The sequence below is a fragment of the Helicobacter pylori genome (assembly GCF_030323545.1).
Classification (GTDB): domain Bacteria; phylum Campylobacterota; class Campylobacteria; order Campylobacterales; family Helicobacteraceae; genus Helicobacter; species Helicobacter pylori_CO.
Genome location: NZ_CP122954.1, coordinates 631,003 through 746,345 on the forward strand (window position 1 = coordinate 631,003; position 115,343 = coordinate 746,345).

The window sequence follows — 115,343 nt, forward strand, 5'->3', positions numbered from 1 at the left end:
AATTTCATGCAAATAAAGAGGCAAAAACTCACTCCCGCTTTTTTCTTTTTGCTTTTCAAAACTCCGTTCACAGATTTTTAGCGCATCATTTTCTTCTAATTGAAAATGCTCTTTACACAAGCTTATATTAGGAATGGTTTCTATATCAAACACGCACAACATCACACGCTCCTTTCGCATTTTAACATTCTTGTTTCGCTTTTATTATATAACAATTAGTCTTATAGCGCTATAGTGCTAAATTTTAATATCAAAACGATATAACCAAAAATTAAAAAACTTATTTGGAGAATTGGAAGTGGAAGAAATCATTGTCGCTCTTGTGGGCCAACCTAATGTAGGGAAATCCTCCCTCATCAACGCTTTGAGCAACGCCCATTTGAAAGTGGGGAATTTTGCTGGGGTTACCGTGGATAAGATGGAAGTGAGTTTGATCCATAAAGAGCGTCAAATCACGATCATTGATTTACCTGGCACTTACGCGCTCAATGACTTCACCACTGAAGAAAAGGTTACTAAAGATTTTTTAGAAAAAGGGCAATACGATCTCATTCTCAATGTGGTGGATTCCACCAATTTAGAGCGTAATTTAGCCTTAAGCGCGCAGCTATTAGACACGAATAAAAAAATGCTTCTTGCGCTCAACATGTGGGATGAGGCGCAAAAAGAAGGCATTAAAATCAATACAGAAAAGCTTTCTAAAGAATTAGGGGTTGTGTGCGTGCCAACAAGCGCAAGATCCAAAGAAGATCGCTTGAATACAGAGCTTTTATTAGATGAAATTGTCAGGCTTTATTCTCAAAACACTACAAACAATGAAAGCATAAAAGTCCCATCTCAAAGTTTTAAGGAGTCTTTAAAATACAGCCAGAGCGCTCAAAGAATCGCTCAATCAGTGATCAGTGAAAACAAACAAAATGCGAGCTTTGAACACACTTATAAGATTGATAAGATTTTAATGCACCCTCGTTATGGGATTTTCATTTTTTTAGGGTTTATGTTTATCATTTTTTCCTTGAGCTTTTTGATAGGAGGGGGAGTGCAAAAAGCGCTTGAAGCAGGGTTTAAATTTTTGAGCGATAGCGTTAAAGAAAATGTGGCTAATGAAGATTTAGCGTCTTTGGTGGGCGATGGCATTATTGGGGGAGTGGGAGCGACGGTTTCATTCTTGCCTTTAATTGTGGTGTTGTATTTTGGGATTTCTTTACTAGAAACGACAGGCTATATGAGTAGGGTAGCGTTTCTATTAGATGGGATCTTGCATAAGTTTGGCTTGCATGGGAAGAGTTTTATCCCTTTAATCACCGGTTTTGGCTGCTCTGTGCCCGCTTACATGGCGACAAGAACCTTACAAAATTATAACGAACGACTGATCACGCTTTTTGTGATCGGGTTTATGAGCTGCTCGGCAAGACTCCCTATTTATGTGCTGTTTGTAGGCTCGTTTTTCCCTTCTTCAAGCGCGGGTTTTGTGCTGTTTTGCATTTATATTTTGGGGGCGGTTGTGGCGTTAGTGATGGCCAAATTACTCAAATTAAGCGTGTTTAAAGGACAGACTGAATCCTTTATCATGGAAATGCCCAAATACCGCTTTCCCAGTTGGAGAATGGTCTATTTCAGTATCTACACCAAATCGCTTTCCTACCTAAAAAAAGCCGGGACTTACATTTTAGTGGGAGCGATTTTGATCTGGTTTATGTCTCAATACCCTAAAAGCGATGCGGCTATGAAAACTTATAAACAAGAAAGCTTATTAGTGGATAAAAACACCACTCTTTCAAGCGAAGCTAAAGAAGAAAAATTAAAAGAATTAAAAACCAAATTGGATCAAAAGAATTTAAAAAACAGCATTGTAGGAAAAGGTGGGGCGTATTTAGAAAAAGTCTTTAGCCCTATGGATTTTGATTGGCGTTTGAGCGTCTCGCTTGTAACCGGATTTATGGCTAAAGAGGTGGTGGTTTCTACTTTGGGGGTGTTGTTTTCTTTAGGGGATCAAAATGAAAAATCTGACGCTTTTAGAGAAATTTTAAGAAAAGAAGTCAGCGTGCCAAGCGGAATCGCTTTTATCGTGTTTGTGATGTTTTATATCCCTTGTTTTGCAGCGACCATTACTTTTGGTAGGGAAGCTGGGGGGATCAAGTTTGTAGCGTATTTATTTGTCTTTACAACCGTTGTAGCGTATGCGTTTTCCCTGATAGCTTTTTATGCAACTCAAATTTTGGTTTAAAGCCTAGCCATAAAAGGGTTTTTTAAACCCTTTATTTGTTTAAAATCCACCCCATTAAAAATATTAAAAAATTTTTATTTTTCTCCCAATCTTTTCTATAAACATTCGCATTAATCGGCATTTTTGACAAAAAAAGCTATTAATTTAATTTAAATAATAATTGTCTCAAAATTTAAGCTAAAACTAATAACAATTGTTATAAGTTTCTCCCTGTTATAAAAAGGAACATTTTTCACAAAAGGTGGTAAATGAAAAGAATTTTAGTCTCTTTGGCTGTTTTGAGTCATAGTGCGCATGCTGTCAAAACTCATAATTTGGAAAGGGTAGAAGCTTCAGGGGTGGCTAACGATAAAGAAGCGCCTTTAAGCTGGAGGAGCAAGGAAGTGAGAAACTATATGGGTTCTCGCACGGTGATTTCTAACAAACAACTCACTAAAAGCGCGAATCAAAGCATTGAAGAGGCTTTGCAAAATGTGCCAGGCGTGCATATTAGAAACGCTACGGGTATTGGAGCTGTGCCTAGCTTTTCTGTTAGAGGGTTTGGTGGGGGGAGTTCAGGGCATTCCAATACGGCTATGGTTTTAGTCAATGGGATCCCTATTTATGTTGCGCCCTATGTTGATATTAGCATTCCTATTTTCCCTGTAACCTTCCAATCTGTGGATAGAATCAGCGTAACTAAGGGTGGGGAGAGCGTGCGTTATGGTCCTAATGTTTTTGGTGGTGTGATTAATGTGATCACCAAGGGCATTCCTACCCAGTGGGAGAGTCAGGTGAGCGAGAGGGCCACTTTTTGGGGCAAATCTGAAAATGGGGGCTTTTTCAATCAAAATTCTAAAAACCTTGACAAAAGCTTAGCCAATAACATGCTTTTTGACACTTACTTAAGAACAGGGGGCATGATGAATAAGCATTTTGGAATCCAAGCTCAAGCCAACTGGCTCAAAGGGCAAGGGTTTAGATACAACAGCCCTACGAACATTCAAAACTACATGCTAGATTCATTGTATCAAATCAATGACAGCAATAAGATCACTGCTTTTTTCCAATACTATAATTATTTTATGGCAGACCCCGGAACTTTAGGCATAGAAGCGTATAATCAAAATCGTTTTCAAAACAACCGCCCTAATAACAATAAAAGCGGGAGAGCGAAGCGGTGGGGAGCTGTGTATCAAAACTTTTTTGGGGATACGGATAAAATAGGTGGGGATTTCACTTTTAGCTACTATGGGCATGACATGTCAAGGGATTTTCAATTTGATTCTAATTTTTTGAATGTCAATACCAATCCTAAATTAGGCCCTGTTTATACCGATCAAAATTATGCAGGATTTTTTATCTTCGATCATTTAAGGCGTTATATAATGAACGCTTTTGAGCCTAATTTGAACTTAGTTGTCAATACCAGTAAAGTTAAGCAAACTTTTAATGTGGGCATGCGTTTTATGACAATAGATATGTATTTTAGATTGGATCAAAGCACATGCGAAAAAACCGATATTTTTAATGGGGTGTGCCGCATGCCTCCTTTTGTTCTTTCTAAAACTCCCAGCAACAATCAAAACTTGTTTAACAACTATACAGCGGTATGGTTGAGCGATAAAATAGAGCTTTTTGATTCTAAATTGGTGATAACTCCAGGGATTAGATACACTTTTTTGAACTATACCAACAAAGAGCCAGAAAAGCATGATTTTTCTGTATGGAATATTACAAAAAAGCGTCAAAACGAATGGAGTCCCGCCCTTAACATTGGCTATAAACCTATGGAAAATTGGATATGGTATGCGAACTACCGCCGCAGTTTTATCCCTCCACAACATACAATGCTAGGCATTAGTAGGACCAATTACAACCAAATTTTTAATGAAATTGAAGTGGGGCAACGCTATAGTTATAAAAATCTATTGAGCTTTAATACCAATTATTTTGTGATTTTTGCCAATCGTTACTATGCGGGAGGCTATAGCCCACAGCCTATTAACGCTAGGAGTCAAGGGGTGGAATTGGAATTGTATTACGCACCGATTAGGGGTTTGCAATTTCATGTGGCTTACACTTACATTGATGCGCGCATCACTTCTAACGCTGATGATATTGCTTATTATTTTACAGGTATTGTCAATAAACCCTTTGACATTAAAGGGAAGCGTTTGCCTTATGTGAGTCCTAACCAATTCATATTTGACATGATGTATACTTACAAGCACACGACTTTTGGTATCAGTAGCTATTTTTATAGTCGCGCTTATAGTTCCATGCTCAATCAAGCCAAAAGCCAAACCGTGTGCCTGCCCTTAAACCCAAAATACACAGGGGGGCTAGAGTATGGTTGTAATTCTGTGGGGTTATTGCCCTTGTATTTTGTGTTGAATGTTCAAGTAAGCTCAGTTTTATGGCAAAGCGGTAGGCATAAAATCACAGGAAGCTTGCAAATCAACAACCTTTTCAACATGAAGTATTATTTTAGGGGAATTGGCACAAGCCCTACAGGAAGAGAGCCCGCACCAGGGAGATCCATTACAGCGTATTTGAATTATGAGTTTTAAACTGGTTTCAAGCTTTTATAGCTTGAATGTTTTTAATATCAAACCATTTTAAAACTCGCCACTAAATTTTCGGTCAATAAATTAAACCCATCTACCAGAATAAACACTAAAATTTTAAAAGGCAGAGAAATCATTACAGGCGGTAGCATCATCATACCCATCGCCATTAAAATAGAGCTGATCACCATATCAATCACCAAAAAAGGCAAGTAGAGTAAAAAGCCGATTTGAAACGCTGTTTTCAACTCGCTTATCATAAATGCCGGGATTAAAACGCTCAAACTCACATCATCAGGGGTTTTAGGGTTAGGCAGGTTTCTGATCCTAAAAAAAAGGGCTAGATCCTTTTCTCGTGTGTTTTTAAGCATGAATTCCTTGAAAGGCAGAGCGCTTTTTTCAAACGCTTCGGTGTAAGAAATCTTTTTATCCATATAAGGCTTAATCCCTGTATCATAAGCCTTTTTTAGGCTAGGTTCCATGATGAAAAAAGTCAGTATCAAAGAGAGCGAGACTAAAATTTGAGTGGGTGGGGTTTGTTGCGTGCCTAAAGCGGTCCTTAAAAAAGAAAATACCACGATCAAACGGGTGAAACTCGTCATCACTAAAATCAATGACGGGGCTAAAACTAAAAGCGTGAGTAGGGCGATGACATTAAGGGTGGTTACAAGCTGTTTAGGATCATTAGGAGCGTTTAAAGAGAGATTGACGCTAGGCAAAGCACTATCAGCGCTCATTAAAGGGCATATTAAAGGGCAAATGAGGATTAAAAAAATGAAAAAACGCAAAATTCTAGCCTTAAATCTTTGATAAAAACGAAGCCAAATTATAAGATAAGGCATGTTAAAATTCCCTAAAAAAAGGATTTTAATGCTTTCTGTCATCATACTGGCCGCTGGTAAAGGCACTCGCATGCGTTCTAGCCTGCCTAAAACTTTACACACCATTTGTGGGGAGCCTATGCTGTTTTACATTTTAGAGACGGCTTTTTCAATCAGCGATGATGTGCATCTTATCTTACACCACCAACAAGAACGCATTAAAGAAGCGGTGTTGAAGCGTTTTAAGGGCGTAATCTTTCACACTCAAATCGTGGAAAAATATTCAGGGACAGGTGGGGCCATCATGCAAGAAGATAAAACGCCTATCCCTACAAAACATGAGCGGGTTTTGATTTTGAATGCGGACATGCCCTTAATCACTAAAGACGCTCTCGCTCCCTTATTAGAAAGCAAGAATAACGCTATAGGCTTACTTTATTTAGCCGACCCTAAAGGTTATGGGCGCGTTGTTTTAGAAAACCATCAGGTTAAAAAGATTGTAGAAGAAAAGGACGCTAATACCAAAGAAAAAACCATTAAAAGCGTGAATGCTGGCGTGTATTTTTTTGAAAGAAAGTTTTTAGAAAAATACTTACCCAAGCTCCATGACCAAAACGCCCAAAAAGAATACTATCTTACGGATTTAATCGCTCTAGGGATCAATGAAAACGAAAAAATTGACGCTATTTTTTTAGAAGAAGAGTGTTTTTTAGGGGTGAATAGCCAAACAGAAAGGGCGAAAGCTGAAGAAATCATGCTAGAAAGACTGCGAAAAAACGCCATGGACTCGGGGGTAGTGATGCAATTACCAAAGAGTATTTATTTAGAAAAAGGCGTGAGTTTTAAGGGGGAGTGCGTTTTAGAGCAAGGGGTGCGTTTGATTGGGAATTGTTTGATAGAAAACGCGCGCATTAAGGCCTATAGCGTGATAGAAGAGAGCCAGATTGTTAATAGCAGTGTGGGGCCGTTTGCCCATGCGCGCCCTAAAAGCGTGATTTGTGATAGCCATGTGGGGAATTTTGTAGAGACTAAAAACGCTAAACTTCAAGGCGCTAAAGCAGGGCATTTGAGCTATTTAGGGGATTGTGAGATAGGGAAAAACACAAATGTGGGGGCTGGCGTGATCACTTGCAATTACGATGGTAAAAAGAAACACCAAACGATCATCGGTGAAAATGTCTTTATAGGGAGCGATAGCCAGCTAGTCGCCCCAATCAATATCGGCTCTAATGTCTTAATCGGCAGCGGCACCACCATCACTAAAGACATTCCTAGCGGTTCGTTAAGCCTTTCACGCGCCCCTCAAACCAACATTGAAAACGGGTATTTTAAGTTTTTTAAGAAATCTTAAAGAGTTTGAAAAATCGCTTTTACAGAAAGAATTGCAATGTTTTAAAAAGTCCTCTTTTTATTCTTAATTATTTACCTTAATCCTGTAATTTGTGCAGAAACAAAACACTTATTGGGATTTTTGTGATATTTTACTGATTTGTAACAATGCTTTGAATGCGATTATGGTATAAATATTCTTATCAAGGTGTGTCAAACATGCCTTGAATCTCAATTTTATGAAAGGATTTGTTATGAGTGGATTAAAAGCATTTAGTTGTGTAGTGGTTTTATGCGGTGCAATGGCTAATGCGGCTATAGCTGGTCCTAAAATAGAGGCAAGGGGTGAATTAGGCAAACTTATAGGGGGTGGTGTTGGGGGTTTTGTTGGTGATAAAATTGGAGGAGCAATTGGGGTTCCTGGAGGTCCAGTGGGTATTGGATTAGGGAGATTTCTTGGTAGCACAGCAGGAGGATATATTGGGTCTGAAGTAGGCGATAGGGTAGAAGATTATATCCGTGGCGTTGATAGAGAGCCTCAGACTAGAGAACCACAAGCCCAAAGAGAACCTATCCGTGATTTTTATGATTACGGCTATAGTTTTGGGCATGCTTGGTAATCTTAAATGAGCCAAGGTGATGGGGGGGAAGGAAATAACATGGATACTACAAAAGAGAACTTGAATGGCTCAAAAAAGCGTTTGAGCGACTGGGAATATCAATGGGCAGTGGCCATAGTCTATGCGGGATGCATATCCACAATTCCTTATAGCCTAGGTGCTGTCGATCCACTTTTTAGCCCTAAAGATAGTTATTATGCATGGCTAACACTCTTAATAGCGGCTTTGTTGTCTAACCTTTTATTTGACCCACGAGGTAGGGATCGTTATAAATCTTTCCAAGTAAGATACCCTAGGTTTCTCAAAGCCATTTTTAAGGCTAGGTTTTTTGGCGCGTTTTATGACGCTGTGTTAGGGGCAAGACTAAGGGATTTTTATGTGGCGCTTTTAACGATGCCCTTTATTGCCGCTATCCATGAAATTTCAGCGTATTGCTGGCATCCTAGCAATCTCCTTATAGAGAGTTTGGTTATGCTTGCTTTCTTGTGTGTTTTTGGGCTTTGTGTTAGGCTTTGCACTAAATTAGGGTGGTGATTTAACCCAAATAGCATTAAATGGAGGGGGTATAAAAAAATTAAAAAACTTTAAAACTCATTCTTGTTATTGAAAATGGGTTTTTTAAGAAACCTTAATTTGCTTCAATAATGAAAAATCCTAAAATATTATAATCATTTACCTTAATTCTGTAATTTGTGTAGAAACAAAACACTTATTGAGATTTTTGTGATATTTAGCTGATTTGTAACAATGCTTTGAATGCGATTGTGGTATAAATATTCTTATCAAGGTGCGCAAAACATGCCTTGAATCTCAATTTTATGAAAGGATTTGTTATGAGTGGATTAAGAACATTCAGTTGTGTAGTGGTTTTACGCGGTGCAATGGTTAATGTGGCTATAGCTGGTCCTAAAATAGAGGCAAGGGGTGAATTAGGCAGATCTTGGGGGGAAGCTGTTGGAGCTGGAATGGGTGGTGCAATGGGTGGAATGATTGGGTCTCTTGGAGCGTGGAGTACTGTGTTTGGTGCAGGCATTGGTGGTGGAATAGGGGCATATTCTGGAGCTGAAATAGGCGATAGGGTAGAAGATTTTATCCGTGGCGTTGATAGAGAGCCACAAACCCCAAGAGAACCCACCTATGATCGTCATTTTGTGTATGATAGGTAGTTTTGGGTGAGGAAGGAGTAAGCATGAATATCAAAGAGCGTTTGAGCGATTTGGAATATCGATGGGCAATGGCTCTAGTCTATGGAGGATGTATCTCCATAACCACTAGGATTTTTTATGACATAAATGGTTCAGCTAGCGATCCGCTTTTTGACCCTAAATACAGCTATTATGTGTGGTTAGTGGGTCTAATAGCGGCTTTGTTGTCTAACCTCTTGTTTAATCCTAAAGGCAGGTCGGTAGGTTATTTAATGATTGAAACTTGGCAAGGATTCCCCAAGTTTTTTAAAGCCATTTTTAAGGCTAGGTTTTTTGGCGCGTTTTATGACGCTGTGTTAGGAGCAAGACTAAGGGATTTTTATGTGATGCTTTTAACGATACCCTTTATTATCGCTATGCATGAAATTTCGGCGTATTGTGGGCATCCTAGCAATCTCCTTGTAGAGGGTTTGGTCATTTTGGGGTTTCAAGGTTTTCTTAAGCTTTGCGCTAAATGGGGGTGGTGATTTAACCCAAATTATTAAAAAAGCGCTCTTAAGGGGTTTAGTTGGGGGTTGTAAGGGGGATTATTTCAAAATACCCTCTTATCCCCTTAAGAGTTTTATCTTTGAACTTTTCTTTTTCTTAAGTTTTTTATTGATACAATGCCAAATTTAAAAAACAAACGATTTAATTCAAATTTAAGGAAAAATTTTGATTACGGTGGTTAAACGAAACGGGCGCATTGAGCCTTTGGACATTACAAAAATCCAAAAATACACTAAGGACGCTACGGATAATTTAGAGGGCGTGAGCCAAAGTGAGCTGGAAGTGGATGCGAGGTTGCAATTCAGGGACAAGATCACCACTGAAGAAATCCAACAAACTTTGATTAAAACCGCTGTGGATAAGATAGATATTGACACGCCTAATTGGAGCTTTGTCGCTTCAAGGCTTTTTTTGTATGATTTATACCATAAAGTAAGTGGTTTTACGGGGTATAGGCATTTGAAAGAGTATTTTGAAAACGCTGAAGAAAAGGGCCGCATCTTAAAGGGCTTTAAGGAAAAATTTGATTTAGAGTTTTTAAATAGTCAGATCAAGCCTGAAAGGGATTTTCAATTCAATTATTTAGGGATTAAAACCTTGTATGATCGCTATTTGTTAAAAGACGCTAACAACAACCCTATTGAATTGCCCCAACACATGTTTATGAGCATTGCGATGTTTTTAGCGCAAAACGAACAAGAACCTAACAAAATCGCTTTAGAATTTTATGAAGTTTTAAGCAAGTTTGAAGCGATGTGCGCGACCCCCACTCTAGCGAACGCCCGCACCACCAAACACCAACTCAGCTCATGCTATATTGGCAGCACGCCGGATAATATTGAAGGGATTTTTGACAGCTATAAGGAAATGGCGCTGTTGTCCAAATACGGCGGAGGGATTGGTTGGGATTTTTCTTTAGTGCGATCTATTGGGAGTTATATTGATGGGCATAAGAATGCGAGTGCTGGCACGATCCCGTTTTTAAAAATCGCTAACGATGTGGCGATTGCGGTGGATCAATTAGGCACACGAAAGGGTGCGATTGCGGTGTATTTGGAAATCTGGCACATTGATGTGATGGAGTTCATTGATTTAAGGAAAAATAGCGGTGATGAAAGGCGAAGAGCGCATGATTTGTTCCCGGCTCTTTGGGTGTGCGATCTGTTCATGAAAAGGGTTTTAGAAGACGCGATGTGGACTTTGTTTGACCCTTATGAGTGTAAGGATTTGACTGAGCTTTATGGGCAGGATTTTGAAAAACGCTATTTAGAGTATGAAAAAGATCCCAAGATCATTAAGGAATACATTAACGCTAAAGATTTATGGAAAAAAATCTTAATGAATTATTTTGAAGCTGGCTTGCCTTTCTTAGCCTTTAAAGATAACGCCAATCGGTGCAACCCAAACGCTCATACAGGAATCATTCGATCGTCTAATTTATGCACAGAGATTTTTCAAAACACCGCACCCAACCACTATTACATGCAAATAGAATACACCGATGGCACGATAGAGTTTTTTGAAGAAAAAGAGTTGGTAACGACAGATAATAATATCACTAAATGCGCTAACAAGCTCACTAGCACGGATATTCTAAAAGGCAAAAAAATCTATATCGCTACTAAGGTCGCTAAAGACGGGCAAACGGCGGTGTGTAATCTAGCGAGCATTAATTTAAGCAAAATCAACACTGAAGAAGACATTAAAAGAGTTGTGCCGATCATGGTCAGGCTTTTAGACAATGTGATTGATTTGAATTTCTACCCCAACCGCAAAGTCAAAGCCACTAATTTACAAAATAGAGCCATAGGGTTAGGGGTTATGGGTGAAGCGCAAATGCTCGCAGAACACCAAATCGCTTGGGGGTCTAAAGAGCATTTAGAAAAAATTGACGCTTTAATGGAGCAAATCAGCTACCATGCGATTGACACGAGCGCGAATTTAGCGAAAGAAAAAGGGGTTTATAAGGATTTTGAAAATTCAGAATGGAGTAAGGGGATTTTCCCCATTGATAAAGCCAATAATGAAGCCTTAAAGCTCACCGAAAAAGGGCTTTTTAATCACGCTTGTGATTGGCAAGGTTTGAGGGAAAAAGTCAAAGCCAATGGCATGCGTAATGGCTATTTAATGGCGATCGCTCCAACAAGCTCCATTTCTATTTTAGTGGGCACAACCCAAACGATTGAACCCATTTATAAGAAAAAATGGTTTGAAGAAAATTTGAGCGGGCTAATTCCAGTTGTAGTGCCTAATTTGAGTGCAGAAACTTGGAATTTTTACACATCAGCCTATGATATTGACGCTAAAGATTTGATTAAAGCAGCGGCCGTGCGCCAAAAGTGGATCGATCAAGGTCAAAGCATTAATGTGTTTTTACGCATAGAAAACGCCAGCGGTAAAACCTTGCATGAAATCTACACTCTCGCTTGGAAATTAGGACTCAAATCCACTTATTATTTGCGCAGCGAAAGCCCTAGCATAGATGAAAAAAGCGTGCTGGATCGATCGGTGGAGTGTTTTAATTGCCAATAATATAAGCTTAAATAAGCTAATCTTTGCTAAAATGAGATTCAAAATTATTTAAGGAAGACGAATGCTTTTTGCTATGATTGGTTCAGGGGGGTTTATCGCTCCCAAGCACTTGCAAGCGATTAGAGATACGGGGCATTTTTTAGATTGCTCTTTTGATATTCATGATAGCGTGGGGGTTTTAGATGAGTATTTCGCGCAATCAGAGTTTTTTACCAATATTGAAGATTTTGAAAAGCATTTAGAGCAATCTAGGGCTATGGGTAAAGAAATCAACTATTTGAGTGTTTGCACGCCCACGCACACGCATTTTGATCACATTCGTTTTGGGTTAAGAAACGGCATGCATGTGATTTGTGAAAAACCCTTAGTTTTAGACCCTGGCGAAATACAAGAATTGAAAGATTTGGAGGTGAAATACCAAAAAAGGGTGTTTAGTCTTTTACCCTTGCGCTTGCATTGCGACACGCTGGCCTTAAAAGAAAAAATTAAAAGCGAATTAGACAAAAACCCTAGCAAGGTGTTTGACATCACGCTCACTTATATCAGCGTTCAAGGGAAATGGTATTTTTCTTCATGGCGAGCGGATGTGAATAAGAGCGGAGGGTTAGCCACTCAAATGGGAATGAATATTTTTGACACTTTATTGTATTTGTTTGGAGGCGTTAAAGACAAGGTTATCAACAGAGAAGAGCCTGATTGCGTAGGGGGGATACTCTTTTTAGAGCATGCCAAAATAAGGTGGTTTTTTTCCATCAATCCAGAACACATGGGAGTGGCTAAAGAGAAAGTTTATCATAAAATGATCCTAGAGGGCGAAGAAGTCAATCTCACGCAGGGCTTTGATAATCTGTATATAGAAAGCTACAAACAGATTTTAGCTCAAGGGGGGTTTGGTTTAGATGACGCTATGGCGTCTATCAAACTGGCTTATGAATTAAGAAACCTCCCAGTCAGCGAACCCAATGAAGATTCGCATACTTTGTGCTGCAAAAACAAAACAAACCAATAAAAACATAACTTTTAAAGGCGTTGTTTAGGGGGTTTTGGTTATTGGTGTTTGATTAGAATAGGGTTGTTTTTAATTTCTTTTAAGAGGGGTTTTTACTTTTTTAAGGGTTTTTATGGGTATTTATGCGTTATACATAGCGATAGGGCTTTTTACTGGCATTCTATCAGGGATTTTTGGCATTGGTGGGGGGATGATCATTGTCCCTATCATGCTCGCAACCGGGCATTCTTTTGAAGAATCCATTGGCATTTCCATTTTGCAAATGGCGCTTTCATCGTTCGTTGGCTCTGTTTTGAATTTCAAAAAAAAATCGCTTGATTTTTCTTTAGGCTTGTTGATAGGGGCAGGGGGGCTGATAGGGGCGAGTTTTAGCGGATTTGTTTTAAAAATCGTTTCCAGTAAAATTTTAATGGTTATTTTCGCGCTTTTAGTCGTGTATTCTATGATCCAATTTGTTTTAAAACCCAAAAAAAAAGATTTTATAGCAGATACCAAACGCTACCATTTGCAAGGTTTAAAATTATTCTTAATTGGCGCGCTCACCGGGTTTTTTGCTATCACTTTAGGGATTGGTGGGGGGATGCTCATGGTGCCTTTGATGCATTATTTTTTAGGGTATGATTCTAAAAAATGCGTGGCACTAGGGTTATTTTTCATCTTGTTTTCTTCTATTTCAGGAGCTTTTTCTTTAATCTATCATCACATCATCAATAAAGAAGTGCTTTTAGCAGGGGCGATTGTGGGATTAGGCTCTGTTATGGGCGTGAGCATTGGGATTAAATGGATCATGGGGCTTTTGAATGAAAAAATGCATAAAGCTTTGATTTTAGGGGTGTATGGTTTGTCGCTGTTGATTGTTTTATACAAACTCTTTTTTAATTGATGGTTTTATACCACTACTATTTTAAGACCCCTAAGAGTTTCCCTTTAGAGTATTTGCATTTGTGCGCTAATGAGAGCCATTTATTGAGATTGGATTTTGATACGGCCAATTTTTCTCATAATACCCCTATGAATACCCCATTAAAACTCAGCGTTCAAGCCTTAGAGCGTTATTTCTTGGGACAACTTTTTGAATTTGATGCGCCTTTAGATTTGATAGGGACTTCTTTTCAAAAACAAGTTTGGTCTGCGTTAATGACTATCCATTATGGCAAGACAAAAAGTTACGATGAAATCGCAAAGCTTATTAATAACCCTAAATCTTGCAGAGCTGTTGGCAACGCTAATAGCAATAATCCTATTTCTCTGATCGTGCCTTGTCATAGAGTGGTGCGTAAAAATGGTGCTTTAGGGGGGTATAATGGGGGCATAGAAGTCAAAAAGTGGTTGTTAGAATTTGAAAGCAAAATGTTAAACCAGCAAGCTAAAAACTTTTTAATTTCTTAAAAAATGGGGTTTTGGTTATTCTATGGTAAAAATCATTTTTTAAGGGAGTAGGGGTGTGTTTTTAATTTTCTTCCCAAATGCTCGCCGCTTCTTTTAAACGCTCTTTGTCAAAATGCGTGTAAATCCTGCTCGTATTCAAGCTCGCATGCCCTAGAGCTTCTTGAACTAAAATCAAATCATGGCGTTTTTGATAAAGCAAGGTCGCAAAAGAATGCCTTAACATGTGCGCCCCATTTTTCTCTCGCCTGAGTCCTGCAAAATTGATGATGCGCTCCACTTGTCTATACAAATACGCTTGCGTTAAAGCGCTGCCTTTTTGGTTGCAAAACAATAAATCGTTTTTAACGGGATATAATTCCCTTTCTATCAGCCATTCTTTTAAAAGGTTCTCAATGTGGAAAGCTTTGAGCATCACCGCTCTGTATTTATCGCCCTTACCTTTAATCAAAATCGTGTAACAGCCATTTTCTAAAGTGAAATCCTTTATTTTAAGTTGCAAGGCTTCATTAGAACGCATGCCTGTAAAAACGATGATTTTAATGAGCAAGCGGTTTCTGGCACGCACTTTAGCGGACATTTCTATTTTATCAATGCCCTCTAAAAATTTTTCTAATTCTTCATTGTTTAAATGAGTAGGGAGCTTGTTGCCTGCACTTTGACTCACTCCGCTGATGTTTTTAAGTGTGATATTATAGATATAAGATTTTTCATTTTCATCTTGATTTTGCTTGTCTATATAGCTAAAAAGCCCTAATAGAGCGATCCGGTAATTTTTCTTAGTGGCTAAACTCAAACCTCCGGTATAAATACTCAAAAATTCAGCCAGCATGACTTCATCTATGCTTTTGAGCGAATGAAAAGCAAGCCTTTCAGTTATTAGTCTAGCTTTGCTGAAGTATTCATGAAATTTGAGTAGGGGCAGTGCGTAGGTGTTGATACCTAGTAATCCGGCGTTACGGGCTTTTTTACAAACTTTTTCCAATTGGCTTGAGCTGACGAACGCATGATTGAATTCGTTCAAGCATTCAAAAACCTTGTTTTGGTCTTTCACTTGGGAATTAGACAGGCTTGTGCATTTGTAACGCAAAAAGCGCCCAATCCATAGCAAAAGATTTTCTGTAGGGTCTTTTAATTCTTCTAGGGGGTGTTTCATTTAGGGTTTGTTAATAGAGTTATAAAGTTCTTGTTTGTTTTCAAAAAATAGAATTTCTAATTCTTTTTCCCTATGTTTATGTTTCACATTTATATGCTTACTCTCAAAGGCTTTAAGAATTAGTGGTGTTAAACCTTCTTTTTTAAATTGATTTTCTTCTTTTGTGGAATAAGATAGATTATTGTTGTATTTTATGGGAACAAGTTCAATCAAATATTGTTTATCTTCTTTTTTTAAAGCATATTCAAACTCAAAAACAATACGATTGTAATGTTTAGTGTTATCACTTATAAAATCTTCTCGAATAAAATCTACATTAACACACTCGCAACCTATATGAATAGACAACTCATTATTATCATTAGTAGTAAAAAAAAGATAGAAAGCGTAAGAAAAATTTTTAGGATACCTACTGTCTTTGAGATAACTCTTTAGATTAGGATTGATATTATAAGAGCTATCTTTGAAAAATACAGATAACAGACCGCTATCTAAAAGAGAGTTTTTAACAATAAAAATTTTCTTTGTTTTTGGTGCAATATGTTTATAGTAAAAAATTGTAGGTTTCCATAAATTATTATCATTACTTTTAGGATCAGATGAAATTTTAGGATCAAGTGAGACAGTATAGCCTTCATTTTTTAAATATGCCATTAAAAGTTCAGTACCACTTAATTTAGAAAAAAACATTTTGCTATCTTTTTCACTGCTAATAACAGGCATAAAACACTCATTCCCATTATCTGCGTTTTCCATTTCTTCAGATCCTACAACCATGCTATTATCATCAAATCTCACTGCCATATTTTTCCTTTAAAAATTCATTTAGTTATGAAAACTGCACTTTTCAAACTTTTAAATCAAACCATTATACCACGCTACGCCACTAACCACAATATCAAATTCCAAATAAGTCCCCCCTTTTTTAAGTACCAATTTTTTTATCCCTTTGATTTGACAAAGCGAGCGATGCGTTCAATCCCCTTTTCAATCTGTTCTTCTGAGCATGCAAAAGACAAGCGAATATAACCTTCCAATCCAAAAGCCTTTCCAGGCACTAACGCCACGCCTTCTTTTTCTAACAACTCATGGCAAAATCGCATCGAATCCCCCCCACAAAGACCGCCAATGTTGATAAACAGATAAAACGCCCCATCAGGTTTTAAAGCACTCAGCCCTCCAATCGCATTAATTTTTGCGTGGGCTAAATGACAGCGCTTCTCAAAAGCCTGACGCATCGTTTCAATTTCTTTATCCACCAACCCTTCAAGCGCCACAATAGAAGCCATTTGCGTGATAGAATTGATATTGGAAGTGCATTGGCTTTGCAAGTTATTCATCAATTTGACTAATTTTTTATCCTTGCTCGCCGCATAGCCCATACGCCAACCCGTCATCGCCACTGACTTACTCAAGCCATTAATGGTAACGGTGCGTTTGTTCATCTCTTCACTCACCGCCGCACAAGAAACAAACTCCCCCTTATAAACAAGCTTTTCATAAATTTCATCGCTAAGCACCCAAACTTTGGTGTCTTTCAAAACTTTGCCCAAAGCCTCTAATTCCGCCTTGCTATAAAGCATGCCGGTAGGGTTTGATGGGGTGGTGAGAATGAGCATTTTCGTTTTGGGGCTTAAGGCGTCTTTAAGTTGCTTGGGGGTGATTTTAAAATGACTTTTTTCATCGGTTTGAATGAATTGACTCACCCCTCCGCTGTATTTCACAAGCTCAGGGTAAGTTACCCAAAAAGGCACAGGGATAATCACTTCATCGCCCTCCCCTATTAAGGCCTGAATCGCATTGAACAGGCTCTGCTTAGCGCCGTTGCTCACTAGAATTTCACTCAGCTCATAATCCAAGTTGTTTTCTTTTTTCAATTTAAAAGCGATCGCTTTTAATAGTTCTGGAATCCCAGCCACCGGCGTGTATTTGGTGAAGCCGTCATTTAGGGCTTTTATAGCCGCATCTTTAATCGCTTGCGGGGTGTCAAAATCAGGCTCGCCCGCTGAAAAACTTAAAATATCTTTTCCTTGCGATTTCAATTCTTTAGCGAGCGTGCTGATAGCGATCGTTGTGGATTCTGAAAGGGATTGGATTTTAGAGGAATATAACATGCTTAATCCTTGTTAAATTTTTGAACTATCATAACATGATCAAAAAGATTTTAATTCTAATTTTCAAAAAACTTTAAAAAATGTTTCAAAAGAAAGCGGTGGTTTATGCGAGAAAACTCTAATTGAAAATCCAATTAGAGAAAAACAAGCGTTTTAAATCAGAAATTGTAACGATACCCTACATAAAGGCTGTATTGACGGCGGTAAGTGAAGCTCAAATTCCCATGGTTAAAATAATAAACATTGATAGTAGGAATCTTCACGCCAAAGTCAAATTCTTGATGCTGGCCAATATGGGTGCGAATCCCTAAATTAAAAAGGAACTGGAAAATCGCCGGATCAAGGCTATAAGAGGTGTGCTTATAAGGGCTTTTAGTTTCCAAAAAGGCCCCTGTCGTATTACCCCAAGAGTTACCCGCGATTTGAGCCCCAAAAAAGAAACCAAAACTCGCGTCTTCTTTATTAATGACATTGTATAAAGTGTCAATACCCACACCATAAGTGAACATGTCAGACAAATTGCCCATAGTCCCTACTTTGGTCGCACATGGCTCATTGAGTTTGCACACCCCACCATTATCTGATGTTAAAGCATTCGCTCCAAACACGGCATGCCCATAATCCATAAAGCCGTAATAACGGGCACCAAACCATCTCTTCTCTCCAAAAAACTGCTTATAACCCACAGTAAGCCCTAAGCCTTGCATAACGGCCAGATAGTCGGTTTTACCCACAGGGAACTTAGGATAGTTAAATTCACTGCTCTTTGGGGGGTTTTTAACGCTTTGCGAAGCCTGACCGACTTGATAGCTGATCCCCAAATACCAAGCGTTTTTCTCGCCTTTCACTGCTTTATAGTCTTTTGGCTTTTCCAATTGCTTTTGCACTTCTGTGCTACCTTCTGCTGCCACAAGACTATGACCTAACACTACCGATAAACAGAGCGTTTTAAACACTACAAACTTTTTCATACAACATTTTTCCTTCTAAAAGTCTACATTTCGTATAATAATAACATAATAATCTATAAAAAACCTAAATTCTTAAGAAAAACACCCCTAAAACTTAAAATTTTAAATTTTCTAGGGGGTTTTAGCGGTTTGGCTCTGCGATTTTTTCTGTTTTTGGGGGGTTTCTTAATTTAACTTTGTTAAGAAAACCAAAATTGTTTGTAATAAAATCGCTCAATCCTATCTTACCAAAGAAATATTCAATGACAATTTGCTTGAAATCCATAAAAACATGGCTAATGTCTGTAGCTTTGTTTGTATCAAGCTTTAAATCATCTCCGTGTGCTAGATTGTTGCGGCAGTCAACAATCTGTTGGATTAGATCTTTTTGATAGTTATCATTAAAATAATTTTTTGTTTGATCGCATTTTGTCCTAGATAATGAAATTTTAAAAAATTCAGAGAGTTTTTTACAGAGTTTTGTTCCTTGTGGTTTCTTTAAAAAACTTTCAATAAAACTTTCAATCATGCTAATCAATACAAACATGTCCAAATACAAGTGAATAATTGGATCTTTTTTGTTGATAATGTCTAAAATACTTGCAAGTTGAAAACCTCTATTATGCTTTAATATTATCTTTAATATAAAAATCAATCCATTTTTCAAGTATTACAGAAAAATTGTCTATCTGTTGGAAATTTATAGCAATCCCATAAGAATCTATCTCTATGGACTTTTTGTCTTTTTTGTAAGTGTTTCTTATTGCTGTAATGTTTTTATTAGAAAGTTTGAATTGGATATAGTCAATTTGGATGTCAAACTTAGAATGAGCATAAATCAAAACAAAGAAATTTTTAATCGCTTCAGCAATAAGCACTAATTCTTCAAGGGTTTCAAAAATCATATCACATTCCAAAAACAAATCAAATTGATAAGTTAATAAACGATTCTGTCTTTTAGAAAACAATGAATTAAATCTTGCTTTTATCTTGTCTTTTTCATATTTTTGGGACAAAAAATCATTTTGAATATAAAATGATTGTAAAATAAAATCCTTATTTTTATCTCCATGATAACTTTCACACCCACTTTCATCTACTTTAAATAATGCATCAGGTAGCAAATGCTTCTTGATCATAAAAAAGCTTTCTAAATAGTTTGTTCTGCAAACAAAACGCTCGCACTTAATTGTTTCTGGATCGATCCAATCATCAAACAGCCATTCATAATAGAGCGTGATTGGTGCAGGATACCCTAAAGCATGAACTAAAATAATGCGATCATAAAGCTTGCAAAGAGTGTATCTTTTTGTGTTATCCACAATATAGAGCGTTTGGTATTGCAAAGAGTGGATCTCTTTAATTTCTCCTAAAACCAAAAAAGAAAATCGGCTAATTCTTTGCCAAGCATAGAGAGTTCTTTAAAATCCGGACTCAAAGCGATGCGCGGCACTTCTTTGGCGAGGGAATTTTTGTATTTTTCCAAATAGCCTTTATGGTGTAAAATCGCATAAATGTAATAAAAAATCTCTTATTCAACGATAGCATTATCTCCATAATGCCTCCTGAAGAGGTTGAGCGCGTAGCCGCTAATGGCATAATGGCGATTCCCCAAATCATCGTAATAATACAAAGGGTAAGCTTGGTTGGGTGAGATCAAAGAACAATCAGAAATAAAATCGCTCACCAGAGCGCTAAAATCCTTACCATTACCCGCACCGGTATTGATTACCACATTCTGAGTGCTTTTATCCGGGAAAATTTTTGAAAATTGTCTTTGTCTTTCATTTAAATTTTTATCCCAATAAAGCCATTGTTTGTTAAAAGGGCGATACAAGGCTAATCTTATGCGATCTTTATGGCTTTCTTGCAGATTTTTATTTTTGATAAATTCTTGTTTCAAAGCACGAGTCCATGCGATTTTCGTTTTATCGGTGGTGATTTCTTTGTCATTAAGGTGTTTATAAAGATCGCCTGATTTGACGCCTTTAGCGCGTTGTTTGAAAGCTTCTCTATAACGCTCATTGAAGCGCTCCAAATCAGCGTTATAAGTGTCAATGCATTTTTGCACATTTTGCATTAAAGCGTTTGGAGAAAAGTTATACATCCAAGGATCACGACCCGTTGCCACGCCCATAGAATTGATGTCAAAAACGCTGTCGTTATTGAGTTTTTTGTCTCTTTTTAAAGGGATGAGTTTGTCAAAAGCGTCTTCTCTTTGGTTGATCCAATCGCCTTTGTCATTGGGGGTAATCTCACTAAAAGGCACAGATTCCAAATTTTCAAAACCCGCGAGCAAGTTGAGTTTGGCTTCTCTTTTCAAATAGTCTTCCACTTCATAGTAAAAAATCGTATTATCAGGGGCGCTCTTATCTTTCACAAAAAAGATAATCGCTATCGTCGCCCTGGATCCGCTATCAAAGATTTTCCCTCCCTCTTTTTTACAAGTCTCCCCCGAAGTCCTAGTATTCCCCCTCAAATTCAGCACATAAAGATGCGCAAAATCTTTTGCCACGCATTTCCTAAACCCATCGCCGCTTTTAGAGTCAATGAAACCCCCGTTCACCACAAAGCCTAGCACCCCCTTATCTTTAAGAAGTTCGCTTGCCATGTAGATGCTTTGAATGAGCGTGTCTCGTGTGGTATTCCCACTAGCTCTGGAGCTGGAATTTTTGCCGTATTTTTCATAAATACATTTTTCAAGCTTGGGGTGTGAGAGGTTTTGGTTGTTATCGTTTTCACTTTTTGAGCCGGCTGAATAAGGCGGGTTGCCGATGATGACTCTAATGTTTTGTTTTTCTATGGTGGATTTGATTTCTTTGTTTTCTTCCAAATCCTTAAAGAGATCGAACACCCCCTTATCGTTTTTTTCTTCTAAATAATCCAGGCTGTCCGTGAGCGCGATGTTTTTGAAATTTGTTAACGAGCTGTCCCTATTTTGCGCGGCTTGGGTGATATTGATTAAAGCGATATAATACGCCAAAAGCACGATATCAAAAGCGAACAAATTTTTTTGAAACTTCTCTTTTAAGGCTTCATCGCTAATGAGCGCGTTTTCTTTAGAAAGCAAACGAGCGATAAAACTCCCGGTGCCCGTGAATGGATCAAAAATCGTGATGCTTTGATCGTTAAAATCCGTGTTGAAATGCTTTTTCAAAATGCCGTTAGTGGCTCTTAAAATGAAATCCACCACCTCTATGGGCGTATAAACGATCCCTAGTTTTTCGCTTTGCTTTCTAAAGGCTTCTTTAAAGAAAGTGTTGTAGAGGTTTTTAATGAGTTCTTGCTGGCTTTTTTGGCTTTTGGCGTGTGTTGCTTCGGTTTTCACGCTTTCATAGAGGTTTTTAAGATCTTTAGTTTCTCCTTGTAATCCCAGAGTGGAGAGTTTTTCTACCATTTTATCCAGCGTTTTAGAGATAGGGTTTTTAATATTGTCCCCAAAAATCGCATCAAAAATGGGCTTAGTGATGATGTGAGAGGTAATCATGTCCAAGGCTTCATCTTCTTTGATGTTTTGATGGATATTGCCTCTTAAGGAATCCAAAAAGCCGTGGAAAAATTCAGGGTTTTTGTCAAAAATCATTTTCAAGCGGTTGTTCAAGGTTCTTGCGATGTTGCCCGTTTTTTTGGTGAAATTTTCCCAATAATTCCTATCCCCTAATTTAGTGGGCATGACATTATACACAGCGTCCGCTAGATCTTGCAATAAGATAGCGTCAAAAAGGGTTTTTTCATCGCTTTGCTTTTTTTCATCATCGCTCCCAAAGATTTTGATTTTTTCTTTAAAAGTGGCTTCATCAACCAGGCTTGGGTCATGGCTTCTTAAGGCTTTTAGCACTTTCCAAATGTTTTTGAAATTGGTGTTATTGACGGCTTCATCTAAGTTTTTAATTTCACTCTCTTCTAAAGCGATAGGCAAAATGATATAGCCTCTTTTCTTGTGTTTGGCTTTGCGCATCACCCTACCCACCGCTTGGATAATATCCACCATAGCGCTTTTGCCATCAAAAAAGACAATGCTATCTAACGCCGGGACATCCACCCCTTCGCTCAAACACCTAGCGTTACTTAAAACCTTGCAAGTGTTAGGCTTGAATTCATTGAGTTCTTCTAATTTGTCAATCCTGACCTTACAATTCATGGTGCCATCAATGTGATCGATGCTGATTGTTAGGTTTTTAAAACTCTTTTTCTTCAATTCTTCATCATAGCATTCCATGATCGTTTCAAAGAAGTCTTTAATGTTCTTGCTCGTTTGTATGCTTTTACAAAAGCTTATGGCTCTTTGAGAAGGAGCGGTGTCGTATTTGTTTTGCAAGTTGTGATCTTCTTTGTTTTCATCATCTAAAACGATTAAATCCTGCTTGGCCAACCCTTTATGAGTGCCAATAATCTTACAAACAAATTCGTTATTGATGAGCTTTTTATCCAATTTAGTGCCTTCAGCTTCAAGCCGACTGATCTTTTTATTCACGCTGTTAGTAACGCCGCTTAAATTTTCTTTCCGCACCGCTAAAATCATGACTTTGTAGTCTGTCAAGAGATCTAAAGCGATCGCTCTTTCAAAATTGAGCGTATAGATTTCTTCGCCAAAAATACCCGAATCGTCCATAGAATAGATAACATTATCGCTCTCTTTGGCTTTAGCTTTAGAGCTTTCGCTATAAACTTTAGGCGTGGCGGTCATATAAAGGCGTTTTTTCGCTTGGATATTTCCATCGCTATGACACAGCGTGAAAGCGTTTTTATCGTCCCTTTCATTACTAGAATACATAGCCCCTACCGTTCTGTGGGCTTCATCGCAAATGATGAGATCAATTTCGCCCAAACCCACTTCTTGCGCTTCTTGGATACGCAACGCGCTTTGATAAGTTGAAAAGATGATGAAGCGCTTGTTTTCTTTTCGCGCTTGCTCATAAACGCTTAAAATGTCTTTAAGGTTGGTGGAGGGCTTTTTGGGGAGCTCAGAAAAATTAATATCATCGGTGTCATCATCGTTTTTATTTTTCTTGCCTTTACCCACTTTATCATCGCTGCACACGATAGAAGCGTAAAAAGGCGCGCTTTTTTCTTGCGCGTATTCTCTAAAAGTTTGAGAAAGCAAAGCGATGCTTGGCGCTAAAAAAAGCGTGATCTTGGGATCTAAGCTTTCCATAATCTTTAAAGAAGTGTAAGTTTTGCCTGTCCCGCATGCCATAATGAGCTTGCCTCTGGTGTTTTTAGGGTTAGAAAAATACTCTTTGGTGGCTTTTATCGCTTCTATTTGGTGGGGGCGTGGCTTTTTTTGATCGCATAAGGGGAGTTCGCCTTGAGTTTGCGTGGGATCGAACTTTTCCCAATCAATCTGAGAATGCATAAAATCCTCTTCAGTGATTTCATCAATATCAATATCAGTTCCCTTGCTTCTGATTTGTTCAATTTCTTTAAGAGCAGTAGAGGTTAAATTGGAAGTGGAGATGATGATCCCTTTTTTAAACCTAACCTCTTTTACCCCGCTTTGCAATTTATGTAAAAAAGTCGCAATGTCGGGATATGAGACGCTGTCTTGATGGAATTTGCATTGCACGGCGATGTATTCTTTTGAAGTCGTTGTGATCACTATATCAATCCCACGATCGCACTCATTCCCCCTTAATTTCCAATCGTTCCAAAGATCAATAGACTCGTATTCATCAGCGCTGTCATGCTCTTGTAAAAATTGCTTAGAAATTTTTTCAAACAAGCTCCCTTTATCGTGTGAGTTAGGTATGGCTTGCAATTTTTCTTTGATGAGTTTGTAGGCGCTGATTTCTGACATTTTCATTCCTTAAATAGCGGTGTTAAAGTTTTTGTATTATATAAAAAGATGCTAGAAAGTGGGGTTAAAAAGGCTTTTTATTCAGCGCTTTTTAAAGCTTTAGCGATGAGTTCTAAAGGGTGTAAAAATGGCGGGATGTTAGGGTCATCTAAAGACTTTAGGGCGTTGTTTAATTGCATGTGGCATGCCCCGCATTCAGCACTCACAACTTCAGCGTGAGTGTCCATGATTTCTTTAGCCCTAAGAAGCCCCACTTTTAAAGAAAACTCCGCCTTTTCGGTTTGCATCGTAATCCCCCCAAAACCGCAACAATTGTCCGGCATTTCTTTAATTTCATAATGCGCATTGAGTAAGTTACGCACTTCCTTATGAGCGTTTAGGGTTTTTTTGGCATGGCAAGGGTTATGATAGGTGATAGCCTCTTTTTTCCCCTTAGGGATTTTTTCTAAAAGACTTTTTAAGGGGGTGTGTTTCTCTAAAAACACGCTCGCCAGATAGATTTTAGGCGTGATTTTTTCCAAGCGCTTCACATACAAATCCTTATCTTTTTCGCCCAAAAACACCTTGTAATAATCGTTGATGAGCATGCTAGCGCATGTGGCTTCAGGCACAATGATCGCATCCACTTCATCTAAATAGCTTTCAAACCATTCTATGTTTTTTTTCACTAAAAAAAGCGTGGTGTCTTTATCGCCGGTAAAATACGCAGGCGCTGAGCAGCATTCTTGCTTAGGGATGATCGCTTGAATGTTGAGTTTTTCTAAAATATACAACAAGCTTTCCCCCACTTGCTGGTAATGGTAATTGCTCAAGCACCCTATAAAAATGGCCACTTTTTGAATGGGGTTTTCTAAAGGCTTCATTTTTGCATGCTTTTGTAAAAAACTTTTTTGATTTAAGGGAGGGAGAGCGCTTTTTTTAAAGCGTTTGAATAAGCCTTTAAACGCCATTCTAGGCTCTAAACTATCCCCTACTTGCTTGAAAACACAAGGGGCTAAAAAATGTGCCACCGAAAACACCCTATCCATTTTTTTGCGGTTTTTTAAAAGGGAAAAATAGGATTTTTTATACCAAGCAATGCCGTATTTTTGAGCGATTTTTTCTCTGGCTTTTTCTATTAAAGTGTCTATGGGCAAATGAAAAGGGCAAGTTTCCACGCAAGCGGTGCATAAAAAACAAGTTTCTAAAAGGTGTTTTAAATTCGTGTCTAATTTGAGCTTGTTTTGAGCGTTTAGGCACATCAAATCTAAAAAGCCTCTAGGCGAAGTCGTTTCGTCTTTATGAATGCGGTATATGGTGCAACCTGGCACGCATTTAGCGCATTTAACGCAAGCATCCCCTACTTCTTCAAAAATATTCCCGTTCATAGCGTTTTACTGAAATGTTTTTCGCCCCCACGCAAATACGCGTCAAACTCCATAGCCATGTTTCTTACGAGCATGCCCCCTGTTTTGGTCATCTCAAAGCCTTTAGCGTTAAAAGAAAGCAAGCCCGCTTCTTCATAAGGCTTTAATTTTTCTAATTCTTTTTTAAAATGCACTTTAAAATCAATAGAAAATTTTTCTTCAATCTTAGAGTAATCCAGTTTTAAATTGCTCATCATCTGCATGATCACTTCTTTTCTTAAAACATCTTCTTGACTGAGTGCTACACCCCTTTCTACCGGTAAATGCCCCAAATCAAGGGCTTTTTCATAGTGGTGCAAGTCTTTATAATTTTGCGTGTAATAATCGCTCCCTTCGCCAATGCTCGTAACGCCAATGCCAATGGTTTGAGTGAATTTTTTCGTGGTATAGCCTTGAAAATTACGGCGCAATTCTGCTTTTTGAAGGGCCAGATACAATTCATTATCGCTTTTAGCGAAATGATCCATGCCTATCATTTGGTAATTGGCTTTTTCTAAAAAACTGATAAGAGCTTCTAAAATCTCTAGTTTGTCTCTAGGGCTTGGCAATAGGGTTTCATCAATTTTACGCATCGTTTTTTTCACCCAAGGCACATGCGCATAATTAAACACCGCTAATCGATCCGGATCTAATTTCAAAACCCATTCCAAAGTTTTTAAAAAACCCTCTTTAGTCTGGTTGGGTAAGCCATAAATCAAATCAAAATTAATGGATTTGATGCCGTAATCTCTAGCGAGCTTCACGGATTCTTGAACCATTTCAAAAGGCTGGATCCTGTGAATGGCTTTTTGGACTTCAAAATCAAAATCCTGCACCCCAAAACTCAAGCGGTTAAACCCCCTATCAAACAAGGTTTGCATGTGTTCTTTAGTGAAATGCCTAGGGTCAATCTCGCAACTCATTTCAATATCTTGACTGAAATTGGGGAAAACTTCTTGAATGCTTTGGGTGATTTCATCTAATTGAATGGGCGAAAAAAAGGTCGGCGTGCCGCCTCCATAGTGGAATTGCGCCACTTCTCTGTGGGTATCCATCGCGTTTTTTAAAAGAGCGAGTTCTTTTTTAAGGTAGCTGATATAGCGGGTTTTTTTCTCTTCTAAACTTGTGTAAATGACTGAACAAGCGCAAAAATAACATGCACTCCTGCAAAAGGGCAAATGCGTATAAAGCGATAAGGGCATGGGGTTTTTGAGATGGTCATGGTTAAAAAACGCCGTTTTCAAGCTTTCTTCATTAAAATTTTCTTTAAATTCCACCGCCGTTGGGTAGCTAGTGTATCGTGGACCGGGCTTGGAGTATTGTGAAAATTTTTCAAAATCAATGGTTTGCATTAAAAATTTTCCTCATCGCTGTTGTCAAAATTTTCAAAATGATTCTCATTAAAAGGGGGTTGTTTGAACATGTTGTCAAAATTAAAAAATAAATTAGGGTGTTCTTTTTTGATTTGTTTGACAAAGTTTAAGGTGTTGATATTGGGCAAATTCCCGTCTTTTTGGCGTAAATTTTCTAACAATTGCAAGGAAACTTCGCGCACATCTTCAAAATCAATCGGTGCTTGGGTGATAATATCCCTTTCTAATTCTGCCCTAAGCCTGGCTTCAAAGGCCTTTCTGGCGTTTTCTGCCAAAAGAGAAATCACATTATCTGGCACTAAAACATAATTTTTATCTTCTTCATCAGAAATAAAATAAGCTTCATTTTTTTTAAACGCCCCTTTTTCTAATTCTAAAAGCATTTCACTAGCACTGATTTTTTTGAGAAAGGCTCTGTTTTTTTGGGTTGTTAAGCTATTGATAAGTTTTTGTGATTTGGTTTTAGAAACTCGTTTTTTAGGTAATTTTTCCACTTTATATCCTTTTTAAACTGATTGTATCTAATTTCGTTTAATTCTCATTATAAATCGTTTTTAAATACTCTATTTTTGAAGTCAAATTGAGTAATACCATATCAGCTAACACCAATGAAAGCAAACTCTCGCACACCACACTCCCTCTAATCGCAATGCAAGGATCATGCCTGCCCTTTAACAAGCATTCGCATTCATTATTGTTAATGTCTATGGTTTGTTGAGGTTGGAAAATGCTTGGCGTGGGTTTGAAATGCACTTTTATAATGATTTCTTCCCCATTGCTCATGCCCCCTAAAACCCCCCCACTACGATTGCTCAAAAACCCCTTTTGATCCATTAAATCGTTATACTCTGAGCCTTTCAATAAAGAGCTTTCTACCCCCTTGCCTATTTCAACCGCTTTCACCCCATTAAGCCCCATCATCGCTTCAGCGATTTTAGCGTCTAATTTAGCGTATAGCCCTTGACCTAAACCAATGGGGAGCTTTTGATTTGTTTTTGCACTCCTTGCTCTAATCAAAGCCACGCCCCCTATACTATCGTGGTTTTTGATAGCGTTTTGAATGGCTGTTTTTTGCGCTTCTTCTTGTTCTTCATCTAGAGCAAAAATCTCGCTTTTTAAAGCGTGATTGAAATCATAATTTTTGGCTTTAATACCCCCTATTTCCATGATCCCGCTTTCACAAACAATGCCAATTTCTCTTAAAAGCATTTTAGCAAACGCCCCAGCAGCCACTCTTATAGCGCTCTCTCTGGCTGAACTCCTCCCCCCACCCCTAAAATCTCTGATGCCGTATTTATGAAAATAAGTGAAATCCGCATGGCTAGGCCTGAAAAGGTTTTTAATGTTATCATAATCCTTGCTCCTAGCCCTTTGGTTATGGATTAAAAACCCTATAGGCGTCCCTGTGCTAAAATCTTCAAAAACCCCGCTTGTTATTTCCACTTTATCGTCTTCTTTTCGTGGCGTGGTGAAAATATTCCTCCCCCCTTGGCGGCGCTTCATTTCATTTTCTAATAACGCATAGTCTATTTTAATCCCGCTAGGCATGCCGTCTAATACCCCCCCTATCACATCCCCATGCGATTCCCCAAAAGTCGTGAGCCTTAAAAAACGCCCCAAAGTGTTCATTTTGCTTCCTTAAGTTTTTGAAGCGCTTGATAAGCGCATTGCTGTTCGGCTTCTTTTTTGCTTTTGCCTTTAGCGGTCGCGTATATTTTATCTTGAATGTATAGAGCCATTTCAAATTCTTTATGGTGATCGGGGCCTTTTTCTTTGAGCAATTGGTAAGTGGGGATCACGCAAAATTGCGCTTGGGTTAATTCCTGTAAAGCGGTTTTATAGTCCATAAACAAATGCTCCAAATCCAAACGCTTGTAAGCGTGATTGAGTAAATTCTGTATGATTTTGCGCACCTTAGCTAACCCTGCTTCTAAATACACCCCAGCCATTAAAGCCTCAAAAGCGCTTGATAAAATAGAGGGTTTTTCTCTCCCATTAGAAATTTCTTCAGAAGAAGAAACGCGCAAATAATCTTGTAAAGCGATCGCTTTCGCTAATTTAGTAAAACCATGCGCGCTCACAATAGAAGCCCTTAATTTAGAGAGTTTGCCCTCATCGTATTGATAGAATTTATGGTATAGCAACTCCCCTATCACCAAACCCAACACCGCATCGCCCAAAAATTCCAAGCGCTCATTGTTTAAAGCGAGCTTGCATGATTTATGCGTTAAGGCTTGCTCCAATAAACGCTTGTCTTTAAAAGAATACCCTAAAGCTTTTTCTAGCGTTGTATAAGGGTTATTAGGCGTTACATAAGGGCTGTTTTGAGAGCGTTTGTTTTTCATCATGTTTCCCTTTAAGTGGTCGTTTTGACCCGTTTTTGTGCCTCTAATTTAGCGAGATTATCGCATCGTTCATTCTCGGCATGCCCATTATGCCCCTTGATCCAAACAGCCACAATAGAATGCCCTTTAGAGACTTTTACAAATTCTTTCCATAAATCCACATTTTTAACTTTAGAAAAATTCTTTTTTTGCCAGTTAGCCAGCCACACATTGATCGCTTGGCACACGTATTGCGAATCGCTATAAAGCGTGATATTACACGGGCGTTTCAAAACTTTTAACGCTTCATTGAGCGCTCTTAATTCCATGCGGTTATTCGTGGTGAAATGTTCGCCCCCACTGATAATTTTTTCTTTATCTTTATAGCGTAAAATCGCCGCATAACCGCCTGGTCCAGGATTGCCTAAAGAAGAGCCATCGCAAAAAATTTCAATTTCTTGCATTCAATCCACTCCCATAGCTTTCTTTAGAAATTTTAAGCACCACATCCATAAACGCTAACTGGTAACACACAGGACACCTATGGCTTTCAAAAGGAAAGATTTGTTTGCAATGCTTGCAGCGGTATTCAAAAGTCAGACTCGCTTTTATGGGGCTATTCAATAAAGCGCGTAAAACCTCTAATTCAAAAACTTGGCAAGGTTTGTTATCCAAAAGCAACCCTTGAGATCGCGCGATGTCTTGCAAAACGGCATGTTTTTCTAAAATAAAAGCAGGAATATTCCTATCCCATAAAAGATCGATCACATTTTCTAGCCGTTCGGTTGCATCAATCTCTTGCCAAAAAAGATTTTCATCATAAGATTTTAAATGATTTAGGGCGATTTTTTTCAAATCTAACGACGCTTTTGAAACATGCAAGATTTTAGCCGCATCTTCCTTATTCTCTATTAAATGCATGAGATAAAGGTAATTTTTAATCGTTTCAATTTCAGGCGTTTCTAATTCTTCCAAACATTCCAAAGTCTCTAAAGCCTTTGAATAATCTTTTTCTAATTCATACGCATGCAAAAGTTTCAACAACGCTTCCACATTCCTTGGGGAAAAGCGCAAAATTTCTTTCACGGTGTCTTTTGTTTTTTGCAAATACCCCACACTAAAATAATTTTTGGCTAATAAATCTAAAACAGCGATTTTTTCTTCATCTTTTAGGGGGCGATTCAAAAGCCCTTTTAAGATTTCAATACTCATTTCTACATCCGCTTTAGAATACGCTCTGGCTAAAAACATCAAACTAGAAATTTTAGCATGCTTTAAAAGCTCGTCTAAATTCTCACTACCCGCATAAGCGTTTTGATTTTGGGCGAATTTTTGTAAAAATTTTTTGTTTTTCTTTTGGGTGAAATACGCCCTAGCCTGTTCTAATAGAATCACAAGAGCGATAATGAAAGTGAATAAAGCGATAGAAAATAAAGAATCTTTATAGAGGAAATTAAAGTGTTGCACAATCTAAAATTCACTCTCTAATCATCACAATCCTAGACTTAACGCGCAACTTTTCAAAATGCTCTTCTAAAATCTTATCTTTAGATTCTTCCACTAATTTTTGGGCGATAAATTGCTTGGCTTGACTGAAACTCACTTCGTTTTTACCCTTTTTTTCCTTGATATAAAAGGTGATAAACTGACCCCCACCCCCATTCATAATGGGCGTAAAAGAGCCTTGCTCATGCGAAATAAAGACTTGAGCGATTTGAGGGTTTAGGGTTTTCATCTCTATTTTTTCATTAGCCTTACTCACCCCTGGAATTTCTAAATTAGGATCTGCCATAGCCCTTTCTAAATCTTCTTGATTGGTGGAAGTGTAGCGCACGGTTTCTATTTCAGTGGGGATACTGAATTGCTCCTTGTGTTTGTTGTAATATTCGCGCATTTTGGTTTCAGAGCTGGTATCCACATTCGTGAGTAAGATATTGCGCAACAATTCTTGCATTTCTAAATGCTCTTTAAGCTGATCTCTGTAGAGTTTATAATGCCCCTCAGCCATAAGCATTTGTTTGAAATGATCCAAATCCATGCCTTGCTGTTGCGCCATCATCGCCATTTCTTGGTCTAGCTTGTCGTCATCTACATGGATTTTTAAGCGTTCAATTTCTTGGTTTTTAATGCGCTCCGCAATCAAACGATCCCTAGCTTGAGCTTTGCTCACTTTAGATTTTTCTTGCTCTTCTTGGATTTGATACAGCGTGATAGGCGAACCATTAACAAGCAAAGAAATGCCCCCTACGACCTTATCTTCAAGGGTTCTATTAGCAGCGTCATTAGGATTACCAAAAATGGAATTGAATTGAGAGCTAGGGCTTGCTTCTTTTTTTTCCGTGGTTTGAGTGGTTTTCTCTTTGGGTTTTATTGCGTTATTTTGATCGCTTTGGTTTTGGAGGGCTTTTTTACTCCCTTTGATTTTAGGAGGCGTTATTTTTTGAGTGGGATTTTTGGAATCCCCATGATGGACTTCTGCTCTGGGCTTTCTTTTGGTCTTTATTTCTTTCTTTTCTTCGGCGTTTTTCTTTTCTTCTTTATTTTTCAGTTCTTTATTCTTTAATTCTTTATTTTTTAACTCTTGGCGGATTTTTTTATCCAAAGAAGACTCTTGTTTCCTCCCTTCTAGGGCTTCTACTTTAGATTCAGGCTCTGCATGAGCGATCCCAAAAAACAACAAAGCCTTCAAAACATAAGAAAAAATTTTCCTCATCAATCCAATTTCTCTTTCAAAATAGCATTCACCACGCTAGGATTAGCACCTTTTAAATTTTTCATCGCTTGGCCTACAAAAAACCCAAAAAGCTTGTCCTTACCGCTTTTGTATTCAAGCACCTTATCAGCGTTGTTTTTAAGCACCTCTTCTATGACTTTAACAATCGCTTCTGTGTCATTGACTTGAGATAAGCCCATTTGTTCAATGAGTGCATCCACATCGCCCCCTCGCTCTTCTAAAAGCCTATCTAACACATCCTTAGCGCTCTTGCCAGAAATCTTGCTCTCATCAATGCGTTTGGCTAAAACGCCTAACATGTCAGCACTAACTCCGCAATTTTCTAAAGTGATTTCGGCTTTCAAGCGCCCTAATAATTCCACGCAAAGCCATGTTACGCTCGTTTTAGCCTTAACCCCAAGATTGAGCATGCTTTCAAAATATTCTGCCAATAAAGGATCGCTCACCAATAAATTCGCATCGTCTTCTTTAAGGTTAAAATCTTTCATGTAGCGGATTTTTTTCGCACTAGGCAATTCATTGATCTTTTGAGCTTCTTTTAAAAGTTTTTCATCAATAAAAACAGGATACAAATCCGGATCTTTAAAATAGCGGTAATCCGCTGATTCTTCTTTATTGCGCATAGAAAGGGTGATCCCTTTGGCGGTGTCAAAAAGGCGCGTTTCTTGAACCACTTCTTTATGGTAGTGCCCGCTTTCCCACGCTACGCTTTGGCGCTCTATCTCGTATTCAATCGCTTTAGCGATGAATCTAAAGCTATTTAAGTTTTTAATCTCCACTCTCGTGTAAAGCTTTCCATCGCCTTTGGGTCTAATGGATACATTCGCATCGCACCTGAAATTCCCCTCTTGCATGTTCGCATCAGAAATCCCTATAAAACGCACGATAGCATGGAGCTTTTTCAAATACGCTATGGCTTCTTCACTATTTCGCATGTCCGGCTTACTGACAATTTCTAATAAAGGGGTGCAAGCGCGGTTCAAATCCACTAAAGAATAGCTGCCCTCATGGATATTTTTACCAGCGTCTTCTTCCATGTGGGCTCTTTCAATACGCACGATTTTTGCGCCCTCTTTAGTGTCAATCTCTAATTTCCCATCGCTCACAATAGGGACTTCAAACTGCGAAATTTGATAAGCCTTAGGCAAATCAGGGTAAAAATAATTTTTTCTCGCAAAAATGGAATATTGGTTAATGTTGGCTTCAATGGCTGTGCCTAATTGGATGGCTTTTTTAACCACTTCTTTATTCAATACCGGCAAAGCTCCCGGTAAGCCCAAACACACAGGGCAAGTGTTAGAATTAGGGGATTCTCCAAAGCTTGTAGAGCAAGAGCAAAAGATTTTGGTTTTGGTGTTGAGTTGGACATGGACTTCTAGCCCGATTACAGCTTCAAATGGCATCATTTGTCCTTCTTTTTGTTACTCACAATGGCAAAAGTCAAGTCGTTGATTTCGGTATGCTCCTTAATGAAATCATTGATCTCTTTCAAACTCATTTTTTGGATTTGATCCAGTAGCGTTTGGTTGAAATTTAAAGGCAAATCTAAATAAAAATAATTGTAAGTGGTGTTCAAGCGGCTAGAGATCGTTTCATTCCTCAAAGGCTCAGAGCCTAACAAAAACTTTTTAGCGTCGTCTAATTCTTGTTGCGTCATACCTTTTTCTATAAATTCTTTAACGATTTTTTTAACTAAGGCAACGCTTTTAGCTTGAGTGCTGAGCTTGGTTTGCAAATACCCGCTCGCAAAATGCGCCACCTTAGAAAAGTTAGAGCGGATATACACGCTATAAGCTAAGCCCTCTTGAACCCTGATTTTTTCCATCAAACGAGAGCCAAACCCCCCCCCAAGCACAAACATCATGACTTTAGATTTCGCTAAATCCTGTTTTAAATCCTTGATTTTAAAGGGTGCGCCAAAATACACGAAAGCCTGCTCAGTGTCTTTATAGAGGACTTTTTCGCTTTTTTTATCGCTCGTTTCAAAATAAGGCTCTTCATACGCTTTACCTTGCGGCAAGAAATTAAGGGCGTTATCTAAACGCTTAAGGGTTTGATCGATTTTCAAATCGCCCCCAAGCACCACCACGAGCTTATTGAGTTCAAAGACCTTAGCAAATTGCTGTTTCAAATCCTCTAGCTTGATTTTTTGGAGACTCTCTTTAGTGCCTAAGGCTGCGTTAGCTAAAGGGGTGTTAGCAAAAAGCTCTTGCTTTAAAGTCAATTTAGCTAAATAATCAAAATCGCTTTCTTTTTGTAAAAGTTGGGCCAACATTTGGGTTTTGACTTTTTCTAAAGCGTTTTGCGTGAAGTTAGGGGATTTTAAAAGCTCTTTTAAGCGCATGATGGCTTCATCTTCGTATTCTTTTAAAAATTCTAAAGTGATTTGCAAATCTTCTGCGCTGGTATCCACATTCAAACTGATCGCTTTTTGCTCTAACGCTTGCGCAAATCCCACCGCACCAAGCTCTTTAGTGCCTTCGTTTAAAATTTGCGCAAATAGTTTCGCCAAACCCAACTGGTTTTTATCGCTTAAGCTCCCACCCCCCCTAAAAGCTAAATGGATAAACCCCATAGGCAACAAATGGTTTTCTTCATAAATCACAGGGACTTTGGCTTGATTGATTTCTTGGTGTGTCAAAGCGCTCGCTTGTAACCCCATAAAAACTCCTAATAATAAAATGATTAAAATTTTTTTCATGCTGTTTATACCTTTGCTTTAGCCGGATAACGCTTTAAGATTTCATAGGCGGTGTTTCGTTTAGCCGCCACGCTCCCAATGTCTTCAATAAGTTCTATCATTCCCGCTTCATTCATGCAAAAACTCGTTCCGGCCGCTTTCACTACATTTTCTTCCATCATCACACTCCCTAAATCATTCGCTCCAAACAATAAAGCTAACTGCCCTATCATAGAGCCTTGAGTAACCCATGAGCTTTGTATGTTTTGAATGTTATCCAAAAAAATCCTACTGCATGCCAAATAGCGTAAATACCGATTGGAACTCGCTTTTTTAATGCTTGGGATTTCTTCTTTTAAGGGGGTGTTGTCGGGCTGAAAACTCCATAAAATAAAAGCCCTAAAGCCGCCGGTTTCATCTTGCAAATCGCGCACCCTTTGTAGATGCTCCACCACATCTTCTTCATTATCCACGCTCCCAAACATCATGGTAGCTGTGCTTTTAATCCCGCAAAGATGCGCCATTCTATGCACTTCAATCCAGCGATCACTGCTCAATTTTTTAGGAGCGATCACATCGCGCACCCTATCGCTTAATATTTCTGCTCCCGCTCCTGGAATGGAGCTTAAACCGGCGTTTTTCAACCTTTCTAAAACTTCTTTTAAAGACAATTTAGAGATTTTAGAAATGTAATCAATTTCAACCGCGCTAAAACCATGAATGGTAATGGTGGGGAATTTTTGAGCGATATGGCTGACTAAATTTTCGTAATAGTCTATTTTGAGTTGCGGGTGCACCCCCCCTTGAAAAAGGATCTGCGTGCCACCAATAGCGAGCAATTCTTCAATCTTTTGATCAATTTCTTCATAGCTCAACACATAGGCGTCTTTTTCTTTTAGGGTGCGTTTGAAGGCACAAAACTTGCAATCCACAAAACAAATATTGGTGTAATTGATATTCCTATCCACAATAAAAGTCGTCAAGTTTTCAGGGTGCAAGCGTTGCTTGATTTTTAAAGCCTTTTGCCCTAATTCTTTCAAGGGCGCGTTTTTCATTAAATCTAAAATTTCTTTTCTGTTAATGTGCATTTTAAAACCTTGTTCCCATAGAAAATTCAAAGTGTTGCGTGTAATCGCCCATGTTAGGGTTGAAGCATAGCCCTTTACATTTCTTGCCATTGCCATCGCCCCATTGGTTGAAAAACGCTATAGGGAATATGAGCACCAAAGGCCCCATGGGCGAAATCCATTCAATCTGCAAGCCTGTAGAAGCCCTCCAAGTCGCTCTTTCAAACCCAGCCCCTATAACGCCATAATCTTTAAAATTCGCTGTTGTGAGGGGAGCGTTATAGAAGAAACTCCCCCTAGTTGGGGTTTTAAAGGTCAAGAAACCAAAGTCAAAAAACCAAGCTAAGCGCATTTTAGCCGCTTTTAACACCCCATAGCTCAATTCTGTAGAAGCGGTGAAGATCCCATCGCCTCCAAGCCACAAGCCAAACTCATCTTTAGGAGTAACCGATCCGTTCCTAAAGCCTCTCACCGTGGTTACGCCCCCCATGTAGAAGGTGGAGTTTAAGGGCAAGTAATCATTGGTGTTATACCTAAAGATATAGCCTCCTTGCGTTTTAAGGCGAGCGATCAAATCTATCAATAAATATTTTTGCAAATGGTGGTAAGCGGCGAATTTACCATAGACTTTAGTGTTACGGACATTCCCACCTAACCCGTTCCAAGAATTGAGCGTGCCAGAGCTTGGCAAGCCAGACATCGTCGCATAGGAGCTAAAGATAACCCCATTTCTAGGGAAATAATAATCATCGGTGTTGTCATAGCTCACATCAAGGGTGAAAGAGCTGGTGATAGGCGTATGGTAATCCCTATCCCAAATACCTTTTATTTCTGGTGAGGTGGTGATCGCTCCAGGGTTAGAACAATTTTCAGGTTGTAAGGGAGTTCTACCGCCTGATAAGCGATTGATAATCACCGATGCGGGGGTAGAGCATTGCCTTGGAGCGACCACTTCATTAACAGAGGAATAGTAGCGGTTGTATAAAGGGCTGCTGAAACCAAGGAGTTTGGTAACATTCAAGTTATACCCTAAGCTCACATGGGTTCTGTTACCCAGCATGCGCCCAACATTCACCCCAAAGCCCCCGCCTTGTTGGACGTATTGGTAGCTTATCCTATAATCCGCATAAAGATTGATCGTAGAGCTATACCAGCTGTCAAAAATCCTTGGATTAGTCAAGCTCAAATTCCCAGCAAACATACGCCCCGCTCCTCTTGGCATGCCCGGATAAGATCTGCCCCCCCCTGTAGCAATGTTAGCATACAAGCTCATGCTTTGCCCTGTGCCAAAAAGGTTTCTTTCGCTCACGCTCCCATTAAGCATAAGCCCTCCATAAGAGCCATAGCCTAACCCAAATTGCAACTGCCCGGTGCGCCCCTCTTCTACGCTCACTAACAAATCCATAAGCGAGCTATTCACCCTTTTTTCTTCAATTTTGACTTTAGAGAAAAACCCTAAACGCCTTAAAGAATTTTCGGAATTTCTGAGTTTGGTCAAGTTGTATTTATCCTTAGGCCCTAGTAACAATTCCCTCCTAATGATTCTATCGCTCGTGCGTTGGTTCCCTGAAATGATGACATCATTGATATACACCATATCGCCCACTTCAATACGATAAATGACTTTCACAAGCCCGTTTTTTTCATCTTTATCCAAGTCTGGCTTCACCACCGCAAACGCATAACCCTTATCAGCGATTTCGGTTTTTAAAATTTGCGCATCCGCTCTTAAATGCTCAATATTAAAGACATCTTTCCTTTTAACTTTAAGGGCTTTTTCTAAGGTTTTTAGGGGGACTACCGGGTTGTCAATCTCTATTAAAATGTCTGAAATCCTGTATTGGATCCCCTCTTTGACTTTATAATGGAGCTTAGCGTCATGGGTAGAAAAATCCGTTTTCAAAAAAGGCGAAGAAATATGAGCGTCTAAGTAACCCCTACGCATATACACATCTTGGATACGCAAAGAATCGTATTCTAATTGATCTAAACGCAATTTCCCGTCATTCAAGCCCCACATCCAGCCCATGAAATCGCGCTGTTTGTTCGCGCTCAAAGATTCAATCATGCGGCGTTTTAATTTCGCGCTTCCCTCATAAATGGATTGTTTGATATAAATACTATCCCCACTATTCACATCAAACACGATTAATAATGCGCCATCACTGACCTTTTGGGTGCGCACCTCCACCACGCTCCCATAATAGCCCTGCCCCTCTAAAGCTGTTTTTAAAGCCGTTTTAGCATGCTCTAATTTTTGCTCATCAAAGGTGTCGCCCTTTTTGATCCCCATTTGGGATTTTAAGCCGTCTTTTTCCTTTTCAGTCCCATAACCCTTGATTTCTACCCCGGCAATTCTGGCTTTTTCATCAAAATGAAACTCTAATATGCCGCCTTCAAAAGTGGCATAAACATCTTTAAAATACCCTTGATTGAACAAAGCCAAAACAGCGGTGTCTATTTTTTTAGAATCCACAATATCGCCCACACGAATTTTTACAATCTCATTAGCGAGCATGTCAGACATGTAAGAAAGCCCGACATAAGAAATGGATTTGACTTTCATTTCTTTAGGCGTTTGACTTGATTGGGGGGTTTCTTTTTGAGCTTCATTTTTTGGAGCTTCTTGAGAGGCTTCTTTTGGTGGAGTCAAATCGTTTGGTTTAGAGCCGTCATTTTCTAAAGCTTCAACGCTGGTATTGATACATGCGAAAACAAGAGAAGATAGAATTAATTTTTTAATACTGATTTCCTTAATAGATTTTAGCTTGAGTGTTGTTAGTAGCGTTATTATAACTAATCATTCTTAAAAACGCTAAAAATTATTAAAATTTCTGTATAAAATTATACAAACTATCCCTTTCTACCGCAACAAAACCAGCGTCCTTGATTTTAAATACCAAATCTTCTTTTTCTAAACCATGCCGGCTCTTCGCACCGGCCGCGCTTTGAATGCTCTCTATTTCTATCGTGCCGTCTAAATCGTTAGCGCCAAATTCTTGAGCCACTAAAGCCAAATTCAAGCCCAAAGTCGCCCAATAGGCTTTAATGTGAGGGATATTGTTTAAAAGAATGCGAGATATGGCGATGGTTTTTAAGATTTCTATCGCGCTAGGGGATTTTTCCACTTTCAAATAATTGTTTTCTTTTTGATACAATAAGGGGATAAAAGCGTTAAAGCCCCCTTCTTTATTTTCTACTTTATTTTTAGGGCTTTGGATTTTTTTGATTCTTAGCATGTGATCGATGCGATGGATTTTATCTTCAATATGCCCAAAAAGCATGGTAGCGTTACTCATTTTGCCTAACTTGTGCCAATAAGCATGGATTTCTAACCACCGAGAAGATCCCACCTTACCCTTACAGATTTTACGCCTAACTTCTTCATCAAAAATCTCCGCCCCCCCACCAGGCATGGAATCCACCCCGGCTTTGAGCATGTCTTCTAACACGCTTTCAAAAGGTTTGTTGAATTTAGTGCTTAAAAAATGCACTTCTGCAGCGGTCATGGCTTTTAAATGCAAGTTAGGCATTTCTTGTTTGATGGTTTCAAATACCTTTAAATACCACTCATAAGAGTAATTAGGGTTATGAGCGCTCACGATATGGACTTCTTTAATCCCCTTGTTGTAGGAGTTTTTAACCTTTTCTAGGATTTCTTCTAAGCTCATTTCATAAGGGTTAGGGTTTTTTCTGTGGGCTGAAAAAGCGCAAAATTTGCAAGCGTCCGCGCAAATATTGCTAGGGTTTAAATGCCTATTGACATTAAAATACACGATTTTTTGGTGCATGTTTTGGCGCATGCGATCCGCTGCTTCCCCTAGCGTGTATAAATCATAATCATAAAGCTTCACTAATTCTTTACTTTCAGTAACTTGATTGTCTAATACTTTTTCCAAAAAGTCCATGGTTAAATTGCCTTTCATTTTAAAGATAAACATTGTAGCATTTTTGGATTGAAGAATGCTTTTTATACATTATATAATAATACCCCCTTTTTAACCCCCTAATTGGTGCCAACCCCTTTTTTACCTAATTCTCATTAAAAGGATTTTTATGATAAAATCTAAGCTTTATCAAGCCATTAGCTGACCATTAGCTGGTGTTCTCTCTCATTTTTGTAAGTTTTTAAAAATTTTCATACTCTTGTTTACTTTTTCATTATCATTTATGCTATAATTATGGGACAACTTAAACCAACACAAAGGAGATACTATGTTATCAAAAGACATCATTAAGTTGCTAAACGAACAAGTGAATAAGGAAATGAACTCTTCCAACTTGTATATGAGCATGAGTTCTTGGTGCTATACCCATAGCTTAGATGGTGCGGGGCTTTTCTTGTTTGACCATGCGGCTGAAGAATACGAGCATGCTAAAAAGCTTATCGTCTTCTTGAATGAAAACAATGTGCCTGTGCAATTGACTAGCATCAGCACCCCTGAGCATAAGTTTGAAAGCTTGACTCAAATTTTCCAAAAAGCCTATGGACATGAGCAACACATCAGCGAGTCTATTAATAATATCGTCGATCATGCCATAAAAAGCAAAGATCATGCGACTTTCAATTTCTTGCAATGGTATGTGGCTGAACAGCATGAAGAAGAAGTGCTTTTCAAGGATATTTTGGATAAAATTGAGTTGATTGGTAATGAAAACTATGGCTTGTATTTGGCTGATCAGTATGTCAAAGGGATCGCTAAAAGCAGGAAATCTTAATTTTAGGGTCATTGAGTGCAAAAACTAGCCGTTTTTGATTTTGACTCCACGCTAGTCAATGCTGAGACGATTGAGTCTTTAGCGAGAGCGTGGGGGGTGTTTGATGAAGTGAAAACAATCACTTTGCAAGCCATGAATGGCGAGACAGATTTTCATAAAAGTCTTATTTTAAGGGTGTCTAAACTCAAAAACATGCCCTTAAAACTAGCCAAAGAAGTTTGTGAAAGTCTGCCTTTGTTTGAGGGGGCGTTTGATCTCATTAGTGCCTTAAAAGAGAAAAATTACAAAGTGGTTTGCTTCAGTGGGGGCTTTGATCTAGCGACCAATCATTACAGGGATTTATTGCATTTAGATGCGGCTTTCAGTAACACGCTGATCGTGGAAAATAACGCCTTAAACGGCTTGGTTACCGGGCATATGATGTTTTCACATTCTAAGGGTGAAATGCTCCTCGCCTTACAACGCTTGTTGAATATCAGTAAAACGTGCACTTTAGTCGTGGGCGATGGAGCGAATGACTTGAGCATGTTCAAACATGCCCACATCAAAATCGCTTTCAACGCTAAAGAGGTTTTAAAACAGCACGCCACGCATTGCATCAATGAGCCTGATTTAGCCCTAATCAAGCCTTTGATTTAAAAAATTTTTTTTGTAAAATTCCTTTAAAAGGATAATCATGTTCCAGCCCTTACTAGACGCCTTTATAGAAAGCGCTTCCATTGAAAAAATTACCTCTAAATCTCCCCCCCTAAAAATCGCTGTGGCGAATTGGTGGGGAGATGAAGAAATTAAAGAATTTAAAAAGAGCGTTCTTTATTTTATCCTAAGTCAGCATTACACAATCACCCTCCACCAAAACCCCAACGAACCCTCAGATCTAGTCTTTGGCAATCCTCTTGGATCAGCTAGAAAGATTTTATCTTATCAAAACGCAAAAAGAGTGTTTTACACCGGTGAAAATGAAGTCCCTAACTTCAACCTTTTTGATTACGCCATAGGCTTTGATGAATTGGATTTTAACGATCGTTATTTGAGAATGCCTTTGTATTATGCCAGCTTGCATTATAAAGCCGAGCTTGTTAATGACACCACCGCACCTTATAAGATTAAAACTGACAACCCTTATGCTTTAAAAAAACCCTCCCATTGTTTTGAAGAAAACCACCCCAATTTATGCGCGCTCATCAATAATGAGAGCGATCCTTTGAAAAGAGGGTTTGCGAGTTTTGTCGCAAGCAATCCTAATGCTCCTAAAAGGAACGCTTTCTGTGACGCTTTAAATTCCATAGAGCCAGTTACTGGGGGAGGAGCCGTGAGAAACACTCTAGGCTATAAGGTTGAAAACAAAAACGAATTTTTAAGCCAATACAAATTCAATCTGTGTTTTGAAAACTCACAAGGCTATGGCTATGTTACCGAAAAAATCCTTGACGCGTATTTCAGCCATACTATCTCTATCTATTGGGGGAGTCCCAGCGTGGCGAAAGATTTTAACCCTAAAAGTTTTGTGAATGTCCATGATTTTAAAAACTTTGATGAAGCGATTGACTATATCAAATACTTGCACACGCACCAAAACGCTTATTTAGACATGCTCTATGAAAACCCTTTGAACACTATTGATGGGAAAGCTGTTTTTTACCAAGATTTGAGTTTTAAAAAAATCTTAGATTTTTTTAAAACGATTTTAGAAAACGATACGATTTATCACAATAACCTTTCCACTCTTTATCGTGATTTGAATGATCCACTAGTATCCATTGATAATTTGAGGGTTAATTATGATAATTTGAGGGTTAATTATGATAATTTGAGGGTTAATTATGATAATTTGAGGGTTAATTATGATAATTTGAGGGTTAATTATGAGTGGCTTTTTCAAAACGCTTCACCTTTATTGGAACTATCTCAAAACACCTCTTTTAAAATCTATCGCAAAGCTTATCAAAAATTCTTACCCTTGTTGCGTGCTATAAGGAGATGGGTTAGAAAATAAGGCGTATTTTAAGATTGGTTAAGAAATTGAAGTGCTATCTTAAAATGTGCTAACGCTTCTTTTTTGAGCGTGGGGTTTTTGAGCATGTCCCCTAAAGCATGGGTGCTTAAAAAATGTTTTGTTTTCAAAGAAACGATGCGCCCAAAGGATTCTTCTTTAGAAAGGTTTAAAAGGCGTTTGGGCAAAATCTCGCCAAATACCACAATGACTTTTGAAGCGCTGTTGTCTAATTGCCAGGTTAAATGGAATAAGCATGCGTTGATTTCTTCTTCTAAATTAAGGCTGTTAGAGTCGCATTTAAGGAGCGATAAAATACTGCAATCTTTTAAGGGGTAATTAAAAACTTTTTGGATAATGCTCTCTAACATGACCGCTTTTAAATTGTTTGAGAAATTCAATTGGCTATCCAGCATGGGGGTTAGCGTGATGAAAGTGAGCTTGGAAGTGGGGTTAAAAAGCCCTATCACCGGTTTTGAATTTTGATGGCGTTTGCACAGATTGCAATTTTCTATGCCCTCATAAACTTGTTTGTTAAGAGGCTTATTTTGGGGCTTATTGAGGTTGATATTCGTGTAAGTTTCGCCCAAAAGACGCTCCATATAAAGGGAGCGTAAAGTTTGAAGGCGTGAGAGTTGCAAAGCGTTCAGTCTTTATGCTTTTTGAAAGCGTGAGGGCTTAGCATGTTTTCTGGCTTGAAAATATCATCCAGTTGCTCTTTAGTTAAGATTTTCTTTTCTAAAGCGATGTCATAGATAGAGCGATCGCTTTTTAAGGCTTCTTTAGCGATCATAGCGGATTTTTCATAGCCGATATGAGGGTTTAGCGCAGTAACAATGCCAATGCTGTTAAAGACATAATCGTGGCAAATCTTTTCATTAGCCGTGATGCCTTCCACGCATTTAGTCGTTAAGGTTTCAATCGCGCGCCCTAAAATCACAAAGGAATGGAAAAGCTTGTAAGCGATGACCGGCTCAAACACATTGAGTTGCAATTGCCCTCCTTCTGCGGCTAACGCCACGCTCAAATCATTCCCGATCACCGCAAAGCACACTTGATTGACCACTTCAGGGATCACCGGATTGACTTTACCGGGCATAATAGAGCTACCTGGTTGCATTTTGGGCAAATTGATTTCATTCAGCCCGGCTCTAGGCCCTGAGCTGAGCAACCTGAGATCGTTACAAACCTTAGAAAGTTTGACTGCAATACGCTTTAACACCCCACTCACTTGCACATACGCCCCCGTGCTTTGAGTGGCTTCTATCAAGTTATTAGCCATGACAAAGGGGCGACCCGTTACTTCTTGGATTTTCTTTTCAATCAAACTGCGATAATCCGGGTGCGAATTGATCCCTGTGCCAATAGCCGTGCCGCCTAAATTAAGCTCTCTTACCCAATTCCTAGCGTCTAAAACCTGCTCAATATCCCTATCAACCATCAAAGCATAAGTTTCAAACTCTTGACCTAAAGTCATAGGCACAGCGTCTTGAAGTTGGGTGCGCCCCATTTTAATCACATGGGAAAATTCCTTAGCTTTTTGAGCGAAAGCGTCCCTTAAAGCCTTCATGGGAGCGACTAAATTGCTCAAGCGCTCATAAATAGCGATTTTTAACGCGCTAGGATAAGCGTCATTAGTGGATTGAGAGCGGTTGACATGGTCGTTTGGGTGGCAAAATTGATACTCGCCCTTTTTATGCCCCATGTATTCTAAAGCCAAATTAGCAATCACTTCATTCATGTTCATGTTCGTGCTTGTGCCAGCCCCCCCTTGAACCATATCCACAATGAATTGATCATGGTATTTGCCGTCAATGAGCAAATCGCACGCATGGCAAATCGCAATTTTAAGCTTTTCATCAATCAAGCCTAATTGCGCGTTAGCTAAAGCAGCCGCTTTTTTGACTTGAGCAAAAGATTTGATAAAAACAGGATAACTGCAAAGCTTGTCGTTGGTGATGAAAAAATTTTCACTCGCTCTTAAAGTTTGAATCCCGTAATAAACTTCATCGCTAATTTCCATTTGCCCAATGAAATCATGCTCAATACGCATAAAAGCTCCTTATGTAATAATTGAAAAATATTCTAGCTATTGTAACCAAATATTGAGTTATTTTTCTTTTAAGCGCGCAACTTTTGCCCCTAAGGCGTTGATTTTATCCTCTAATCTCTCATAACCCCTATCCAAGTGGTAAATCCTATGCACCCTACTCACGCCATTAGCCACTAAAGCGGCTAAAATGAGAGCCGAAGAAGCCCTTAAATCGGTCGCCATCACATCGCTTCCGGTAAGTTCTGTGGATCCGCTAATGGTAGCAACATTCGTTTTTAGGCTGATATTAGCCCCCAAGCGTTGCAGTTCGCTTGCATGCATGAAGCGGTTTTCAAAAAGCGTTTCTTCAATCACGCTCGTCCCCAAACACTGCGTGGCTAATGCCATGAATTGTGCTTGCATGTCTGTGGGAAAGCCCGGGTATTCTTTCGTGGTGATTTCAAAGGCCTGGCGTTTTTTGGCCGGATAAATTTCTATAGAATTTTCTTGAATGTCTAGCGGAAAACCAATTTCTATGAGCTTATCGGTGATCGCTTGAAGATGGTTAGGGATGATACGATGGATTTTAAGCTGGCTGTTAGTGATAGCCCCCACGCATAAATAAGTGCCTGCTTCAATCCTATCGGGTATGATTTGAATGTCTTTTAAATTCAAAGCGTCATTTTCTACCCCCCTAATCTTTAGCTCGCTGCTGCCAACGTCCTCAATTTCTACCCCTCCACTCTGTAAAAACGCACACAATTGAGCGATTTCTGGCTCTTTAGCAGCGTTAATGATGCGCGTGATCCCTTTAGCTAAGCTTGCTGCCATGAGGGCGTTTTCTGTGCCTGTAACGCTGATTTTATCAAATAAAATATCATTCCCTTTCAAGCCTTTAGGGGCTTTTGCATGGATATAGCCTTGCTCAATTTTGATTTCAGCCCCTAATTGTTGCATCGCTTTTAAGTGTAAATCCACAGGCCTGGCTCCTATAGCGCACCCACCGGGCAAACTCACCAAACATTCTTTAAAACGCGCTAATAGTGGGCCTAAAACCAAAATGGAAGCGCGCATCTTGCGCACCAAATCGTAAGTGGCTTCGGTGTGGCGCAGGGATTTGGCGCTGAGTTGGAGCGTGTTAGGATCAAGCCATTCTAATTCTGCGCCTAAATTTTGCAACAATAACGCCATCGCCTTTATATCCACCACTTGGGGCAAAGATTTGATTTTGACTTCTTGTCGGCTTAAAAGCGTGGCGGCTAAAATGGGGAGCGCGGAGTTTTTCGCCCCAGAAATTTCTACCCCCCCTTTTAAAGGGACTTGTCCTACAATCTCTAAAAAATCCAATTCTATCCTTTTTCTTTTTTATTCTTAAGGGCTAAGCCGGTAGCGTTAGCGATTTTTTGCACATAATTAGGGTTAGCGTTTTCTAATTCTTGCCCAAAATTAATAGCGTCTTCTAATTCAAAAAATTCTGAAGCGACTAAATTTTGGAGCGTTTCTAGCCACAGAGTTTCTTTGTCTTTGGGGCAAATTTTAAAACGCTCATTGAAGCTGTTTTTAAGTTTTTCTAAGGCTTGTGCGCTTTTAAGGTTTTTGATTTGTGCGCTCAAATTTTCTAAAGAAAGGCTTTTATTAGGAATATTTTGCTTTAAAGGGGGGCGAAAAAATCTCCAAGCAAGCCCCATTAATAACACAGGTAGCAAGCATACAAAGAGGATCAAATACATGTAAGCGTAATAAGTCAAATTGCCCATGTTGATAAGATTTATAAGCGTTTTTTATAATAAGCGTTACTCGCTTCAATATAGCCTTCCACGCTCCCGCAATCGTATCGTTTGCCTTTGAATTGGTAAGCGATGATCCGTTTTCTTTTGGCTTGAGTGCGTAAGGCGTCTGTGATTTGGATTTCATTGTTTTTACCCGGTTTCGTCTCGCTTAAAATTTCAAAAATATCCGGGGTTAAAATGTAGCGCCCTATCACGGCTAGATTGCTTGGGGCGTCTTCTTGGCTTGGTTTTTCCACCATGTCTTTAATCTCATACACCCCCTCTTCTAACCATTCGCCCCTAATCACGCCGTATCTTGAAACTTCTTCTAGTGCCACTTCTTCAATGGCTACAATGGAGCATTGGTATTTTTGATACAATGAAATCATTTGCTTTAGCACGCTTGGATAATCATGGCTTATGCACAAGTCATCGGCTAAAATCACCGCAAAAGGCTCATTGCCTATGAGGGCTTCTCCGGTTAAAATCGCATGCCCTAAGCCTTTCATTTGCTTTTGGCGCACATAGGAAAAACAGCATTTTTCTATAATGTTACGAATGCTTTTTAGAGCGTTTTCTTTGTTGGTGCCTTGGATTTGATGCTCTATTTCATAGCTCGTGTCAAAATAATCTTCTAAGCTTCGTTTATTCCTACCCGTAACGATCGCCATCACTTCACAGCCCGCTTCCATCGCTTCTTCCACAGCGTATTGGATTAAAGGCTTATCCACAATGGGCAGCATTTCTTTAGGAATGGTTTTAGTGATCGGCAAAAAGCGCGTGCCGTAGCCCGCGGCAGGAAAAAGGCATTTTTTAATCATGGTTTGTCCTTTGAGTTAAGAGTTTGTTCTAAAAATCCATCAATAGGGATGAAATTCCCAAAAATTTCTTGATAAATCAAGTAATTGAGCATGACTCTAAAGCCATACATGCGAGTCTCGCTATAAGGCATAAGCTCCATGCTAAGCCATGGCTCAAAATGATTTTTTTCTTTAAATCGTTTGGAGCTTTCTAGCCACCTCCTTAAAAACCCAGGCCCAGCGTTGTAGGCGTAGGCGACAAAAAGGGGGTGGTTGAATTCTTTTTTCAAATGGTTCAAGTAATAATTACCAAATTTAAGAGCGATATTGGGGTTAAACATGTCGTTTAGATCAACATTATCCATGCCAAGGCTTTTAGCGAAAGGCCCCACATTAAAGGGCATGATTTGCATAAGCCCCAGAGCGAACGAGCGCGAAATGACTGCCGGGAGCAAGAAACTTTCTTGCCTAGCGATCGCATACGCCATAGCCTTTTCATCAACATTTTGCCATTCAATAATGCCTTCATAAGGGGATAAATAATAATAAATCTTGTCTTTATTGCGTTGGCTTAAAAGATAGGTCAATTCAGGAGCGCTTTTTTCATAATACAAGCTTTTTAGCATCGCATTAAACGCATCTTCGCCTTTCAAACTCAAGGTTTTTTCCTTAAAAATTTGCCACGAAAAAGGGTCATAAGTGTTAAAAGGAGGGTCTTCTTGGCTTAAATTCTGGATGTGAGAAATGATGCGATAACTGGGCGTGGTCTGGAGTTTGCGGCTCGCATAAAGACTATAGAGGTTTAAGGCAGGGCTTTGTGAAAGGCGTTCCAAAGTTTTTTTCTTTTTAGAGACTAGATACTGCCAAAAGATCGCTCTGTCTTTTGAAAAATCATCGTCTTTGACCACCGCTTCTGAGCGTTCAAAATACTTGAGCGCTTTAGAGGGTTTTTTGCGCAAGATTTCGTTAATCCCTAGGATAAAAAAGGTTTGCACGTTGCTGTGGGTAGCGTTAGTTTTAGTGAGAGCGTCTTTAAAATGATCCAATTTAGGATCTAAAATAACCTGATAGATTAAGCGGTTAAACGCCGGATAATCTTCATCTAAAAGGCGGTTTAACTCTTTAATAGGGATATGTTTTTCAAAAATTTGGAGCTTTTTTTCATAACTCAAATGATTGAAAAGCGTGCTAAACACTTGCGCATTAGCCTTAAATAAAGAAGTGCTCACATTCTTACTTTGCAAAATTTCTAATTCTTCATAAAGAACGGGGTAAGCCTCTTTGATTTTAATTTGTAAGGGCTTAAGGGTTTGAGGGGGGATTTTATCAAAATCTCTGATTTTTGATTTTAAAGCGATAGCGATACAGCTTGCTTGGAAAGTGTCTGTTCCTTCTAGCATGCTTTCTAAAGCTATTTGCTTGCAATAAATGTCTTCAGGCAATTTAACATCAGGGCTTTTTTCTGGATTGTATGAGCCTTTTTCTTGCATGGCCTTTTGCAGAGCGTTGTTTTTATTTTGAGTCAATTCATAGGCTTTTTTAGCGTTTTCTAAAGTGGTTTTTTTATCGCTAATATAACGCCATAAATAATAATCCCTAACGATCCCGGCGGGCTTTTTTTCTAAATCTTTTAAATTGAACTCGGTTTGAGAAAAACCAACGCCAAGCATACCGATAAAAAATAAAATAAAAAAACGCATGATTTTCTTTAAAAACTTTTGGCGAGCACAAAAAGCCATTGGATGAGGGTTAAATCTAAAAATTTCAAAACAATGACCACCACTAAAGGAGCGAAATCCAACCCGTTAAACACAAGCTTGAATTTAGAGCGTAAAAAATAAAACACCGGCTCACACAAGCGAGCGAGGATTTGCATGATGGGGTTATTGGGGTTAGGCTGCACGAAGCTGATAAGCGAATAAATGATCACCACCCACATATAAATCGTAATGAGCGAGCTTAAAATCACCGCTATCGCATTAACAAGGGTAGAAAAAATCATGCTTTGAGCCTTAAAACTTCTTGATAGTGGCTTTGGATATAGGGGAAAATCAAAGGCAATTCAACGCCATGCGAGTTCCCGGTCAAAAGAATGCGCAAAGGTTTGAAAAAATCCTTACCCTTAAGCTGGCTCAATCGCATGGCTTCTTTTTTAAAACTTTCAAAATCCTTATACGCTTGAAAATCCATGCTTTTTAGGGCGTTAAAAAGCGCTAAACAACGCTCTTTAAAATCTTCATTCTCATAAGTTTTAGTAATATCTTTTGGCTCTAAAAACAACGAAATTTTTTCTTTCAATTCTAAAAGCGTGCCGCATTCTTCTATAAACAATCTTAAAAGCCCTAAGAGGTTTTTATCTTTTATTGAAGTGAGTTCTAATAACTTTTCATCGTCTAAAAGCTTTAAATGCTCGTGGTTTAAGTGTTTTAAATATTTTAAATTAAAATGAGCTGGGGAACTGGAAAGATTTTCTAAATCAAACCACTCTATCGCTTCATCAAGGCTAAAAACTTCCTTAGGCACTTTATTGCCGATAGTGATGAGATAATTCACGATCGCAACCGGTAAAAACCCTTGATTCAAAAGCCATTTCACGCTAGACGCTTCGTCTCTTTTGCTCATCTTTTTACCGCTTGTTTCATCTAAAATAATGGGCAAATGTGCATAAACAATCGGATCGTTTGAGCCTAAAGCTTGCTGGATTAAAATTTGTTTAGGGGTGTTGCTCACATGATCTTCGCCTCTAATGATCAGACTGATTTCATAGAGCAAATCATCGCATGCGCAAGCGAAATTATAAGTAGGGCTTTTATCCTTTCTCAAAAGCACAAAAGAATCCAATTCATCAGATTCAAATTCCACTTCTTTTTTAATCACATCATTGAAAGACACCGCATGATTTGGGGCTTTTAAACGCACCACAGGGGCATGGCACTTGTCTTTTTCTAAAGCCGCCCACTCGTCTAAATACCTGAAAGGGCGTTTTTCATTCTTGGCTTTTTCTTTTTCTCTTTCTAAAAACTCCGCGCTCACATAACAATAAAACGCTTTATTTTCTTTCAGTAATTTTTCTGCCATTTCTTGGTGGTAATTCAAGTTATGGCTTTGATACACGAGTTTGTCCCAGCTTACCCCCATAAGCTTTAAAATCTCTAAAATCTCTTGGTCTTTGCCTTCAATGTTGCGCTCTTTGTCCGTGTCTTCAATGCGAATGAGAAAGGGTTTGTGTTGCTGTTTGGCCACAATGTAATTGAAAATGGCTGCCCTTAAATTCCCTATGTGCATATCCCCTGTAGGCGAAGGCGCAAAACGAAGCATAAAAACCCTTTATTTAAAAATAGTTTTTGATTATACCTAAAGAATACTTAATTGTGTTGTGGTAGTTCTGTTTTATCAAACATGAATAGGCATTATTCAAGAGATTAGTGCTTGGCCAACGCCAAGCTCTTTATGGTTGGTTATCAAAAAGCTAAAAGCGTTTTTATTCAATCACTTCATAAATAACTTCTGTCTTCCAGCGGGTTTTAGGGGTGATTTCTTGGTTGCGATAACCAAAACAAGCCATTACTGACACGCCAAATTCCGCCGTGTTCAGATAGCCTTTTTCCTCTAAATAAGCCTCCACTTTTTCTTGATCATACCCTTCAATCGGGCAAGAATCAATCCCTAACATGGCCGCTGCCATCATCATGTTCGCCATTTGGATATAAGTCTGCTTGCTAGCCCAATCAAACAAAGATCGTTCGCTATTGAGTTTAAAATCGTTCTCTTGGAAATTTTTGATGATTTGAGCGAACCTGGAATTAGTGTCATAATCCCTTTTTTTAACCTCATGCATCACTTTCTTAACGTAATCGCTGTCATAAGTAACGCCCTTTCGCGCAAGATAAATGACAAAATGGCTCGCTCCCTCTAAACCAAAAAGCGCCCCCCAGACCATCGGTTTTAAATCTTCTTTCATGCGTTCATTTTTCAATAAAAGCATTTTCCATGGTTCAAACCCGATTGAAGAAGGGGCTAATCTCCCCACTTCAACCAAAGCTTCCCAATCCTTTTGGGAAATACGACGATTAGGATCGTATTTTTTTGCAGCAAATCGTTGGTGCTGTAAAGCAATCACTTGTTCTCTGTCCATTTTAATGTTCTCCTTTTTCTAAATAATGATAAACGGCTGCCATATCCATTTCGCCTAAACCGGATTTTTCCGCTTGAGAATAAAGTTCTTGTGCCTTGAATAAGAATGGCAACTTTATCGTCTCTCCTGCTTCATTGTTAGCTAAACGAATGTCTTTGAGCATGAGTTTCAAGCTGAAAGCGGCCGGATAGCTATCTTGTAGCCACATGCCTTTTTTAGCTTGAAAGAGAGGCGAATTCATGCCAGATTGGCCAATAATTTGCAAAAATGACTCTGCATCAACCCCTAAATGTTTGGCTAATAGCAAAGCTTCTGAATAAGCAACCCCCATTTGAGCCAAAAGGCTATTAATGGATAGTTTAGCTCCTGTCCCTTGACCAACTTTTCCTAAATAAAAGGTTTGACTCCCCAAATGTGCAAAAATAGGTTTGAGTTGAGCAACCACTTCTTTTTCACCTGCCGCTAAAATCAATAAAGCCCCAGCTTTAGCCGCACCAACTGATCCCGAAACAGGCGCTTCAAGGTAAGTTACTTGATGCTTTTGAGCGGTTTTTTCTAAAGATAAGCTCTCCAAAGGAGCGATGGTGCTCATATTCACCACGATTTTTTCAGACATCTGTTCCCAAAATTCTGGCACTAAAACAGCATCAATCGCCGTTTTATCCGAAAGCATGGTAAAAATCAGATCAACCTTAGCGGCTAAATCTATAGGGTTAGTATAAACCGCTACGCCCTTTTCTTTTAAGGGGGCTGCTTTGCTCTCTGTTCGGTTATAAACCGACACTTCTAAATTTGCATCGTACAAACGAGTCGCCATAGGAGTCCCCATAGCCCCTAGTCCAATCCATCCGATTTTCATTCAATCCTCACTTATTAGCGTGAATACGCCACTAAACCATCTAACCAAGCTTGATGGTCATTTAGCATCGCATTAGGCACAGATTTCGCTAAAGCTTTAGCAGGGACTCCCGATTGGCTTTCTTGGGTTAGAATACGCACACGATCATTATCTAATTTTTCAACAATCCATGCGTGATAGACTTCAAGATACTCATCGCCTTTAGCTTCATTCCAACCTCTCCAAGCCAAACGCAGTATGGTGTCTTTCAATTCAAACTCTTCCACCTGTGCCTCCACTAAAAAGCCAAAAGTTTCAAAACGGAAACGAGTCTTGTCTTTAAGAATGGTATTGTCTTGATTATGCATGTGGACATTCCCTGAATTTTTGTAATACTTTTCCCAACAAGACGCGTCTCTTAAATGCTGCACCACTTTATTAAAATCCAAACCTTTGACAATGACTTCATTGGACACAAAATTATCAGTCTCTCCTGGTATCCATTTTTCAGGCCATTGAATCGCATTCATCGTTATCATGTTTTCTCTGTTTTTAATTTTTTCTGCCTATTGACGAATGATTTATAGCATCATTAGGTAAATAATGATCTTTAACCCATTTTATCAGCCCTTCTAAAGCGTTGTTTTTAGGGTGAGCGATGACTAAATTTAGGCATGCGTTTAAAATTTCGCCGATTTTTTGGTGTTGGTAACCCAAGCTTTGAAGCGCGCCGCCCTTAAGGGCCAAGTGTTCTTTTTTAAAAGGCTCGTTAGCGTTCAATATTTCTTTTAACAAGCCTTTAATTTTTAAAGCGTGTTTGGGGTTTTTGAGCGCATAAAAATCTAAAGCCAAATTAAAAGGCTCTGAATCGTAGTTTTTCAATAAAAATTTTAGCTCTGTTTTGTTATGAATATTTAAAAAAGCTTTATGGCATTCTTTAGCTTGAGTAAATAAAACACATGTTTTTTTAGGGTAGCGTAAATTTTCTAAACTTTTTTGATGTTTAAAAAACCCTAACAATCTTAATTCCAGATTGAAAGGCGCGTTTTTTAAAAACCCTAAATTTTCTATTTTTTCTTGAATAACCAACTCCAAAATTTCTTGATATTCTTTGGCCACTTCATAGGCGTTTTTCCCCATAAGAAGCTTATTCAATTCGCTTTGTAAGCGCTCTTTGGAGAGGTGTTTTAACAAATCCTTACACGCAAAAACCGCTTCTTTAGTGCTTGGCGCTATCTTAAAGCCTAAAGTTGCGCTAAATCGCAACGCTCTTAAAATCCTTAAAGCGTCTTCAAAAAACCTTAATCGCGCTTTCCCCACGCATTCAATTATTTGATTTTCAATCGCATTCTGCCCTTTAAAAGGATCAATCAGCCCTTTTGTAGGGCTATAAGCGATCGCATTCATGCTAAAATCGCGCCGCTTTAAATCGTCTGTCAAATGAGCGCTAAAAACCAATTCTTTAGGCTTTCGGTGTTTGATATGCCCTTTTTCAATTCTAAAGGTTGTAATTTCATAGCTTTGATCGTTTTTAAGAGCCGTGATCGTGCCATGTTTGATACCGGTTTCTAGCACCCTAAAATGGTGCTTTAAAAGAAGCTCTTTACTTTCATTGGCTAAAGCGTTTGAGGTCAAATCGTAATCTTTTGGGGTAATGCCCATCAAACAATCGCGCACGCACCCCCCTACCAAGTAAAGCTCATAGGGGGATTTTTCATAAATGTCAAACAATTCTTTTAATTCTGTATTTAACTCAAACACGCTTTTTACTCTTAAAATTTCTTTGTGTTATTATATCTTTTTAGAATTTTTAAGGGATTTTGATGGAACAAGAAATTTGCATAATCAGTTTTAGCGGTGGGCAAGACAGCACCACTTTAGCCGTATGGGCGAAAAAGCGTTTTAAAAAAGTCTGTTTAGTGGGGTTTGATTACGCGCAAAAACACTCTGTGGAATTAGAATGTGCTCAAAAAATCGCTTCTCTTTTACAACTCCCTTATGAAATTATCCCATTAGATTTTTTAGAAAATATCACCCATTCCGCGCTTTTTAAAAACTCTAACGATTTAATAGGGCATTCGCATGCGCAAAATAAAGATTTACCCAACTCTTTTGTGCCTAATCGTAACGCCATTTTTATCACCCTTTTGCATTCTTACGCGCAAAAACTAGGGGCTAGTAACATCGCTTTAGGGGTTTCGCAAGCGGATTTTAGCGGTTATCCGGATTGTAAAGAAGATTTCATTAAAAGCATCGAGCATGCGCTCAATTTAGGATCAAACACGGCGATTAAAATCCTAACGCCTTTAATGTTTTTGAATAAAGCGCAAGAATTTCAAATGGCTAAAGATTTAGGGGCTTTAGATTTAGTCATCAAAGAAACGCACACATGCTATCAAGGAGAGCGAAAGATTTTGCACGCTTATGGTTATGGCTGCGATAAATGCCCGGCATGCCAATTGAGAAAAAAAGGCTATGAAGAGTTCGAATCTAAGAAAAAATAAGGTTTTTTAAAAAACCAACTAAAGAGCATTAAAAAGCGTGTTTTAATGTTTGTTTCTAAAGTTATACGTATAGTTAAGATAAACGCTCACCACTCTTTTATAATCCAATTTATCCCCATAATTATCGCTATAGTAATTGACTTTAAAGGCTGGCACTTTAACCCCTAATTCCACGCTAGAACCCCCAAGATAGTTTTCATCACCATAGCGATCAATATCGTATTCATCATTATTCCAACGAACGCCAAATTTTCCTTGCAACTGAAAAATCGTGCGGCTCTTGACTTGATTGAAAGGGGTGAGATTATTGCTCGCAAACCAAGTGCTACCCCCTAGTTCCATGCCAATCACAAGCCCTGAAGATTTTCTAAATACATGCCTTGATGCTTTTTTTAATGTATTAGCGTCTAGCGTTCTGCCGGTCATGTCTTTGTAAAATATAGAGAGCCCTTTTACCCTTCGTTCAACGTATTCTTGGGACGCTCGCTTATCGTTAGTCCAATTAATGAGCAAATCCGTATTGAAACCATAGGGTAAAAAAACGATCAAACCGCTGCCAGGAACAGAACCAACGCCACCAAGTTGGTAACCGAAAAAAAGAGAGTGCCTAAACCCTATAATCCTTTTTTTACCCAAAAAATATTTATACCCAAAGCTGAGCTCATTGAAAAGACCGCCCGATCCACCATTTCCTGCGAATCGGTTAGCGATTTTTGTTGAATCTTTCACTTTATTTAAGGCGTTTTTTGCATCTCTTATGGCTTTTGTGTTTTGTTGGGGGAATAATGAATTCTTTGCGTTATTGATCGCTTCATTTAAAGCGTTTTCTGCTGAAGCTTTTTCGCCGATGCTACCTTGTCCTTTAATATAGCTTCCTTCTAGAAAATTTAAACCTAAATAAAACCCGTTCCTTTCAGCGTGGAGCCAAAACGAGAGAGAGAGAGTTAGTAAGAGAGCTTTTTTCATGGTTTTTCTTTGGTTTAAGATTTGATATTATGACTAGGTATTTTATCATAAAAATAAGGTTTTAGTGGTTGGGTTTTAATGAAAAACACAATTAAAATAATAAAATAGCCACGAAACCACTGCTTAATGAATATTAAATTAAAAACATGTTAATCTTTAGTTATTTTTAAAATTTAGGAAATCCCATGCATCAAAACAACAAAACTTTTTTACCCAACCAATCCGCTCACCTCTCTAAAATCATTCTTTTTTTAAACACTGGCTTTTTAGCCTATCTGTTAAGCGCTTGTGGGGCGAATGTGCCCATAGAAGAAGTGCTAGTGAAAGATCCCAAAGAGACTAAAGCCCAAGAAGTCGCCAGAGAAGAAAGCGCCATCCAGCAAGAAAACGCCACTATTGATGCACACACCACGCCTTTAATCAATCGTTTCACTAATTATAACGCTTATGGCTCTTTAAACGGCTTTTACAATTCAGTGGATAATCTCAATTCGCCCATGCAAAACGGAATGTATGGAGGCTATTACATGCCTTATTATTACATGCCCTATGGTTTCATGCCTTATGGGTCAGGTCTTATGCCTTATGGGCCTTATGGGTATGGAGCGCCTGGATACTTCCCTTACGCTTTTTATTGATTGAGTGGCTTTAGCGAGCGTGGTTGGTGTTTTTACTCAAACGCGCTTGTGTTTTCTAATGGTTATTTCTAACATGCTAGGGTGGTGTGATGGAAAAAGACTATATAAGAGGAGATTTTATGCGTATAGTTAAAAATTTATTTCTTGTATCGTTTGTGGCTTATAGTGGTGCGTTCGCAGTGGATTTAGAAACCAAAACTAAAAGCGAAAAAAAAAGCGATAAGAAGTTTTACAAACTCCATAAAAACCATGGGTTAGAAACCGAGACTAAAAACGACAAAAAGCTTTATGATTTCACTAAAAACAGCGCTTTAGAAGGCATAAATTTAGAAAAAAGCCCTACCTTTAAAAGCCACAAAAAAAGCGATAAAAAGTTTTACAAACAACTCGCTAAAAACAATATCGCCGAAGGGGTGAGCATGCCGGTTGTTAATTTCAATAAAGCTCTGTCTTTTGGGCCTTATTTTGAAAGGACTAAAAGCAAAAAAACCCAATACATGGACGGCGGGTTAATGATACATATCCGCTTTTAAGCCCTTATTCATAATCCAAAAACGCATGCGTTTTAAGGGTTAGGGTTTTGGGGAAATATTGCACAAACAAATCCAAAAACACTTTTTCGCCAAAGAAATCCCCAGCGATCGTTACTTCTTGGACGCTAAAATTCTGCGCATTATCCCAAATGAAATTCCCTAAAAACTCCGCTAAAGAATCCAAAATCCCCAAACTCAAGATTTCATTTTCCACGCCTGCGAGCCTGAAACTCATCGCGCTGTGCATGACTTTTGAAAAGTTTAAGGCCATTTTAAAAGAATCGTCTTTAAGGATTTTATAATCAATCCTAGGGCCTTTAGGGCGTAAGCATTCTTTAGCCAAAGAAATAACGCTTTGTGTGCAAAAATCCTCGCTATAACCCAAAACAAACCCTAAAATTTGAAAAAAATCCAATAAATTCGCGCCCCCTAGCTGGTATTTAGAAAGCTCTAAAAGGCGCGCGTAAAAATTAGGGAATTTAGTGGCGTAGTTTTGTAGCATTCTAGAGGCTTTTTCATCTTGTTTGAGGAGGTTAAACGATTGGTTGAAATCAAAACTAACGCTTAAAAGCGTTTTTAAAGAGCCATTAGCATGCAATAACAACCTTGTAGGGCGCTTGAAACTGAGATACAAAACGATAGAATGTGGCGTTTCTTTTAAAAACTCTAGCTCATCTTTAAAAGCAATGGCAGAAAGATTGTTTTCTAGCACGAATTTTTTAGTGGGCGTGATCAAGCGCTTAGGGGTTCTAAAAAGCGTTTCATAATATAAAAGCGCTTCTTGTGGGTTATTCGCATGGATAAAAACAAATTCTATCCCCTCATCTTGTAAAATATGGCACAATAAATTCAATATGGGGTCATAGGGTAGTTGGGCTATGATTTCATCGTTTTTAAAAGTGTCCTTAAACACGCTTTTTAATGGGGCTTTGATGGAGGGTTTTTCCAAACTGGCCAAATATTTAGCGTCTTCTAGAGGCAATTTAGTGCAAGTCAAAACGCTAGAAAGATCGCTAAAAATAACGCTTGGAGAGGGATTTTTTAAAGAAAGGGATAATGCCCCCCTAGAAGTATGGATAGGGATAAAATCTTGTGTTTTGAGCATGCCTTTTAATTGGGTTAAGCAATCTATAAGCTCTTTAGGGCTATGAATTATAGTCCCCTTAAAAGCGGTGTTTTTGACAAAACCCAACGCATTGGCATACAGAGATGCATTTTTGTCTAAAAAATCTTGATGCTCTTTAGCGTTCATAAAAAAGGGCTTTGAAAGGCTTGTTGTTTGGAAAAGATTTTCATCTAAAGGCTCTGTGATTTCCTTTAAAGACAAAAAGCTAAAATCTAAAGAAAAGGGCAGAATTTCGCTGAGTTTTTGCGCGAACTCTAAAGTGGTTTCAGCGCTCGCTTGGAGGTAAAAAGAAGCCGTATTATCCTTATAAACGCTATAAAAACGCGCTTGCAAATTGAACGCCATTTTTTCTAAAAGGGGCGTAAAATTCAGGCTTGTTTCTTCATTAACGCATTTAAAAAGAAAAACAAACACCAATTCAAAAACCCTTATAAGAGAGTTCAGCGATACAATCTAAGGCGATATGATCGGTGCGTTGCATTTGAACCCCCCATGCGTTGAGTCGGATTTCTATGGCTTTTAAGGCTGTTTCTAAAGCGTTTAAAATTTCGTTTGAAAGCTTGAAAGTGGTCTCGTTCCCTATCACAAAAGGCACAAGCCCCACGATAAAAGTTTTAGGCAAATCCCCTAAAAACTCCGTGAGCCTTAAAGTGTGTAGCATTTCCACTTCATGCGCGCTCCCAGCCCATGTGATTTCTTTAGGAGCGTCCTTAAAATCAAAGGCATAGACTGATCCTATCTCAACGCCTTTAGCGCTCACGCAATCTAAAATCAAAACCTTTTCATACGAAGTGATTAAAGGAATGAGTTGCTGAGCCATAGTCCCCCCATCCACAATATCCACGCTAGGGAAAAAAGAAAAATTCTTTTTAAGGTAGTGGGCTAGATGCACCCCAATCCCTTCATCGCCAAAAAGGATATTGCCAATACCTAGAATCAGGATTTTTTCACTCATTCTTTGGTATAACCATAGCCATTAATCATAGAATCCGCCCCCGAACTATCATACCTGATAGAATGGAAAAACACCATATAAACATGCACAGGGACAAATAAGATAAACCCCCAAGTCGCTAAGTGGTGGATAAAACGCACGTTCGCTAACCCCCCACAAAGCGTTTCAAACCACTTAAAAGTGCTTCCTAAAAACGCTCCAAGCCCCGCATGATAGACATTATAATACAGCACTATCCCGCTCAAACTCATCAATACGATCAAAACAACCAAAGTGAAATAAGCCACGAGTTGGATAGGGTTATACAATCCTTTAGTGTGGGGTTTTCCGCTGATAAGAAAATACGCTTTCATTTGATCGATCCAGGCTTTTGGGCTTAAAAGTTGGCTGAAACTCCTGCGTTCTATCAGGCTTTCTTTAGTGAAAAAAAGATAGGTTCTAAAGATTAATGCGCTAATGAGCAAAAACCCAAACATGACATGAAAAGAGCGCACATAAGCTTGTAAAAGATACACCCCTTTATAAAAGCTAGAATTAGGCTGCAAAAAAGGGTAAGCGATGTAAAACCCTGTAGCGATTAAAGTAAAAATACTCAAAGCCCTAACCCAATGGAAAAAGCGCACAAAACCGGAATATTCTTTGTGTAAAACGACCTTATTCATTTTATCCATGCGTAACCCTTTTTAGAATTTAGCGAAATTAGGCTCTACTTTAAACTCGTTTAAAGACTGCCCCTTAAAATCCATCACATGCACTGAGCATGCGATGCATGGGTCAAAAGAATGGATAGTCCTAATGATTTCTAAAGGCTGGGTTAAATCAGCGATTTTAGTGCCAATCAAGCTCATTTCATAAGCCCCCCTTTGATTTTGAGAATCTCTAGGCCCCGCATTCCAAGTAGAAGGCACCACCGCTTGATAGTTTTCCACCACGCCGTTTTTAATACGCACCCAATGGCTTAGCATGCCCCTTGGCACTTGACCAATGTAGCGCCCTTTATATTCTTGATTTTTATCAATGTGATAAGGAGCGCAAGTGCTCTGATCGCTTTTTAGATTTTCCACTAGTGCATCAAACGCCAAAAGGCCATTATCAGCGATCGTTTTAGCTTCAATACACCTTGCAGCCGTTCGCCCAAGCGTTGAAAACAACGCCTCCAAAGGCAGTTTAGTGTCTTTTAAAAACTTCGTAGCCACTTCAGTAACATAAGGGTTTTTCGCCGCTAAACCTACCACTACGGAACTTAAAGGGCCTACTTCCATGGGTTTACTATCGTATCTGGGCGATTTGATCCAAGAATATTTATTTTTAGTGTCAAGCACTTTAGCAGGGATTATTTTATTTTCAATCCCCACGCTCTCGCCGTCTTTTAAACCGGTATAATGCGGGTTCGTTTGCCCGTCATAAGGGTGGAGTTGCACCTCTTTAGTGTCTTCGTATTGATACCAAGAATGCGTAACTTCTTCTTTAATCAAACTCTCATCAATGGGGTGTAATTTAGAAATATCCCCATCAAGCACCACCCCGCTACTCAAAAGGTATTTATCCCTCCCGAGTAACACTTCTTCATAAGCGATAAAATTCCTTAAGCCACAACCTTTAATAACGGATGGTTCGTTAGCGAACATTTCGCCTGCCATCACCAAATCAGGGTAGTAGGCATGGTTGATAAAATTGGCCACCACTTCAAACTTGCTCTTCCATTCAGCCAATCTCGTCGGATCCAATATATCCATAACGCTCGTAACACCCCCCACCGTTAGGCTTTGTGGGTGAGGCTGTTTGGCCCCAAAAATAGCGGTCATTTTCGCCGCTTCCCTTTGGACTTCTAAAAGCTTGAGGTAATGGCTTAAGACGATTAAATTTTGTTCTGGACTTAAACGATAGGTTTTATGCCCGTAATAGCCGTTATTAAAAGGCCCCAAAGATCCGCTTTTAGCGAAATCGCTCAAGCGTTTTTGAACCGCCTTTAATTCACCGGCACCGGTATTAATGGGATAAGGGCTGTATTTGAAAGAAAGTTTTGCCGCTTGAATGGGATCGGCTTTTAAAGCGCTCATAATATCGCACCAATCAAGCCCATGCAAAGTATAGAAATGCACCACATGGTCATGAAAAAGCAACGCCATGTTCATCAAAGATCGCACCAATTGCGCGTTTAATGGGGGGGTGATGCCTAGAGCGTTTTCTACCGCAGTGATACCAGCCTTATAATGCGAATAAGTGCATACCCCGCAAATCCTTTGAGCGATAAAGCCTGCATCTCGTGGGTCTCTGCCCTTAATGATCGTCTCTAGCCCCCTAAAAAGCGTAGAAGAAGAAAACGCATCGGTGATCACATTATCATCATCTACGATCACTTCAATCCTTAAATGCCCCTCAATCCTGGTGATAGGATCGACTACGATTTTTTTTGACATGTTAATCCCTTACTCTTTGTTTTTGATCGCTTTAGAAAGGAGCGCATGCGCGGCAATGCCAATAGCGGTTGCACTGAGTAAAGTCGTGCCGACTTTATCGGCTACTTTATCAGCCCCTAAGCCGTCAAAGGCGGTTTTAATGGAGCGATTCGCCAAAGGCTCTTCAAAAGGACTCATCGTATCCCAAAAATTAGGCTCAGAACACCCTATGCACCCATGCCCTGCGCCTATGGGCCAAGAAGTGTGTGAATTGAAGCGGAGTTTGGAGCAATTGTTGAAAGTGTAAGGCCCTTTACAGCCCATTTTATATAAACAAAAGCCCCTTTTAGCGTTTTCATCGCCAAAATGCTCCACAAACTCGCCCGCATCAAAATGCCCTCGCCTTTCGCACAAATCATGGATCCTGTTCCCATAAGCCCAAGAGGGGCGGTTATACGCATCCAATTTAGGGAGAGCCCCAAACATCAAGTAATAAAGCACATTGCCCACGATATTTTTTTCACTAGGCGGGCAACCGGGAACATTGATCACGGGTTTATCAATGATTTTATGCAAGGGTTGCGCGTTAGAGGGGTTAGGGTAAGCCGCTTGCACGCCCCCAAAACTTGAGCATGTGCCTATGGCAAAAATAGCGGCTGCGTGTTGGGCGGCTTTCCTGCACTCTTCAGCCCCCGTTTCAGCGTTTGGGCCTTGAGTGAGAAAGTATTCTGTGCCTTGGGGGATACCGCCTTCTACCATTAAAATGTAATTGTTTTTATGCTTTTCTATGGCGTCATGCAAGCTTTTTTCAGCTTGAAAACCGCTCGCTACCATAATGGTTTCGTGGTATTCTAGGTTGATGTAATCAAAGATAATGCTATCAATGGTGGGGTCTGCGCTCCTTAACAAACTTTCGCTACAGCCGGTGCATTCTGCCATGTGCAACCAAATCACGGGCAATCTGTTAGCCACTTCTAGCGCCTTCAAAGTCAAGGGAGTAAAACTGGCCGGCAAGGCTAACGCTGTGCTCATCATGCCCGCCCACTTCAATAAATCACGCCTAGAAATGCCCGCCCCCTTAAACTCATCTTGCAAGTTTTTATGCTCGTTATGAGCGTTAAACGAACTGATTATACCAAGGCGTTCTTCAATCTTTTGATAGGTCTTTTTTTCATCGTAGAACATTGCCACTCCTTAATGGAAATTTTCATTATCTTAACATAATAAAAATAATGTAGTGGCAATTGATTGTTTTTTAGTTTTTATTGAGATTGAGGGAATTTCTTTAATATTAAGTTTCATTTGGATAGAATTTCCCCCTATTTTATTAAAAAAGGAACAAAATGAAAAAAGTACTCATCATTAACGGGGCCAAAGCGTTCGGGAGCTCTGGAGGGAAACTCAATGAAACCTTGACTGATCATGCAAAAAAGACTCTAGAATCTTTGGGGCTAGAAGTGGATACAACAATCGTGGATAAGGGCTATAATCATAGCCAAGAGGTGGAAAAGATCGTTAGCGCTGATGCGACGATTTGGCAAATGCCTGGCTGGTGGATGGGAGAGCCTTGGATTGTGAAAAAATACATTGATGAAGTCTTTAGCGCAGGGTATGGGAAGCTTTATGCTAGCGATGGCAGGAGTTCGCAAAACCCCACTAAAAACTACGGGAAAGGAGGCTTGATGCAAGGCAAAAAATACATGTTGAGCTTGACTTGGAACGCTCCCATTGAAGCCTTTAGTGATCCTAATGAATTTTTTGAAGGGGTGGGTGTGGATGTTGTGTATTTGCATTTGCATAAAGCGTTCCAATTTTTAGGGCTTTCAGCACTGCCCACTTTTATTTGCAACGATGTGGTGAAAAACCCCCAAGTAGAGCAGTATCTTAATTCCCTCACCACGCATTTGCACCAAGCTTTTGGCAAGTGATTTTAAAATAAGGGTTTTTTAACCCCCCCCATTTCTTTGGGGGGCTTGTTTATCCCACAATAAAGTCTCTGGGATTAAGCTCACAGCCTAAGATAAGATCCCTAAGATTACTGCCCACCGTTTGATAACTCGCATTGCTCACAAAGTAGAATCCGTATTTTTCAAAAGGCACAACAAGAGTGCCATCTCTATCCCTTAATTGCGCTTTTGCTTTATCCCAACAAATATATCTTGGCTCTTCATCTGTGTAGCTTTCAAAGGCTTCTATGGCGTTTTCTAGCAAGTAGTCTATGACAGCGCTAGCCAATTCCTTAGCGTTTTTTACTATTTTCCTTTCATGATTGGGGAGCTTAACGCTTTGAAGATTATGGGAAGTTAAGTCATCATCAAGGGTTTTACTGATCTCTCTGGTGCGGTATTCTTTGGGCAAATCTTTAAACAATGCCACTTGACAAAATTGATCCGCTAAATATTCGCTCCTATTCTTCACTTCCTCTATCCCCCAAGAATGGGTGTTATTAATGAAATAGTCGTTTAAATGCAAGGAGCTGTATTCTTCCATGAGCCTTATTTTTTCCTCGTAAGATTTGTTACTAAGCTTTTGATTTTGCCCTGATAAGGTCAGATTCCCAAAATTATTGAGGTAGTCTTGCTCAAAAGTGAAATAGTCCCCTACCCTATCGCGCCATTCTTGTGTGGGGGTTTTGGGGTAGAAATGCTCCACTTCTAAATTCTCTTCTTTGGGCGGTTCGGCGTTACTTAATTTTTCTATCTCAAGCAGGATGAATTTGCACGCTTGATTTGCTGAATAAGCGTTACGCACAGCAAACGCCGCTTTAATTTTATCATCATTAGGGAACGTCGCTTGACCAACGCTCTTGCCCAAATACCGCTTGAGTGCATCGGCTGAAACATTTTCCCCTAGCTGTCTGTATAAAGGATAAAGAACTTTGTTAAGTGCACCGGTAGGATCTCCGCACACGCTCCTGCGCACGAAGTAGCTGGTAAGGATTTGCAAAATTTCGCAGAAGTTTTCATAATCCAATTTACCCTCTTCAAAATCTCTGGCGCAACGCAAAATAAAAGGCTTTGCCACGCCAAATTTGATTTTTACAAGATCTTTAATGCGCAGGCGTAAATTCGCTAACTGTTGCGGGTCTCCACGATGTAAAAAATAATGATCTCTGTCTAAAAAGATTTGATAGATTCTGCCATATTCACGCATATCGCTCATAAGACCTTGTATATTATCAGGGAAATTTTCTCTGTGGTGGGATTTTAGCGTATAATACACTTCACGCTCTCCCTCTTTTACTTTATCTTCAAAATAGATCCTGAGATAGGTTTTGATAAAATCATTCAAATCTCTTTCACCAAGCCAATTTTCTAAAGGAACCCAATAAGTATCATAGAGATGTTTCTGTCTGTCAGAATTTTCTCCCATCATCAGATAGTTGCGGATGAGATCCAGCCCTTTTAATTGCACGCCTGTAGCGTTGATGCTTTCAAACACCACTTGCGGATCGTCTTCGCCCAACTCTAAACCTATGGCTACGATTTTAAGCCGCAAAAACGCCCCATAGATCTCTTCTATGCGATACCCTTTGCTGATATAATATTCAAGCTCTTTGGTTAAAAATTTATAATTATTCCTAATGTGTGATACGCCTTGTAGTTCATGCGATCGATTTTGCATGACTAAATCAAAGGCTTCTTTGTCGCTTTTAATGGGCTTGAGACGCAACCTTTGTCCCGAAAGATTGAGTAGATTACCAATCTCTTTTTTTATCCCTTCATTTTGTATCTTTGTCTCTATGGCTTTGAGCAAAAGCATGATGGTAGTAACCCTTTGCTGCCCGTCAATGATGACAAATTCTTGCAGTTGCCTTAAGCTCTTTTCATCATCAATCAAACGCAAAACATAAGTGATAGAACCCATGAAATGCGTTTTCTTATTTTGAGAAATACTGACAATATCTTGCAGTAATTTTTCACAATTTTCTTCTTCCCAAGTGTAGTTCCTCTGGTATACAGGGATAGAAAATATCGTGCTTGTTAAGGCAAAAAAGTCGTTAATGGTGCTTTGTGTCGCTTTCATCGCTTTTCCTTTTTAAATAAGATTAAAATCACACCTAGTATTAAATCAAAAAAAAGAGCTTAAATTTTTGAAAAAACCGCAATTTGTGGCTCAATTTATGAAGAAATGGCTATTACTAAGGCATCTCATAAGAATGATACGGCATGAACAAGCGCCCGTAATTAGGATTCACGCGCAATAAATGCTCTTTGAAATTCCCGTAATTACGGCAGCTTGACTCAAAACCATTATCGCATGCATACGAGAATAAATCCAAAGCCCTTTGATCGTCTTGAGGCACGCCTAAGCCCTTTTGATACAGCACGCCTAAATTGTTACAGCTCCCCAAAATCCCCCCATCGCATGCCATTTGAAAATATTTTGCCGCGTAGTGGTTATTCAAAGGAGCCCCTAAATCCCCATTCGCATAGATCCAGCCTAAATTCGCGCACCCCATCATATCCCCAGCGTTACACGCCAAATAATTCAAATCCACTTGACTGAGCGTGGCCTTATCAATGCCATAAATATTATTCACATTAGACATCAAGCCCAGATTATAACACCCCATATCATTCCCATTATCGCATGAAAATTTATAATAACCCATCGCTTTGTAATAATCTTTTGGGACCCCACTCCCGTTAGCGAACATCCACCCCAAATTATTGCATGCGATCATGTCCCCCCCTTGACAAGCCACCGCATACAATTGCAAAGCGTTTTCTTTATCGTTCGTATCCGCATTTTTCTTGTTTTCATACATTTGAGCCAAGTTCGCGCAAGCGGTCGCATCGCCCCCACTGCAACCCATTTCATAATAGCGAGCGGCTTTTAATCTGTTTGTTTGAATCCCTACCCCATTAGCATACATCGCCCCCACTGCAAAACACCCGGCCGCATTACCATTATCGCACGATTGGGAAAAAAGCTTAAAAGCCCCTTGATAATCGCCCTTTTTAGCCAATTCAATACCGGCAGAAAGCTCGGTTTGAGCGTTTTCAGGCGATCCTAATTTGTCTAACAGATTAGAATTATCGTTTTTAGGGGTGATCTGGGTGTTAGGGTTTGGCACACCCTTAGCGTTAGCGGGGTTTAATTCAGGGGGCGTGTTTTTTTGGGCTTGATTATTTTCTTCAGCACCGCTAAGCTGTAAAACTAAAAAAACAAGCAATAACAAACTTTTTTTGAGCATTCTTTTAATCCTTAATGCAGGTTTTGATTCAACTCAATTTTTTTCACGCTCCTAAAAGCAATCAGCTTACCATTTTGGCTATTGGAACGAAAATGCACGCCATTTTTTCCGGAAAGCTCTTTGCCTTTGTAAAGATTATTGGCATGTTTTTCTAAATCGCTATTCACTTCTGAAAGCTTTTTAAACTCATTTTCTTCAATTTCTATCACGCTCCCGGCTAATATGGCAATGCCTGCATCCACAATACAGCCATCGCCTAGACTAATTCCAGTAACGCTATTAGCCCCTAGCAAACAATTTTTCCCGATGCTAATGGGGTTGTTATTCCCTCCGCTTAAAACGCCTAAAACGCTCGCTCCCCCACCAATATCAGTGCCCGCTCCAACCACCACTGATGAAGAAATACGCCCCTCATTCATGCACACTCCCATAGCCCCTGCGTTAAAATTCACATAACTAGCCCCGGGCATTTGGGTATAACCACCGGTCCCTAAATACGCCCCAAAACGCGTTTTTGAGCTATCCAATAAGCGGATATTATCAAATTCAGGGATTAATTGCATCAAATAGCGTGGGAATTTATCTATGAAATCAATGCTAGGGAAATGGCCTCGCATTTTTAAAGCCACTTCGTTCATTCTGAGCCATTCTAATTCATAAGGCTTATTACCGCTCCAAGCTGCATTAGAAAGCTGGTTAAAAATGCCCTCTAAATTCAAACTCCTTAAAGGGGATTTACCCAAAGAGAGCGCTAAAAGTTTCATATACACGCTCTCCACGCTCTCGCAAGGCTTATCTTCAAACAAGATCACCAAGCGATAAAGAGACTCCCCATCGCTATTTTTCAAACGATTTTCTTCTAAAGCCTTTAAAAGTTCTAAAACCACTTGGATGTTTTTATGAGCCATTTTATTAGAATAAGCTTCATTCAAAAAGGGCGTATAAAAATCCAACGCTTTTAACACAAAACTTTCATCAATCTCAATAACGCACTCGCTCGCGCTTTCTTTTAGGATTTTTTCTTTAGAAAGCGAGTTACAAAACACCGCATAAGAGCCTAAATTTTCATCTTTCCAGTTCAAAACGGGGTAAGTGGTGCATAAAATCTTTTTGGAAATAGGGGCAATATCCACTCTGGCAATGCCAAAGCCTAAAGGCTCTCTATAACAACTGGATTGCTGGTAGTTGCTCACAAAATTTTTAAACTTATTGATCATGCCTAATCCTTTAAACTTTTTTCTCTTTCTTTAGCCAAATTTTCCACTTCTATCACAAAAGTTTCAAACAAATCCTTTTCAGCCAGTTTGTGAATGACTTTACCCTCTTTAATGATCAAACCGCTGCGATTCCCAAAAGCGATCGCCATGTCTGCATGCTTGGCTTCACCTAAAGCGTTCACCACACAACCCATCACGCTGATGTCTAAAGGGGTTTTAATGTGGCTTAGGCGTTTTTCTACCCTGCTCGCCATATCCACTAAATTGGCTTCAATGCGCCCGCAAGTGGGGCAAGAAATCCAATTAATCCCCTCTTTCAAGCGCCCGCTATGGCGTAAAATCGCTCTAGCCACTTTGATTTCATTTTCTAATTCCCCTGTGATGGATACGCGCATCGTATCCCCAATGCCCTCCATTAAAAGCCCCCCTAAAGCCATGGCGGATTTGATACTAGAACTGAAAAGATTACCCGCTTCAGTAACCCCCAAATGGAAAGGATAGATCACAAGAGGGCGTAACATTCTATAAGCTTCTATGGTGCGCATCACATCGCTCGCTTTTAAAGAAATCTTAAAATTAGTGAAATCCAAATCTTCTAAAAGTTTGGCGTTATACAAAGCGCTTTCTACCATGCCTTTTGGGGTGGGTCCGTATTTTTGATCAAACTGCTTTTCTAAACTCCCGGCATTCACGCCAATTCTTATAGGAATGTTTCTTTCTTTGCAAGCACCAACCACCGCTTTGATTTTGTCTTTAGAGCCGATGTTTCCGGGGTTAATCCTGATCGCATCCACGCTTTGAGCGGCAATGAGAGCGAATTTATAATGGAAATGAATATCAGCGATTAAAGGCAAAGAGGACACTTTTTTCAATTCTTTTAAGGCTAGGGCGTCCTTTTCATTACTCACCGCCACCCTCACCAAATCAGCCCCGGCGAGTTTGAGTCTGTCAATTTGATTTTTAGTGCTTTCAATATCAGCGGTTTTACTAAAGGTCATGCTTTGCGTGCTTATGGGAGCATCACCCCCTATGGCCACGCCACCGATAAAAATTTGCTTGGTCTTAACTCTATTTTCCAGCATCAAACCTCTTCATCAGTTAAATTCTCACTCGCTATTATACTCTTTCTTAATGGTTTCATACCATAACGCTTAAATTTTAGGTAAGATTAACCATTCCATTTTAAGATTAAAGTAGCCCTATGACCTTTGAGCCTTATCCTTTTGAACGATTAAGAGCCTTGTTTAAAGAGATCACCCCTAAAAAAAAGGGGCTAGATTTAAGCATCGGCGAGCCGCGATTTGAAACGCCACAATTCATTCAAGACGCCCTCAAAAACCACACCTATTCGCTCAATATCTACCCTAAAAGCGCGTTTGAAGAGAGTTTGAGAGCGGCTCAAAGAGGTTTTTTTAAACGCCGTTTCAAGATAGAATTGAAAGAAAACGAATTAGTCTCCACGCTAGGATCTAGGGAAGTGTTATTCAATTTCCCTAGTTTTGTTTTATTTGACTATCCAAATCCCACTATCGCCTACCCTAACCCCTTTTATCAAATCTATGAAGGAGCGGCTAAATTTATCAAAGCTAAAAGCCTTTTAATGCCCTTAACTAAAGAAAATGATTTCACTCCAAGCTTGAATGAAAAAGAGTTGCAAGAAGTGGATTTAGTGATCTTAAATTCCCCCAACAACCCCACCGGGAGAACCCTTTCTTTAGAAGAGCTGATTAGTTGGGTCAAACTCGCTTTAAAACATGATTTTATTTTAATCAATGATGAATGCTATAGTGAAATTTATGAAAATACGCCTCCCCCTTCGCTTTTAGAAGCTTGCATGCTTGCTGATAATGAAGCGTTTAAAAACGTTTTGGTTATCCATTCGCTCTCCAAACGCTCTAGCGCTCCAGGGCTAAGGAGTGGTTTTATCGCTGGGGACAGCAGCCTTTTAGAAAAATACAAAGCGTTTCGTACCTATTTAGGCTATACGAGCGCTAATGCGATCCAAAAGGCCAGTGAAATAGCTTGGCTAGATGATGAGCATGCAGAATTTTTCCGCAATATTTATGCGAATAATTTGAAACTGGTGCGAAAAATCTTTAAAAACACGCTCATTTATCCTTATAGTTTTTATGTGTATCTGCCCGTTCAAAACGGCGAAAAATTTGCTAAAAGACTTTATCAAAATGAAGGCATTACCACCTTACCGGCCTTGTATTTAGGGCGTAATCGTATCGGCGCTGACTATGTGCGTTTAGCCCTTGTCTATGACACCCCCCTTTTAGAAAAGCCTTTAGAAATCATAGAAACTTATCGAGAAAAGCATGCTTGAAACCCCAAAAGTTTTACTCAAAAACCTGCAAGATTGCAAGATCCATTTTATCGGTATAGGGGGGATTGGCATTTCAGGCCTAGCCAAATACCTTAAAGCGCAAGGGGCCACGATCAGCGGCTCTGATATTACCATAAGCCCCAGCGTTAAGTATTTGAAAGCTTTAGGCGTAGAAATTAATATCCCGCATGATCCAAAAGCGATTAAAGATCAAGATGTTATTATCCATTCCGCCATTATTAAAGAAGACAATACAGAAATACAAAGGGCTAAGGAATTAGAAATCCCTATTTTATCTCGTAAAGACGCTTTGTATTCTATCCTTAAAGACAAGCGCGTTTTTAGCGTGTGCGGGGCTCATGGAAAAAGCAGTATCACGGCCATGTTAAGCGCGATTTGCCCCTTTTTTGGAGCGATTATTGGGGCGCATTCTAAAGAGTTTGATTCCAATGTGCGAGAGAGCGCGAATGATAGCTTGGTTTTTGAAGCCGATGAGAGCGATTCAAGTTTTTTATTTTCTAACCCTTATGCTGCGATTGTGCCTAACACAGAGCCAGAACATTTAGAGCATTATGGCCACGATTTAGAGCGTTTTTTCTCCGCTTATGGGTATTTTTTAGACCATGCTCAAAAAAGAGTGATCTATAAAGAAGATCCTTTTTTAAAAAACTATTCTAAAGACGCCATTGTTTTAGAAAAAAAAGACATTTATAATATCCAATATATTTTAAAAGACGGCGAGCCTTACACTTCATTTGAATTGAAAGACTTGGGGGCTTTTTTGGTGTGGGGGTTAGGCGAACACAACGCCACGAATGCGAGTTTGGCCATTTTAAGCGCTTTAGATGAATTGCATTTAGAAGAAATTAGAAATAATTTATTGAATTTTAAAGGCATTAAAAAACGCTTTGATATTTTGCAAAAAAATGCGCTCATCCTCATTGATGATTACGCCCACCACCCCACTGAAATCAATGCCACTTTAAAAAGCGCTAGGATTTATGCTAACTTATTGGACACGCAAGAAAAAATTATTGTGATCTGGCAAGCGCACAAATACTCCCGCTTAATGGATAATTTAGAAGAGTTTAAAAAATGTTTTTTAGAGCATTGCGACAGGTTGATCATTTTGCCCGTTTATAGCGCGAGTGAAGTTAAAAGAGATATTGATTTGAAAGCCCATTTTAAGCATTATAACCCCACCTTTATAGACAGGGTGCGCAAAAAAGGGGATTTTTTAGAGCTGCTAGTCAATGATAGCGTGGTAGAAACGATCCAAAAAGGCTTTGTGATAGGCTTTGGAGCAGGGGATATTACCTATCAATTGAGAGGCGAAATGTAATGGGTGCAGCGGTTGTTTTATTTTTAACGCTGGTTTTATTGTTTTTAGTTTTAAGGGATTTTGGTTTAGCAAGCCCTAAACAAAAACTTGTGGCTTTTTTAATCGTAGGGATTATAGGAGCAAGCATAAGCGTTTATACTTATCAACAAAACCAGCAAAACCAGCAAGAAATCGCTTTGCAAAGAGCGTTTTTAAGGGGGGAAACCTTGTTGTGTAAAGGCATTAAAGTGAATAACCAAACCTTTAATTTAGTGAGCGGGACTTTGAGCTTTTTAGGCAAAAAACAAACCCCTATGAAAGACGTTCTTGTGGATTTGGATTCTTGTCAGATGCTTCAAAAAGATCCCTTAATCCAACCCCCAATGAACCCCCAATGAACCCCAATGAATAGTAATAATACCCCACCCAAACCCCTAGAAGAAAGCCTGGATTTAAAAGAGTTTATCGCTCTTTTTAAAACCTTTTTTGCCAAAGAACGAGATACTATTGCTTTAGAAAGCGATCTCAAACAGGCTTTCACTTATTTAAACGAAGTGGATGCGATCGGTTTGCCTACCCCTAAAAGCGTGAAAGAAAGCGATCTTATTGTCATCAAACTCACCAAATTAGGGACGCTCCATTTAGATGAAATTTTTGAGATTGTCAAACGATTGCGCTACATTGTCGTTTTACAAAACGCTTTTAAAACTTTCACGCATTTAAAATTTCATGAACGCCTTAACGCTATTGTCTTGCCTCCTTTTTTTAATGATCTAATCGCTTTATTGGATGATGAAGGAAAAATCAAACAAGGAGCTAACGCTACCCTAGACGCTTTGAATGAAAGTTTGAGCCGCCTTAAAAAAGAGAGTGCCAAAATCATTCACCATTACGCCCACTCTAAAGAGCTTGCCCCTTATTTAGTGGATACGCAAAGCCACCTTAAACATGGTTATGAATGCCTTTTATTAAAAAGCGGGTTTTCTAGCGCGATTAAAGGCGTTGTGCTAGAAAGGAGCGCTAATGGCTATTTCTACCTCTTGCCTGAAAGCGCGCAAAAAATCGCCCAAAAAATCGCGCAAATTGATAATGAAATAGATTGCTGTATTGTTGAAATATGTCAAACTCTAAGCCGTAGCTTGCAAAAACACCTTTTATTTTTAAAATTCCTTTTCAAAGAATTTGATTTTTTAGACAGCTTGCAAGCCCGGCTTAATTTCGCTAAAGTCTACAATTTAGAATTTGTCATGCCAAGCTTTACGCAAAAAAAAATGATTTTAGAAAACTTTTCGCACCCCATTTTAAAAGAGCCAAAGCCCTTAAATTTGAAGTTTGAAAAATCCATGCTCGCTGTTACTGGCGTGAATGCGGGCGGGAAAACCATGCTCTTAAAATCGCTTTTAAGCGCGGCTTTTTTAAGCAAGCATCTCATTGCTATGAAAATCAACGCCCATCATTCCATTATCCCCTATTTTAAAGAAATCCACGCCATTATTAATGACCCCCAAAACAGCGCGAACAATATCTCTACTTTTGCAGGCAGAATGAAGCAATTTAGCGCTCTTTTATCCAAAGAAAACATGCTTTTAGGCGTTGATGAAATTGAGCTAGGGACTGACGCTGATGAAGCGAGCAGTTTGTATAAAACCCTGTTAGAAAAATTGCTCAAACAAAACAACCAAATCATTATCACCACGCACCACAAACGCTTAAGCGTGTTAATGGCAGAAAACAAGGAAGTGGAATTACTAGCCGCTCTTTATGATGAAGAAAAAGAACGGCCCACTTACACTTTTTTAAAAGGGGTTATTGGCAAAAGCTATGCGTTTGAAACCGCTTTGCGCTACGGCGTGCCACATTTTTTGATTGAAAAAGCGAAAGCTTTCTATGGCGAAGATAAGGAAAAATTGAGTGTTTTGATTGAAAATTCCAGCGCGCTAGAAAGAGAATTAAAGCAAAAAAATGAAAGCTTAGAGAACGCTTTAAAAGAGCAAGAAGATTTAAAAAACGCATGGCTTTTAGAAATGGAAAAACAAAAAGAAATCTTTCACCATAAAAAATTGGAATTGGAAAAATCCTACCAACAAGCCCTAAACATCTTAAAAAGCGAAGTCGCTTCAAAAGATACCAGCTCTATGCATAAAGAAATCCATAAAGCGAGCGAGATTTTAAACAAGCATAAAACAAACCAAGAGATCCCCCAAATAATAACGAGCTTTCAAGCCAACGAAAAAGCGCGCTATAAAAATGAAAGCGTGCTGATTGTGCAAATTTTAGACAAGGGCTATTATTGGATAGAAACCGAGCTTGGCATGCGTTTAAAAGCACATGGGAGTTTGTTGAAAAAAATCCAAAAACCCCCTAAAAACAAATTCAAACCCCCTAAAACAACCATTCCTAAACCCAAAGAAGCGAGCTTGCGCCTTGATTTAAGGGGGCAACGCAGCGAAGAAGCCCTGGATTTACTAGACGCTTTTTTAAACGACGCACTTTTAGGGGGCTTTGAAGAAGTGCTTATTTGCCATGGCAAGGGGAGCGGGATTTTAGAAAAGTTTGTGAAAGAATTTTTAAAAAACCACCCTAAAGTGGTAAGCTTTAGCGATGCTCCCATTAATTTAGGCGGCAGTGGGGTTAAAATCGTTAAATTGTAGTTTTTGGCGCTTTTTTATGGGGGATTAATACAAAAATCCGCTTTAAAACATAAAGCCATTTTACACCAACACCCAATAAAAACAAAACCTTTTTAAAAGAGCGTTAGAAAAGGGGGTTTAAGCTTAATTGCCAAAACCCTTAAAAATCTTTAGCTTTGATAGGCTTTTATCGCTTTCTCTAAAACCTTAATCGCGCTCTCTTTGTTTTCAAACCCCTTGACTTTCACCCATTTATTAGGCTCTAAATCCTTGTAAGTTTCAAAAAAATGTTTGATTTTATCTAAAGTGTGTTGGGATAAATCATTAATATCTTTGACATAGGAATGCGTGGGATCGATCTTATCTATGGGTAGAGCGAGTAATTTTTCATCCACTCCGCTTTCATCTTCCATGTTCAAAACCCCAACCAAGCGCGCTTTCACCACGCTCCCGGCTTGAAAAGCCACATCGCTTAAAACAAGCACATCTACAGGGTCGCCATCAGATCCTAAAGTGTTAGGCACAAAGCCATAATTTGCAGGGTAATTTTGCGCCCCATAAAGCACCCTATCCACCATTAAAGCCCCGCTTTCTTTATCTAATTCATACTTGATATTAGAATGCTTGGATATTTCAATTACCACGCACAAAGCGTCAGCGTCATGGCTAATTTCTAGTTTTTCTAAATTCATTGCAATCTCCTTTGAATAATAAAAAAGACTTATTCTAACATAAAGCCCGCTCTTTTTAACTCTCTTTAGGGGTTTTTAAATGATTGTATCGTCTGCTGTATTTGTGAAAGGCTTTTAAGCATTTTCTAGTGTTTAATTGATGATAAAAAAGATTATCAAAATAAGATTTTTTAGGGGGTTTTAATGAAATATTAGGCTTTTTCGCATTTTGAATGGTGCTATTGAAAGCATGCTTGTTTAAAGAAACAGGGCAAGGCACATAGGTAAAATTAGCGACATCATGGTAAGTGGGGTTGTTTATGAACATATCCACCGGCTCTATGATTTTGAAACGCTCTGTGGCTTCTATAAAAGTTTTAGCTCCCTTAGGCGTGATATAGTATCCTGCCGTAGAAGCCACATACACGCTAGTGAGGTAAAAATGCTCTAAAAATAACGCTTCTTTTTCGCTATCAGCACGCCTTTCCCAAAAGGTCTCTTTAATGTTTGCCTCTTTTGCCAATAAGGATTCGTATTTTCCTGTGAGTTCATCGTATTTTCCTGTGAGTTCATCGTATTTTCCTGTGAGTTCATCGTATTTTCCTGTGAGTTCATCGTATTTTCCTGTGAGTTCATCGTATTTTCCTGTGAGTTTCTTATACGCTTCTGTCCGAGCTAAAATATTTCCAATGAAGTGGTTGAGCTTTCTTTTAATTTTTTTAAAAACCACTTGGTTAAAAGAGATTTTTTGGGGCGCTATTTTGCAAGGCTCAGATAGTTCTTTGGGGTCTTGTTGCGTTTCAATAATAAAATCTTGTTGCGTTTCTCGTGCGGGATTGGGGGGGGGGGGGGTAACTTCATATGGTTTTCAATAGGCGTTTCAGGTGCTTCAGCCTCTGTATAGATAGGGAGAGCGCATAAATTGGTTTTATGACCTCCCCAATAATGCCCGTAGAGTCTCACAAAATCAAAAGGGCTTTTCAAGCAATCTTCTAGGGCTTGCATGAAGTTAGACTCTAGCGCTGTATCATCTTCTAAAATGACGACCGGTTGGTTTGTTTTAACGCATTCTTTCCATAAAAGATAATGGCTTAAATAGCACCCAAATTCTCGGGGCAATAATTCTTGATAACAATAATCAGAATGGAACCAATCGGATTTTAACATGCTTTGCGCATCATAAAGCTCTTGAACGAATTTTTCAAAATCTTCGTGTTTAGGGCTAATAGCGTCAAAGATTTGAAAAACACAACGCCCTTTAAATTTTTCATTGGATTCTGAAACGAGTTTTTCAGTATCCAAACGCCTTTGACTTTCTTTTAAAGAAATGATATAAGCTTGTGTCAAATGAACTCCTAAATATGGCATTCCATGAATTATTCTGCCATAAAATTTTTTTATTCTTTTTAAACCTCTTTAGGGGTTTTTAAATGATCGTATCGTTTGCTGTATTTGTGAAAGGCTTTTAAACGCTTTTTAGCATTGAGACTATAAAAGAAAAGCCCCCTAAAAGTTGATTTTTTAGGCGGAAGCGGGTAAGATTTCAAGCTCTTTTTTTGGGGCTTTTGAATGGTGCTGTCTAAAGAATGCTCGCTTAAAGAAACAGGGCAAGGCACATAGGTAAAATTAGCAATGTCATGGTAAGTGGGGTTGTTTATGAACATATCCACCGGCTCTATGATTTTAAAACGCTTCGTGGCTTCTATAAAAGTTTTAGCACCCTTAGGGGTTAAGTAATAACCGGCTGTAGAAGCCACATACACGCTGGTGAGATAGAAATGCTCTAAAAAAAAGGCTTCTTTTTCATGCGTTGGGTAATAGTTTCTTTGTATTTTTTTGAGAAAACCTAAAGCAAAATGGATGTATTTATAAACAGAAAGGCTTGAAAGCTTGCCAATAAAAATATTTGACATTTCTCTACATTTTTCTAAAATAGAGCGATTTTTTAAAGAAGAATCAAAGGGAGGAAATACAAATTCTTTGGGTAAAACATGGAATTTTGTATCGTGGTAATACCAATAACACCCATAGAGTCTCACAAAATCAAAAGGGCTTTTCAAGCAATCTTCTAGGGCTTGCATGAAGTTAAATTCTAGCGCTACATCATCTTCTAAAATAACGACCGGTTGGTTTGTTTTAACGCATTCTTTCCATAAAAAATAATGGCTTAAATAGCACCCTAATTCAGGCAAAGTCAAACCATCGCTAATGTCTGAATGATACCAATCAGATTGCAATAAACTCGGGGCGTCATAAAGCTCTTGAACGAATTTTTCAAAATCTTCGTTTTTAGGGCTAATAGCGTCAAAGATTTGAAAAACACAACGCCCTTTAAATTTTTCATTGGATTCTAAAACGAGTTTTTCAGTATCCAAACGCCTTTGACTTTCTTTTAAAGAAATGATATAAACACAAATCACAGCTCATTCTCTTTGGAACGCATTTTAATTTGCAAAAGACAAAATATATTTTTGCATTTCATTCACGATTTCTTCAATACTTCTTTCGCCATTGATGATTTTATGCAGATGCTTAGCCTTGTAGAAGTTTTGGATTTCAGCTAAGGGGTCTAAAAACACCCGCATGCGGTTATGAAACACGACCTCATTATCATCAGCCCCCCTAGAACGCCCTAAAACCCTTTCTTTAGCGGTGTTTTCACTCACTTCTACTTCAATCACGCTTTTTAAGATCACTTCGTTTTGAGCGTTCAATTCCTTATCCAAAGCCTGCATTTGTTCCACGCTCCTAGGATAGCCATCAATTAAAATGATCCCTTTACTAGAGCTTTTAATCGCTGAAAGGATCGTTTCTACCACAATTTCTAAAGGCACTAACTCGCCTTGAGAAGTGAATTTCTCAATCAATAAGCCTCGCTCGGTCTTTTTAGCGCTCTCAGCCCTTAATAAATCCCCAGTAGAAAAATGAGCGATTTTTTCGCTGTTATTCTTAGCGATAAGCTCTGCATCAGTGGTTTTACCACTCCCTGGGGCTCCAATAATCAAAAATAGTTGTTTCATATCTTATCCTTTCAAATTATTTTCTTAAGCGAATGTGTAATTCTCTTAGTTGCTCTTCATTAATGGGGCTAGGAGCGTCAGTCAATAAGCATGAAGCTTTTTGCGTTTTAGGGAAAGCGATCACATCTCTAATGCTGTTGGATTTGGTCATTAGCATGATCAAGCGATCAAAGCCTATCGCAAAGCCCCCATGAGGAGGAGCGCCAAACTTGAGCGCTTCCAGTAAAAAGCCAAATTTCTTTTGCGCTTCCTCTTCGTTGATATTGATTTTTTCAAAGACTTTTTTTTGCATTTCTTCTTTATGAATCCTTATACTCCCCCCACCAAGCTCCACGCCATTAAGCACCACATCATACGCATGTGCTTCAATCTCTTCTATATCTTCGCATTCTATATTTTTAGGCATCGTAAAAGGGTGGTGCGCGGCATGATAGCCGTTTTCGGTTTTTTCAAACATGGGGAAATTGACTACCCATAAAAAATTTAAAGCGTCTTTATCAATCAAGTCAAGCGTTTCAGCCACCTTCAAGCGCAAGCGCCCCATGTAATCTAACACGATTTTTTTATCCCCAGCTCCAAAAAAGACAATATCCCCAGTTTTTGCACCAGTTTTTTCTAAAATATTCTTAAGTCCTTTTTCGCTCAAAAATTTAACTAAAGGCCCTTTAATCCCATCTTCTTTAATTTGCAAATACGCTAAGCCTTTAGCCCCAAATTGGCGCACAAATTCTTCTAATTCTTTTAAAACGCTGCGGCTAAAAATCGCATCAGCCCCCTTAACATTCAAAGCTTTAATGCGTTTGTTTTTAGGATCTTGCGCGATATGAGAAAAAATAGCGTTTGAGCTGTCTATAAAACAATCCCCCACTTCTATCAAAGGCAATCCAAAGCGCAAATCCGGCTTATCGCTCCCGTAATTTTCCATCGCTTCCTTATAAGGCATGCGTTTAAAAGGTTTAGAAATAGTATGCCCAATCGCTTTAAAAATCTCTTGCAACAAATCTTCCACCACGCCCATCACATCATTTTCATCACAAAAGCTCATTTCCGCATCAATCTGCGTGAATTCTGGCTGCCTGTCCGCCCTCAAATCTTCATCTCTAAAGCAACGAGCGATTTGAAAATACCTGTCCATTCCCCCCACCATTAAAAGCTGTTTGAATAATTGCGGGCTTTGAGGAAGCGCGAAAAATTCGCCCTCATGCACCCTGCTTGGCACCAAATAATCCCTAGCTCCCTCAGGCGTGGTTTTAGACAAAATGGGGGTTTCAATCTCTAAAAAACCCTTTTGGGCTAGAGTGTTACGAGTAATTAAAGCCACTTCGCTACGCAATTTGAAGATTTCATAAGCATTCAAAGAGCGCAAATCCAAATAGCGGTATTTCAAGCGCAAATCTTCATTCACGCTTTTATTGCCGATTTCAATCGGTGGGGTAGCGCTTTTATTTTCAATAATTAACTCTTCTAAAACAATTTCAATTTTACCCGTTTTTAGTTTAGGGTTTTCTAACCCAGCACCTCTCAAACGCACTCTTCCTTTAGCCACTAGCACAAATTCGCTCCTAACCTCTAAAGCCTTTTCATAAGCCTTAGAGCTAGGATCACAGACTAGTTGCACCAAACCGCTTTTATCCCTTAAATCAATAAAAACCACGCCTCCATGGTCTCTATAAGTGTTACACCACCCGGCCACTTTGACTATTTTACCCACATCTTTTTCACTAATTTCTGTGCAAAAATGACTTCGCATGTTTTATCCCTTTAAATTAAAACAAAAATTAAATTTATGAAAGCGTTTTTTTAAGCATTTCATGGATTTCAAGAATGTTAGATTTTACCACAAAACCATCCGCTTCTAAAGATTGGGCTAACTGGCGGTTAGAATCGCTGCTCATGGACGAATTGATGATCACAGGAAGATGCTCAGTCCTGCTATCAGCTTTAATGGTTTTTAGCACTTCAAACCCTGAAATAACAGGCATTTCTAAATCCGTAATGACCACGCCGACCTGTTGGTAATGTTCTTTTTCATACAAATAATCCAACAATTCTTTCCCGTTTGGAAAGGCTAAATAACGCAATTCTAAAGTTTGAACGATTTTTTCTAGGGTTTTAAGAGCGCTCAAGGAGTCTTCAGCGATTAAAATGAGTTTTTGGCTTTGAATGGCTTCTATGCAACGCAAAGTCAAATCGTCCAAATCCTTCAAGCTAGGGAAAACATCGCTAATCATTTTTTCCACATCTAAGATCTGCACCACTCGTTCTTCATCAAAACGAGTGATAGCGCTAAGTTTACCCTCTTCATTAATGCCTTGTTTGTCCCCGGCGTTAATCTCAGTCCAATTTTTATGGATGATCCTTTCAATTTTTAAAACCTTTAGAGCGATAGAATGGTTAGAAAAATGGCACACAATCACCAAATTATGCTCATCTTTAACGCTGTATTCTTTTAAATTGCGACTCAGATCACTAGCGTTATAATGCAACCACCTTTTCACATCCACTAAAGGGATAGACTCGCCCCTAACACTAAGAAATCCAAGCATCACGCCATCGCTCCCCCCAAGAATCTCTGTAACCTCCCCATCATAATGGATAATTTCTCGGATCTTAAAAATGTTTAAGCCATAAAGTTGGGTGTCTTTTTCTGCATCTAACCTAAAGCATAGAAATTGCGCTTCGTTGTTTAAGTGCAACGAAGTCGTTTTATCAATATCTCTTACCACCTGATTTCCCCTAAAGCCCTATCAAAGATTAAATGTTATAATACTACCCTAATTTAGTTTAAAAGGTTTTTACAAACATGATAAAAAGCCAAAAAGAGTATTTAGAAAGAATTGAATATTTAAACACCCTATCGCACCATTATTACAACCTTGATGAGTCAATCGTAAGCGATGCGATCTATGATGAACTTTATCAAGAATTAAAATCTTATGAAGAAAAAAACCCTAATGATATTCAAGCCAATTCCCCTACCCAAAAAGTGGGGGCCACTGCCACCAATTCGTTCAATAAAAACCCCCATTTAATGCGGATGTGGAGTTTAGATGATGTGTTCAATCAAAGTGAATTGCAAGCGTGGTTGCAACGCATTTTAAAAGCCTATCCTAGCGCTTCGTTCGTGTGTTCGCCCAAACTTGATGGGGTTTCGCTCAATCTTTTGTATCAACATGGCAAGTTAGTGAAGGCGACCACTAGGGGTAATGGCTTAGAAGGAGAGCTTGTTACCCACAACGCTAAACACATCGCTAATATCCCCCATTCTATCGCTTATAATGGAGAAATAGAAATCAGGGGCGAAGTGATCATTTCTAAAGAGGATTTTGACGCTTTGAATCAAGAGCGCCTAGACGCTAATGAACCCCTATTCGCTAACCCCAGAAATGCCGCATCAGGGAGTTTGAGGCAGCTTGATAGCGAAATCACTAAAAAGCGTAAATTGCAATTCATTCCTTGGGGCGTGGGCAAGCATTCTTTAAATTTTTTAAGCTTTAAGGAGTGTTTGGATTTTATCGTCTCGTTAGGTTTTAGCGCCATTCAATACTTAAGCCTAAACAAAAACCACCAAGAAATAGAAGACAATTACCACACCCTGATTAGAGAAAGGGAGGGCTTTTTTGCCCTTTTAGACGGCATGGTGATCGTTGTGAATGAATTAAATATTCAAAAGGAGCTAGGCTACACGCAAAAATCCCCTAAATTCGCTTGCGCTTATAAATTCCCGGCTTTAGAAAAACACACAAAAATTGTAGGAGTCATTAACCAAGTGGGGCGCAGCGGGGCAATCACACCGGTCGCTATCTTAGAGCCTGTAGAAATTGCTGGAGCCATGATTACTAAAGCGACCTTACACAATTATTCTGAAATTGAAAAAAAGAATATCATGCTCAATGATAGGGTTGTTGTCATTAGAAGCGGCGATGTGATCCCTAAAATCATCAAACCTTTAGAATCTTATAGAGACGGCTCGCAACACAAAATTGAACGCCCCAAAGTTTGCCCTATATGTTCGCATGAGCTTTTATGCGAAGAGATTTTTACTTATTGCCAAAACCTTAATTGCCCAGCAAGGTTGAAAGAAAGCTTGATTCATTTCGCTTCTAAAGACGCTTTAAACATTCAAGGCTTAGGCGATAAAGTCATAGAGCAACTTTTTGAAGAAAAACTCATTTTTAACGCCCTGGATTTGTATGCTTTAAAATTGGAAGATTTAATGCGGCTAGACAAATTCAAAATCAAAAAAGCTCAAAATCTATTAGACGCTATTCAAAAAAGCAAAAACCCTCCCTTATGGCGTTTGATCAACGCTTTAGGGATTGAGCATATTGGTAAGGGAGCGAGTAAAACGCTAGCCAAATACGGCTTAAATGTGTTAGAAAAAAGTGAAGCCGAGTTTTTAGAAATGGAAGGCTTTGGGGTGGAAATGGCGCGTTCTTTAGTCAATTTTTATGCGAGCAATCAGGAATTTATCCGATCGTTATTTGATTTGTTGAACCCTAAAAACAGCGATATAGCTGAAGAAAAGCAAGAAAGCTCTTCTGTTTTCAATAATAAAACGATTGTTTTAACCGGCACGCTTTCTAAACCACGGCAAGAATACGCTCAAACATTAGAAAATTTGGGGGCAAAAATTGCTTCAAGCGTGAGCGCTAAAACCGATTTTTTAATCGTTGGAGAAAACCCCGGCTCAAAACTCGCTCTAGCGCAAAAACATGGCGTGAGCGTTTTGAATGAAGAAGAATTGTTAAAGCACCTTAAAGAATTGGATTAAAATTAAATTCTAAAGAAAAATTCCAATTTTCATTCTTAATGAATTTACTCACAAAATCCTATTTTATAGTAGAATGCGAAAAATAAAGATACTCTAAGGAACAATGATGGAACACCATAAAGCACACACAACCATTCAAGCTTTACAAGCCAAACGCAAAAAATTGCTAACCGAATTAGCTGAGTTAGAAGCAGAAATAAAAGTGAGCAGCGAACGAAGAAGCAGTTTTAACATTTCGCTTTCGCCCAGTTTGTTAGCTGAAATAGAAGAGATAGAATACGAAGAAAAAACAAGTAAAGAACGAAGGATCAATCATAGCGTTTTACTTTCGCCCAGTTTTATGGCTAAAGTGGATGAATACATGAAAGAGAAAGGTTTTCCTAACCGCTCGCTCCTCTTTGAAAAAGCGTTGGAATTTTATATGTTAAAACACCCGTAAAACCAATAACGGACAAAAAATAAGAGGGTATTTGGGGTTTTGATAATGAAAAATCAAAAACTCCGTTTCTCTTTTAGGGTCTTTCTTATTTAAAGCTTTGGCTTTGTCTGTTTTTTGGAGTTGGAACGCTTTTTAAAATCGTTTCATGCGGTTAGAGCGCATCTATCAGTAACGCTTTTGGCTCGTTTTAACAAAGATCAGTTAATTTTTTAGCAACGCTACGCTAAATCAAACCATCATTTGAATATAATGACCTTAGATGGGATTTTAAATCATTTCTATCAAAAGGGGATTTTATGATTTCTAATATCAGCATCACGCCTATAAAAAACATGCTCAAAAACGCTTTAAATATACAAGATTTTTCATTTAAATCATACTAGCACAGCCATTATTGGCACAAATGGTGCTGGAAAATCAACGCTTATCAACACTATTCTAGGCATTAGATCAGACTATAATTTTAAAGCACAAAACAATAATATTCCATACCACGACAATGTTATACCACAACGCAAACAATTGGGAGTTGTCTCTAACCTATTCAACTATCCACCTAGATTAAACGCAAACGACCTTTTTAAATTCTATCAATTTTTTCACAAAAACTGCACTCCAAATCTATTTGAAAAAAATCTTTTGAATAAAACCTACGAACACCTAAGCGATGGACAAAAACAGCGCTTAAAGATTGACTTAGCTCTTAGCCACCACCCCCAATTAATTATTATGGATGAACCAGAAACCAGTTTAGAGCAAAACGCTCTTATAAGACTATCAAATCTCATAAGCTTGCGCAACACCCAACAACTTACAAGTATCATCGCCACTCAGATCTGATTGTCTTAGATAGTTGCGAATGGGTATTGCTCCTTAAGAATGGCAACATTGCTCAATACAAACCTTTAAATTCTATATTAAAATCTGTAGCTAAAACTTTTAACTTTAAAGAAAAACCAACCACAAAAGACTTATTAGCATTACTAAAGGATATTTCATGGGAGCAATTCTATCTATCCTAAAACTTGAAATCAAATCTTATCTCACCAATACAAGCACGCTATTTTGGACTTTTATTTATCCTATTTTAATGCTCCTATTACTAATTTTTGTTTTTTCAAAAAATACCACTGAAATTTTTTACTTTAATAACATTATAGGTCTAATGGGACTTCTTATTATTTCTAGCGCGATCTTTGGTCTCACACAAGCTATAACAAGCTTGAGAATCGCATAATATATTCTTGTTCTACATGCTATCACCAGCAACTTTCAAACAAATAACTCTAGCATTAATCGCTTCAAGACTAATCGTTGTAATCCTATATGCTTTTATCTTTATTGTTCTCTCTTTTTATATGCTCAATATCATCACTATTCTTAATTTTAAAGCGCTTATTTTGGGGTTTGTTAGTGTTTTTTCAAGTGCATTGTTTTGTTTTTGCTTGGCAATTTTTGTAGCTAGAATTTTTCAAAACGAACAAAGCATCTTAGGATTTTGTAATATCATCAATCTCTATGCGCTAATGTCTTGTAATGTATTTGTTTCTCTAGACTATCTACCTAGTATTGGTCAGTTATTTATCAAAACTTCTGTTTTTTACCAACTTAACCAACTTTTACTAAAGTCCTTTCAAGGAATTGACCCTATACTAATACTGATAACTTCAACACTTTTCATTGTTTGTGGCATTACCCTCTTTTTACTAAGCGCTAATCGCATGTTACTAACACCAAAAGAACGCATGCGTTAAAGACTTAATCCCATTATTGATTTTTTTAATGGCTCAAAAAGGGGTAAGCCCCCTACTTTTAAAACGCTAAACGCATTCCAATATTTCCGGTGATATTGATCATTTTGTAGTCCAATCCAAACCTAGCCCCTACCCCAGCATTCACATAAAAGCTTTTGAATAACCTTATCTCTCCGCCTGTAGTGATGTTCGCAAAAGTGTTGTAAAGCTCGCCTTTTCTATAACTCAAAATGTTATCGCCAATGAAACGCACCAATTTATCCCCCATTGATCGCACCAATAGATCCCTACCAATGCCACCAATCGCATAAAAATAAGAGTTTGTATTGAAATAATGGCGGTTTTCAAAAGCAAAATCAATCATTAAAACGGATTTTTTAGACGGATCCGCATTCGCTTTAAACTGGTTATAGAGTGCGTTATTCATTACCCCTTCTAAACCGGTCATGCCGATATAATAATACCTTAAACCAATTTGAGGTTTGACAATCACGCTCTTGTTTTTAAACATGAAATCATACCCGTAATTGACTCTCGCGTTCGTCGTCCATGCGCTGTATTTATAAGACTGGTTGATCACAGAAAGCAAAGTGTCAGCGGAACTGATTTGGGTTTTATTAGCCCCCCAAGTTTCATTGACGCTAAAAGTTAGCTCGCTCTTTTTAATGAAAGCTCTCGCATACAAGCCCACATCCACATTATCCGATTTAGAATTAGTGATGCGTTCATAAAACCCGCTATACCCATAAGCCGCATACCCTCCAACAATCACACCCTTAATAAATCTGTCATAGCCCACATTGACACCATAGAGCGTTCCTGTGCCGTTTTCCACAAAGCTCACGCCCCCAACGCCGGTTGCCCAAAGATTATTTTTTAATTTATCCCTTTGAGAATATTTTAAAATCACATCCATCGCATTAGGGATAGCGTCGGCAAATCTTTGGTTTTTAAGGCTGCTCAAGCGTTCGCTAAAATCCGTTGAGTCAAAAGAAGCGAAATTAGAAAGTTTGGCTAAACGGCCCATTTGTTGCGTGTAAGTGTTGAGCTGTAAAACATCGGTGGAATTGTTTTTAAGATGAGAGTTAGAAAGCATGCCTAAAGCGCTGGTAATATCTTTCATTAAGGTAACAATGTGTTCAGTGGGATTGTCTTGCAAATAATAAGGAGCGAACAAGGGATTGCCCCCCTTAGCCACAAAAAGCTCATTCAACCACAGAATGGAATTATTGCCCGCAGATTTGATCGCATTCAAACTAGCACTGCCTTGAATGTATTTAATGTAATACTCCAAACTAGGGGCATGAATATCCATGGGCTTATCAGAGACGCTAACTTGAACTTTATCATAAAGGATAGATGAATACACCATTTGCCCTTGATTGTCTTTAAAGCTCACCACAAGACCCCCATCTTTAATATTGACCGGTTGGTTGTCATAGCTTAACGAATCGCCATTTAATTGCATGCGTTTGCCATTAAAGTCAATCAAGGTGTAGAGTTTGAGGTAATCGCTCAAGCTCCCTCCACGAATGATTTGATTGTCATAACCATAAAACATGCGTTTAGCGTCCATAAGCGTGTAAGTGCCCTGTTTAAGCTGTGTGTTTAAGTTGATTAGTGTCTGGTTGTTATAAGACATGATCGTAGAAGTGTTAGTTACGCTCAGTATCGTTCTATCAGTTGGGCGCTTGAGATTGAAAGTCAATGGTCCTTCGCTCTTGAAATCGCCCCCCACATTCAAACCATTTTCATTCGTGCTGAGAGCCGCTCCTTTTACCACATTGAGATTACCGCTGATATTAACCCTGTAATTAGAGTTATTGTTAAAAGCGTTATTCACGATCAAGTTGTTGGCTTTAAAAGTGGAATTTGGCTCTAAATTTAAAGTCCCAATAGTCGTATTTTGTAAGACTTTTGAAAAATCCACTAAGCCGTTCGCTTTAATTGTTCCTAAGAAAGCGAAATTATTGGCATTCACTTCTAAAGTTTCATCGGTTGGAGCGCTTGTATTTGAAAAATCAGCTTTTTTCTCGCTCATGCAATTTAAAACATTCACGCAAATCTGGCCTTTTTGAACTCTAATGTCATTTTTAGGAGCATTCAGCGTTAAGCCGTTGGTAGCGTTTAAAGTATCTAATGAAATGTTAGAAAAATCTTTAGAAACAAAAGAAAGCCTGCCCTGATATTGCGTGAAATTGATCGTATTTTTCCCGTTAAAAATAATGGACTTGCCCGCTACAAAATCCAATTCTCCCCCTGTGGCGTTACTGAACGAGCTGTTATTCACAAACACATGGTTTTTAGCCACAAAACTGAAATTCCCTTTTTGCCAGAGATTGCGCAAGCCTTTAGGTTTGAGCAAAGAACCCATGCCCAATTGTTTTAACTCATCTTGTAAGGGTTTAGGCAGTATGGATCCCAAACCTTGATGATAAACGCCTCCAAAGCCTTTATCAGCGATGATTTTATTGATCATTTGCCCTAAGACTTGATTGCTCATGATCTTATTCACTACGCCTTCGCCTAACAAATCGTTCAGCACTTTTTGACCCATTCCAGAAATCGCACCCAATAATTCTTTGCTAGGGTTAGTGATGCTATTTAAAGCGATATTGACTAACACACTCAAATCCTGTGGGCCCAGCCAAGAAATGAGCTTATTGATTAAGGGGGCTTGATGGATCATCTGATTGAGAATATCCCCAAAGGTCGTTTTATTCAAGAAACTCTGTAAGTCTTTGGCATCAGCACTAGAGCCTATTTTATCAAGGGCTTGATTTAACCCTCCAGGCACAAAATTATTGGCAAAAGCGCTCAAACTTTGCTTGCCATACCAAGTATTGATAAAATTCTCTACATTTTCAATCCCTAAAGTTTTAACAATAAATTTTTCAAACCCTGAAGAATGGGCTTGGATTTGCTCTAAAAGCATTTGATCGATCTCTTTTCTTTTTATAGGATCTAGAGCGTTTAAAAGCCCGTTTTCACCAAAAACATCGCCCACCGTTTTAGAATTTAAAATTTCCATGATCGCGTTTTTAAAAGCGCTCACGCCTAAGAGGTTATTCACTTCGGTAGGGCTAAGCAAAGAGCTTAAAGTCTTAGATCCAAAATCTTTAGGGATCATGCTGGCTAGATCTTTAGGGATAGCGTTATTGTTCAAACTCTCTTCATAAATGATATTAGAAAGAATATTCCCCAAGCCCTTTCCCCCAAAAAGCTTTTCAATGCCACCTTGCCCCAGATAAGAAAAGATTTTATCGGTCCCTTGAGCGTCAATATTGGCTTGATTGAGCACTAAATTAGTGCCGCTTTCAAAAGACACATTCGCGCTCCCTCCGCTCCCCCAAGCGTTCCCGCTGCCGATGGTTCCGGTAATGTAGATGTTTTTAGCCCTAAAATTAGCGTTAATATAGCCCAAATAAGGCGAAGTGGAATGGATCAATTGCCCTAAATTAGTCTGCCTAAACATCTGGCAAGTGTTATCCCCAACCGCGCATGGCTCTTTATACCCATCGCCTCCAAACCACACCACGCTATTAGTGTTCGTTTGCCCTTCTTTGATTGCCCCTACCACGAGATTGCCTTGAGAGAAATGGTAATTAGCCGTGTTGGAAAAATTATTGATAATACCCAATAAACTCTTCCAATTTGCTTGAGTTAAAGTGATACCATACTTTTCAAAGATACCAAAAAGAGTTTCAAAACCATTCGGGCTATTGAGATTGAGATTGTCTAAAGCCCCTGAAGCAATAAGCTTAGCCATTTTAGGCAAAAATTCCTTACCCAAGCTAGCAATCATGTTTAAATCCTGCTTAGTGATAGCCTGATTATAAATGCGTAAGGCCTGTAAGGGTTGGTTTTGCGCGTTATAAGTCCCTGGTATCTCATTACTTTGATTAAAGCCTTTGATATTGCTCGTTAAATAATAAGTACCGGCCTTATCGCTTGTGTAATTATAGGAATTCACGCTTTCATCATAAGGGTTTTTTTGGTAATCATACAAACTAGGAGCGAGATTAAACATCTCATTATTAGAAGTGCCGTTTTGAGAGATCTGCACTTTCAAGCGGTTGTTATGCAAGGTTTCTGTAATCGTTTCAGTCGTATTGAGCGGGTTAGTGAAACTCCACGAATGAACGCCGTTATTAAACGAGTAATCAGCCTTTTCAATCTGTATGCCGTAAAAACGGATCTTTTCATAGCCGTTATTCCCCATTAAGCCATCAATATTTTGGGCTTGCAACACATCATAAACGGAAGCTTTTTTATCCCCCCCAAATAGATTCATATAAGACAGATTCAAAATCCCTTTAGACCCAAAACTAAAATTCCCTTTAGCGTTGATCGCTAAATTGTTACTGCCATTGCCTAAAAGGTTTAAAGCGCCATTTAAAAGAACGCTTTGAAAATTCAGGGTGCTGTTGTTGCTTAAATCAAATGAAGCGTCTGCATTAAAGGTCGCTAGTTTAGTGAAAGAAATTTGAGAATTATTGGTATAAAAACTCACAGGAGCGTTAAAAACGCTATTGCCATTGAAATTCAACAAGCTTGATCCATTGAGATTGAAATTCGTTTCCCCTTCTACGCTAAGTGCATTAAAGCTCGCTTGAGAACTTTCAGCTAGATTCATCGTAGAGTTTTGTTTAAAAGTGGAAGCCCCTTGGAAATTGATATGGATATTTTTAGCCCTTAAATTGAGTGTAGATTGAGCGAATGTAGCGTCCCCTTTGAAATTAATAAGGCGTGCAGAGTTGCCAAAATCAGGCGTTTTACCAAATAAAGGAATGCCATAAAAAGTTACATTAGCGTTATTGAAACTCGCTTGATTGAAACTTAATTGAGCGTTAGGGTTCAAGTTCAAATAAGACACCCCGTTAAAAGCGGTTGCGCCGTTAAAATTCGCTACGCTATTGTTGTAAAAAGAAAGGCTTGAAGCGTTTTCTAAAGCCGTTTGGGTTTGGCTATCCCCAATATTAATAGCAGCGTTGGGCTTGACTGAAAGCCTGGAATGATTGAAAGTAACATTCCCATTCAATGAAGACTGATTCACATTTTTAGACACATCAATGACGATTTGAGAGTTATTGAAAATAATGTTATTAGCTTTCAAATCATAGCGAATGCCCCCTCCTAAAATAGAATTAGAAAAAATCAAATCCGTATTTGCAACCATATTCACATATGATGAAGCGCTCTCAGTCGCTCCGTTAATATTAGTCCAACCGCTAAAAGTGGTGTTTTCAAAAGTGATACGCCCTGAATTAAAATTAAAGCCTCCCCATGTGAAATCCCTAAAGTTAGAGTTTTTAATCTCCATAGAAAGCCTGGAATTAAAATTCGCCCAAGAATGCTGGCTCGCGCTGGTTTGTAAGCCCATAGCCACGGTTTGGAAATTCGTGTAATTCAACCCGTCAGCGTTCAAGGTTTCATCAGCGTTAAAACTAATCGTCGCCCCACCGCCAGCATTAGGGTTGCCGACATTAAAATTATTCGTTAAAAAGATATTAGTCGCGTTGAAATTGCCATGCAAATACAGCAAATTATTCTTACCAAACCAGATCGATCCGCCATTGTCATTAGCCTTTTCTTGAGCGCTCCCTAAAAGCAAAGTCCCTACCACCGTAGCCCCAAAGTTCAGCGACCACGCAAAAGCGCTAGAGCCAATAAGGTCTTGATTTTTATAAGGCGCGATATAGCACACGCCAACGCACACCGGGGTTTTTCCTGGAATGAAATCAAATTGCTTCCTTATTTGACTCCAAATATCCTTAAAATCAGCGTCTGTGTGGAAAGGCGAAGAATGGATAGTGAAATATTTATAGGTGATAGAGCCCGGATTAAAAGTCTCTTCAAAAACAAATTTTTGGCCGTTGCTTTGGGTGAATTGCACAAAAAAAGTGTTATTATCCGCTCTTAATAGAGTCCCTCGTTCGCCACCATAATGGATCAGATTCCATAAATTTTTTGAAAAAGCGTTATCCGCCACAATTTCATTATTGTATTTAATGTTATTCCCGCTTAAAAGCGTGTAGGTGGTGTTGTCAGTCAAATCCCTTTCAATATTAAAAATACTATTATTGTCAATAGCGATTGATCCTTGAAGGCGGCTGAAAGGATCGCTGTTAATGAGCGTGTTTGTGCCTTTAAAGGTGGTGTTTTTAGTGTCATTAAACGAATAGCTACCGCCATTAAACGAGTTATTATTAAAAATAAGGTTTTGCGCTTTGGCGTTGATATTATAGGAATTGAAAGTGTTGTTTTCTAGGGTCAGGGAATTCCCGGCGCTGTTTTCACCCCCTTTATAAATCAAAGTGCCGTTATTATTGAAAGTTACTCCGCTAATGGTGGTTGTGCCATTGCTATTGGCGTTATCCACGCCAAAATTCCCCCCTCCATTCACAGACCCCCCATTAAAAGTAATATCATTCGCTTTAAGGTTAAAGCCTCCATGCGGAGTTTGGTTGCTAAAATTTGCGTTTGTTACATTCAAGTTGCCGTTATTGACAATGAAATTCATCCATGAATTTTGCAAACCGGCTTTATCGTTATTCAAATGAGCGTTAGCGATATTCAAACGCTTTTGAGCGTTAAACACTAAAGTCGCACCCCCACCGGTTTGAGCGCCATTACCAGAGCGAATCGTGCCGGTAATATCAATTTGATTGGCTTTAAAAACGCCTTGAATATAGCCCACTAGCCCCCATTCAGCCCCTGAAGTTTTCCCAAAACCCACCACGCTATTAGAAGTGGGATTCGCCCCAGCAAGAAAGGGGGTAGTTTGGTTGAACACTAAAACGCTGTTAGTGCCGCTATAATCTTGCGTGAAAACGCCTGTGCCAGCGATCTTCCAAGTCGTCATGCCGTTGAGATAGAACACGGTGTTACTGGCGTTATTATTGATATTTTTAAGATGAAATACCTCATTATGGATATTCACGCAATGCGTATACCCTAGAGTGCATAAACGAGTGAGCGTGATCCCATTATTAAAATTTTCTTTGATGTAGTAAGTCAAGCCGTTATCGGTGAATTGGACATTATAAATTTTAGTGCTGCTTGGTGCGGTTCTATTTTCATCCACTAATTTACCGCTAGGATTTTCCCCACTAATCCAACGCAACATTTGATACAAAGCGTTATTATTATCCTTATAATCCACGCTTTTAGCGTTAAGCAATTGGTAAGTCGTGCCTACGCTTAGGCTACTCAAAAGCCCTTGCATGTTGAAAACAACGCCCTTATTGAAAGTAAAATCCGTTTGAGCGCCGTTTATTTTGAATTGGTTGTTCACATTAAAAGCGTCATCAGTAAAACTGACTTTAGGGGTATTATTGAAATTAAACACGCCCCCATTGAACGAGTTATGATTAAAATCCACTTGCTTGGCGTTAAAACTAAACGATCCGCCATTAAACGAGTTGTTATTAAAAGCGTTTGTTTGCTCTGCATGATTAAAACTAAACGAACCGCCATTAAATTTGTTTTCATTAAAGGCGTTATTCGCGCCATCAAAAGAATAAGAAGCGTCATCTAAAACGGATTTTTCAATGGTGGTCTTGCCTTGAAACTTAAAATTCCCTGCTAAAAAGTTCGTGTTTTTAAAATTGTAAGAATTTTCAGCGCCTTGAAATTTGTAATAAGCCTTGTTGAAATTCACGCTATCAAAAGCGCCATTACCGGTAAAATCATACCCCCCACCCGTCCAATCGTAAAAATCAGACTGAGAAACATTGATCTTGCCGCTCCCAGAGCTATCCCCTAACGCCATAAAAGTCATATAAGAATTTTGTGAAGTGGTTTTTAGGTTTTTAAAATCAGCTCCAGCGATATTAATTTCAGTCGCACCCACAAAATTCAAAGTCGCCCCCCCACCGGTTTGAGCGCCGTTACCAGACATCATGTTACCGGTGATATAAACCCTATCGGCTGTGAAAGTGCCGGTAATATAGCCCGTTTTCCCCCAATTGACTCCCTCATACCCCCCAAAACGCACCGTGCTATTAGATTTAGGGATCGCACCATTAGCCCAAGGGGTCGTAGCGTTAAAGACTAAAGCACTGTTTTTCCCGCCATAGGTTTGAGCAAATCTCGCATTAGTGTAATTCCAAGTGTTCAAGCCGTTGAGGTAGAAAATCGTGTCAGCTCTATCATCATTAATATTTTTTAAATTAAAGACATTGTCATGGATATTCACGCTATTGGTGTAGTAAATATTGTTCGCACCATAATAGACAGATTGTAAAACAATAGAATTAGGGCTAAAAATTTGTCTGAAATTATAAAGCGTGCCGCCTAAATTGTAAGTTACATAGTAAGTGTGGGTGTTGTTATTGGAAGTGGCGTTTTTGCTGTTGTCCTTTGTGGCTTGCGCGTTTTTAAGCCTGATGATATTCCATAAGTCGCTGACATCATTATAAGTGATGTTGCCATTTTTCATGCTAAAGAGCGTGTAAGCACTTCCTATGCTAGGCGTGTAATTTTGAATGTTAAAAATCGCATTAGGATTAATGGTAACTTTACCGGTCATATTAACAAAGGGTGAAGTGGGGTTGTTGATCGTGGTTGTGCCTTGAAAATTAACATGAGCATCAGGTCTATTAAAAACGAACCAACCCCCATTGAAGGTCAAATTATTAAAAGTAATATTGCTTGCATTAAGAATATAGGCATTTCCTATAGTATTAGTGTTGCCATTAGGCATGCTCCCTAGAGTGCTGTTATTAAAGGTGACGCTATTGGCGTTAAGATTGAGTTTGTAATGATTGATATTAGAGTTAGTGAAAGTGATGCTCCCCCCAATACCATTCCCACCCTTATAAGTGAGCGCACCATTATTGTTGAAAGTTACTCCGCTGATGGTGGTTGTGCCATTGCTATCCACATTATCAAAGCCAAAATTCCCACCATTGACAATCCCGCCATTATAAGTGATCTTTCGCCCCATAGCATTAAAGCCTCCATTAGGGGTTTGGTTGCCAAAATCTGTGTTTGTCAAATTCACGCTGTTATTGGAAATCAAATTGATCCAAGAAGTTTGCGTCCCGGCTCTGTTATTTTGAAAATAAGCCCCATTAGCGCTTAATTCGTTTGAGCTTTCAAAAACAAGTATCGCGCCTCCGCCGGTTTTTAACTCATTACCCGATCCAACAGCTCCTGTGATAAAAATATCCCTAGCCTTAAAAACCCCTGTAATAAAACCGATATAGCCCTTTTCCCCAAACCACACAGAAGAATTATTGGGCGTTGCGGAAGCGTTTTTTGTCCCTATATACAATTTGCTATTGTTATAGTTTTGCGTAAAACTCCTACTCCCCCCAGCCCAAGTGCGTAAGGGGCTGACATAGTAGGATTTGTTGCTGTTATTTTCATTCACGCTATTGAGCCAATACACCGAACTCTTATAATCTTCAGCGCTCAAAGCTGAAACAAACCCTAGCCCTAAGAAGATTTTTTTGTTAAAGGATACGGAAAGATTTGATTGCGTTTTTAAGGAATAAATTGTCAAAGGCGAGTTTTTGATTGTATATTTTTTAGCGATTTTCTTTTTAACGCCCTTAAACGAGCGGTTTTTAAAGCGTTTGTTTTTTAAATCTATTTTATTGTTTTTATAAATCATGGCTTAACCCTTTTAAGAATTATTATACAACAAGAATAACCCAACTCCCTTAACAACCAGCAATCTATCTTATCAATCTTAATAGCAACGATCAATCAGTTGCTTGATAGCACGCCCTTTAAAAAGCGTAACTATAAGCCGCCTGGATAAAAACGCTCTCTAAAAAATAAGAATTTTTAAAAGAATTTCTGGTGTTTGAAAAAGGGATTTTAGCCCCAAGCTCTACGCGGTGGTGGTGATCAATCGTGCTGCCAAGCCCCACATTAAACAAGCCGTTATAACCCATAAACGAACTATTTTTCATGCCTAAATGGTTGCTTTGATAAAAATACCCTATCCCAAGCCCCCCATACACCCCAAAGCTGTATTTTTTGTAAGTGTAAAAATCGCTTAACACATCAATATTTAAACTCAATAAAGAAGTGTTAATCGTGTGCAATGCGGTGGGTTTTATCGCCATAAGGTAAGAAAATTCACCCCTTAGCACTAGAGCTTTAAAAAAAGCGAATTGATACCCCCCTTTAGCCCCCCATAAAAAAGCCGTATAAGAAGAATCGCTAACGGGTTTTGGGGTTATTTCAATAGGGGCCAAACCCACCATAGCCCCAAAATAAATATGGCTTTTTTTAGGCTCAAACGCCCCTAACAAGCCCACCCATAAAGCCAAGATTAAAGCAATTTTTTTCATTCTAAAGTTTTTTGGTTTTGATAAAACCGCTTGATTTTGTCGTCTATGGGAGCGAGCAAACGATAAAACACCGGCACAATCAGTAAGCTTAACACCATAGAAATCATCAAGCCCCCACTCATCGCAATCCCTATAGGGGATTTCATCGCCGCTCCATCCCCACTCGCCAACGCTAAAGGCAGCATGCCGCAAACCATCGCAATGGTTGTCATTAAAATCGGTCTTAAACGGGTTTTACCGGCAAATAAAATGGCTTCTTGGATATTCAAACCTTTTTTACGCTCTTCATTCGCCACATCAATTAAAAGCGTGGCGTTTTTACCCACCATACCAATGAGCAAAATCAAGCCTATCATAGAGAACATGCTCAAAGGCTGATGGACTAAACCTAGAGCAAAAAACGCCCCTGAAAAGCTTAAAGGCATGGTAACCATGATGATAAAAGGCTCTAAAATGGACTCATACAACGCCGCTAAAATCATATAAATCAACACAAACGCTGTCGCTAGAGCGATCAAAAACTCCCCATTGGTCTCTTTAGCGTTATCCGCTTCACCGGTGAATCTGTAATTCGCCCCTTCAACCAGCCATTCTTTAGTGTTTTTACTCACTTGCGTTAAAATTTCCCCTAAAGAGATACCTGCTTTAGGCTGAGCGAGCACCGTAACGCTGCGTTGGCGGTTATAGCGAGAAATACTAGACGGGCTTTTAGTTTCTGTGATTTCCACTAAAGCGTCTAAAAACATCAATTTATCGTATTTATTACGCACTTGCAAGCGTTTGATGTCTTCTACAGAAACGCGCTTGTTATCAGGCACTCTAATGATCATGTCGTATTCTTTACCATCTTCTTTGAACACGCTCGCTTGAGAAGTCCCAGAGAAAGCAGAGCTTACCACTGAGCCAATGGTTTGAGCGCTCACGCCGTATTTGTTGGCGTTTTGTCTTAAGATTTTCAGTTGCAATTGCGGTTGCGATTCGCTCGTACTCGTATGGAAGCCTTCGATCTTGCCTTTTAATTCAGGGCTCTCTAATAAGAATTTTTTCAAATTCGCCACGCTTTTATCCACCGCTTCTTGAGAATGGGAAAACACAAAGGTTTGGAAGGGCGAACTATCCCCACCGCCCCCTAAAAGAGCGACTTCAGAAAGATTAATAGTATCTAAATCTTTAGCTTCAGGCATGCTTTTTAATTCTTTCCTTAAAGCGCTCATCAACTCAAATTGCCCTAATTCATGCTCTTTTTTACGCTCTTTTAAAGGTTTGAGTTGCACAAAAATCTTAGCCTTAAAAGGGTTTTGCGAGGTGCCATAACCCACTTGCAAGGTGGTAAATTCCACCTCAGCATGCTTTTCAATCGCTTTTTGAAAGATCTTACTCTTTTGCGTCATGTAATCTATACTCACGCCCGGTTTAGCCTTAAGCCACACTAAAAACCTCCCCCTATCTTCTTTCAGCATGAACTCCATACCCAATTTAGAAGCCACAAAAAGCGAACCCACAAACACCAAAACCACCGCTATAAAGATGATGAGCTTGTGGTTTAATACCCATTGGAGCAATTTGGTATAACGAGACTCTAAAACCTTAAAAAAAGGCTCACTCCACACATAAAAACGAGAATGCCTAGGATTGACCACGACTGAGCTTACCATGGGGATAATCGTAACGACCACCACATACGAGAGAGCGATCGCTAAAGCCACCGTGATCCCAAAGCTTTGGAAAAAGCGCCCGATAATGCCTTTCATGTTCCCTATAGGCACAAAAACAGAGAGCAGCATCGCTGAAATCGCCACTAGAGCAAAGCCAATCTCCCTCACCCCCTCATAGCTTGCTTTTCGTTTACTCATGCCCATTTCTAGCTTTTTATGGATGTTTTCAATCACCACGATCGCATCATCAATGATAATCCCTATCGCTAGCGTTAAAGCCACCATGGTGAGCATGTTTAATGAAAAGCCCATCCATTGGATGAGCGCAAAAGTCCCCATGATAGAAATAGGGATAGAGATCGCTGAAACAAGGGTGATCGTGCCGTTACGCAAGAACGCAAACACCACTAAAACCGCTAAAATCGCTCCTAAAATCAAGTCAAATTTCACGTCTTCAATAGAGGTGCGGATATAGCTCGTAGTGTCTAAAAAGGGTTTGATTTCATAGCTGGGGCTAATGGCTTGAATGTGTTTTAACGCTTCATACACCCTATCTACGATTTCAATTTCATTCGCTCCGGCAATCTTTTGGATTTCTAAAATCACACCGGGTTTGTCTTTAAAGCTCGCAAAAGTGTTGTCTTCTTCCAAACCGATTTCAATCTTTGCAATATCGCCAAGACGCACATGATTACCCACTTGAATCTTTTCTACATCCGCCACGCTATAACTATTCGCATTAATCAAAATAGACAATTCCCTTTGGCTATTGACAATGCGCCCCCCATCAATTTCCACATTCTCCGCTTTAAGCGTGCTGAAAAGATCCGCATAAGTCAGGTTGTATTTATTCATCAAAGTGGGATCCGCATAAATCCTAATCTGGCGCTCCCTAAAGCCGTTGAGCTGCACGCCCCCTACCCCATTGATTTTTTGGAGCATGGGTTTAATGGTGTTTTTGGCGTAGTCATTAAGGGTTGTAGCCGGCACGCTTGAACTACTCACGAATAACGAAATAATGGCTTGGCTGTCGGTATCAAATTTATTGATAGAGGGTTTTTTAATATTGGAATCATCAAAACGCACCGAAGAAATTTTATTAACCACATCGTTTAAGGCTTCTTCATTAGGCTTTTCTAACTCAAATTCAATGACAACAATACTCACATTTTTAGAGCTCGTGGAAGTAACCTTTTTGATCCCATCAATCCCCATCACCGCTTCTTCAATCTTATCGGTTACCTTACTCTCTATGATTTCAGCGCTAGCCCCAGGATAAGTCGTAGTAACCACCACCGTAGGCAGATCAATTTTAGGGAAAAGCGCCACGCTCAATTTTTTAAAACCCATAGTCCCAAAAAAGACAATCGCCAAAGCAAACATCAAGGTCGTAATAGGACGATTAATCGCTGTTTTATACATCAAAATATCCTATTATTTCGTTTGGATAAACCCATCGCCAAAAAGCCCCACTGCCATAGGCTTAGACAAAAGGGCTTCAGCACTCACTTTTCTGGTGTTTTCATCAACCGTGGGGTAAATCTTGGTGATTTTAGCTTCATGCTGATTGGAGTCCCCATCTATGGAGTAAGTGTAAGTATCCCCCACTTTGACTGCATTAATGTATTTAGAATCAAATTCAATAACCAATTTCCTGGCATGGCTGACTAGTCTCAATAACACCGTGTTATTCGCGCTCACCCCTTCGCCCACCTGAATGTTTTTACTCGCTATTACGCCATCAAAAGGGGCTCTTAGAATGGTTTTATTCAATACCGCAATAGAATAAGCGTAATCCGATTCCAAACGCCTGTAATTGAACTCATAACTCTCTAGAGTGTTTTTATCCACAGCGCCCCCAATTTTGCTGTATCGTTGGTATTGCTTTTTAGCAAAAATGAGTTGTTGCTCGGTAGAATCGCTTTGAGCCTGTTTGTCTTGATTATACAAAAGCAACAAAACATCGCCCTTTTTGACCACGCTCCCCTCAGTAACCTTAATGCTATCCACAATCCCTGTGCTGTCTAAGGTGAGTTTGGAATCTTGTATCGCTTTCACATTGAAAATCGCATACACTTTTTCGCCAGCTTCCAAATTCAAAAAACTCAAAAAAAGTCCTATTAAAATTTTTCGCATCATTTTTATTCCCTTAATGCACATAGTCATCTATTTTATGCCCGCTGTTGAAAATGTAATTGGCTTTTTGCACTTCATAATTATTGAGCGCTAAATTATAAGCCACTTCCGCATCAAAGCGCGTGGTTAAGCCCCTTAAATAGGTGGTGAAATCCACTAAATTAGCGTCGTATTTCCTTTTAATATTGGCAAAAGAAAGATTAGCCGCATCCAAACTAGCCTTTGAAGATTCAATCTTGGCTCTGGCAATATCAAGCGACTTTCTGTAAAGCTGTTCGTCTTTTTCTTGTTCTAGTTTTTTATACGCTAAATTCTTTTCATTCGCTAATCGGCCTAGCATGATGGATTGTTTTTGCAAGCTCAATCCTATATCATCAAAAATATTCAAAGTCGCAGTAACCCCAGCCGTATTTTGCTGACCTGGGAAGAAGTTCCCAAAACTCCCCAAAGCGTAAGCGGGTTTTTGGATCCAAAAAAGCCATGAGTCAAACACATCTATCTTGGGGTAATAATTGAGTTGCTTGTTTTGGTATCTAAGCGCGGAAATTTGCTCCCTTAAAGAAACCAAATCCTGCCTTTCTCTTAATTGCAAATTAGGCACATCAATCGTAGTCTTTTTCAAATTTTTCACACTGAGATTGGTGAGGTATTCTAAAGTCAAGCGGTTTTGCTCCAAAGCAAATTGCATGTCTAAAATATCGTATTCGCTCAAATTCCCTTGCGCTTTTAAGCTTTGCAAATCATCAATCGTAGTTAGCCCTTTGTCATAGAGTTTGGTAACCCTTTTAATGTCTGTTTTGATTTGCTCTAATTTCTTTTGTAAAGCGATCATGCGAGCTAAATTATTAAAATACTCATAATATTGTTGCACCACTTGCAAATACACGCTTTGGCGGCTATATTCTAAATTAGCCACAGTGGAGCGGTAAGTCGCAGACTTTTCTTTGACATTATTCACATCGCTAAAGCCATTAAACACATTCAATGTGACTTGAGCTTGGAGTTGTTGCGTGTTGTAATGCTTAAAGTGCGGAGTATCCCTATTTTCATTCTTAAAATTATAACTCGTATTTAAGGTGGGTAAAAACATCGCTTTGGCGATGGTATGGTTCTTCATCGCTTGCTTGACACTGAGTTCTTGCGCTTGCAAACTGAGATTAGTGGTAGCCCCCTTTAGCAATTCATAAAGCCCCAAAGCGGCTTTATCGCTTTTTTCATGGTATTTAGCAATCTCTTGATTGATAGTGGTCGCTGTTTCTTTGGGCGAGGGCAAAAAACTCGGTGTTGCTTCTAAAGAACTTGTCGGCGGATCAATGAGCTTTAAATTCTTATGGCTGTAATTGTTAAGGATTTGCTTGATTTCATCTGGGGTTTTAGAGGGGGTTTGGGCTAGAATTAAAACTGCACACAAGCCCCATAAACTAACATATCTTATAATAGTTTTCATCATAATAGTTTTCATCAAATCCCCCTATCGTCTGGTTTTAGCATGCACTAATTGCACTAAATATTTTGCATTTTCTCTGGGTAAATCCGGCAGCATCCCATGCCCTAAATTAAAAATATGCCCTTGATTGCCCATGACTTTTAGAATCGTTTCAACCCCTTCTTCTAAAGCGTTTTTATCATAAAGGCGGGTGGGTTCTAAATTCCCTTGCAAAACATACTTACCGCCTAAAATCTTTTTTGCCGCAGTTAAAGGCGTGCCCCAATCCACGCCAAACACATCAAATTCCCCGTCTATACTGTCCAAATAAGCACCAATCCCTTTAGGGAAAAGGATAACCGGGATATGCGCATAGCGTTTTTTAAGCTCTTTAGAGATTTTTTTCAAATAATCCCAACTGAATTCCAAATACGCTTCTTTTTCTAAAGCGCTAGCCCATGAGTCAAAAATCATCACCGCATTGACCCCTGCTTGGATTTGAAGGCTCAAATACTCTATCAATTCAAGGCTTAATTTTTCTAAAAGCGCTTTTAAAACTTCAGGCTCGCTGTAAAGCATTTTCTTGCTTTTGGCATACGATTTGCTCCCCTCGCCTTCTATCATGTAAGTCGCTAAAGTCCAAGGCGATCCGCAAAAACCGATTAACGCTTTCTCTTTAGAAAGCTTTTGGCGCGTTTGAGAAATCGTATCATAGACATAGTTTAGTTGTTTATAAGCCCCTATTTTTAGGCTTTCCACGCTTTTTAAATCCGTAATAGTCTCTAAAAAATGCGGCCCCTTTTTAGGGATAAACTCCAAATTCAAGCCCATTTCCAAAGGCACTACTAAAATATCGCTAAACAAAATGGCCGCATCCACGCCTAAAATCTCTACCGGCTGTAGGGTAACTTCTGTGGCTAAATCGCTATTTTTACACAATTCCAAGAAACTCCCCGCTTTTTTACGGCTCTCTTGGTATTCGCTAAGGTAACGCCCTGCTTGTCTCATCATCCAAACGGGCGTGTAAGGTGTTTCCTTTCTAAAACATGCATCAATGAAAATCATCATAAATCCTTAAAGGTTTGTCTAATTATGGTTTTTATACTCTATGCTCTATAGTTAGTTTTTAAAATGAATATTTTACCCTAAAAATCTAGTAAAATCATAAAAGGTGAAAGTGATACCAATAGAGTAGATATTCAATCGTGGCGTGCCAAAGGCTTTAGAAAATTTGCTTTGGATAAAATAAAAAGGGATACCACCCCTTGCTTCTATGCTCAAGCCAAAATTTTTAGCCGCATTGAAAAACAAGCCCACACTCCCCACCGCTGATTGGATATTGAATTGATACTTATCAATCTTAGCCCCTAAAATTTGAAGCTGATAGCCTAAGGCGATTTTAGGGATAACCCACCCCTTAAAAAGCCTCACCCCAGCCATAAACCCAGCGCTCATGAAATACGAATCGCCCATTCCAGCATCCAAATACCCCCCTAATAAAGCTTTCTTTTTTAAAACGAACCCTGCCTGAAAGCCTAAAGAAGCGTCATGATAAATTTTATCCATCAAAATAGGAGGGCGGTTTTTAGGGCGGATGGGGGATCTTTTAGTCGTTTCTGCATGCTGGTAAAGATAGCCGATTTTAAAAGAGCCAAAATATTTTTTAGTAGGCTCTAAAGGTTTGAAAAAATCCCCATCCTTTTTGGCCAGTAAAACGCCTTTTAAAAGGCTTAAGATTAAGAAAAATCTAAAAATCAAAGCTTTAATTCCCATTTTTGTTTGGAAAATTCTACAATCTTTCCATGGAATCTCGCATAAAGTTGCGCTAAAGAAATGGCGTTTTCATAAAGCGCTAAGGCGGAATTTAAATTCTCTTGAACGCCTTTTTCAAAAAAATGTTGCAATTCGTCATAATCTTCTATCTCTATGCCTAATTTTTTTAAAAAAAGATAGCTGTATTTATCCACCACCATCACTTCTTTAGCGCACACATAGCATAAAATCGCATCCGCGCTTTCTTTGCCAATGCCCTTTTGATCTAAAAGCCACTCCCTAGTCACTTCTTGTTTAAAATTTTCAAAACTTTGAAAGTCTTTTAAAATATTCTTGCTCAAATCAATCAGTCGTTTGGCTTTTTGGTTATAAAACCCGCTAGGGCGGACACACTCTGCAAGCCTTGAAAACTCCACATAAGCGATTTTTTTAAGATTAATTTCATCATCATCTTCTAAAATGAAAGCGTTTTTTAGATTTTCTAAAGATTTCAAAACGGCTTCAAATTTAGTATTTTGCGTTAAAACCGCCCCTAATAGAGCTTCAAATTTCAAAGCGTTAGGCCACCACCAAGCAGGGGCGTTTTTCAATAAACCCAAGCTCTTTAAAGCCTTTAAAATCTCAAAACTATCCAACACAACAACCGCCTGTAATAAAAAGGAATCAAAAAGAGTATTCTATTAAAAAAGAAGTAAAAATTAAAGCCAAAAGCCAACGCTTAAAGCGTTAGCCCCAACAAACACCTTTCTTAAAACTAAGTTAAAAGCCTTAAGATATTTTGTTGAACGGTATTGGCTTGACTCATCGCATAGCTACCTGATTGCGCCAAAATGTTGTTTTTATTGAAATTCGCGCTCTCTTCAGCAAAATCCACATCCCTGATTTGAGATTCAGCGGCTTTAACATTCACTTGAGTGATGCTGATGTTATTCACGGTGCTAATCATTTGATTTTGCACAGAACCTAAATCAGAGCGGACTTTATCCAACATTTTCATCGCAGACTCGGCAATATCAATCACCACCATCGCACCTCTTAAGGTTGTAACCCCAGATCCCAAGCTTTGATTACCACTAGCGATGACGGCGTTATAGTTCGCGCCACTCGCTGATTTGACATTAGCGTTAAAATTCCCGGTAACATCGCGCAAATTCACCGTGGTTTCTGCCACTTGAGATTCCCCAAAACCAATCGCTGTGAAGCCTAAATGCTGCGAGTCAGAAGCTGAAACCACATTGATGCTCTTAGCGTCTAATCGTGTGAGAGAAAGCCTTCCGTAGTTAGTAGAGCCTTTTGTTAAATCCTGACCGCCATTAACCATCGTTAAAGCGCTAGGCCCGTTACTGACGCTATCGGTTTTGATTTCAATCCCACGACCATCTATACTGCGCAAATTCAAGCGCCCTTTTTGATCGGTATAAGCTTCCACGCCGGTTTCTGAAGTAACCGCATTGATCGCTGCGACCAATCTCCCATCTGAGTCATTTTTCTTAATGTCTGCGATATTACCCAAATGAATCCCATTTAAGGTTAAATTACTCAAACTTCCTGACTGGACCGCCACATCGCTCGTGGTGATAACGCTCGCATAAGCTTTAACCCCTGTTCGGTTAGAGTTCTTGTTAATCACTTCCGCTAACACGCCGATCCCTGTGCCTGCTGAACTAGAGACTTTCACGCTCTCTAAAGTCACATCATTCACGCCATCCACTTGTTTGAAAGTCAAGCTAATATCCCCAGAAGCCGTGATTAACGCGCCTGTAGCGATACGAACCTGACCGATTTTATCGGAAGTGGTAGAGCCGATAGAAGCTTTAATACTTTGGTTAGAATAAGCCCCTACTTGGAATTCTTTGTTAGTGAATTGACCAGATAATAACGCTTGTCCGTTATAAGTAGTTGTGTTACCGATATTGTCTAAACCTTGAATCAAACGAACGATGTCAGATTGAATCGCTTTACGAGATTCTGTAGTTTGCCCATCTTGAGCCGCTTGAGTCGCTTTAACCTTAACAGTGTCTAAGATTTTCAACTGCTCATCCATAGCCTTATCCGCAACCTGGATAATCCCCATGCCGTCATTCGTGTTGGCAATCGCTTGACCCAAACTGCTCGCTTGTGAACGCAAAGAATCCGCCACCGTCATGCCTGATGCGTCATCAGCCGCTTTATTAATCCTTAAACCTGAACTCAACCTCTCCAATGAAGTTTTAAGCGCGTTTTGAGTGAGTGCGGATTGCACATGTGCATTCATCGCATTGATATTTGTATTGACCTGAAAAGCCATTGTTGTAACTCCTTGTTATAAAAAACCCAAAGGCATCCTTGCTTTTGGTTGGAACTATAATCGGTTAAAGTTTGAAATTTTAAAGGGCTTTATTTTAAAAGCAAAATTAGGAGCATGAAAATGGGCTATAATAAAGAAAATTTATACCAAATCTTATTGAATGCAAACACCAATGGATACCATAAAAAACATTCCATTAAGGACTTTTGTTTTACTCTATAAAAGCTCACCAAAATGTGTTGTGTTGGCATCAATTACAGTGCTATTTGTCGGCATTATTCCATCTCTAAATATTCTTGTTATGATAAGATTGATTGATATTGTGGTAGACCTATTGCAAAATCATACGCATTTTGAATACAGCTTGCTATTACCAACTTTGCTACTATGGGGGGCCTTGCTGTTTTTAACGCATGTGTTTTCAGGAATTTTATCAAGCTTGCAAACCATTATTGCTGAACAATTTTCTATAAACATCATCACTCAGCTTGCTAATAAACTCACAAAAGTTAAAAATCTAAATTTTTTTGAAAACAAAGACCATACTATCAAGCTTAACGCTATCCATAACGGTCTATACATCCGTCCCCTAAATTATGTCAGTAATCTATTTTTTAACTTGCAACGCATTATAGGGCTTGTAAGTCTGTTTGGAATATTATTTTCCATTAGTATTTATCTACCCTTTATAATGATTTTTGCAACAGTACCTTGTATTTTCATCTCCAATCATATAGCAAAAAAACATAGTGCTTCCATAGATAAGGTGCTTCCATAGATAAGCTTCAAGACAAAAAAGAGAGCATGCAAAATTATCTATATTCTGGACTAGATAACCAAAAGAACAAGGACAACCTATTATTTAACTTCATGCTAAATTTTCATCATAAATTTATTGAAAACAAAGAATTATATATCAATCATTTTGTGAAAATCGCCCAAAAAAACTTAATGCTTACCATATATGCTGATATTTTAATCACCACTCTAAGTGTCGCATTATTCTTCTTAATGGTTTTTATTATCCTTTCAAAATTAATTGGTGTGGGAGCAATTGCTGGGTATATCCAAGCATTTAGCTCTACCCAACAGCAACTACAAGATTTATCATTTTATGGAAAGTGGTTTTTTGCTATCAATAAATACTTTGAAAATTATTTCTGTATTTTAGATTACAAAATGCCAAAACCAGAAACACAAATCAAATTAGAAGAAAAAATCCATAGCATTACATTTGAAAATATTAGTTTCTCTTATCCTAATTCAAAACTTATTTTTGAAAACTTTAATCTCTCTTTACACTCTGATAAAATTTATGCACTAGTCGGCAAGAATGCTAGCGGAAAAACCACGCTGATTAAATTATTGCTAGGGTTTTATATCCCAAATTCAGGTCAAATTATTATCAATAACAAATACTCGTTACAGGATTTAGAGCTAAACAGCTACCACCAACAAATGAGTGCCATATTCCAAGATTTTTCTCTTTATGCTGGGTATAGCATTGATGATAATCTTTTCATGCAAAACAACCCCACAAGAGAGCAATTAAAGCAAAAGAGAGAAATGCTAAAATCTTTTGATGAAAATTTTCAAAATTGTCTTAATGATTATAGCAACGCATTATTTGGAACACAGTATAATGGGATAGATTTTTCTCTGGGTCAAAAGCAACGCATAGCCACTATAAGAGCCTTTTTAAAACCAAGTCATTGTGTTGTTTTAGATGAGCCAAGCAGTACTATTGACCCCATTATAGAAAAAGAGTTTTTGGATTTTATTTTTAAAAAATCGCGTTCTAAGATGGCTTTAATTATTACACACCGCATGAATAGTGTCAAGCAAGCTGATGAAATTATCGTTTTAGATCAAGGCAAACTTATAGAACAGGGCAACTTTGAAACCCTTATAAAGAAACAGGGCTTATTTTCTGAATTATATTTGAAGCAACAATACTAACGAGCGCTTAAAATGTTTGGTAATTTTGGGTATAATCTCAAAAGATTCAAATTTAAATAAGGAATGCCACCATGTTTGGGAATAAGCAGTTACAGCTTCAAATCAGTCAAAAAGATTCTGAAATTACGGAGTTAAAAAAGGAAGTCAATCTCTATCGAAGCCTTTTAAATTTGTGCTTGCATGAAGGTTTTGTAGGTATTAAAAATAATAAAGTCGTTTTTAAAAGCGGGAATCTTGCAAGCTTAAACAATTTAGAAGAACAAAGCGTTCATTTTAAAGAAAATGCAGAGAGCGTTGATTTGCAAGGGGTTTCTTATTCTTTAAAAAGCCAAAATATTGATGGCGTGCAGTATTTTTCACTAGCCAAAAAAATAGGGGGTGTTGGGGAATACCATAAAAGCGATTTGTTTAAGACTTTTTGCGCGAGCTTAAAAGAGGGCTTAGAGAACGCGCAAGAAAGCATGCAATATTTCCATCAAGAAACCGGCTTGCTCTTAAATGCGGCTAAAAATGGTGAAGAGCATTCTGCTGAAGGATTGGGAACCGTTAATAAAACGAGTCAAGACATTGAGTCGCTTTATGAAAAGATGCAAAACGCCACTTCATTAGCGGACTCTCTCAACCAACGGAGCAATGAAATCACTCAAGTCATTTCTTTGATTGATGATATTGCAGAACAAACCAATCTCTTAGCCTTAAATGCCGCTATTGAGGCCGCACGAGCGGGCGAGCATGGGAGAGGGTTTGCGGTGGTGGCTGATGAGGTGAGAAAACTCGCTGAAAAAACCCAAAAAGCCACTAAAGAAATCGCTGTTGTGGTTAAAAGCATGCAACAAGAAGCGAACGATATTCAAACCAACACCCACGATATTAATTCTATTGTAGGCTCTATTAAGGGCGATGTAGAAGAGCTTAAATCCACCGTGAAAAACAACATGATTGTCGCGCAAGCGGCAAAGTACACCATTTACAATGTCAATAACCGGGTGTTTTGCGGTCTAGCCAAACTTGATCATGTGGTCTTTAAAAACAATCTTTATGGCATGGTTTTTGGCCTTAACTCCTTTGACATTACCAGCCATAAGAATTGCCGCTTAGGCAAATGGTATTATGAGGGTGCAGGCAAAGAGAATTTTTCCAACACTTCAGGCTATAGAGCTTTAGAAAGCCACCATGCGAGCGTGCATGCTGAAGCTAATGATTTGGTTAAAGCCGTTCAAGAAGACCACATTACCGATTCAAAATACCTAGAGCATAAAGTGCATTTAATGGAAGATAGCGCTAAACATGTCAAAGAAAATATTGATAAGATGTTTTACGAAAAACAAGACGAACTCAATAAAATTATTGAAAAAATTCAAAAAGGCGAATGATTCCATTCAATGAAGTGTTTTTATGTTTTCTAAATCCTTAGAAGCTTTACACCATGCCAAACGATACCGCAAAAGAGAGTTGTTTGACCCTTTATTAAAGGATTACGCTTCTAATGATTATTTGGGTTTGAGCGTTAAAAAAGATTTGCTTCAAAACGCTTTTAACAAGCTCCAATTTTTTGACGCTCATTCCCCCAAAGCTTCCATGCTAGTGAATGGCTACCACCCTTTGCATGCAGAGTTAGAAGAGCGATTAGCGGATTTGTTGGGGTTTGAAAGCACTCTTTTAGTGGGGAGTGGTTTTTTGGGCAATCTGGCTTTAATAGACACCCTTTTAGTCAAAAACGCCCTCTTATTCATAGACGAACACTACCATGCAAGCGGGATTTTTAGCACGAAAGCGAAGTCTAATCAAGTGGTTTTTTTCTCGCACAATGACGCTAAAGATTTACAACAAAAACTCTTTAACGCCCCTAAAAATAAGATCAAATTCATCGCCATTGAGGGGGTTTATTCTATGGATGCGAGCATCGCTCCTTATGATTTTTATGCAATCATTCAAGAGATTCCTAACGCTTTTTTAATCGTAGATGAAGCCCATAGTTTTGGGACTATCGGCGAGAATTTATTGGGTTTTTTAGAATATTATCGCATCAAAGAAAAAGACAAAATTATTAAGCTCAGCACTTTTTCTAAAGCCCTTGCGAGTTATGGGGCGTGTATTTTAGCCCCCTTACAAACCATAGAGTTTTTAACCAATCGCGCTAAAAGCGTGATTTACACCACCGCTTTAAGCCTGTTAGACACCGCTTTAACTTTGGTCCATTTAGAATACTTTATCGCGCAAAAACAAGAATTAAAAAATGAGCTTAGCAAACACCAACAGATTATTTTTGAAACTTTAGGCATTAGAACGCCCACAGGATTTTTTACTTTAGAATTTGAAAACAATCTTGCTCTTTTAAACGCCCATCATTTTTTGAAAGAAAGGGGGTTTTTAGTAGGAGCTATCCGCCCCCCTACGGTTTCTAAACCCCTTTTACGCATCTCTTTATCTCTCAAAAACAGCTTAGAAGACACTAAAGAGCTTGCAAACACCCTTTTAAATTATTCTAAAATACAATCTTCTTTTAAGAGTGATTAATGCTAAAAAAGATTTTTTATGGTTTTATCGTTTTATTTTTAATTATCGTAGGGTTGTTAGCCATTCTTATCGCTCAAGTTTGGGTGAGCACAAATAAGGATATTGCTAAAATTAAAGATTATCGTCCGAGCGTCGCTTCACAGATTTTAGACCGAAAAGGGCGTTTGATCGCTAATATCTATGATAAGGAATTCCGTTTTTATGCGCGTTTTGAAGAAATCCCCCCACGATTTATTGAAAGCCTTTTAGCGGTAGAAGACACCCTCTTTTTTGAACATGGGGGGATCAATTTAGACGCTATCATGCGCGCTATGATTAAAAACGCTAAAAGCGGTCGTTACACCGAGGGGGGTAGCACCCTAACCCAACAACTCGTTAAAAACATGGTGCTCACACGAGAAAAAACCCTAACCAGAAAACTCAAAGAAGCTATCATTTCCATACGCATTGAAAAAGTCTTAAGCAAAGAAGAAATTTTAGAGCGCTATTTGAACCAAACTTTTTTTGGGCATGGGTATTATGGCGTGAAAACCGCAAGTTTAGGGTATTTTAAAAAACCCCTTGACAAACTCACGCTTAAAGAAATCACCATGTTAGTCGCCTTGCCTAGGGCTCCAAGTTTTTATGACCCTACCAAAAATTTAGAATTTTCACTCTCTAGGGCTAATGATATTTTAAGGCGGTTGTATTCTTTAGGCTGGATTTCTTCTAGCGAGCTCAAATCCGCTCTCAATGAAGTGCCAATTGTTTATAACCAAACCTCCACGCAAAACATCGCCCCCTATGTTGTAGATGAAGTGTTGAAGCAATTGGATCAATTAGACGGGTTAAAAACTCAAGGCTATACCATAAAGCTTACGATAGATTTGGATTACCAACGCTTAGCGTTAGAGTCCTTGCGTTTTGGGCATCAAAAAATCTTAGAAAAAATCGCTAAAGAAAAGCCAAAAACTAACGCCTCTAATGAAGATGAAGACAACTTGAACGCTAGCATGATAGTTACAGACACGAGCACCGGTAAGATTTTAGCTTTAGTGGGGGGGATTGATTATAAAAAAAGCGCTTTCAATCGCGCCACGCAAGCCAAACGGCAATTTGGGAGTGCGATCAAGCCTTTTGTGTATCAAATCGCTTTTGATAATGGCTATTCCACGACTTCCAAAATCCCTGATACCGCGCGAAACTTTGAAAATGGCAATTATAGTAAAAACAGCGCGCAAAACCACGCATGGCATCCTAGAAATTATACTCGCAAATTTTTAGGGCTTGTAACCTTGCAAGAAGCCTTGAGCCATTCGTTAAATCTAGCCACGATCAATTTAAGTGATCAGCTTGGCTTTGAAAAAATTTATCAATCTTTAAGCGATATGGGGTTTAAAAATCTCCCTAAAGACTTGTCTATTGTGTTAGGGAGCTTTGCTATCTCACCCATTGATGCGGCTGAAAAATATTCTCTATTTTCTAATTACGGATCCATGCTCAAACCCATGCTCATTGAAAGCATCACCAACCAACAAAACGATGTCAAAACTTTCACGCCCATTGAAACCAAAAAGATCACCTCCAAAGAACAGGCTTTTTTAACCCTTTCAGTGCTGATGAATGCGGTAGAAAACGGCACAGGGAGTTTGGCTCACATTAAAGGTTTAGAAGTCGCCGGTAAAACCGGAACTTCTAACAACAATATTGACGCTTGGTTCATTGGCTTTACCCCCACCTTGCAAAGCGTGATCTGGTTTGGGAGGGACGATAACACGCCTATTAGCAAAGGAGCGACAGGAAGCGTTGTGAGTGCACCTGTGTATTCGTATTTCATGCGCAATATTCTAAGCATTGAACCTTCTTTAAAAAGAAAGTTTGATGTCCCCAAAGGCTTGCGTAAAGAAATTGTGGATAAAATCCCCTACTATTCAACCCCCAATTCCATCACCCCCACCCCCAAAAGAACAGACGATAGCGAAGAACGCTTGTTGTTCTAAGCCTACATGGCTATAGGGACTTTAATATCTCCGTAATTGACAGAATCTTTAAAGATTTCTTCCACTTTAGCCACAAGGATACTCACCGCTTGATTGTCTAAGCCCATTTTATGCAACCCTTCGCTCAAAGCGTCCTTATCAAAACCACGTGCACGCACTAACGCAAACACTTCCTCATTGTTAGGATTGATATAAATCCCTAAACGATCCACATTCATCAAGCTATCATAAATGGGCTGTGTCATTTGGATAAACATTTCATTAGTGATCTTTTGCTTGATGCGGTTGGATTTAGAAAGGTAAGCCTCTTTGAGTTTATGCACAATATTTTGCGCCACTCTTATCGTCGCTCTTTTGGTAGCGATTTTTTCTATCTCTTCAGTTGTCTTACCATCCACAATGTGCGAGCTATCCACCCCTTGCGTGAGATACTGACTGCGATTTTGCAACATCCAATAAGGCACATCTTGCAAGAAAGAATTCCTTTGTGAAGTGTTTGGGCAAGTGCAAGCTTGCAGCATCAAAACACCCAATCCGCATAAAAATAATTGCTTGCTTTTTAAAAAAGATTTTTCTAACACGCTATCCCCTTTGATTTTTATTTTACAGAGTGTAACACAAATCTTTAAGGTTTTAAACAATAATTAGGTAAAAAAATAAAAAAAAATAAAATGATTGAAACTCTGTTAAAAAAATCAACACGCAGTTAAGCATTAGAATAAGCCGGGTTCTGTCAATGGATGGCCATTTATCTGGGAAATATTTTGCAATATTCCTCAAGCGAAGCGTGTATCAATTTAGACTTACCATGCGCTTCTTGCTACAAATTGGGTTTGCCCAAACAAGCTAAATTGCTTTAGCTCTGGTGGGCTCTTACCCCACCCTTTCACCCTTACCTTAAAAAGGCGGTTTGCTTTCTGTGGCACTTTCCCTTAGCTTGCGCTAGCCATCCGTTAGATGGAATTTTGTCTAATGTAGCCCGGACTTTCCTCTATTCTAAAATAGCGACCATCTTCTAATGCGTTAATATATTAGAAAAAAGTAGCTTTAAAAGAGTTTAAAAATTAAGGGTGTAGAGGATATTTTTATCATTCTCATAGCTCACAAGGATAAGCTCATTATCCCTAAACCCACAAGCGCTGATATTTTTAATCTCTTTTGGCAAGCCATAAACTTCAAGAATCTCTTCTTTTATAGGATCTATGACTAAAAGCGTGTTAAATTCCTTGCTGAACGCATAAAGCTTATTATCCTTTAAAGCTAACGCGCTGATAACTAACTCGCCCAGTTCCCTTTTTTCTTTAAGTTTGGCATTGCCCAGTTCAAGTAAAAACTCCCCATGCACCTGTTTGTCGCTATTACGCATGGAGATAATAATCAAATCCTTATAGCGCTTGTTAGGAGCGGTGATCAGATAAGTGAATTTAGCCCCTCTTCTTGCAGCGCTAACATAATAGTTTTTCGCCCTAGAAGTTTTTAAGCGGCTGCGTTCCACTTCATCAAAAGAGTTGGCCCCTTCTAAAAAATAAGGGAAGTTTTTAAGCGCGTTAGCGTTTTTGTTAGGAGTGATTTCTACGCTCGTTTTATTATTGCCCATGATCACAATGTTTTCATCTTCGTTAAAATCCGCCCCCACGAACGACCCCACCGTCGCGCTATAATAGCTATCCAACACCATATGGCTATGAATGGTTTTCAAATCGTTACTTACAAGATAAAGGCCTTGGTTTTCTGTAGTAAGGATCGCCTTGTCTTCATTGAAACTCAAATCCGTGATCGCTCCATTCAGTTTTAAAAAAAGCTCTTCTTTTTTTCCAATCTTTAGAGTTTTTGTAATTTCTAAAGGCGAACGCTCATAATCATTATCTTTAGGCAAAGCGCTCAATTTCAAAGGCTCGCCCACATCTCTTCTGCCCAAAACGCTTCTTGGGAATTTCAAATGATTCCAATTCTCCATAGACCAGACCGATTCTTTCAAATTCCAAGAAAAACGCACCGGATCGCTTTGCCCTATGTAAGGGAAAGGCCCGGTAGAGAAAAACGCTTGCACGGCGTTAGAACCCACCACCATAAAGAAAACATAAAAAGCGCTTTTTTGGAGCATGTTTAATGAGCGATCTTTAAAAAGTTGGGCATTAGGGGCAAAGAAGAGCAAAACCGCTAAAAGCACCACCACGCTAAAAAAGACAAAAAGTGCCCAAAACTGCGTGTGCAATCCCAAAATAGCGAGCGCAAAGCCCTGCCCCACATCTTCTAAAGCATGACTACCGGTATGATAAAAGCTCTCATATAACCCGCTACTGGCCATAAGTAATAACAAGGCAATGTATTTAGGCTTAAACCCAAAGCGCACCACCAAAAGCGCCACAGCCCCTATTAAAATCATGTTGATGCGTTGTGCCCAGCAAAAAATACAAGGCGAATCTTTCAAAATATAGCCAAAATAAAAATTCGCCAAACCCACAGGAAAGATTAAAATCCCTAAAACCGCCAAAGAAAAAAGATTATAAAATCGGGTTTCTTTATTCATGCATCCCCCTATAGATTCATGTTAGGCAAAACGCTAGAGCTGTGGGCTATAAAAATGATAAGCTCCGCTAACCACACCACAATCAAAATCCCAAACGCCCACTTTTCTTTTTCAGGCTTTTTAAACGCTATCAAAATAGCGGCTAGACTCAAAAGCAGTCCTAAAAACTCCATGCCGTTCCTTAAAATTTTCGTAAGATTATACTCAAAAACGGATTATTTGATAAATAAAAAATATCTAGTGGATAACTTTTGAGAGAATTATATTAAGGGAGAAAGCCCTATTTATCCATATTTGATTTAAACAGAGCCAATTTTATCATTTCTTTTTTAACTTCCCATAGATTTTTTTAATTAGAGATAATATTTTAAACAACCTCTCTTGCTTGTTTGTCCTAAGACTTCTTTTTAATACGCCATAACTTTGTGAAGGTTTTAAAATACAAGACAACAAAGAAACATCGTTGCAAAACAAGGGCAGAGCGTTTTTATGCGTTGCGTCTGGAAGAAAATAAATTTGTTTAAATTGCTCTTGATCTTGAATACTAGGATGGTCAATGAAGAAATTGACCCATTTTATCACATCATGAATGTCTAAAAAAATTTGACTTTCTTTAAAATATGAAACATATCCAACAGCCCCTTCTACTATTTTTTCATAAGCTTTAGAGCGGTGTTTTTCGCAAGATGAAACATCTTTTTGATAAATTGGAACGCCATTTTCTACATTTAAAATAGGGTATTCAGGGCTTGTTAGCAAAAACTCCATAAAATCCCAATTATGAAAATAAATGGATTTAGGGTGTGAAAAAGGTAAGAAACTCACGCAATCATGGTTTAAAATTCTTAAGAGATCCACATAGCATCCAAAAACTTCTTTATTCAAAGCTTTTTGTATTAACTCTTGCGAAGAGTAGCCCCAAGTAATCGTATCTACAATAGCGATATTTCCCTCTAAATTTGATGAAGACAAGTATTTTCTGTAATTATCTAAACATTTTAACGCTAAATGGCGGCAATGTTCAAAGTTACTATATATATATATGCTTGTTGGTTAGTGGTGATTTGCTTCTTTTGAATTTCTTCTTCGCCTTCTAAAATACGCAAAATTTCCAAACTCTCGCTCTCTATGACTTCTAAAAATACCGCTTTTTTTAAAATTCTGGGAGCATAGACATAAGTAGTTTTATATGAATTTGGATATAAAATATTAAAAATTTTTTGCAATAAATAACCATCTCGTGCAACAAACACTAAAGTATCAATATTTCTTTTATGAATTTCTTTATAGATAAACTGGCAATAAGCAACGGCTGCAATTCCTGCCTGCATCGCTCCCAAAAGAAACCAATAATCAAATTTTTCATGTTTTTGAATATAATTTTTATAAAAAACGCATAAAGATCCTAAAACAAAGCTTTGTGCAACACTAGTTGGACTAAATATTTTGTATTTAGGAAAAATTTCTTCAAATTGCCTCAACACGCTTTTTCTAAATAGCGTTGCTATACCTAAACTTTTAGGCATAGCGTCATCTGCCCAAGAATTATCACCAATATGCAACATTTGTGTGTGAGTAATATTTTCTTGTTTTAAAACATGTTTAAACAAATCCTTTGAATGTTTAGTAAGCATTATATGGCTACTAAGATAAAAATTTGTATAACCATCAAAACCCTTAGAAATTAAAATATCTTCAAGAACCTCTAAAGGTAAATACATATCTGATACAATAATCACTCTCTTATTGTTCTCTTTAGCGAAACGATAGAGTTCTAACATCTCTAAGTTTGGAATAAGCATCTCTTTTTCAGTGGCAATTTCTACTTCCTTATATGAATGAAACTCTTTTGGAATTTGATGATAAATTTCATCTAGAGTAATGTCTTGTTCTTTACTGATTTCTCTAGATTGCATTTCTGCTAAAATCCTTGCTTGACAAAAACCTTTAATATCATATTTAGTCTCAATATACAAAAATAAATCTGTGGGTTTAATAAAAGGTCTTAAAAGAAGGGTATCAAAAATATCAAAAGAAATCACATCGTATTTTAAAATCTCACTTTTTGCCCCATCCAAAAATTTGCACATACAAGAATCCTTTGTAAAATTTGAGCATTATATCATTTTTTTTTTTTTTTTTCAAAAATACAAGAAAAGGGGAAAAAGCTATAGCTAAAGAAATGAGATAAGGAGTTACCCCCTTATTTTTTCAAAGCTTCTAAAGCATGTTTTTTGCCAATTTCAAAGGCTTTTTTGTTCG

87 protein-coding genes, 1 other RNA gene and 7 pseudogenes (2 of these 95 only partly in view) are annotated in these 115,343 nt (G+C 38.8%); 30 read left to right on the forward strand and 65 right to left on the reverse strand.

Annotation, left to right across the window (positions count from 1 at the left end; all coding sequences use genetic code 11):
- Window positions 1–162: the start of a 3'-5' exonuclease gene (locus QAP06_RS03055; protein ID WP_286466601.1), read on the reverse strand. Its footprint begins 651 nt before the window's first position; the window shows 162 of its 813 coding nt (coding positions 1–162); it begins with the start codon at window positions 160–162; its stop codon lies beyond the left edge, outside the window.
- Between the two features lie 136 nt (window positions 163–298).
- Between QAP06_RS03055 and feoB the strand changes: the two genes are divergently transcribed.
- Both feoB and QAP06_RS03065 read left to right on the forward strand, forming a co-directional pair.
- Window positions 299–2,227, forward strand: a complete 1,929-nt coding sequence (feoB, locus tag QAP06_RS03060; RefSeq protein ID WP_286466603.1) for a ferrous iron transport protein B — start codon at window positions 299–301, stop codon at window positions 2,225–2,227.
- A gap of 248 nt (window positions 2,228–2,475) precedes the next feature.
- A complete protein-coding gene (locus QAP06_RS03065) occupies window positions 2,476–4,779 on the forward strand; it encodes a TonB-dependent receptor family protein (RefSeq protein ID WP_286466613.1) in 2,304 nt (767 codons plus the stop codon).
- A gap of 38 nt (window positions 4,780–4,817) precedes the next feature.
- Here the strand turns inward: QAP06_RS03065 and fliP are convergent, their stop codons facing one another.
- The gene (gene fliP, locus QAP06_RS03070) at window positions 4,818–5,564 is read right to left on the reverse strand and encodes a flagellar type III secretion system pore protein FliP (RefSeq protein ID WP_001210284.1); all 747 of its coding nucleotides are present in this window, start codon (window positions 5,562–5,564) and stop codon (window positions 4,818–4,820) included.
- Window positions 5,565–5,646: 82 nt separating this feature from the next.
- Here fliP and glmU point away from each other — a divergent pair, with 82 nt between their 5' ends.
- The 9 genes from glmU to QAP06_RS03115 all read left to right on the forward strand — a co-directional run bounded on the left by glmU (window position 5,647) and on the right by QAP06_RS03115 (window position 14,170).
- The gene (glmU, locus tag QAP06_RS03075) at window positions 5,647–6,948 is read left to right on the forward strand and encodes a bifunctional UDP-N-acetylglucosamine diphosphorylase/glucosamine-1-phosphate N-acetyltransferase GlmU (protein WP_286466615.1); all 1,302 of its coding nucleotides are present in this window, start codon (window positions 5,647–5,649) and stop codon (window positions 6,946–6,948) included.
- 232 nt (window positions 6,949–7,180) lie between these two features.
- The gene (locus QAP06_RS03080) at window positions 7,181–7,546 is read left to right on the forward strand and encodes a pantothenate kinase (RefSeq protein ID WP_286467410.1); all 366 of its coding nucleotides are present in this window, start codon (window positions 7,181–7,183) and stop codon (window positions 7,544–7,546) included.
- 39 nt (window positions 7,547–7,585) lie between these two features.
- On the forward strand, window positions 7,586–8,080 hold the full coding sequence (locus QAP06_RS03085) for a hypothetical protein (protein WP_286466617.1): 495 nt from the start codon (window positions 7,586–7,588) through the stop codon (window positions 8,078–8,080).
- A 284-nt stretch (window positions 8,081–8,364) separates the two neighbouring features.
- Window positions 8,365–8,712, forward strand: a complete 348-nt coding sequence (locus tag QAP06_RS03090) for a pantothenate kinase (RefSeq protein ID WP_286467413.1) — start codon at window positions 8,365–8,367, stop codon at window positions 8,710–8,712.
- A 23-nt stretch (window positions 8,713–8,735) separates the two neighbouring features.
- Window positions 8,736–9,218 (forward strand): hypothetical protein, encoded by a 483-nt coding sequence (locus tag QAP06_RS03095; RefSeq protein ID WP_100956595.1) that lies wholly within the window; start codon window positions 8,736–8,738, stop codon window positions 9,216–9,218.
- Between the two features lie 187 nt (window positions 9,219–9,405).
- Complete coding sequence (locus tag QAP06_RS03100) at window positions 9,406–11,772, forward strand: ribonucleoside-diphosphate reductase subunit alpha (RefSeq protein ID WP_286466633.1); 2,367 nt, start codon at window positions 9,406–9,408, stop codon at window positions 11,770–11,772.
- Between the two features lie 61 nt (window positions 11,773–11,833).
- Complete coding sequence (locus QAP06_RS03105) at window positions 11,834–12,781, forward strand: Gfo/Idh/MocA family protein (RefSeq protein ID WP_180626537.1); 948 nt, start codon at window positions 11,834–11,836, stop codon at window positions 12,779–12,781.
- Between the two features lie 112 nt (window positions 12,782–12,893).
- Window positions 12,894–13,664, forward strand: a complete 771-nt coding sequence (locus tag QAP06_RS03110) for a sulfite exporter TauE/SafE family protein (protein WP_286466654.1) — start codon at window positions 12,894–12,896, stop codon at window positions 13,662–13,664.
- Window positions 13,664–14,170: a methylated-DNA--[protein]-cysteine S-methyltransferase gene (locus QAP06_RS03115; protein ID WP_286466656.1), complete on the forward strand. Its 507-nt coding sequence runs from the start codon at window positions 13,664–13,666 to the stop codon at window positions 14,168–14,170. Before QAP06_RS03110 ends, QAP06_RS03115 begins: the two co-directional genes overlap by 1 nt.
- A 61-nt stretch (window positions 14,171–14,231) precedes the next feature.
- Here the strand turns inward: QAP06_RS03115 and xerH are convergent, their stop codons facing one another.
- From xerH to mqnE, 19 genes and pseudogenes are all read right to left on the reverse strand, one after another.
- Window positions 14,232–15,323 carry a tyrosine recombinase XerH gene (gene xerH / locus QAP06_RS03120; RefSeq protein ID WP_286466668.1) on the reverse strand — a complete coding sequence of 364 codons (1,092 nt, stop codon included), beginning with the start codon at window positions 15,321–15,323 and terminating at the stop codon, window positions 14,232–14,234.
- Entirely contained in the window at window positions 15,324–16,079 is a 756-nt protein-coding gene (locus QAP06_RS03125) for a hypothetical protein (RefSeq protein WP_286467416.1), read from the reverse strand.
- A gap of 185 nt (window positions 16,080–16,264) precedes the next feature.
- A complete protein-coding gene (locus QAP06_RS03130) occupies window positions 16,265–17,437 on the reverse strand; it encodes a pyridoxal phosphate-dependent aminotransferase (RefSeq protein WP_286466676.1) in 1,173 nt (390 codons plus the stop codon).
- A 158-nt stretch (window positions 17,438–17,595) separates the two neighbouring features.
- Entirely contained in the window at window positions 17,596–18,408 is an 813-nt protein-coding gene (locus tag QAP06_RS03135) for an outer membrane protein (protein WP_003015806.1), read from the reverse strand.
- A 121-nt stretch (window positions 18,409–18,529) separates the two neighbouring features.
- Window positions 18,530–19,775, reverse strand: a pseudogene (locus QAP06_RS03140) (hypothetical protein); the annotation flags it as partial.
- A pseudogene (locus tag QAP06_RS03145) lies at window positions 19,775–24,184 on the reverse strand (type ISP restriction/modification enzyme); the annotation flags it as partial. The pseudogenes QAP06_RS03145 and QAP06_RS03140, both read right to left, overlap by 1 nt.
- 77 nt (window positions 24,185–24,261) lie before the next feature.
- Window positions 24,262–25,551: a (Fe-S)-binding protein gene (locus QAP06_RS03150; RefSeq protein WP_286466691.1), complete on the reverse strand. Its 1,290-nt coding sequence runs from the start codon at window positions 25,549–25,551 to the stop codon at window positions 24,262–24,264.
- Window positions 25,548–26,921, reverse strand: a complete 1,374-nt coding sequence (gene hemN, locus QAP06_RS03155; RefSeq protein ID WP_286466693.1) for an oxygen-independent coproporphyrinogen III oxidase — start codon at window positions 26,919–26,921, stop codon at window positions 25,548–25,550. Before hemN ends, QAP06_RS03150 begins: the two co-directional genes overlap by 4 nt.
- Entirely contained in the window at window positions 26,921–27,436 is a 516-nt protein-coding gene (locus QAP06_RS03160; protein WP_140477063.1) for a DUF2603 domain-containing protein, read from the reverse strand. Before QAP06_RS03160 ends, hemN begins: the two co-directional genes overlap by 1 nt.
- A gap of 37 nt (window positions 27,437–27,473) precedes the next feature.
- The gene (aroC, locus tag QAP06_RS03165) at window positions 27,474–28,571 is read right to left on the reverse strand and encodes a chorismate synthase (RefSeq protein ID WP_128481323.1); all 1,098 of its coding nucleotides are present in this window, start codon (window positions 28,569–28,571) and stop codon (window positions 27,474–27,476) included.
- The gene (gene rnc, locus QAP06_RS03170) at window positions 28,568–29,287 is read right to left on the reverse strand and encodes a ribonuclease III (RefSeq protein WP_286467428.1); all 720 of its coding nucleotides are present in this window, start codon (window positions 29,285–29,287) and stop codon (window positions 28,568–28,570) included. Before rnc ends, aroC begins: the two co-directional genes overlap by 4 nt.
- Window positions 29,244–29,730, reverse strand: a pseudogene (gene rnhA / locus QAP06_RS03175) (ribonuclease HI). Before rnhA ends, rnc begins: the two are co-directional and overlap by 44 nt.
- Window positions 29,717–30,733, reverse strand: coding sequence for a hypothetical protein (locus QAP06_RS03180; RefSeq protein ID WP_286466713.1), 1,017 nt, complete (start codon window positions 30,731–30,733; stop codon window positions 29,717–29,719). The pseudogene rnhA and the gene QAP06_RS03180 overlap by 14 nt, the downstream one beginning before the upstream one ends.
- 10 nt (window positions 30,734–30,743) lie before the next feature.
- The gene (locus QAP06_RS03185) at window positions 30,744–31,979 is read right to left on the reverse strand and encodes a SurA N-terminal domain-containing protein (RefSeq protein ID WP_286466716.1); all 1,236 of its coding nucleotides are present in this window, start codon (window positions 31,977–31,979) and stop codon (window positions 30,744–30,746) included.
- Window positions 31,979–33,403: an Asp-tRNA(Asn)/Glu-tRNA(Gln) amidotransferase subunit GatB gene (gene gatB, locus QAP06_RS03190; protein ID WP_286467432.1), complete on the reverse strand. Its 1,425-nt coding sequence runs from the start codon at window positions 33,401–33,403 to the stop codon at window positions 31,979–31,981. The genes QAP06_RS03185 and gatB overlap by 1 nt, the downstream gene beginning before the upstream one ends.
- Complete coding sequence (locus QAP06_RS03195) at window positions 33,403–34,701, reverse strand: M16 family metallopeptidase (protein ID WP_286466722.1); 1,299 nt, start codon at window positions 34,699–34,701, stop codon at window positions 33,403–33,405. Before QAP06_RS03195 ends, gatB begins: the two co-directional genes overlap by 1 nt.
- A gap of 5 nt (window positions 34,702–34,706) precedes the next feature.
- The gene (locus QAP06_RS03200) at window positions 34,707–35,768 is read right to left on the reverse strand and encodes a dehypoxanthine futalosine cyclase (protein ID WP_286466726.1); all 1,062 of its coding nucleotides are present in this window, start codon (window positions 35,766–35,768) and stop codon (window positions 34,707–34,709) included.
- A gap of 1 nt (window position 35,769) precedes the next feature.
- Entirely contained in the window at window positions 35,770–38,490 is a 2,721-nt protein-coding gene (gene bamA, locus QAP06_RS03205; RefSeq protein ID WP_286467438.1) for an outer membrane protein assembly factor BamA, read from the reverse strand.
- An 82-nt stretch (window positions 38,491–38,572) separates the two neighbouring features.
- Window positions 38,573–39,655, reverse strand: a complete 1,083-nt coding sequence (gene mqnE, locus QAP06_RS03210) for an aminofutalosine synthase MqnE (RefSeq protein ID WP_286466730.1) — start codon at window positions 39,653–39,655, stop codon at window positions 38,573–38,575.
- Window positions 39,656–39,962: 307 nt separating this feature from the next.
- On the opposite strand from mqnE, the gene QAP06_RS03215 reads away from it, so the two are divergent.
- The 3 genes from QAP06_RS03215 to QAP06_RS03225 are packed head-to-tail and all read left to right on the forward strand — an operon-like array spanning window position 39,963 to window position 42,462.
- On the forward strand, window positions 39,963–40,466 hold the full coding sequence (locus QAP06_RS03215) for a ferritin (RefSeq protein WP_286466735.1): 504 nt from the start codon (window positions 39,963–39,965) through the stop codon (window positions 40,464–40,466).
- A 15-nt stretch (window positions 40,467–40,481) separates the two neighbouring features.
- Complete coding sequence (serB, locus tag QAP06_RS03220; RefSeq protein WP_286466736.1) at window positions 40,482–41,105, forward strand: phosphoserine phosphatase SerB; 624 nt, start codon at window positions 40,482–40,484, stop codon at window positions 41,103–41,105.
- A 37-nt stretch (window positions 41,106–41,142) separates the two neighbouring features.
- The gene (locus tag QAP06_RS03225) at window positions 41,143–42,462 is read left to right on the forward strand and encodes a glycosyltransferase family 10 domain-containing protein (protein ID WP_286466737.1); all 1,320 of its coding nucleotides are present in this window, start codon (window positions 41,143–41,145) and stop codon (window positions 42,460–42,462) included.
- Between the two features lie 8 nt (window positions 42,463–42,470).
- On the opposite strand, the gene QAP06_RS03230 is transcribed toward QAP06_RS03225, so the two are convergent.
- The 12 genes from QAP06_RS03230 to QAP06_RS03285 all read right to left on the reverse strand — a co-directional run bounded on the left by QAP06_RS03230 (window position 42,471) and on the right by QAP06_RS03285 (window position 53,794).
- A complete protein-coding gene (locus QAP06_RS03230) occupies window positions 42,471–43,061 on the reverse strand; it encodes a uracil-DNA glycosylase family protein (RefSeq protein ID WP_286467444.1) in 591 nt (196 codons plus the stop codon).
- 44 nt (window positions 43,062–43,105) lie between these two features.
- Window positions 43,106–44,512 (reverse strand): aspartate ammonia-lyase, encoded by a 1,407-nt coding sequence (aspA, locus tag QAP06_RS03235; RefSeq protein ID WP_001217495.1) that lies wholly within the window; start codon window positions 44,510–44,512, stop codon window positions 43,106–43,108.
- A gap of 57 nt (window positions 44,513–44,569) precedes the next feature.
- Window positions 44,570–45,838 carry a UDP-N-acetylglucosamine 1-carboxyvinyltransferase gene (murA, locus tag QAP06_RS03240; protein ID WP_286466749.1) on the reverse strand — a complete coding sequence of 423 codons (1,269 nt, stop codon included), beginning with the start codon at window positions 45,836–45,838 and terminating at the stop codon, window positions 44,570–44,572.
- Between the two features lie 2 nt (window positions 45,839–45,840).
- Entirely contained in the window at window positions 45,841–46,248 is a 408-nt protein-coding gene (locus tag QAP06_RS03245; RefSeq protein ID WP_286466752.1) for a hypothetical protein, read from the reverse strand.
- An 11-nt stretch (window positions 46,249–46,259) separates the two neighbouring features.
- Window positions 46,260–47,081: a UTP--glucose-1-phosphate uridylyltransferase GalU gene (galU, locus tag QAP06_RS03250; RefSeq protein ID WP_131129209.1), complete on the reverse strand. Its 822-nt coding sequence runs from the start codon at window positions 47,079–47,081 to the stop codon at window positions 46,260–46,262.
- Complete coding sequence (locus QAP06_RS03255; protein ID WP_286466764.1) at window positions 47,078–48,760, reverse strand: lytic transglycosylase domain-containing protein; 1,683 nt, start codon at window positions 48,758–48,760, stop codon at window positions 47,078–47,080. The genes galU and QAP06_RS03255 overlap by 4 nt, the downstream gene beginning before the upstream one ends.
- A gap of 8 nt (window positions 48,761–48,768) precedes the next feature.
- Complete coding sequence (locus QAP06_RS03260) at window positions 48,769–49,062, reverse strand: YggT family protein (protein WP_286466770.1); 294 nt, start codon at window positions 49,060–49,062, stop codon at window positions 48,769–48,771.
- Window positions 49,059–50,378, reverse strand: coding sequence for a glutamate--tRNA ligase (gene gltX / locus QAP06_RS03265; RefSeq protein WP_286466777.1), 1,320 nt, complete (start codon window positions 50,376–50,378; stop codon window positions 49,059–49,061). The genes QAP06_RS03260 and gltX overlap by 4 nt, the downstream gene beginning before the upstream one ends.
- 163 nt (window positions 50,379–50,541) lie before the next feature.
- Window positions 50,542–51,195 (reverse strand): NAD(P)H-dependent flavin oxidoreductase FrxA, encoded by a 654-nt coding sequence (frxA, locus tag QAP06_RS03270; protein WP_286466781.1) that lies wholly within the window; start codon window positions 51,193–51,195, stop codon window positions 50,542–50,544.
- Between the two features lies 1 nt (window position 51,196).
- Window positions 51,197–52,054: an NAD(P)-dependent oxidoreductase gene (locus QAP06_RS03275; protein ID WP_286466784.1), complete on the reverse strand. Its 858-nt coding sequence runs from the start codon at window positions 52,052–52,054 to the stop codon at window positions 51,197–51,199.
- Window positions 52,055–52,068: 14 nt separating this feature from the next.
- Window positions 52,069–52,572 carry an SRPBCC family protein gene (locus tag QAP06_RS03280; protein WP_286466790.1) on the reverse strand — a complete coding sequence of 168 codons (504 nt, stop codon included), beginning with the start codon at window positions 52,570–52,572 and terminating at the stop codon, window positions 52,069–52,071.
- A gap of 13 nt (window positions 52,573–52,585) precedes the next feature.
- The gene (locus QAP06_RS03285) at window positions 52,586–53,794 is read right to left on the reverse strand and encodes a CCA tRNA nucleotidyltransferase (RefSeq protein WP_286466795.1); all 1,209 of its coding nucleotides are present in this window, start codon (window positions 53,792–53,794) and stop codon (window positions 52,586–52,588) included.
- Window positions 53,795–53,856: 62 nt separating this feature from the next.
- Here QAP06_RS03285 and queC point away from each other — a divergent pair, with 62 nt between their 5' ends.
- A complete protein-coding gene (gene queC, locus QAP06_RS03290; RefSeq protein ID WP_286466797.1) occupies window positions 53,857–54,537 on the forward strand; it encodes a 7-cyano-7-deazaguanine synthase QueC in 681 nt (226 codons plus the stop codon).
- A gap of 42 nt (window positions 54,538–54,579) precedes the next feature.
- On the opposite strand, the gene oipA is transcribed toward queC, so the two are convergent.
- Window positions 54,580–55,503, reverse strand: coding sequence for an outer inflammatory protein OipA (oipA, locus tag QAP06_RS03295; RefSeq protein WP_286466805.1), 924 nt, complete (start codon window positions 55,501–55,503; stop codon window positions 54,580–54,582).
- A gap of 185 nt (window positions 55,504–55,688) precedes the next feature.
- On the opposite strand from oipA, the gene QAP06_RS03300 reads away from it, so the two are divergent.
- On the forward strand, window positions 55,689–56,141 hold the full coding sequence (locus tag QAP06_RS03300) for a hypothetical protein (RefSeq protein ID WP_000554074.1): 453 nt from the start codon (window positions 55,689–55,691) through the stop codon (window positions 56,139–56,141).
- Window positions 56,142–56,227: 86 nt separating this feature from the next.
- The gene (locus QAP06_RS03305; protein ID WP_286466810.1) at window positions 56,228–56,674 is read left to right on the forward strand and encodes a hypothetical protein; all 447 of its coding nucleotides are present in this window, start codon (window positions 56,228–56,230) and stop codon (window positions 56,672–56,674) included.
- A gap of 4 nt (window positions 56,675–56,678) precedes the next feature.
- Here QAP06_RS03305 and hydE read toward each other — a convergent pair whose 3' ends face one another.
- From hydE to QAP06_RS03330, 5 genes are read right to left on the reverse strand one after another with little or no spacing between them, the layout of a single operon-like run.
- Window positions 56,679–58,217 (reverse strand): hydrogenase biosynthesis protein HydE, encoded by a 1,539-nt coding sequence (gene hydE, locus QAP06_RS03310; protein WP_286466812.1) that lies wholly within the window; start codon window positions 58,215–58,217, stop codon window positions 56,679–56,681.
- A 1-nt stretch (window position 58,218) separates the two neighbouring features.
- On the reverse strand, window positions 58,219–58,755 hold the full coding sequence (gene hydD, locus QAP06_RS03315; protein ID WP_286466814.1) for a hydrogenase biosynthesis protein HydD: 537 nt from the start codon (window positions 58,753–58,755) through the stop codon (window positions 58,219–58,221).
- The gene (cybH, locus tag QAP06_RS03320) at window positions 58,752–59,426 is read right to left on the reverse strand and encodes a Ni/Fe-hydrogenase, b-type cytochrome subunit (RefSeq protein ID WP_286466816.1); all 675 of its coding nucleotides are present in this window, start codon (window positions 59,424–59,426) and stop codon (window positions 58,752–58,754) included. Before cybH ends, hydD begins: the two co-directional genes overlap by 4 nt.
- A 12-nt stretch (window positions 59,427–59,438) precedes the next feature.
- Complete coding sequence (locus tag QAP06_RS03325; RefSeq protein WP_286466819.1) at window positions 59,439–61,175, reverse strand: nickel-dependent hydrogenase large subunit; 1,737 nt, start codon at window positions 61,173–61,175, stop codon at window positions 59,439–59,441.
- A 9-nt stretch (window positions 61,176–61,184) separates the two neighbouring features.
- Window positions 61,185–62,339 (reverse strand): hydrogenase 1 small subunit, encoded by a 1,155-nt coding sequence (locus tag QAP06_RS03330; RefSeq protein WP_140473114.1) that lies wholly within the window; start codon window positions 62,337–62,339, stop codon window positions 61,185–61,187.
- A gap of 158 nt (window positions 62,340–62,497) precedes the next feature.
- Here QAP06_RS03330 and mdaB point away from each other — a divergent pair, with 158 nt between their 5' ends.
- Complete coding sequence (mdaB, locus tag QAP06_RS03335; protein ID WP_286466823.1) at window positions 62,498–63,082, forward strand: NADPH:quinone oxidoreductase MdaB; 585 nt, start codon at window positions 62,498–62,500, stop codon at window positions 63,080–63,082.
- A gap of 49 nt (window positions 63,083–63,131) precedes the next feature.
- Here the strand turns inward: mdaB and QAP06_RS03340 are convergent, their stop codons facing one another.
- From QAP06_RS03340 to ispG, 4 genes are all read right to left on the reverse strand, one after another.
- On the reverse strand, window positions 63,132–65,180 hold the full coding sequence (locus tag QAP06_RS03340; RefSeq protein WP_286466833.1) for a DUF262 domain-containing protein: 2,049 nt from the start codon (window positions 65,178–65,180) through the stop codon (window positions 63,132–63,134).
- 115 nt (window positions 65,181–65,295) lie between these two features.
- Window positions 65,296–66,354 (reverse strand): tetratricopeptide repeat protein, encoded by a 1,059-nt coding sequence (locus tag QAP06_RS03345; protein ID WP_140484650.1) that lies wholly within the window; start codon window positions 66,352–66,354, stop codon window positions 65,296–65,298.
- Between the two features lie 11 nt (window positions 66,355–66,365).
- Window positions 66,366–67,571, reverse strand: coding sequence for a 2,3,4,5-tetrahydropyridine-2,6-carboxylate N-succinyltransferase (locus QAP06_RS03350; RefSeq protein WP_286466848.1), 1,206 nt, complete (start codon window positions 67,569–67,571; stop codon window positions 66,366–66,368).
- Window positions 67,572–67,573: 2 nt separating this feature from the next.
- Window positions 67,574–68,653: a flavodoxin-dependent (E)-4-hydroxy-3-methylbut-2-enyl-diphosphate synthase gene (gene ispG, locus QAP06_RS03355; protein WP_286466857.1), complete on the reverse strand. Its 1,080-nt coding sequence runs from the start codon at window positions 68,651–68,653 to the stop codon at window positions 67,574–67,576.
- A gap of 119 nt (window positions 68,654–68,772) precedes the next feature.
- Here ispG and QAP06_RS03360 point away from each other — a divergent pair, with 119 nt between their 5' ends.
- The 4 genes from QAP06_RS03360 to QAP06_RS03375 are packed head-to-tail and all read left to right on the forward strand — an operon-like array spanning window position 68,773 to window position 73,872.
- A complete protein-coding gene (locus QAP06_RS03360) occupies window positions 68,773–69,900 on the forward strand; it encodes a succinyldiaminopimelate transaminase (RefSeq protein ID WP_286466902.1) in 1,128 nt (375 codons plus the stop codon).
- The gene (gene murC, locus QAP06_RS03365) at window positions 69,893–71,242 is read left to right on the forward strand and encodes a UDP-N-acetylmuramate--L-alanine ligase (protein WP_286466911.1); all 1,350 of its coding nucleotides are present in this window, start codon (window positions 69,893–69,895) and stop codon (window positions 71,240–71,242) included. Before QAP06_RS03360 ends, murC begins: the two co-directional genes overlap by 8 nt.
- Entirely contained in the window at window positions 71,242–71,619 is a 378-nt protein-coding gene (locus tag QAP06_RS03370; protein WP_100956676.1) for a hypothetical protein, read from the forward strand. The genes murC and QAP06_RS03370 overlap by 1 nt, the downstream gene beginning before the upstream one ends.
- 6 nt (window positions 71,620–71,625) lie before the next feature.
- Window positions 71,626–73,872: an endonuclease MutS2 gene (locus tag QAP06_RS03375; RefSeq protein ID WP_286466918.1), complete on the forward strand. Its 2,247-nt coding sequence runs from the start codon at window positions 71,626–71,628 to the stop codon at window positions 73,870–73,872.
- A 149-nt stretch (window positions 73,873–74,021) separates the two neighbouring features.
- On the opposite strand, the gene ppa is transcribed toward QAP06_RS03375, so the two are convergent.
- The 7 genes from ppa to QAP06_RS03410 are packed head-to-tail and all read right to left on the reverse strand — an operon-like array spanning window position 74,022 to window position 80,268.
- Window positions 74,022–74,543 (reverse strand): inorganic diphosphatase, encoded by a 522-nt coding sequence (gene ppa / locus QAP06_RS03380; RefSeq protein WP_286466923.1) that lies wholly within the window; start codon window positions 74,541–74,543, stop codon window positions 74,022–74,024.
- A 55-nt stretch (window positions 74,544–74,598) separates the two neighbouring features.
- Window positions 74,599–75,252 (reverse strand): glycosyltransferase family 25 protein, encoded by a 654-nt coding sequence (locus tag QAP06_RS03385; RefSeq protein ID WP_286466929.1) that lies wholly within the window; start codon window positions 75,250–75,252, stop codon window positions 74,599–74,601.
- Between the two features lie 26 nt (window positions 75,253–75,278).
- Entirely contained in the window at window positions 75,279–75,869 is a 591-nt protein-coding gene (locus tag QAP06_RS03390; RefSeq protein ID WP_286467452.1) for a glycosyltransferase family 25 protein, read from the reverse strand.
- A 59-nt stretch (window positions 75,870–75,928) separates the two neighbouring features.
- Entirely contained in the window at window positions 75,929–76,942 is a 1,014-nt protein-coding gene (locus QAP06_RS03395) for a glycosyltransferase family 25 protein (protein WP_286466933.1), read from the reverse strand.
- 24 nt (window positions 76,943–76,966) lie between these two features.
- On the reverse strand, window positions 76,967–77,542 hold the full coding sequence (locus tag QAP06_RS03400; RefSeq protein ID WP_286466944.1) for an adenylate kinase: 576 nt from the start codon (window positions 77,540–77,542) through the stop codon (window positions 76,967–76,969).
- A 16-nt stretch (window positions 77,543–77,558) separates the two neighbouring features.
- Window positions 77,559–79,292, reverse strand: a complete 1,734-nt coding sequence (gene aspS, locus QAP06_RS03405) for an aspartate--tRNA ligase (protein WP_286466947.1) — start codon at window positions 79,290–79,292, stop codon at window positions 77,559–77,561.
- 34 nt (window positions 79,293–79,326) lie between these two features.
- Window positions 79,327–80,268: a chemotaxis protein gene (locus tag QAP06_RS03410; protein ID WP_286466948.1), complete on the reverse strand. Its 942-nt coding sequence runs from the start codon at window positions 80,266–80,268 to the stop codon at window positions 79,327–79,329.
- Window positions 80,269–80,345: 77 nt separating this feature from the next.
- On the opposite strand from QAP06_RS03410, the gene ligA reads away from it, so the two are divergent.
- From ligA to QAP06_RS03430, 4 genes and pseudogenes are all read left to right on the forward strand, one after another.
- Window positions 80,346–82,316 carry an NAD-dependent DNA ligase LigA gene (gene ligA / locus QAP06_RS03415; protein ID WP_286466950.1) on the forward strand — a complete coding sequence of 657 codons (1,971 nt, stop codon included), beginning with the start codon at window positions 80,346–80,348 and terminating at the stop codon, window positions 82,314–82,316.
- 106 nt (window positions 82,317–82,422) lie between these two features.
- Window positions 82,423–82,755 (forward strand): hypothetical protein, encoded by a 333-nt coding sequence (locus QAP06_RS03420; RefSeq protein ID WP_000399904.1) that lies wholly within the window; start codon window positions 82,423–82,425, stop codon window positions 82,753–82,755.
- A gap of 296 nt (window positions 82,756–83,051) precedes the next feature.
- Window positions 83,052–83,777 (forward strand): annotated as a pseudogene (locus QAP06_RS03425) (ATP-binding cassette domain-containing protein).
- Window positions 83,753–84,509 (forward strand): annotated as a pseudogene (locus tag QAP06_RS03430) (ABC transporter permease). The pseudogenes QAP06_RS03425 and QAP06_RS03430 overlap by 25 nt, the downstream one beginning before the upstream one ends.
- A gap of 58 nt (window positions 84,510–84,567) precedes the next feature.
- Here QAP06_RS03430 and QAP06_RS03435 read toward each other — a convergent pair.
- The 9 genes from QAP06_RS03435 to QAP06_RS03475 form a co-directional block, all read right to left on the reverse strand.
- Window positions 84,568–94,131, reverse strand: coding sequence for a vacuolating cytotoxin domain-containing protein (locus QAP06_RS03435; protein ID WP_286466961.1), 9,564 nt, complete (start codon window positions 94,129–94,131; stop codon window positions 84,568–84,570).
- Window positions 94,132–94,249: 118 nt separating this feature from the next.
- Window positions 94,250–94,819: an outer membrane beta-barrel protein gene (locus QAP06_RS03440; protein ID WP_286466964.1), complete on the reverse strand. Its 570-nt coding sequence runs from the start codon at window positions 94,817–94,819 to the stop codon at window positions 94,250–94,252.
- A complete protein-coding gene (gene hefC / locus QAP06_RS03445) occupies window positions 94,816–97,896 on the reverse strand; it encodes an efflux RND transporter permease subunit HefC (RefSeq protein WP_286466967.1) in 3,081 nt (1,026 codons plus the stop codon). Before hefC ends, QAP06_RS03440 begins: the two co-directional genes overlap by 4 nt.
- Before the next feature lie 12 nt (window positions 97,897–97,908).
- A complete protein-coding gene (hefB, locus tag QAP06_RS03450; protein WP_286466971.1) occupies window positions 97,909–98,613 on the reverse strand; it encodes an efflux RND transporter periplasmic adaptor subunit HefB in 705 nt (234 codons plus the stop codon).
- Window positions 98,614–98,623: 10 nt separating this feature from the next.
- Window positions 98,624–100,057 (reverse strand): efflux RND transporter outer membrane subunit HefA, encoded by a 1,434-nt coding sequence (gene hefA / locus QAP06_RS03455; RefSeq protein WP_286467459.1) that lies wholly within the window; start codon window positions 100,055–100,057, stop codon window positions 98,624–98,626.
- A gap of 24 nt (window positions 100,058–100,081) precedes the next feature.
- Window positions 100,082–101,101 (reverse strand): uroporphyrinogen decarboxylase, encoded by a 1,020-nt coding sequence (gene hemE / locus QAP06_RS03460; protein WP_286467467.1) that lies wholly within the window; start codon window positions 101,099–101,101, stop codon window positions 100,082–100,084.
- Window positions 101,102–101,176: 75 nt separating this feature from the next.
- Window positions 101,177–101,794 (reverse strand): hypothetical protein, encoded by a 618-nt coding sequence (locus QAP06_RS03465; protein WP_162967938.1) that lies wholly within the window; start codon window positions 101,792–101,794, stop codon window positions 101,177–101,179.
- Window positions 101,791–102,447, reverse strand: coding sequence for a 3-methyladenine DNA glycosylase (locus QAP06_RS03470; protein ID WP_286466975.1), 657 nt, complete (start codon window positions 102,445–102,447; stop codon window positions 101,791–101,793). Before QAP06_RS03470 ends, QAP06_RS03465 begins: the two co-directional genes overlap by 4 nt.
- A 116-nt stretch (window positions 102,448–102,563) precedes the next feature.
- The gene (locus tag QAP06_RS03475; protein WP_000885496.1) at window positions 102,564–104,096 is read right to left on the reverse strand and encodes a flagellin A; all 1,533 of its coding nucleotides are present in this window, start codon (window positions 104,094–104,096) and stop codon (window positions 102,564–102,566) included.
- A 439-nt stretch (window positions 104,097–104,535) separates the two neighbouring features.
- On the opposite strand from QAP06_RS03475, the pseudogene QAP06_RS03480 reads away from it, so the two are divergent.
- From QAP06_RS03480 to pbp1a, 4 genes and pseudogenes are all read left to right on the forward strand, one after another.
- Window positions 104,536–106,055 (forward strand): annotated as a pseudogene (locus QAP06_RS03480) (ATP-binding cassette domain-containing protein).
- Between the two features lie 71 nt (window positions 106,056–106,126).
- Window positions 106,127–107,428 (forward strand): chemotaxis chemoreceptor TlpD, encoded by a 1,302-nt coding sequence (tlpD, locus tag QAP06_RS03485; RefSeq protein ID WP_286466976.1) that lies wholly within the window; start codon window positions 106,127–106,129, stop codon window positions 107,426–107,428.
- Window positions 107,429–107,450: 22 nt separating this feature from the next.
- A complete protein-coding gene (locus tag QAP06_RS03490; RefSeq protein ID WP_140472313.1) occupies window positions 107,451–108,572 on the forward strand; it encodes an aminotransferase class I/II-fold pyridoxal phosphate-dependent enzyme in 1,122 nt (373 codons plus the stop codon).
- Window positions 108,572–110,551: a penicillin-binding protein 1A gene (gene pbp1a, locus QAP06_RS03495; RefSeq protein WP_286466984.1), complete on the forward strand. Its 1,980-nt coding sequence runs from the start codon at window positions 108,572–108,574 to the stop codon at window positions 110,549–110,551. Before QAP06_RS03490 ends, pbp1a begins: the two co-directional genes overlap by 1 nt.
- Before the next feature lie 2 nt (window positions 110,552–110,553).
- Here pbp1a and QAP06_RS03500 read toward each other — a convergent pair whose 3' ends face one another.
- From QAP06_RS03500 to QAP06_RS03525, 6 genes and pseudogenes are all read right to left on the reverse strand, one after another.
- Window positions 110,554–111,132: a tumor necrosis factor alpha-inducing protein gene (locus QAP06_RS03500; protein WP_000890856.1), complete on the reverse strand. Its 579-nt coding sequence runs from the start codon at window positions 111,130–111,132 to the stop codon at window positions 110,554–110,556.
- Between the two features lie 125 nt (window positions 111,133–111,257).
- Window positions 111,258–111,573, reverse strand: an RNA gene (rnpB, locus tag QAP06_RS03505) — RNase P RNA component class A.
- A gap of 35 nt (window positions 111,574–111,608) precedes the next feature.
- On the reverse strand, window positions 111,609–113,081 hold the full coding sequence (locus QAP06_RS03510) for a disulfide bond formation protein B (RefSeq protein WP_286466999.1): 1,473 nt from the start codon (window positions 113,079–113,081) through the stop codon (window positions 111,609–111,611).
- Between the two features lie 8 nt (window positions 113,082–113,089).
- Window positions 113,090–113,254: a hypothetical protein gene (locus QAP06_RS03515; RefSeq protein WP_140565741.1), complete on the reverse strand. Its 165-nt coding sequence runs from the start codon at window positions 113,252–113,254 to the stop codon at window positions 113,090–113,092.
- A 145-nt stretch (window positions 113,255–113,399) separates the two neighbouring features.
- Window positions 113,400–115,171, reverse strand: a pseudogene (locus QAP06_RS03520) (HAD-IA family hydrolase).
- A gap of 113 nt (window positions 115,172–115,284) precedes the next feature.
- A protein-coding gene (locus QAP06_RS03525; protein WP_000388015.1) for a 2-oxoglutarate:acceptor oxidoreductase subunit OorC crosses the window boundary here: on the reverse strand, window positions 115,285–115,343 show its final stretch. Its footprint extends 496 nt past the window's final position; only the last 59 of its 555 coding nucleotides appear in the window; its start codon lies beyond the right edge, outside the window; its stop codon occupies window positions 115,285–115,287.

Bases quoted from the DNA above. Each gene is read 5' to 3' on its own strand.
- QAP06_RS03510 (WP_286466999.1), bottom strand. From the start codon at position 113,081: ATGAATAAAGAAACCCGATTTTATAATCTTTTTTCTTTGGCGGTTTTA.
- rnc (WP_286467428.1), bottom strand. From the start codon at position 29,287: ATGAAAAACAAACGCTCTCAAAACAGCCCTTATGTAACGCCTAATAAC.
- QAP06_RS03360 (WP_286466902.1), top strand. From the start codon at position 68,773: ATGACCTTTGAGCCTTATCCTTTTGAACGATTAAGAGCCTTGTTTAAA.
- QAP06_RS03340 (WP_286466833.1), bottom strand. From the start codon at position 65,180: ATGAAAGCGACACAAAGCACCATTAACGACTTTTTTGCCTTAACAAGC.
- QAP06_RS03150 (WP_286466691.1), bottom strand. From the start codon at position 25,551: ATGAACGGGAATATTTTTGAAGAAGTAGGGGATGCTTGCGTTAAATGC.
- QAP06_RS03185 (WP_286466716.1), bottom strand. From the start codon at position 31,979: ATGAGGAAAATTTTTTCTTATGTTTTGAAGGCTTTGTTGTTTTTTGGG.
- QAP06_RS03255 (WP_286466764.1), bottom strand. From the start codon at position 48,760: ATGCGTTTTTTTATTTTATTTTTTATCGGTATGCTTGGCGTTGGTTTT.
- aspA (WP_001217495.1), bottom strand. From the start codon at position 44,512: ATGCGTATTGAGCATGATTTCATTGGGCAAATGGAAATTAGCGATGAA.
- queC (WP_286466797.1), top strand. From the start codon at position 53,857: ATGGAACAAGAAATTTGCATAATCAGTTTTAGCGGTGGGCAAGACAGC.
- QAP06_RS03065 (WP_286466613.1), top strand. From the start codon at position 2,476: ATGAAAAGAATTTTAGTCTCTTTGGCTGTTTTGAGTCATAGTGCGCAT.
- mqnE (WP_286466730.1), bottom strand. From the start codon at position 39,655: ATGGACTTTTTGGAAAAAGTATTAGACAATCAAGTTACTGAAAGTAAA.
- gltX (WP_286466777.1), bottom strand. From the start codon at position 50,378: ATGCTTCGTTTTGCGCCTTCGCCTACAGGGGATATGCACATAGGGAAT.
- QAP06_RS03200 (WP_286466726.1), bottom strand. From the start codon at position 35,768: ATGCACATTAACAGAAAAGAAATTTTAGATTTAATGAAAAACGCGCCC.
- QAP06_RS03195 (WP_286466722.1), bottom strand. From the start codon at position 34,701: ATGAAAAAAATTTTAATCATTTTATTATTAGGAGTTTTTATGGGGTTA.
- QAP06_RS03420 (WP_000399904.1), top strand. From the start codon at position 82,423: ATGGAACACCATAAAGCACACACAACCATTCAAGCTTTACAAGCCAAA.
- QAP06_RS03225 (WP_286466737.1), top strand. From the start codon at position 41,143: ATGTTCCAGCCCTTACTAGACGCCTTTATAGAAAGCGCTTCCATTGAA.
- QAP06_RS03300 (WP_000554074.1), top strand. From the start codon at position 55,689: ATGCATCAAAACAACAAAACTTTTTTACCCAACCAATCCGCTCACCTC.
- QAP06_RS03475 (WP_000885496.1), bottom strand. From the start codon at position 104,096: ATGGCTTTTCAGGTCAATACAAATATCAATGCGATGAATGCACATGTG.
- oipA (WP_286466805.1), bottom strand. From the start codon at position 55,503: ATGAAAAAAGCTCTCTTACTAACTCTCTCTCTCTCGTTTTGGCTCCAC.
- QAP06_RS03245 (WP_286466752.1), bottom strand. From the start codon at position 46,248: ATGGGCAATTTGACTTATTACGCTTACATGTATTTGATCCTCTTTGTA.
- QAP06_RS03105 (WP_180626537.1), top strand. From the start codon at position 11,834: ATGCTTTTTGCTATGATTGGTTCAGGGGGGTTTATCGCTCCCAAGCAC.
- QAP06_RS03230 (WP_286467444.1), bottom strand. From the start codon at position 43,061: ATGGAGCGTCTTTTGGGCGAAACTTACACGAATATCAACCTCAATAAG.
- galU (WP_131129209.1), bottom strand. From the start codon at position 47,081: ATGATTAAAAAATGCCTTTTTCCTGCCGCGGGCTACGGCACGCGCTTT.
- QAP06_RS03515 (WP_140565741.1), bottom strand. From the start codon at position 113,254: ATGGAGTTTTTAGGACTGCTTTTGAGTCTAGCCGCTATTTTGATAGCG.
- QAP06_RS03095 (WP_100956595.1), top strand. From the start codon at position 8,736: ATGAATATCAAAGAGCGTTTGAGCGATTTGGAATATCGATGGGCAATG.
- mdaB (WP_286466823.1), top strand. From the start codon at position 62,498: ATGAAAAAAGTACTCATCATTAACGGGGCCAAAGCGTTCGGGAGCTCT.
- QAP06_RS03110 (WP_286466654.1), top strand. From the start codon at position 12,894: ATGGGTATTTATGCGTTATACATAGCGATAGGGCTTTTTACTGGCATT.
- QAP06_RS03490 (WP_140472313.1), top strand. From the start codon at position 107,451: ATGTTTTCTAAATCCTTAGAAGCTTTACACCATGCCAAACGATACCGC.
- hemE (WP_286467467.1), bottom strand. From the start codon at position 101,101: ATGATTTTCATTGATGCATGTTTTAGAAAGGAAACACCTTACACGCCC.
- xerH (WP_286466668.1), bottom strand. From the start codon at position 15,323: ATGAAACACCCCCTAGAAGAATTAAAAGACCCTACAGAAAATCTTTTG.
- hydD (WP_286466814.1), bottom strand. From the start codon at position 58,755: ATGAGTGAAAAAATCCTGATTCTAGGTATTGGCAATATCCTTTTTGGC.
- QAP06_RS03090 (WP_286467413.1), top strand. From the start codon at position 8,365: ATGAAAGGATTTGTTATGAGTGGATTAAGAACATTCAGTTGTGTAGTG.
- tlpD (WP_286466976.1), top strand. From the start codon at position 106,127: ATGTTTGGGAATAAGCAGTTACAGCTTCAAATCAGTCAAAAAGATTCT.
- QAP06_RS03345 (WP_140484650.1), bottom strand. From the start codon at position 66,354: ATGCTCAAAAAAAGTTTGTTATTGCTTGTTTTTTTAGTTTTACAGCTT.
- ligA (WP_286466950.1), top strand. From the start codon at position 80,346: ATGATAAAAAGCCAAAAAGAGTATTTAGAAAGAATTGAATATTTAAAC.
- QAP06_RS03135 (WP_003015806.1), bottom strand. From the start codon at position 18,408: ATGAAAAAGTTTGTAGTGTTTAAAACGCTCTGTTTATCGGTAGTGTTA.
- QAP06_RS03330 (WP_140473114.1), bottom strand. From the start codon at position 62,339: ATGTTCTACGATGAAAAAAAGACCTATCAAAAGATTGAAGAACGCCTT.
- QAP06_RS03125 (WP_286467416.1), bottom strand. From the start codon at position 16,079: ATGGAAAACGCAGATAATGGGAATGAGTGTTTTATGCCTGTTATTAGC.
- QAP06_RS03350 (WP_286466848.1), bottom strand. From the start codon at position 67,571: ATGATCAATAAGTTTAAAAATTTTGTGAGCAACTACCAGCAATCCAGT.
- murC (WP_286466911.1), top strand. From the start codon at position 69,893: ATGCTTGAAACCCCAAAAGTTTTACTCAAAAACCTGCAAGATTGCAAG.
- QAP06_RS03370 (WP_100956676.1), top strand. From the start codon at position 71,242: ATGGGTGCAGCGGTTGTTTTATTTTTAACGCTGGTTTTATTGTTTTTA.
- aroC (WP_128481323.1), bottom strand. From the start codon at position 28,571: ATGAACACTTTGGGGCGTTTTTTAAGGCTCACGACTTTTGGGGAATCG.
- frxA (WP_286466781.1), bottom strand. From the start codon at position 51,195: ATGGACAGAGAACAAGTGATTGCTTTACAGCACCAACGATTTGCTGCA.
- QAP06_RS03440 (WP_286466964.1), bottom strand. From the start codon at position 94,819: ATGAAAAAAATTGCTTTAATCTTGGCTTTATGGGTGGGCTTGTTAGGG.
- QAP06_RS03400 (WP_286466944.1), bottom strand. From the start codon at position 77,542: ATGAAACAACTATTTTTGATTATTGGAGCCCCAGGGAGTGGTAAAACC.
- QAP06_RS03215 (WP_286466735.1), top strand. From the start codon at position 39,963: ATGTTATCAAAAGACATCATTAAGTTGCTAAACGAACAAGTGAATAAG.
- hefC (WP_286466967.1), bottom strand. From the start codon at position 97,896: ATGTATAAAACAGCGATTAATCGTCCTATTACGACCTTGATGTTTGCT.
- hefA (WP_286467459.1), bottom strand. From the start codon at position 100,057: ATGAAAACTATTATAAGATATGTTAGTTTATGGGGCTTGTGTGCAGTT.
- ispG (WP_286466857.1), bottom strand. From the start codon at position 68,653: ATGCTGGAAAATAGAGTTAAGACCAAGCAAATTTTTATCGGTGGCGTG.
- QAP06_RS03435 (WP_286466961.1), bottom strand. From the start codon at position 94,131: ATGATTTATAAAAACAATAAAATAGATTTAAAAAACAAACGCTTTAAA.
- pbp1a (WP_286466984.1), top strand. From the start codon at position 108,572: ATGCTAAAAAAGATTTTTTATGGTTTTATCGTTTTATTTTTAATTATC.
- QAP06_RS03085 (WP_286466617.1), top strand. From the start codon at position 7,586: ATGGATACTACAAAAGAGAACTTGAATGGCTCAAAAAAGCGTTTGAGC.
- hemN (WP_286466693.1), bottom strand. From the start codon at position 26,921: ATGCAAACCATTGATTTTGAAAAATTTTCACAATACTCCAAGCCCGGT.
- QAP06_RS03325 (WP_286466819.1), bottom strand. From the start codon at position 61,175: ATGTCAAAAAAAATCGTAGTCGATCCTATCACCAGGATTGAGGGGCAT.
- gatB (WP_286467432.1), bottom strand. From the start codon at position 33,403: ATGCCATTTGAAGCTGTAATCGGGCTAGAAGTCCATGTCCAACTCAAC.
- aspS (WP_286466947.1), bottom strand. From the start codon at position 79,292: ATGCGAAGTCATTTTTGCACAGAAATTAGTGAAAAAGATGTGGGTAAA.
- QAP06_RS03375 (WP_286466918.1), top strand. From the start codon at position 71,626: ATGAATAGTAATAATACCCCACCCAAACCCCTAGAAGAAAGCCTGGAT.
- QAP06_RS03280 (WP_286466790.1), bottom strand. From the start codon at position 52,572: ATGATAACGATGAATGCGATTCAATGGCCTGAAAAATGGATACCAGGA.
- ppa (WP_286466923.1), bottom strand. From the start codon at position 74,543: ATGAATTTAGAAAAACTAGAAATTAGCCATGACGCTGACGCTTTGTGC.
- hefB (WP_286466971.1), bottom strand. From the start codon at position 98,613: ATGATGCGAAAAATTTTAATAGGACTTTTTTTGAGTTTTTTGAATTTG.
- glmU (WP_286466615.1), top strand. From the start codon at position 5,647: ATGCTTTCTGTCATCATACTGGCCGCTGGTAAAGGCACTCGCATGCGT.
- QAP06_RS03275 (WP_286466784.1), bottom strand. From the start codon at position 52,054: ATGAAAATCGGATGGATTGGACTAGGGGCTATGGGGACTCCTATGGCG.
- QAP06_RS03130 (WP_286466676.1), bottom strand. From the start codon at position 17,437: ATGTTATATTCCTCTAAAATCCAATCCCTTTCAGAATCCACAACGATC.
- QAP06_RS03080 (WP_286467410.1), top strand. From the start codon at position 7,181: ATGAGTGGATTAAAAGCATTTAGTTGTGTAGTGGTTTTATGCGGTGCA.
- QAP06_RS03115 (WP_286466656.1), top strand. From the start codon at position 13,664: ATGGTTTTATACCACTACTATTTTAAGACCCCTAAGAGTTTCCCTTTA.
- cybH (WP_286466816.1), bottom strand. From the start codon at position 59,426: ATGGATAAAATGAATAAGGTCGTTTTACACAAAGAATATTCCGGTTTT.
- QAP06_RS03260 (WP_286466770.1), bottom strand. From the start codon at position 49,062: ATGATTTTTTCTACCCTTGTTAATGCGATAGCGGTGATTTTAAGCTCG.